Source organism: Mycolicibacterium brisbanense, assembly GCF_001570425.1.
Lineage (GTDB): Bacteria > Actinomycetota > Actinomycetes > Mycobacteriales > Mycobacteriaceae > Mycobacterium > Mycobacterium brisbanense.
Genome location: NZ_BCSX01000011.1, coordinates 56,919 through 172,261, shown reverse-complemented (window position 1 = coordinate 172,261; position 115,343 = coordinate 56,919). Strand labels below are relative to the sequence as shown.

Below are 115,343 nucleotides of genomic sequence, written 5' to 3'. Positions count from 1 at the left end.
CACGTTTTGCCAGGACGTCGACGGAGTTGACCCGGCCGAGCACACGGTCCAGGCGAGGCACCGCCCACCGTGGATCCTTGGCCAATTCACTTGCGAAGGCGTTCTGCTCGGCAAGTTGGATGCGTGCCGAAGTCAACGCGGTGGCCGACCCATTGCGGACGCGATAGGACATGAGCGTCCGGTCGATGCCGTAGAAGTCGCCGAAGTGCAAGAGCCGTACCCACAGGTCCAAGTCCATCGTGAACACCACGTGGCCGCGCATCCCGCCGCATCTATCGAAGTCGGTCCGCCGGAACATCACCGACACGGGAGCGCCGATCGGGTTCTTGCCGCTGCGCACGATTCGCCGGACCACAGATTGCCCCGACTGCTGGCCGGTGATGCCGCGCAGTCCCCGGCTCTCGATGAGCAGCTCGCCGCGGTCGTCGATGAAATGGGCACGGGCCGCCACCAGACTGACATCCGGCCGGTTCTCCAACACTGCGACCTGCTTGGTCACGCAGTCGGGCTCGAGGGTGTCATCGGCACTGATCAGTTTGACGAACTCGCCGGTGCTCGAGCGGACCGCGAGATTATGGTTGTCCACGCTCGGCACTGTGACGGCATTTCGGATCACTCGGACCCGGTCATCGGCGATCTTCCTGAGGATCGACTGCGTCTCATCGGAACTGTTGTTGTCGACGATGACGACTTCGAGATTCGGATAGTCCTGTGCCAGGACACTGTCGACCGTATCCTGCAAATACGGGCCGGCCTGGAAAGCGGGGATGCACAACGACACTTTGGGTCGACTCGAGCGGGCACTTCCCGGTGCCGGGCCGAGCAACGTCTCCTGGTCCAAGCCCAAATCCCTCTGCTCGATTGTGGCCCAACGTCATCGGTCGGCCCATGCTACCGGCAAACTATCTGCGGTTCGCCATCTCGCACCTTAGCCGACATTTCACCGTCTCAGATGCCTGAGTTTGCGATAAACAGTTTGCTGCATCCACAATAAGCCATGGCCTCACGGCCATCTCGAGCTACCGTCCACGTGGCCGGCGCGGCCCGACGAATCAGGAGCGCATACGTGAGCCAATCCCCGGTGGCCGTCATCGGGACCGGATTCGCCGGTTTCGGCGCCGGCCATCGCCTCGAAGCTGCGGACACTCCGTACGTCGTATACGACAGGAACGCCTACATCGGAGGTCACACCGCCAGCCACGAACTTGCCGGCGGTTTCATCTTCGACCAGGGACCGCATGTCTCCTTCGCCAAAGACGAGCGGATCCAGCGAATTCTCTCCGACGCCGTCCACGGACGCTACGAGGCCGTCAGAATCGGGCTGGACAGCTATTGGCAGGGCCGCACGGTCACCCACCCAGTCCAGGTGAACCTGCACGGCCTGCCGGTCGACCTCACCGTGCGCATTCTGATGGATCTGGCCGCCGTGTCGTCGGCGCCCGCGGATGAACCGCCGCCCGGCGACTACGAGACGTGGCTGCGCAAGTCCTACGGCGACACCTTCGCCGAGACATTTCCCATCCCCTACGGGCTCAAGTACCACACCACGCCGATGGCGAACCTGACGACCGACTGGCTCGGCCCACGGATGTACCGGCCATCCCTGGAGGAGGCGCTGCGGGGCGCACTGTCCGCAGAGCCTCAACGAAATCTCCACTACGTCACACATTTTCGCTATCCGACTGAAGGCGGATACGCCGCCTACCTTTCGTCGTGGGTGGCACGCACCGATGTGCGGCTGAACCACCGCGTCATCGGTATCGACCCCGCACAGCGGATCCTGCGCTTCGCCGACCGACGCGAAACCGCCTTCGGGCAACTCATCTCCTCGATTCCGCTGCCCGATCTGGTGCCACTCATCGACAACGCACCGGACGAGGTTATTGCGGCGGCCGAACGGTTGGCCTTCTCGTCGGTCGTCCTGGTCAACCTGGGCGTCGACCGTCCCGGGCTGGGCGGCGACACCCACATCCGGTACGTCTACGACGCCGATATACCCTTCTCGCGCATCAGCTTTCCCCACCGTCTCTCACCGCGGGTAGTCCCGACAGGGGCGAGCGCAGTCCAGGTCGAGTGGTACTTCTCGGAGAAGTACAAGCCGCTGACCACACGCCCTGACGAACTCGTGGAACCGACTGTTCATCATTTGCGCGCGATGGGCATCATCGCGCCCGACGATCGAATCCTGGTGTCGGAGGCACAGTTCTGCCGCTACGCCAACGTGATCTACGACCACGACCGTGCAGATGCCGTTGCCGTCATCCGCGCATTCCTCGATCAAGTCGGTATCCACACCTGTGGACGCTACGGCGAATGGAACCACTCATGGACCGATGAGTCCTTTCTCAGCGGTGAGCGCGCCGCCGAAGCTGCACTGGCCGCCGCGCACGATCACCGCCCCGCCAGCCGCGCGACAATCGGCGCGACCATGTCGACGTCGGCGCCCAAGTTGAAGTAACTGAACCCGAACCGCTCCCGCACCTCCAACAACCGCTCGACACAGCCTTCGACGCTGCCGGTCAGCACGGCGGGCGACTCCGCCATCACCGCCTCGTCGGCGGCAAGGCTCGCAGCGAAGCTGGACACCGACCGCCGGGCGGCATGTGACGAATTGGTGACATCCACCAAATAGGCGGTGAATTGGAGCTCCGGACCACCCTCGCCACGGCCCGCCGTTTGCCATGCCGACCGTATCCACTCGACCTTTTCTGCGAGCCGTTCGGCGCGCAGATCCGCAGCAGCCTCGGCGCCCGGACGGCTCCCCCGCAGCCGAGCATGTACACCGACGATGTCGGCGACCCTCGCCGCCAGCTCCAACGCCATACGGCCGCCACCACCGATCATCACGGGTGGCCGGGGCCGCTGAACCGGTTTCGGCAGCCCATCGAGACTCTTGATCGTGTAGTGCCGCCCACCGAAGGAAAACGGTCCGGGACCGAACAATCCGTCGATGACGGCGACTGACTCTTCGAGTCTGGCGAGACGAACTGGTGCTGGATCGAATCGCATGCCGGCAGCATCGTATTCCGACTCCATCCAACCGGCGCCCAAACCGATTTCCACGCGTCCGCCGCTGAGGACATCGAGGGTCGCCAGTGTTTTGTGCAGCAGCACCGGATGGCGGTAATCGTTGGACAGCACGAGGGTGAGCAAGCGGATACTGGTCGTCTGCTCGGCCGCCGCGGTCAGGACTGTGAGCGGATCCATGACCCAACCCGCGGTGAAATGATCCGATACCGAGAGTGCGGAGAAACCTAGATCCTCGATGCGTCGGATCGAATCGCGCCAAATCTTCACCGAGCCTTCGAGCTTCGGCATCGGGGCGATGAATCGAAAGGGTCTTGAGTTCACCGCAGCACCTCCAGGCGCGGCAGGGCGACGAAACACCTTGCGCCCCAGGATTGGGTGTACATCAGGTCACCGGCGATCCCGTTCGCGGACGGCCACGGAAGGATGATCACGTCGTCGGGCCTGGCCGTCGCAATCTCCGACGGAGCACCGACGCGGATCATCACACCCGGCAGCAGTTTGTCCTGCTTGGCCGGCGCGCGATCGACGACGAACGCCACCTGGTCGTTGCCGATGCCGGCGATGTTGAGCAGGGTGGTGCCACGCGCCGCGGCGCCGTATCCCGCGACCGTGCGCCCCGAACGACGCAGGTCTTCGAGGTGGTCCACAAGTTGGGAACACGTGTCCTGCACACGCCGTCTCAAACCGACAAATCCTGTTGCGCAGTCGATCTGCGCCGCCGTCTCCGCGGTCCGCACCGGCTGGGGCGCGAACACATCGTCATCTATGCCGAGGTCGTCTGCGCGGCGTGCCGCCAAAACCTGCATGGTGCCGCCGTATTCCGTGATCCGGCGAGCAGCGATCACCTCGAGGCCGTGACGGTCGAGCGCCCGGTCAAGGCTGATCAGCGACAGATAGGTCCGGTGGGTGTGAGCCACCACATCGAACTGACCGTCGGCAAGACCAAGCACGTGGTGAAAGTCGATGGCGACCACGCCTTTTGGTGCGAGTGAGGCCTCTACGCGACGGAGCAGACCGTCGAAATCTTCCACATGCGACAGCGCGTGTCCGACGAGGATCAACTCGCTTGGTTCCGCCCCGTCAGAGGGCATTCCGGCGAAGACACGGCCGGCGTTCGACAATCGCTCCGCCGGCAACCCACCGGACCCGTCCACGTCGATGACAACACGCGGTCCTGACGGCAGGAAGCGTTCGATCGTTCCGATCCACGGGTCGCCCTTCGACATCGCCATCGCATGCCCGTGCGCTGGACGCGGTCCGTCGGGCCGGGGCCCGGGCAGTTGAACGAGCCCGCATGCCGGGCAAATCGTCAACACGACGGGGGCCTGTGGAGCCGGCCGTGGATCGCCCAGTTCGATAAGCGAATCGGGGTCGGGCTGTAACCCCAAGTCGAGCAGTGTCTCCAGCGAACGTGCGCCGCACGAGCAGCAAACCATAACGGTGCATCCTCCTCGCTACGATGAAGCCGTGACAACACAGGACAGTTGGCCGGCCGAACTCCATCATGCGTTGTCGGGTCGGTCCGTCCTGCTGACGGGCCACACAGGCTTCAAGGGCTCGTGGCTGGCGATCTGGCTCAACCGCCTGGGTGCACGCGTGACGGGCTTCGCGCTGGCCCCTCCGACGCAACCTAGCAACTTCGTCGCGTCCTCGGTCCATGAACTGCTCACCGCGGACCACCGCGCCGACATCCGCGACCGCGACGCCGTCGCACGCGTCCTCCGCGAATCCCGCCCCGACGTCGTGCTGCACCTGGCCGCGCAAACCGTGGTTCTGGAGGGGTACCGGGAACCTGTCGAGACCTTCGACGTCAATGTTGTCGGCACGGCCGTACTCCTGGATGCGCTGCGGACCGTCGACCATGCGTGCGCCGTCGTCATCGTGACAAGCGACAAATGCTATGCCAACGACGAGAGCGGCAGGCGGTTCGCAGAAGGCGACCCGCTGGGCGGCGACGATCCCTACAGTGCGAGCAAGGCCGGAACCGAGCTGGTGACTGCGTCATACCGGCGCTCGTTCTTCCCTCCCGAGACTCTGAACCAGCATGGAATCGCGGTGGCTTCCGCACGAGCCGGCAATGTCATCGGCGGCGGAGACTGGACGCCGCACGGCATCATCTCCGATATCATGCGTGCGGCGAGCATCGGCGAACCGGTACTGCTGCGCCGCCCCAACGCAATTCGGCCGTGGCAACACGTGCTGGAGCCATTGTCCGGGTACCTCACCCTGGCCGCCCGGCTCAGTGGACCCGATGCGGCCCGGTACTGCGATGCCTGGAACTTCGGGCCGGTGCCGGACGACGACGCCACCGTGGCCTCCCTCGCCGAGCTCACTCTCGCCGCATGGGGCTCTGGCTCCTGGCTCGACGGCAGTCGGCCCGACGACCTCCCCGAAGCCTGCACCCTCCGCCTGTCCATCGAGAAGACGGCTGCGCTGATGGGCTGGATGCCGCGCTGGCGTCTCGGCGAAGCCGTCGAACGAACTGTGCAGTGGTACAAACGGTTCGAATCAGATCTCGGCTCAGCCCGGGCCGCGTGCCTCGATGACGTCGAGGCGTACATGAACACATCGAGCAGGCTTATCACCGACGGCTGAAAGGCCGCCGCTCAGCGGCCGCCGAACTCGATGGTGATTTTCTCGGCAATGAACGCCTCCGCGTGCGTACTGCGGCACTGCAGGCCGCGTAGCCGGGACAGCGCCAAGAATGAGTCCGCGTCGAACCAGTCACGGGTGGCCTGGGACGGGTAGTGCTCGCACAACAGTTGAGCTTTGCGCCGAGCGACTTCAGTTGTCAGCGGGTGGAACACCACCGGCTGCGGGGTGTCCGTCTCCCATTTCGGAATCTCGTACCCGAGGATCAGATGGTCCCTGAATTCGGTGGGCAGCAGTTCGGCGAGGAGCCGATGGTCTTGGTGCGCATCCCCGCGATGAGGACCGAAAACGACACTGGGATTCCAAGATCGGCTTGATGCGCTCACAACGTCCTTGATGCGCGACCAGTGAGCGGGCGCGCGACCGTCGGGGATGTCGCAGACCGTCAATTCGACTTCCGCTCCGGGACAGAAGGCCGTCATGGCGGCGAATTCCTCGGCTTCGCGTTCGGTACCGCGGCCGGACAGCACCAGTGCTCGAACCCGCAGTCCCGGCTCAGCTGCGGCCATCGCGAGCAGGGTACCGCCCATGCCGATGGCGATGTCGTCGCAGTGTGCGCCGACGACCGCGACCTCGGCGAGGGCACCGGTCACTAGGCGGATCATCTTCTTTCCCAGAGCATCCAGGGACGTTCACCGTTGTAGTAGGCGGCGTCGAGTTCGGATCTCTCCTTGTAGGTATCCGCCGGTTTCCAATAGCCGCTGTGCTTGTAACCGAACAAACGCCTCTCGGTTGCCAGCGTCCCGCAGACATCGGCGACCAGATCTCCGAAAGGTGGCAGAACGTCGAAAACATCCTGCGACAGTACGAAGAAACCTCCGTTGACCCAGATGGACAGTCCCGACACCGGGAGGATGCCGGTGACCTGGCCACTCTCGCCTGCTTCGACGTAGTGGAACGACTGCTGCGGTGGAACGAGCATCATCGACGCCGCGGCTCCCGACGCATGAAACTTGTCGACCATGACGTCCAGTGGCGCATCAGAAAGCACGTCGGCATAGTTCGCCAGGAAGAACTCATCGTCCACCAGGTGATTCCTGACTCTGCGGAGCCGCTCACCGATCGGTGAATCGAGGCCGGTGTCGACGAATGTGATGTTCCAGTCGCTGATATCCGAATCCAGAAGTTCGATTCTGTTGTTGCGCAACGTGAAGTCATTGGACAGTGCTTCCTGGTAGGTCAGGAAGTACTCCCTGATGCGAACTCCGCCGTATCCCAGACACAGGATGAAGTCCTTGTGCCCGAAGTGGGCGTAATACCGCATGACATGCCAGAGCAGAGGTCGTGGGCCCACCGCCTGCATCGGTTTGGGGAGATCGTCGTGGACGCCGTTTCTCATCCGCATGCCATAACCCCCGCAGAACAGAACGACTTTCATTTCTTCTGGCTCCCCACCGGTCGAGTCTGCGGCAGTGCCGCAGTGTGTAGCGACGGAAGCGGAAACACCAATTCCCCGCCCCATTCCGCGATGTAGTCGAGCTGTTGGGTCAGCTCCGTCTCGAGATTCCAGGGCAATGCGAGGACGACGTCGGGCCGATCCTCGGCGATGCGTTCGGGGTTATGGATCGGGATTCGTGTCCCCGGCGTGAACCGTCCGTGCTTGTACGGGTTGCGGTCGACCGTGTATTCGAGCAGATCGGTACGAATCCCACAGTAGTTCAGCAGGGTGTTGCCCTTGCCGGGCGCGCCGTAGCCGACGACGCGCTTCTCCTGTGCCCGACAATCCAGGAGAAAGCGCAGCAGATCTTGGCGTACTGCCTCGGTTTTCCGACGCAGTTGCCGGTAGCCAGCCACGGTGTGGAGCCCTACCGACTCTTCGAGCTGCAGCACCTCGGCCACCCTCGGGCTTGGTGCCACGCCCAATTCCCGAGGGCGAGCCCAGATTCGGATCGAGCCACCATGGGTCGCCAACAGTTCGACGTCAACAGTTTCCAGCCCTGCAGTGGCCAACGCCCGGCTTGCCGAGAGCAGCGTGTAGTACTGGAAGTGCTCGTGGTAGATCGTGTCGAACTGACCGAGAGTGACCAGGTTGAGCGCGTGATGGACCTCGATGCTCAGCCATCCGGCGTCGCCCATCAACCCACGTAACGATCGGCTGAACCCGACCAAGTCTGGGATATGCGCGTAAACGTTGTTGGCGACCACCAGATCCGCGGCGCCATGCTCGCTCACGACTGTGCGTGCGACATCCTCGTCCAGGAACGCCGTCATGGTCGGCACTGAACGATCACGCGCCGCCGCACCGACGTTGACCGACGGCTCGATGCCCACGCACGGGATGCCCGCGGATACAACGTGCTGCAACAGATACCCGTCGTTACTCGCGACCTCGACCACAAAGGATCCCGCATCTAGCGCCAGGCGGTCGATACTCGCCGTGACGAACTCCTGCGCATGCCGTACCCAGCTATCCGAAAATGAAGAGTAGTACGCATATTCGGTGAAGGTGTCTTCCGGAGTGATCAGCGCCGGAATCTGCAGAAGCAGGCAGTCTTCACACAACCGGAGGTGCAGTGGGAAAGTCGGCTCCGGCACGTCGAGCTGGGCGACGGTGAGGAACCGCTCGCACGGCGGGGTGGCGCCGAGATCCAAGACGCTGACCAACCGACTGGACTGGCACAAACGACATAACACCCTTGGCGTCACCTTTCTGGCCCAGTGCCGACCGCGCCCGCTTGACGCGGACACGCAAGTAGGCGCGATGGCGCCACAGCAACCGCGACAGCGCATCTGTCCACGATTGAAATTCGACGATACTCAGTCAACTTACCCGCATGGTCGGTCTTGACGCGAGATTAGCTACGAACATGCGATGGCTGCACGCAGTGGACGAGTCCGTGCCGCACCAGGGGCTGCACTAACGTGACTAGAGAACAGTGGTTGTTCGGGCGGGCGTGCCACGAACGGACGTGCGGACGGGGAAGAACAAATAGCGATGGCACCGCCGAGAGCTGGATCGACACACTTCGCCAGCGGTCTGGACATACAACTCGCGGGCGCGCGCTACGTGGGTTGCCTGGAGAATGTCGCGGTGCCGTCGGCCGCGCTCATAGAAGGTGCCCTGAAGTCCGCAGCACAGGCCGGGCAGTACACCCGGGTCGGGTTGGTTCCGAGTTCCGGCACCAGGCGCTGGACCTTCGAAAGTCAGTTGTCTCCGACGATCCGCGCGGTACCGCAGGACGTCGCCGACACTGGCAGCGCGGCGGTCCTGCATTACATCCGGCGACATTCCGCGCTCTGCCAACCCTTCCAGGTATACGTGTCAGACCGTCATATCGCGGTCGACGTCGACCACGGCCTAGGCGACGCGCGGTTGTTCGTCGACTTCGTCGACGCGCTGTTCAGCATGCGTGCCGGCCGGCATCCACGGTGGATCGCAGAGCGGGATACGCGATTCGCCCTCAGCCGAGCACTCGTACGCACGTTCGCCGCCCATCCGTCGCGGGTGGCCTCGGCGTCCAGACGCGTACTGGAGTCACGAACCGACGCAGCACCGGCTGAGACGGAAACAAAGGCGACGTCGTGGAGTCCGTCGGTCGCGGTGGAAGACCTCCACCTCGGCGCCGAGCATGGGCGCGCTGTCGACCGGTGGCGGGAAACCAACGCTCCCAAGGCCGGCGGGGCGGCGACGTGGCTCATGATTGTGCGACGAGCGCTCGCCGCCGCCGGCATCGACCTCGCGGACTCGGTCAGGCTCGTTACCGATTGTCGACGGTATCTGCCGCGAGGACACCGCGTAAACGCCAACTTCATATTCGGGCTGAAGGTTCTCGCTCCCGTCGGCAGGGCCGTGGCCGATGTCGCCCACGAAATCAAAGAGCAGGTCGACTCCGGTTTCCCGGTGCTGGCGATGGGTCTGGTTTCCGCTCGCTCACTCTTATGGCCGGGACCGCGGAGCCTTGGCGCGCCCGACGTGTGGCGTCCCGGGGCGCCCGTAGACATGGTCTATTCCGACGTGGGCCCGCTGACGCCGTTCGACGACGCGCCCTGGCAGCTCGGTGAACCGAAAGTGGTGACCGCGCTGTTGGACCCCGCATCGCCGTCGCACGTGTCGGTGTTCACCGGAGTGATCGGCGGTGAGCGGACCATCTCGTTCACGTTCCACGACAATGTGTACGACCAGAGCTCGATACGCCGCGCCACCGACGCGATCCGATCTGATCCCATCCGCCTTCTGGAACTTCGCTGAACCGAATTCCAGCGGTGTCACCCATGTCCTGCTCGACCGTCGGCTTGTAGAGTTCCGGTCACTCGTGCAGCAAAGCCATGCGATCGCGCACCATGTCTGCCGAGTAGAGGAGGCGGACATGGCACATTCGCTTGTCGACGCGGACCGGTCGGTTCCCGCGTTGATCGTCAAGATTGATCGCTACCCACTCCACCACGGCGGCCTCGGTGCGATCCGTAGCCTGGGCCGTCTCGGCGTCCCCGTCTATGCGATCACGGAACACCGGTGGACACCGGCTGCCCTATCTCGTTATCTCAGCGGCCGTTTCGTCTGGCCGACCACAGGACTTGAAGACCCTGCATGGCTGGTACAGGGACTCATCGACATCCAGCGGCGTATCGGTCGCCCCACGGTGCTGGTGCCCACCGACGACGAGGCCGCTGTGCTCATCGCCGAACACGCCGCTGAACTACGCGACGGGTTCCTGTTCCCACCCGTCGAGGCCACCTTGCCGCGCCGCCTCGCCAGCAAGCGTGGGTTACGGGAACTCTGCATCGAGCACGGCATCGCGACGCCGCGGGCATACTTTCCCACCGATTCGACGGAGCTGGCGCAAGTCGCGGTCGAAGCCCAATTCCCCTTGGTGGCGAAGAACTTGGAGGCATTCGAACGGCACAGGGCACCGGCGGTCGGCGGCACCACTCGGGTCGACGACGCAGCCTCGCTACACGAACTCGCCCGGTCCTGGGGCGACAGATTCAGCGTCATCCTGCAGGATTACCTCCCGACCGACGAGGCCGAGGACTGGATCGTCCATGTGTACTGCGACGGCTCCGCCGATTGCCTGGTGCAGTTCACCGGTGTGAAGGTCCGCTCCTGGCCACCTCACGCCGGCGTGACCACCTGTGCCTACTCGATCGACAATGCAGAGTTGGCCGACCAGACCAGCCGATTGATGAAAAGCATTGGATTCCAGGGCATTGCCGATCTCGACTGGCGCTATGACCGGCGCGACGGCCGTTACTACCTACTGGACTTCAACCCACGAGTCGGGGCGCAGTTCCGCTTGTTCGAGAACGAAGCGGGCGTCGATGTCGTCAGAGCTCTGCACCTGGGCCTGACCGGACGCGCCGTACCCGTCGCGCCGCCCGTCGGCGGCCGTCGGTTCATCGTCGAGAACCTCGATCTACCTGCGCTGCAAGCGTATCGACACAGTACATACTCCACGCCGTCGGTACCGGGCAGGGCGAGCCGAACGGAGTTCGGCTGGTTGGCAAAAGACGATCTGCAGCCGTTCATGGCCATGCTCGGTTGGTCATCGGTGCCCGCCGCCAGAATTCTCGGCCGGTTGGTCCACTCACACAACGGGTCGACGACCAGGTGACGAGGCGGAACTGTCAGCGATACGTGGCCTCGGCCGTTGTCGCGCCGGCGAACACGCCGCGGGTCGACCTGGCACCCCGGATGCGCCGGTAGGCACGCCACCCCTTGGTTCGCAACCGCTCCGGGTACGGCGCTACCCGCGCATCGCGACCATCGAGCCAGGCGGCGACCTGCTCGGATGTGGTGGATGAGCGGACGGTCAAGCGCGCCAACGCGAACGCGCGATCGGCTTCCGAGCTCAGCGCATCCATGACGGCACACGCCGATCGATAACCGGCACCTTCGACGGCCCGCACTATTCGCGCGGAATGGAACCCGTGCGGATAGGCGAAGCTTCGAACCTCGTGTCCGAGTTCGTCTTCGAGCAGGTGTTTGCAACGCCGGATTTCGTCCGAGGCGACAGATGTACGCAGCGTGTCCAACTGCGGATGAGTATGGGTATGTCCACCGATCTCCACATTTCGGTCCGCGAGGTCGGAAAGCTGCGACCAATCCAACATCGGTGCGGGCGGCAGTGCCATCCCCGCCGGGCGGGCGGCACGTCCCGCCAGAGCCCCGGTCGTGATGTAGAGCGTGCTCGGCAGGTCATGAGCGGCCAGCACATCGGAAACCTGTGTGAAATCCGCGAATCCGTCGTCGAAGGTGATCACTACCGGCCTTTCCGGCAGTAGGGATCGTCCTTCCAGCGCATCGTGAAGGTCCGACACTGTCATCGCCGTTCGGCCACTCGCCAGGATGAGGTCGACGTGTTCGGCGAAGTCACGGGGAGTCACCGTGTACGGTGCGATCCAATCGTCTGGGGCGGATGTGACCGAGTGGTACAGCAGGATCGGAATCACCGGCATGGTGTCGGTTCCCCTTCCACGAGCGCCATGGTTCCCGGCGACTGTGCGGGACGCACCGTCAGCCAAAGATCCCTTCGGACAAGAAGTGCTCCAGAGATCAGGAGCTGAGTGACCAGCCACGCGATGGCGACCCCGATGAGACCGACTTCCGGTAGCAACAGCCAGGTGAGGGGCAGCACCAACAGACACTGGGCGATCTGCGTCCAGACGACCAACCCCATGCGGCGTTGAGCGCGGGAGGAATTGATAGCCGTGACCACCACGAGGTTCGGCAGCGCGGCGAGAGCGAGAAGGCGGAGCGTGTTGTCGGCCGCCTGATACGAGTGGCCGAATATGCCGAGCAGATAGGGCGCGAAGACAACGAGCACAACGACGACCAGCGCCATCAGTTTTCCTGTGTGTACCAGGACATCACGGACCTGACGTCCAAGACGGGACTGGTCGGCCGCGGATTCCATGACCAACGAGAAGCCCATGTTGAAACTGACCAGGTATAGCGCCGACGCGATGAGCCACGCGACAGCGAAGAACCCGTTCTGCTCTGCACCCAGAATCGCGACCACGATGAGCGGGATGACAGAGGTCGAACCGATCGACGAGATCGACCCGAGGTAGTCCCACGCCACGAAGCGCACGATCTGGCGTGACGGCGGCAACTCGTCGACGCCCTCCGCTTCGCGGCGGTGCCGTGGGATTGCGCGGGCAAAAACGAATACCCCGACCGCCAGGACAATGCATCCCAAGGCCAACACCCACGATGCGAAGATCCCGTGTCTCGGAACGACTGCGGCCAGTGCGACGACCAACCCCACCCGCAGAACTGCTGTGACAAAATTCTCCAACGGCACCAACGCCGGCCGGCGCAAGGCGAACAGGACGCTGTCCTGTATCACGAAGATCGTGTAGATCACGGTGGCCGCCACGAACATCGCTTGCGGTAGCCCTCCGTCAAAGAACGCCAAGTCCGGTGTGAGCACCTTGAGTATCGCGACCGCGCAGACGCCGACCACCAGTGCCACACAACCACTCACGCAATACATCACGACAATGAGTGACGTGGTGCGGCGACCGCTGACCGGGACGAAACGAACAACTGCGCTCGACAGGTTGAGCTGCGCGATCGCCGCGACGAAAACCATCAGTGAGATCGCAGCGGAGTTCCGCCCGACGGTGGCCGGGTCGTATTTCCACGCGGCCACCGTCCAGAAGAAAAAGCCGATCACCGACGTGAGCGTGGAGCTCAATGTAAGCAGATGACCGTTGCGGAGCAATGGATCCCGGAGATCTCGTACGATCGCGCCGAGGACCGACCAGCCGGGAACTCGGGACCTATCCTTGACGAGCATCAACAGCCTTGTCGCTGGCCGGCCATCGTCTGCTACGCCACCGACTGACCGCGTACGCGCCAGGGCCCAACAGCAATCCACGCCGCTCCAGCCGGGCAAGTTCGGGCGGCCATCCGTCGTAGCGGCCTTCGTTGCGAGTCGAGGAGTCGCTGAACGCGTAGGTGAAGCCGCTGGGCAGCCGCCGTAGCACCTGGGCCAACATCCGGGGGTTTCTCCACAGGGAGCTCGCCAGGAACGCGCCCAAGCCCATTCCATACCCGTAGGACTGGTTCTGCAGCGCTGACATCTCGCGGTGGTGTCGATGCCACGCCACCGCGCCGGGTTGGTAGACGAGCTGATGCCCGGCCACCACGACCTGGAAGAAACCGGCCAGATCGTCGCCACCACGGGCAAACGTCCCGATCCCGAGTGCTGCATCGAATCCGCCGAGACGGCGAAGCTTCGCGGTATGGAACGCCATGTTGGCGCCCGACCCCAACCGCCCTGCCGTGAAAGGAAACAGCTTGTCCTGAGGCCGGTTTCGGCCAGTGTCGAAGACGCGCTGTTCGAACCCCTTGTCAAAGCCCCCATGCTTCTCCAGCAGCAACTGAGCCGGAGTCACCAGCTCGGCAGGGAGGATCAGACCGGTTACACAGCCGACGTCGTCGCCTGCGGCGAATCCTTCGGCAATACCGGTCAACCAATGTGTGTCGACGACCACGTCGTCATCGACGAAGGCGATGATCTCGCCCCGCGCTGCCTCCAGTGCGCAGTTGTGGGCGGAGGCGACGCCACGCCGGTTCTCGCGAATGTAGCGAACCCGCGGTCCGAAGATCTCCTTGACCATGTTCGCTGTCTCATCGGTCGTCGGGTCATTGTCGACGACGACGATCTCGTAGGACGGGTACGACAGCTGCTGGAGCGCCTCCAGGCAGCCGCGCAGACTGTCGGGTCGGTTTCGAGTGGCCACCGCGACGGTGGCGAATGGCGCTGTAGCTAGCACACTTTCACGCCTGTGCAGACACCCCGGCAATGTCGGTGCGTCCGTCGTCACCGCCAGCTCAGCCAGGCTTTCGACGGCGGGATACCCGTCTGCCGCGAGGTGACGGTTGACCTCTCCACCCAGAGCTGCCCACACGGCCGGAGCGTGCGCCTCCCACGAAAGTCCGAGGTCGCCGTCAAGCAGCGTGACTCCCACGGGATACGAGTGCAATCGGACCAGCGCCATGATCTTCGTAGCTGCGCGAAGGTCATCCGCGAGCACGAGGTCGGTGGCGGGAGCGCTCAACTCGATCTCGGCACGCCCAATGGGAAGATCCTCGAGCCCAGCCATCCGCGATGCGTATTGGACCATCTCGGAGTCCGGCGCGGGCGCCACGGTCTGCGGGGCGTTCATCGGGATGAGATCGCCTGGCGTTCAAAACCACCGGACGGCCGTGCGGTACCGCGCCGGCCATGCTCGCTGAATTCCCGCTGGATGGTGGCAAGTACCCGTAATCCGTCACTGACCGCATTGAGATTGCTCACGCCGTGAATGCGGCTGGACTCGTAGCTGGCGACCTCGACAATCTTGGCGCCGTGGGCAGCCAGCCGCACGTTGATCAGGGTCTCGACCTCGAACCCGTCGCCCCACTGCGGCCCATCGGCTGTCACGTCGGGCATGCGGATGACGTCCAGGCAACGTCGCCAGAACGCGTTGTACCCGTAGCAGAGATCGGTGTAGTCCATGTCGAAGAGGACGTTCACCAGATGATTCAGGAAACGATTGCCCAGCCGTCTGATCCTGGTGATGTCCGCGCTGCCACCACCCTCGGTGAAACGCGATCCCTTGGCGAAATCCGCACCGGCGACCAATGTCTCGACGAACAGCGGAATCTCGGCCGGATCCGTGCTGCCGTCGGCATCGATCATCACGATGATGTCGCCCGTGGCCACCTCGAATCCGCATGCCAGGGCGTTGCCCTTACCCCGTCGGGTCTGCCGAACGTGCACCCCGTCCGGCCAGAGACGACGCGCGACCCTCGCCGTGTCGTCCCGGGAATCGCCGTTGACGACCACGATTTCGTCGACACCCGCAGGCATACGTTCGGCGACATACGGCAGGTTTCGTTCCTCATTCAGCGCGGGAATGATGACCGAAACAGTCGGCCGCGCCACGGCGTCTCTCATGCTCACGACATTTTGCATCTGTTGCGTTCTTTCGTCGTCACGGATGAATGTGAATGCGGGGTGAAAAGACGGCTTTAGACAGCGGCGCGCGGACCTCGACCGAGACGCGTCGCCGCGTGGCGCCTCAGCATGGGACGCGACATTTCGCCGAGCGTGCGGCCGGTGCCGAGACGGGTCGGTATGCCACGACGGCGTGGCGCCCGACCCCGCGGGTAGAAGTCAGCATGGCAAGAGTTCCTGCGGGCGTTGACAAATCGGTGAGCCCGTCACGGCGGCCCCGTAGATGACCGGAACGCGCCAGGACCGCAGACGCGGCGTCGCAGTCAGCCACAGTTCCTCCTCGATAGGGCGCGCCTCCGCGCGCGTCATGGCTACGCACTGATAGTTAGCTAACGCTGTGCTCGGAGCGTGGTTGGCTCGGTCGCGTAGCCTGTATATTTCCTTAGAATTGTAGATTTGGCAAATGATAGAGCCACTCACATCCGATGTTCCGTCCAGCGGCACATACCGTCCTATCTATGCAGTCAGAACCCTATGTAAGCGTCGTACGATCGGGCGACACTTCGTCGTACTTCGTACGGGACGTGCATTTTTAGTTAATTCTGTATGCAAGTTAATTTTGAGATGAAGCTCCGGTGCGCTCGTCTGTGACCGGCATCCGGCGTTGCTGCGGAGTCGCTGATGATAGGTAGGCAAACGATGAACAGCGGGCTTGCTGACACCGTCAGCCGCAGCGGGCTTGCTGACACCGTCAGCCGCGCCCGGCCTGACGAAGCCCTTTCATTCGCGCCGCCGGCGACTGCGACGCGGTCCGCGCTCGGCGGAATTCGCGCCGAACCGTGCAAAGGGCCCGAAGACCATCCGAAATCGCGTCGATGCTGCCGTACTCCGGGATACGCACGGACTCGGAACTCGCGACCTCGACGACCTTCGCCCCGCACGCGGCCAGGCGGACGTTGATCAACGTTTCGATCTCGAACCCGTCGCCCCATTGCGCCGTGCTCACCGCAACATCCGGCATGTCGATGGCGTCGAGACAGTGCCTCCAGAAAGCCCCGAAGCCGTAACCCACGTCGGTGTAGTCCGCACGGAAGAGGACGTTCACCAGACTGTTCAGCAGTCTGTTCCCCACCGCGCGCAACCATGTGATGTCGGCACGGCGATTGCCGCGGGCGAATCTGGATCCCTTGGCGAAATCCGCGCCCGCGACAAGAGCCTCGACGAGGCGGGGAATCTGGGCAGGATCGGCACTTCCGTCGGCATCGAGCGTGACGATGACATCACCGGAGGCCGCAGCGAACCCGCATGCCAGCGCATTGCCCTTACCGCGTCGACTCTGCCGCACATGGGTGCCGTGCGGCCACAACCGGCACCCCTCCGCAGTCGTGTTGTCCTGTGAATCCCCTGTGACAACGATGATTTCGTCGATCTGGGGAGGCATACTCCCGGCGAGGAACGGCAGGTTGCGTTCCTCGTTCAGGGCGGGAATGACCACCGAGACCGACGGCCGCGTCACCGCGTTCATGCCGGAACAGCCTTCACGCGGCGAATGCCCGAATTGCGGACGGCGCAAAAAATCGTGAGGCGTGCGCGGTTCGGCGGCGAAACATCACAGGCACCAACTGTTGGCTCATGAGCGCCAGTGGGGTGGCATCCCAAAGTCAAACTCCGTCTATCCAGGCGATAGCACCCCGCCCCAGATCAGATCATCTGAGCTATCGAATCGGCCGAGACATACCTTCCCCCCGGTGATCGAGCTTGCGCGGATGATCGTTGGCTACTTCGAGCTGTTCCACCACTTGGCTCGCATACTCGCGCCGAAGCAATCGTGCGGCGCGCTGGTGCAAACCTCGCTTCACTCTCAACAACCGACAGCAATCGAAACCCGTGAGCACCCGACGTCGGCTACCCGCAGACCGTCAAAGTTAGCAACTTTCTCGAGATTTGCAACCGATACCCATGGGTACAGGTATCCGCCTAGAGACCGCGTTAGGTTGGTAGACGTAGATCACACTCCATGTGGCGTTTTACATTCGTTCGATGTTTGCCAACCAGAGCCCGAGAGTCGTCTCGTCCGCCAAATTGACATGCTGATGCGGATTTGGCAAATACACAAGCCTTGCTAAGCGATCTCCACAACGGTGAGCTTCTCGCCACTGAGCAAACTCGACCAGATCCAAGGTCCGGCATCTTCACCGAGCCTGCACTCCCATGAACAGTGCCAATGGCTCACCGGCACGACGAGCCGTTGATTCTGCTGTGCACATCGCCTTCGCCCGCCGTCAAGTTCAACCCGGGCTACTGAAATCAGCTGTGGCGCAAAGGGTTTAGCTGAACGGCTTCGGCAAAACCGTTGAGCGAACGGTCATCCCGGCCGGAGTCGGACGAAGTTGCACGCCAACACCCACCCTGCACAAACGTCAGACCCAAGTGATTTCGCGGGCGCGCCGAGCCGACGAAGTCCATCGTTGAAGCAACGGCCGCCCAAGCAAACATGAGAACCTACTGTCGACCGAGCTGAACGATGCCGGGCAGTTCTCGAGGTGAACTCACATGCGGCGCGACAAGTCTCCACCGTCGTACCGCTGCGGCGGCTGATGCGGAGCCACCGGCGCGGCAGCCGGCGGGGCGGCCGGAGCGTGGTGCGGAGCCACCGGAGCCGGACCCGCGCTCGGCCGGTTCTCACTCGGGCCGGCGCCCGTGTTGTGCGGGGCCGCGGGGGCCTGGTGCGCACGCTCGTTCAGCTGTGCCTCGCGGGCATCCTGACCGGCCTGACGCTGGTCCTGCTGGGCATCGCGTTCGTTCTGCCGAGTCTCGCGCTCATCCTGTTTGGCGTCCCGCTCATTGAGCTTGGCCTCACGGTCGTTCAAGGGCTGGGGGCCACCGGGCGCACCTGGCGCGCCACCGCCCGGGGCGCCGTCACCAGGAGCACCGGACCCCGAACCACCGCCACCCTTGGCGCCTTCCATGGCCTTCATCACGGGCTCCATCAGCGAGCCGAACTGGCCGCCCATCCCGCCGGCGGCTTGCGCAGGCTGGCTGGCCATCTGGCCCATCTGACCGAGCTGACCCATCATCTGGCCCAGCTGTCCGACACCTTGCTGGCCGGACTGGTCGGCGTTCTCGTACGCGCCCTGAGCGTCGGACAGTTTGCCGTTGAACATGTTCTCTTTGGCCGACAGCGCGGTGACGTTGGCGGTCAGTGAAGCGGCCAGCGTCGGCAACAGGCCGGCGATGGTCATACTCATCGCATCGGCACCCGCCTGAATCGTCGGCATGTCAGGCAGCTCGATCGGAGCCGCGGTCCAGCCCAGAAACCCAGGGCTTGTAAATGGAGTGCTGCTCACCGGGCACCTCTTTCAGAATCGATCAGACCTACACGCATGGCAGTCGGCTCACCAGTCATCGTCCACGTCACCGTCGTCGAGTTCGTGATCGAGAGGAGCCGGCACGGAGAGGCCCTGCGTGGTGCCACCGCCACCGGAGCCGCGATGCCCCATCGCACCCATCGGTCCCATGCCGCCTCCCATCCCGGCGGCAGACACCGGCGCTACTCCACCGAATGCGTTGCTGCCGGCCATGGCGGGTTGGGTGGCCACCGACACCGGCGAGGTGCCGCCCACGAGCTTGCCCATCAACGGGGTCTGCGCGCCGCCTCCGCCGGAGCCCGGCAACGACGCCGCCTTCATCAGTCCCGCACCCGAACTCGGGCCGGACCCGCCGGCGGCGGGGTGAGTGGAAAACGCGGAGAACGGCATTGGACCGCTGCCGGTACCGCCCTTCCCCACCGAGCCGAACATCTGCGTCAGTTGCTGCAACGGTTGCGTCAGTTGCTGCAGCGGCTGGGTCAGCTGCTGCGGAACCTGGCCGAGCATCTGCGGGATCTGGCCGAGCATCTGTGGCAACTGCCCCAGCATCTGCATCATCTGCTCGCCGCCCTTCTGCGCGGCTTGCTGAGCCTCGGCCGTGGGCGGGGTGGTGACGGCGGGCATGTTGGCCGTGGTTCCGAGGCTGCTGGCCAGCTCTGAAGTCGCGGCGGTCACCGTGGCGATGTTCTGCGACAGCCCCATCTTGATGACGCCTTCGATCAACGCTTGCTTGTTGTCGATCGGCAGCGCCTGCAGCATCTCCACTTCCTGCTGTACCTGCTGCGCCGTGGCGTTGACGGCTGTCTTGGTCTGCACGACGGCTGCGGCCATGGTGGTGAGCTGGGTGGCGATGGCCTCTGCCTGCGCGCCGTTGGCCTCGTGGTGGCCGATCATCGTGGTGGCTTCGCCGGATGCGGCCGTGGCGCCGGTGCCCTGCCAGACCTCGTTGAGCTTCATCAGCTGGTTGGTCTGCTGGGGCACGATGTTGCCGGTGATGTTGGCCGCCAACTTCTGGTAGGACGCGGACGCTGCGGTCAGCTGTTCCTCGTCGATGTTGGGCCACGCCGGACCCGTCACCGTCTGAGACCCGTACGGGCTGCTATCCGGCGGCATCCCCATGCCACGGCCCCCTTCCACGCATCCTGCACATGTGGAGCAAACATTACCGTGCCGGGCAGGGGTGGCAACGCACCTTTTAGCCCAAGATCAACCCGGAGGTCGGAACGCCGGTGCCGGCGGTGACCAGCACATGCTCCACATTGTCGACCTGATTGACCGACGTACCGCGCAACTGCCGCACACCTTCGGCAATGCCGTTCATGCCGTGGATGTAGGCCTCCCCCAATTGGCCGCCATGGGTGTTGATCGGCAATCGACCGCCGAGTTCGATCGCACCGCCGGCGATGAAGTCCTTCGCCTCGCCCTTACCGCAGAAGCCGAGCTCCTCCAGCTGGATCAGCGTGTACGGCGTGAAGTGGTCGTACAGCACGGCCGTCTGGATGTCGGCGGGCGACAGGCCGCTCTGTTCCCAGAGCTGACGGCCCACCAGGCCCATCTCGGGCAGGCCGAGTTCGTCGCGGTAGTAGGAGTACATGGTGAACTGGTCCGCGCCTGCGCCCTGGGCCGCGGCCTCGATGGTCACCGGCCGGTGTTTGAGATCCCTGGCCCGCTCGGGGGTGGTGACGACGATGGCCACGCCACCGTCGGTCTCCTGACAGCAGTCCAGCAACCGCAGCGGCTCGGCGATCCACCGGGAATTCTGGTGATCCTCGATGGTGATCGGCTTGCCGTAGAAGTGCGCCTTGGGGTTGTTCGCGGCGTGCTTGCGGTCGGCCACCGACACGACACCGAAATCGGCACTCGTCGCGCCGTATTCGTGCATGTAACGCTGAGCGATCATCGCCACCGACGCGGCCGGTGTGCTCAGCCCGTGCGGGTAGGACCAGCTGTACTCGACGCCGCGCGAGTCGGCGTTGACGGTCAGTCCGGTCATCACCTGGCCGAAGCGGAATTCCGAGCGCTCATTGAAAGCTCGGTAGGCCACAACGACTTCCGCCACGCCGGTCGCCACCGCGAGGGCGGCCTGCTGCACGGTCGCGGCAGCGGCACCACCGCCGTAGCCGATCTGGCTGAAGAACTTCAGGTCACCGATACCCGTCGATCGCGCCACGGCGGTCTCCAGGTTGGAGTCCATCGTGAAGGTCACCAGGCCGTCGACGTCCGAAGGCTTCAGCCCGGCATCGTCGAGTGCGTCGAGCACCGCCTCAGCGGCCAGCCGCAACTCGCTGCGGCCGGAGTTCTTGGAGAAGTCGGTGGCGCCGATACCGGCGATCGCGGCCTTGCCGGAGAGCGTCACTTGTCCCCCAGTGTCAGTGTTGCGGTGGCGATGATGTGGTCACCGAGACTGTTGCTGCCAACGACTTTCACGGTCACCCGATCGCCGTCCACCGCGGTGATCTCCCCCCGGAACGTGACGGTGTCGTAGGCGTACCACGGGACGCCGAGGCGCAGTCCGATGGACTTGATCCGCGCCGACGGTCCGGCCCAGTCGGTGAGATAGCGCTGCACGAGCCCGGTATCGGTGAGGATGTTGACGAAGATGTCCTTGGAACCCTTGGCCTGCGCCTTGTCCCGGTCGTGATGGACGTCCTGGTAGTCACGCGTGGCGATGGCCGTCGACACGATGAAGGTCGGGTCTCCATAGATCTGCAGTTCCGGCAGTTTCGTGCCGACGTCTACCACCGGCGCGCTCATCGGGCCGGCTCCCATGCGTAGAGGGTCCACGCCGGGCTGACCTCGCTGTCGGGGAAGTCGATAAAGGTTGCGCGCACGGGCATTCCAATCTTGACCTGGGTGGGCTCGACACCGCGCAACTCGCCGAGCATCCGCACGCCTTCCTCGAGTTCGACGAGTGCGATGACGAACGGCAGGCTGCGTCCCGGCACCTTGGGTGCGTGGTGCACGACGTAGCTGAACACCGTGCCGTTGCCGGAGGCCACGACGTAATCCGTTGGCACGTCTTTGCCTTGCCACACCGCGGGCACCGGCGGGTGCTGCAACGATCCGTCCGGACGCTTCTGGATGCGCAACTCGTGGGCGTTGACGCCGTCCCAGAAGAACTTGGTGTCCTTCGACGACGCAGGCCGCATGAGCTTGTCGGGGTCGAGATCATCGGGCACCCCGGAGCTCTGCTCCTTCTCGGCCGGCCGGAATTTCATGATGCGCCACAGCATTTCGGCGACATCCTCGTCACCGACCTGCCAGGTGATCTTCTGGTTGATGAAGTAGCCCTCGCCCAGGGCGGTCTGCTTGGGGCCGACCACGTCGGTCAGCTCGGCGGCGATCGTGACTTCTTCACCGGGCTGCAAGTAGCGGTGATAGGTCTGCTCGCAGTTGGTCGCGACCACGCCGACATAGCCTGCGTCGTCGAACAACTTCATCATCTGACTCAGCGGATCGTCGTCCGGCCGCCCCTGCCCCAGCCCCGCCATGGTCCACACCTGGATCATGGCCGGCGGCGCGACAATGCCGGGATGCCCGGCGGCCTTGGCTGCCGCATCGTCGACGTAAATCGGGTTCTTGTCCCCGATGGCATCCACCCAGTGGTGAATCATGGCCTGGTTCACCGGATCCCGGCCGGCCCGCGGCTTGGACCGGCCGGCGGCCTTGATCTCCTCGACTGCTGCCTGCAGGTCAGACATCTCTCTCCTCGAAAGTGAAGTTGTTTGCGAGATTTCGGCGATTCTTCGCCAACAACTTCACGTTCGGCGCCGCGGGTTTCACCTGGGGACCCTCGGCACCTTCAGTCCGGACGCGGCGATCATCTCGCGCATCACCTCGTTGACCCCGCCGCCGAAGGTGATCACCAGGTTGCGCTTGGTCATCTTGTCCAGCCACTCCAGCAGCTCGGCGGTCTCGGGATCGGCCGGGTTGCCGTAGCGGCCCACGAGTTCTTCGGCGAGCCGGCCCACCTCTTGGATGCGCTCGGTGGAGAACACCTTGGTCGCGGCGGCGTCGGCGACCGCGATGGTCTCGCCCGACGCCGCGACCTGCCAGTTGAGCAGCTCGTTGATCCGCCAGATGGCCTTGATCTGGCCGAGCAGATGCCGAGCGTCGTCATGCTCGATGGGCGTGACACCGTCTGAGCCGGGCTTGGATGCCCAGGCGCGGACGTGGTCGTAGATGCCCGCGACACGGCCGGCGGGCCCGAGGCTGACCCGCTCGTGGTTGAGCTGGGTGGTGATGAGCTTCCACCCGCCGTTCTCCTCCCCGACCAGCATGTCGGCGGGCACGTGCACGTCGTTGTAGTACGTCGCGTTGGTGTGGTGCGCACCGTCGGACAGGATGATCGGGGTCCACGAGTATCCCGGATCCTTGGTGTCGACGATGAGGATCGAGATGCCCTTGTGCTTGGCGGCGGTGGGATCGGTGCGGCAGGCCAGCCAGATGTAGTCGGCATCGTGCGCGCCCGTGGTCCACATCTTCTGGCCGTTGACGATGTACTCGTCGCCATGCTTGACGGCCGTCGTCCGCAGCGACGCCAGGTCTGTGCCTGCGTCCGGCTCGGAGTAGCCGATCGCGAAATGGATGTCACCGGAAAGGATTCCGGGCAGGAACTTCTTCTTCTGTTCCTCGGTGCCGTACACCTGCAGGGTCGGGCCCACGGTCTGCAGGGTGACCAGCGGCAGCGGGACGTCGGCGCGGTTGGCCTCGTTGACGAAGATCTGCTGCTCGATGGGACCGAAGCCCAGCCCGCCGTATTCCTTGGGCCAGCCGACGCCCAGCTTGCCGTCGGAGCCCATGCGCTTGATCACCGCGCGGTAGGCCTCGTTGTGCCGATCGGATTCCATCGCCGCGGCCTCGTCCGGCGTGATGAGGGTCGAGAAGTATTGCCGCATTTCGGCTTGCAGTGCCCGCTGTTCGGGCGTCAGCTCAATGAACATGTTTACGCTCCCACCAGGTCCAGCCGGCGCAGCGGACCGCCCAGCGACCGGGCCAGGTCCTTGATCGACGAGTAGTAGCGGTCCATCGGATAGGTGATGTCCATGCCCATGCCACCGTGCAGATGGTGACAGGTGCGCATCGCCGGAGGCGCCTGTGAGGTCAGCCAGTAGCCGAGGATGGCGAGGTCGTCGTCGGCGTCGAGCCCTTCCGACAACAGCCAGGTCGCCGAGGTGGACACCAGATCGATGGTCCGCGAGGCGATGTAGACCTCCGAGAGCTGGGCGGCGACGGTCTGGAAGGTAGACAACGGGCGACCGAACTGCTCGCGGGTGGCGACGTAATCGGCGGTGAGCCGCAGCGCACCTGCCACCAGCCCCGCCGCGAACGCGCCCGTCGTCGCCAACGCGAGCTGGTTCACCCGGTGAGCGGACGCGCCCTGCAGGACATCCTCGGCGCCAATCGCCACGTCGGCGAACGTCACGACGTATTCGTCGGAACCGTTGGCGGTCGGCGTCTTTGTCAGGGTGACACCGGCGGCGTTCGGGGCCACCACGACCACGCCGCTATCGGCGGTGACCACCAGCCACTGGGCCGATTCAGCGTAGGGCACAGCGACTTTCGTACCGGAGAGCTTCCCGTCCGCATACGTGACGGCAGGCCGTTCGGGCAGCTGGGTACCGGGCTCGTTGAGCGCCGCCGACAGGACGGCTCCCCCGGCGACGCCGGCCAGGTAGCGGTCCTGCTGCGGCTCGGAAGCCAGGTCCAGCAGCGGGACCAGACCCAATCCGAGGGTGGCCAGCGCGGGGCTGATGGTGCCGTGCCTGCCGATCTCGGTCAGGGCGGTGGCGACCTCCAGTAGACCGAGGCCGTCACCGCCGAGCCGCTCAGGCACCGCAAGCGCAGTCACGCCGCCGGAAACCAGTGCGTCCCAACTGTTGTCCCGCTCCAGCACGGACGTCACCACGTCGGCGACGGCCTGCTGCTCCGGGTTCGGTGTGAAATCCACCCGTTCTCCTCGAGTCTGCGTTAGTGAGCCACCGGGCATTTACCCGTGTAGTCGACCTGCCAGTGCTTGATGCCGTTGAGCCAGCCGGACTTCAGCCGCTCGGGCTGGCCGAGCGGCTTGAGGTCGGGCATGTGGTCGGCGACAGCGTTGAAGATCAGATTGATGGTCATCCGGGCCAGGTTTGCGCCGATGCAGTAGTGCGCCCCGGTACCACCGAAACCGACGTGCGGGTTGGGGTTACGCAGGATGTCGAAGGTGTGGGGATTCTCGAACACCTCGTCGTCGAAGTTGGCCGAGCGGTAGGACATCACGACGCGCTGCCCCTTCTTGATCTGCACCCCACCCAGCTCGACATCCTCCAGCGCGGTGCGCTGGAACGCCGAAACCGGTGTGGCCCAACGGACGATCTCGTCGGCGGCAGTGTCCGGGCGATCCTTCTTGTACAGCTCCCACTGTTCGGGGTGCTGCGAGAAGGCGATCATGCCGTGCGTGATCGAGTTGCGGGTGGTCTCGTTGCCCGCGACCGCGAGCATCACCACGAAGAAGCCGAACTCGTCGTCGGAGAGCTTCTCACCGTCGATATCGGCCTGAATCAGCTGCGTGACGATGTCGTCGGTGGGGTTGTTGGCGCGCTCCTCGGCCATCTTCATGGCGTAGGTGATGAGCTCGAATGAGGACATCGCCGGATCGACGTCGGCGTATTCGGGATCCTCGCCCGCGGTCATCTCGTTGGACCAGCGGAAGAGCTTGTCCCGGTCGTCCTGCGGAACCCCGAGCAGACCGGCGATGGCCTGCAGCGGCAGCTCGCACGACACCTGCTCGACGAAGTCGCCGGCCTCCGCGGATGCCGCGGCCTCGGCGATCTTCTGGGCCCGCTCGCGCAGTTCGGCCTCCAGCCGGCCGATGGCCCGCGGGGTGAAACCACGGGAGATGATCTTGCGCAGGCGGGTGTGCTGCGGAGCATCCATGTTGAGCAGCACGGCACGTTGCAGGTCCACCGCTTCGCGCGTCATCTCCTGCGGCCAGACCGGGATGGCCCCGTCGGGTGAGCTACCGAACACGTCGTTGCGCTTCGACACCTCTTTGACATCGGCGTGCCGGGTGACCAGCCAGTAGCCCTTGTCGCCGAACCCGCCCGTACCGCCCGGGACGTCCACCCAGTGGACCGGCGCGGACTTACGGAGCTCGGCGAGCTCGGCGACGGGCAGACCTTTGAGATTCAACTCCGCATCCAGGGGGTCGAAGCCGTGGGGAAGGTTCGGGCAGGGCATGCTCATCTCCTTGAAACTCCAGTACATGGCGGGCAGCGAGACAAATCCGTCTAGTACGTCTTGCAGACCATTGAAACATGCCTTCACCGCAGATAAAAGGCACCACGGCATCGCCGCTTGTCAGACTAATGAAACGTGTTCTAGCCTGACGATATGGGTAATCCTGTCATCGTTGAAGCCACCCGCAGCCCGATCGGCAAGCGCAATGGTTGGTTGTCGGGCCTGCACGCCACCGAGCTTTTGGGGGCCGTGCAGAAGGCAGTGGTCGAGAAGGCGGGCATCGACGCCGGAGACGTCGAGCAGCTCATCGGTGGCTGCGTCACGCAGTACGGCGAGCAGTCCAACAACATCACTCGAGTGGGCTGGCTGACCGCGGGTTTGCCAGAGCACGTCGGCGCGACCACCATCGACTGCCAGTGCGGTAGTGCGCAGCAGGCCAACCACCTCATCGCAGGCCTGATCGCCACCGGCGCCATCGACATCGGTATCGCCTGTGGCATCGAGGCCATGAGCCGCGTCGGCCTTGGCGCCAATGCCGGGCCGGACCGCAGCCTGATCCGGGCGTCGTCGTGGGACATCGACATGCCCAACCAGTTCGAGGCCGCCGAGCGGATCGCCAAGCGGCGGGGCATCACGCGCGCCGACGTCGACGCCCTCGGTCTGGCCTCGCAGGCCAAGGCCAAGCAGGCCTGGGCCGAGGGCCGGTTCGACCGCGAGATCTCGCCGATCTCCGCGCCGGTGCTCGACGAGAACAAGCAGCCCACCGCCGAGTGGGCGCCGGTGACCCGCGACCAGGGTCTGCGCGATACCACCGCCGAGGGTCTGGCCGCGCTGAACCCGGTGATGGAAGGCGGAATCCACACCGCCGGCACGTCGTCGCAGATTTCCGACGGCGCGGCTGCCGTGCTGTGGATGGACGAAGACAAGGCGCGGGCGCTCGGCCTGAAGCCGCGCGCGCGGATCGTCGCGCAGGCCAACGTCGGTGCCGAGACGTACTACCACCTCGACGGCCCCGTGCAGTCCACGGCACGGGTGCTGGAGAAGGCCGGGATGAAGCTCGGCGACATCGATCTCGTCGAGATCAACGAAGCGTTCGCCTCGGTGGTGCTGTCCTGGGCGAGGGTGCACGATGCCGACATGGACAAGGTCAACGTCAACGGCGGCGCCATCGCGCTCGGGCACCCCGTCGGGTCTACTGGCGCCCGGCTCATCACCACCGCGCTGCACGAGCTCGAGCGCACCGGAAAATCCACCGCACTGATCACCATGTGCGCCGGCGGGGCGCTGTCGACCGGCACGATCATCGAGCGGATCTGAGGGATTCGGTGACACCGGAGGGCAGGAGCGAAGCGACCGGGGAATCGACACGGTCGGAAGCCGAACGCATCGCCGCGGCCCAGGCCTACATCGACGCGCTGTCCAGTCACCAGGCCGACAATGTGCCGTTCGCGCCTGGATGCATCCGCATCGAAGCCGGCCTCAAGTCCGGCTTTTCGGGAAATCACTTGCGCCGCAGTCTCAACCGCGGCCCTCAATACCGGGTGATCGAAGGAACCACACCGCCGGAGTTCACCGTCGACGGCGACCATGTCCGGGCCAAGTTCGACGTGCTCACCAAGCCGCGCCTGTTCGGCCGGCGGGTGTGCTCGCACGTCGACGAAACGTTCCTCATCCCAGCGTCCGACGGTCAGATCCACCACATCCGAGCCAAGCTCACCCCGTTCATCAGCCGATAGGTAGCCCACATGGCCAAGCCACCTCGCCCGCTGAGCCCCAAGCAGGTCGAAACGCTGAATTCGAAAGGCGTTGGCACTGCGATCAAATGGATGTCCCGCGCACAGACCTGGCTGTTCAAGGCAACCAACGGCCGCCTCGGCGACAAGTTCCTGCGCGGGGCCGAGGTGGGAATCCTGACCACGACCGGACGCAAGTCCGGCGAGCCGCGGGATAGCCCGCTGCTGTTCCTGCAGGAGGGCAGGCGCATCGTCCTGGTCGCGTCACAGGGTGGCCGGGCCACCAATCCGATGTGGTACTTGAACCTCAAGGCCAACCCGCACGTCGCATTTCAGACCAAGCACGAGAAGCTGCAGCTGACGGCACGCGACGCGACAGACGCCGAGCGCGACGAGTACTGGCCCAAGCTCGACGCCATGTATCCCGACTTCGCCAACTACCGGTCCTATACCGACCGCGAGATCCCGATCGTCATCTGCGACCCGTAGGCCCGCAAACGCGCGATGCCCCTGAACCCCGAGTTCAGGGGCATTTTTGCATGGCTGACGGTCCCGTTAGTAGACACATCTGAAATGTTGTACAGTGAGCGCGCACACAGTGAACTCCCAGTGTGTGCCAACCCACATTCCGGCGAACGGATGGAGAACTACATGCGAACACTCTCGGGACGCCGGACCGCCGGGGCCGCTGCAACGACCCTGACAGCCTGCGCGCTCTTGGCGGCGACCGCGCTGCCCGCGTCCGCCATGACGGTGACGTTCATCCGGCACGGAGAGTCCTATGGCAATGCCACCAACAAGATCGACACCTCGGTACCGGGCCCAGATCTGACACCCAAGGGCGTGGACCAGGCCAACGCCGTCGCCGCCTACCTCACTTCGCCTGCCTACACCGACAAATACGGGTCTGTCGACGCGATCTATGCGTCGACCATGGTCCGCACCCAGCAGACCGCCAAGCCACTCTCGACCGACGTGAACCTGCCCGTCACCGTCATCGGCTATCCGAAGAACACCGACGCCGGCGAGCGCATCGGCGTGCAGGAAATCAATGCGGGCATCTTCGAGGGCCTGCCCGAGCAGACCGGTATCGGCCGCATCGGTTACATCGTCGCTCCGCTGGCCTGGACGTTGGGCCTGCAGTTCGTCCCGGTCCCCGGCGGCGAGACCGGCCTGGAGTTCAACGAGCGAATGACCAACTCCATGAAGCAGATCGAGGCGGACACCCCGGCGGGCGAAGACGGCAATCAGAACGCCGCGGTGTTCTCCCACGGCGCCACCATCATGTTCTGGACCATGATGAACGTCGACAATCCGAACCTGCTGTTGATCGTGCAGCACCCGCTGACCAACGGTGACGTCGTGGTGGTGGATGAGAATGCCGACGGTGGCTGGACTTTGAAGAGCTGGGCCGGCCAAGAGGTCGGCCCGGCCGACTACCCGACCCAGATGTTCGTCAATGTCCGCGATCTGATTGTCGCGCCGCAGCAAGCGGTCTACAACATGCGGGTACCCGTTCTCAAGCCCGACGCCGCTGCCATCGTCAGCACCGGCGCTCAGGGTGTGCAGGACGTCGCCAAGGCGGGGGTGAAGTTCGTGAAAGACTCGGTGACCGACACCGTCAACGCAATCGCCAACATCCCGAACACACTGAACGACGTTGCGCCGGCGACACATACGGCGAACACCGACAGCACCGCCGCCACCAAATTGACCTCGTCCACCGAGAGCGACGCCGTCAAGGTCACCCGAAAAATCAATGGCGCTACGAATCTCACCACCGGCAACAAGGCAGCTTCCGGCAAGGGCGCTTCTGTTGCGCGCCAAAGGGTTCGAGACACCGTCAAGAAGCTGACCAACGCCGACAAGTCCGCCGACAGCGGATCGCACAGCACGTCGAAAGACGCCGCGTGAGGTAAACCTCCCGGCAAATAACCATCCCTGGTTCGCCCAAGGGACCGAATTGTCGCGCGCGAATTCAGCCGCGGGGATGGACAATTCGCCAAACTGACATCCCGGACACCGGGACAAGCTGCCAAATTCCTTGCGATTTCCCGAACAATTCCTGGGACCGTCCCCACTACTGCTTACGGAGGCACATCAGCATGACGCGAAAACAATCGATCCTGGGAGGTGTCGCCATGGCATTTCTCGCCTTCTGCCTGGCGATCCCCGTCGCCAACGCCGCCGAGGTCATGCGCGTGACGTTCATCCGGCACGGCGAGTCATACGGCAACACTTCGGGTTTGATCGACACGTCGACACCCGGTCCGGTACTCACCCCCAAAGGACAACAGCAGGCCCAGGACGTCGCCAAGAAACTCGGCGACAACAATTATGACGCCATTTACGCCTCGACCATGGTGCGCACGCAATTGACCGCGGCACCGATGTCGCAATACCTCGGCCTACCCATTCAGGTCCTGCCCGGCCTGCAGGAAATCGAAGCGGGTGATTACGAGGGCACTCCCGAGAAAGAAGCCATGAACGGGTATCTCAAAGCGCCGATAGCGTGGGCGTTCGCGGGCCAGCGCGGTGCCCGGATCCCTGGCTCGATCGACGGCAACGAATTCGACGCCAGGGTGGATGGCGCTCTGCAGACCATGTACGACAACGGCGACCGCAACGTCGCAGTGTTCTCCCACGGCGGCACCATCATGTTCTGGACCATGATGAACGCCCAGAACCTGAGCACTGCCGACAAGATCAGGCTGCTCACCACCCATCCGCTCACCAACACCAGCTACGTGGTGATCGAAGGCAATCCCCAAGACGGTTGGACATTGGTGGACTGGGACGGTGAAAAGTTCGGCACCCAACCGGCATTCGAAACCAACGTACAACTGCAGGTCCGCACTTTGACCCGGCAGCTACAGCAGGCCGCCGACAGTGTGAAGGCAGCCTTCACCACGCCAGACCCGGCCACCATCGCCACCGCGATCAACCACGCCATCGCCACGGCGAGCTTCTCCGTCGTCAAGTTCGGCCGCGCGATCAACGCCGAGGTCATCAACCGGAGCAAGGACGCCGTGCCGACCGATGCCGCTTCCACACAGCAGGCGCTGTCCTCGGCGGTCAGCACCGTCAAGACGTCTGTCGAGGCGAACGTCAAGAACGCCGAGGAGACCATCGATTCGGCCGCCGGACCTCAAAGCCTCACGGGCGCACCGAAGTTGTCCGACACCACCGTCAAGTCGAAGCCCCGTGGCGCGACAGATCTGTCCGACGGAAATAAGGCCCTGCCCGGCGTGACGAAGTCGGTCAACCGCAGCGGAGATCGGGTTCGCGAGGCCGTGCAGAGCACCTCCGATCAGGTGGCCTCGTCGGTCCAGAAGCTCAGCGACGCGGTCAAGAAGATCACCGGTCGGGCCGGCACGTCCCGGGCCACCGGCGAGTCACCCAAAGCCGACGGTGAGAAGGACGCGGCCTGACCGGCGCAGACGCGAATTGCCCATCTCCGCACGGAGATGGGCAATTTCGTCGGTCAGTTGGTGAGAATTGTCGCGCCCCGCTCCGGTCTCGTCGAGGACCATTCGGCGGTCACATTCCTTTGTTTGCAGGGTATTTCGATTAGTCAAGTTACTCGCCGGGCCCGTACAGACCGAAGCGCAGATCGGGATCGCCAGGCACCCAGGTGTTGGAGAACTGTGAGCGGGCGCCCATCGCCGAGACCCGGTCGACCAGCCGGTTGCCGAGTTCGAGTTGCCCCGGCTCCCAGAGCTTCAGCGCTTCGGCGATACCGCCGTCGTGAGCTCCGAGATGCTCGTACAGCGCCCAGGCATCCGCTGCGGCCTTGGCCGAACCCGCCGCCGCGTGGGGTCGAGCGGCAAATGCGGCGTCGCCGATGATCGCGATGCGCCCATCGGCCATTGCCGGAATGCGCGTATCGAAAACCACCTGGAGGTAAGGCTGCTCGGTGCCGACGACGACTTCGGCCACGGCCGGCGCCAGATCTCGGACAGCGGCGGCCTTCATCTCGTCGATGTAGCGCTGCTGCACCGCACCCGGATGCAGCGATACCGGAGCCTCGAATCCTCTTACCTCGGTGGTCAATTCGTGCAGTTCCGGGCCGTCGGCCACGTTGCGGTACCACACGTAGTTCAGGAGCCGCTGTCCCACTTCGAGCTCACCGTCCATACCGGGGATCGTGTACATGACGGCCTGAGTGTTCGGGCCCAGGCTGTATGTCAGGGCATCGGCGAGGATGGCGCGCGTCTCGTCGCTCACCAGTTCCTCGCGCACCGTCCCACGCCACCCGACGTAGCCGGAGTAATGGCGCGCCAGGTCGGGAAACAGCCGCCGGCGAGCCGTCGAGCTGATGCCGTCGGCGAACACGACCAGGTCGGCGGATTCCCTACGCCCCGAAGAGAACCGCAGTTCGACATGGTCGGCATCCTGGCTGAACCCGGCGAAGAATTCGCCCAGGTGATAGTGCTCGGCACCGAAGTCGCTCAGCAGCGCGCGATAGACCGTGTCCCATGAGGTGTATCGCCAGTGTGCCGGCTCGTCGTGCAGGACTTCGTTGTCGCGGCCGAGGTAGCGCAGGCGTGAGCTCTCGGTGCTGAGTTCTTCGATCTGCCGGGTGCTGTGCCCGTCGAACCACCGCATCATGGCGGGTTGCAGGACGATCCCGCCGCCGCGGTGCTCGAGGTTGGTGGGCGTTCGCTCGAACACGTCCACCACGAAGCCCAACTTGCGCAGCAAGAGCGCAGTGGTGAGCCCTCCGATCGAACCGCCGACGACGATGGCCCGTGAACCGACGTAGGACTGCATGGTCGAACCTCCTTGGCGTGATGCTGATGCGGTCAACTCTGCGACACGCAGATCAGCTGCGGACTGTGTGCTTCCACAGCAGTTCAGAAAATCGCTGTGTAGAACCCCAGTCACCCCTGTCGGGCGTCGCACTAGCGTCGGAAAGCACGATGCCGGCGGCACGCCGGCGCCCGTCTCAGGAGGTAAACATGCCCATCGGTGTCGCGAAGATACGAGACATTGCCGACGGCGTTCAGGCCGGACAGTTCGAGGTAGGTGAGCGCGACGAGCTCCACCGCCTCGACGATCTCGACCCGATCTACAAACAACTGCTCGACGGTCCGGTGACGGCCGTGATCTCGGTGATCGGGGGAACCGGACGGCCGAACCTCTCCCCCCGTCTGGGTCGACTACGAAGGCGACCGGGTGCTGCTCAACCTGGCGTCCCATCGCAAGAAGGTGCAGTGGTTGAGGAACAACCCGCAGGTGACGTTCATGCTGATGAACCCGGCCAACCCATTCCACTGGATGAGCATCAAAGCCACTGTCGCCCGCGAGATCTCGGAAAACGATGCCGTCGAGGGCGGCAAAGTGACCGCGCACATCGACCGGATGGCCCAGAAATACCTCGGCACCGGCGACGGCTATACCTTCCGCGACCCGAGCCGCAACGAACGCCGGGTGCTGTTCGAGTTCGCCGTCGACTCGGTCGCCACATTCGGCAAACCGTGAGCGGCCACCGGAGTCTCAGGCCTGGGTTGTCTCTGCCCCGCCGAGTACATCGGCGGCCATCAGAGCGAGCTTCAGCTGCAACCACGACTCCGGTTGCTGCAAGGACAACCCCGCGACCTCCTCGACCTTCTTGAGCCGCAGCCCGATCGTGTTCTGATGGACGAAAAGCGCTGCCGCGGTGCGGCCGACGTTCATCCCCTGCTCGAGATACGTCCGTACGGTCGAGACGAGCTGGGCGTTCTTCCGCTCGTCATAGCGGCGTAACGCGTCGAGCGTGTGGTCGGCGAAACGAACGAGTTCGTGCGGATCGTTCAGTTGCAGCAACAGCCCGTAGACACCGAGATCGGGCAGGGTGACGACCCGATTCGTCCCGTGCAGCCGGGCCAATTCCAGTGCGGCGCGGGCGGTTCCCATCGCGGCGCGGGCGTCGGTGAGCCGTTCGCATCGGTGACCGACGACGACGGTCGCCGTATGCGCTCCCGCCAGCCGGCTCACCGCGGTCCGAATGCGTTCGGCTGCCTGTCCCGGCGATTCGGAACGTGACGCGTCGGGCCACAACACCAGCACGTCACCGCCTGTGCTCGACACCAGCGGGCGGGGTTCGCATTGCGCGGCCACCGCCCGGACGGTCGACAGCAAGGACCGCGACCGTCCAGGACCGCCGTCGCCGTCGGAGGCCGCCACGATGACCGTGTGGGCGCGTGTCAGATCGTGTCCGAGCGCCCCGGCACGCGTGGCCAGGGCCTCCACGGCAGCCCCGGCGAGGAAATCCGCCAGCAGATCTGACCGCAGGCTCCATTCGACGTCGGTCGCGGTCCGCTGACGCAGGACTTCCAACGCGCACACCACCGCCGCGTGCTCCAGCGCCCGCCGGTCCAGTTCGGAGAGATCGGCCAGGCGCGTCGGCAGCCACAGCCGCGCGACCACGTCACGCCCCAACGACACCGGCGCGGTCACCCGATTCCGGTACGCCACTTCCCCTATCCCGTCGGGTAGCTGGTCAGGAATGATCGGCTCCGGAGCGAGCTGCACCCCTTCGTACGCGGCGTTGGCGATCACCGCACCGGAGTTGTCCGTGACGAGTACGGGGCGGCGCTGCAGGCGGGCCAGTGCGTCGGCAACTCCCTGCACACCGCCGGCACGCAGGGCGACTTCGGTCAGCTCCCGGTGGATGTCCTCGGACTGCTCGAGCAGGCGCCGTTGTTCCGTCAGCGAACTGATCAGCCGTGAACTCTGCAGCGCGGTGCCCGCCTGGTTCGCGAGCGTCCACAGCAGTGCGACTTCATCCGGCCCGAAGTCGTGCACCGCCGTCCGGTAGCAGTTCAGCGTCCCCACCGGGGCCCGGTCGACCAGCAGCGGCACCGCGGCCATCGCGCGGTATCCGTAGTTGTCGGCGAGCCAGGCCCACGGGGCGAACGTGGGGTCGGCGAGGATGTCGCGCACGATCGCCGGTTCGCCGGAACGGAACGCCCAGGTCGAGGGCCCGCCTGACAACGGACCGGAATCGACTGTGATCGTCCTGCGCTCGTTGACCTCCGCGACGTACTCGACGGACAGCCCGAACGAACCGGAGATGTAGAGCCGATGCCGCTCGTCGTCGACGAGCAACACCCCGCTGGCCTCGTAACCGGTGAGGCTGCAGGCGGTTTCGGCGATCAGGTCCAACAGCTTGGGCAACGGCGTTGCGGCGTTGACGGCGGCAGCCAGGTCACCGACCCCGCCCAGCCACTGCCGCATCTCACCACTCGTGTACGTACGCATTTCGAGCCCCGTCGTTGGAACCAAAAACCTTGGGTGAATCAACACTGCGGACGCTACATGCTGTGCATTCACACAGTCCAGTGCTGGTTTGCGCTGCGTAGTGTTCGTGGTTGAGCAGCACGTATCGGCTCGCTCGTACTCAGCGGGAGGACGCGATGAACCCGGCAGAACGCATGGTGGCATCGGCACGGGCCTGGTTGGCCGCGCTCTCGGCCGACCAACTCGACCAGGCGGTCGCGCCATGGCCGTCCGAGGAGGAACGCCACCGCTGGTTCTACACCCCGACCGACCACGGCGGGCTTCCGCTGGCCCACATGCGGCCGGCACAGCAAGGCCTTGCGATGCAGTTGGTCGCGACCAGCCTTTCGAAACCCGGCTATGTCACCGCGACAACGATCATGGGCCTGGAGAACGTCCTCGACCGGGTCGAGAACTGGCAGGTGGACTGGGGCCGGGAACGCGGCCGCGATCCACAGATGTACTGGCTGAAGGTATTCGGCGAACCTGACCTGCGCGGCGAGTGGTCATGGCGTTTCGGCGGCCACCACGTCTCGGTTCAGCATGCGGTCCGCGACGGTGCGGTGGTCTCCAGCTCGCCGAGCTTCCTCGGCGCGGATCCCGCCGAGTCGCCGCTGCTCGGCGGGCATCTGCTCAGACCGCTCGGGGCGGCCGAAGACCTTGCTCGCGAACTGGTCCGGTCTCTCGACGAGGGACAGGTGGCCGAGGCGCTGATCAGTCCGGTCGCCCCCGTGGACATCGTGGGTGGCAACCGCCCGCATCTGCACGACGGCGACGAGATGATGACGCTCCCCGAGGTCTGGCGGGCGCCGTTCACCGAGCCTCGGTTGCGCAACCTGGTCCACTCCATGCACGACGCGTCCGAAGTCGCGGCCGGACTGCGGCCCGAGCATCTTCGCGCCCTGAGCCTCACGACGGCTCCGAAAGGCGTTGCGGCAAGCGCGATGACCAAAAGCCAACAGGAGCTGCTGCGGGCCGTGCTCGACGTCTTCGTCGGTAGAATCCCCGAGGAACTCGCCGAACGGGAGGCCGAGAAGTTCGCCGGGGCCAAACTCGACGCCGTACATTTCGCCTGGGCCGGCGGGGTCGAACGGGGCCAACCGCACTACTACCGACTCCAGGGTCCGCGCCTGCTCGCCGAGTACGACAACACCCAGCGCGACGTCAACCACATCCACACGGTATGGCGCGATCCCAGTGCGGATTTCGGTGATGACGTGCTGGCCCGCCACCGCGCCGAATTTCATTCCCGGCCCCCGTTGGGGTAGGTCGCGCCCCTACGGCATCACGTCACGGCATCAGTCACATGACTGATGCGGAGGCGGCCGCGATGGTCGACAGTGCAACGGTGGAGATGAGCTCGTGACAACTGAACCGGTGACCGCATTGCGTGTCGCTTCGCTCTCTGAACTACCCGAGAACACTCCGCATGCGGTGGTCGCCGCTGGTGTCGACGTGCTGCTGGTGCGTCGCGGGCAGCAGGTGTCGGCGTTGTACGGTCGCTGCGCCCACCGCGGAGCGCTGATGGCCGACGGCCGCGTCGAGGGTGATCTCGTGGTGTGCGGTGTCCATGGCTGGCGCTACGAGATCGAGTCCGGCGTATCGCCGGTCAACCCGGCGGTGGCGCTGGCCACCTTCCCGGCGTGGGTGTCCGACGACTCGGTGTATCTCGACGAATCGGCCATTGCCGACTTCGCGCGGGCGAACCCGCAGACCTACGCTGACGACGGTTATCTGGGCAAGTGGATCAAACCGAGCGACACCGCCGAGGAGCCGTTCGTCACGCAGATCCACGACTGGGCCGCGCACGGTTTGAGCAGCGGGCACGGACCTACCGCGGCGATGGGTGTGCCGCGCGGTGAACTGCCGTCGTGGGATTCGATCCAGCTGCTCACCGCACAGCTGGCGCGACTGCCGCTGCTCGACGACGAGCCGGTGAGCACGCAAACGGTGATCGGCCCGAACGCGCTGCGCCCGCTGGTGCTCGACATCCCGTTGTTCGTCAGTGATATGAGCTTCGGTGCTCTGTCCGAAGAGGCCAAGACCGCACTGGCGGCGGGTGCAGAACTCGCCGGGACCGGGATCTGCTCGGGTGAGGGCGGCATGTTGCCCGAAGAGCAGCAGGCGAATTCGAGGTACTTCTACGAACTGGCATCCGGTCGGTTCGGCTGGAGTTTCGACCACGTACGCAAGGTCCAGGCCTTCCATTTCAAGGGCGGGCAGGGCGCCAAGACCGGTACCGGCGGGCACCTTCCGGGCGCCAAGGTGGTGGGCCGGATCGCCGAGGTCCGCGACCTTGCGCCGGGCACCGCCGCGATCTCGCCGGCCCGGTTCCCGGACTGGACCTCGCTGCAGCAGTTCAAGGACTTCGCCGCCCAGGTTCGTGACGTCTCCGGCGGTATCCCGGTGGGGTACAAGATGAGTGCGCAACACATCGAGCGTGATATCGACGCCGCACTCGAGATCGGGGTGGACTACCTCATCGTCGACGGCCGCGGCGGCGGTACCGGCGCTGCCCCGACGATCTTCCGCGACAACATCTCGGTGCCCACCATTCCGGCGTTGGCCCGGGCCCGGCGGCACCTGGACAGCGCCCACGCCCACCATGTCACCCTCGCGGTCACCGGCGGCATCCGCACCCCTGCCGACATGGTGAAGGCCTTGGCGCTGGGGGCCGATGCGATCGGCCTGTCCAATGCGGCACTGCAGGCCATCGGATGTGTCGGCATGCGGGCCTGCAACACGAATACCTGCCCGGCTGGTATCGCCACCCAGGACCCGCGGCTGCGGTCGCGCCTGCCGTCTCATGCCGCCGCGCAGCGCCTGGATCGCTTCCTGCGCGCCGCCGTCGACCTGATGGTGGTACTCGCGCGCGCGTGCGGCCACCGACGCCTGGCAGACTTCGCCCTCGACGACCTCGTCACCTTTGACCGCGACTTCGCCTACCTCAGCGGAGTCCCGTATGCAGGAGCCACACCACTGTGACCGAACAGGACCTCGCCTGGCACAAGGCCGTTGACGCCGACGACCTCGACGAGGGTGAGGTGACGATGTGTCCGGTCGGGCTCAAGACCGTGGCGCTGACCCGACTCGACGGCCGCTACGGCGCCATCGACAACCGCTGTCCGCATCAGGGCGGCCCACTCGGGCAGGGCACCCTAGAGAACGACAAGATCCGTTGCCCCTGGCACGGTTTCGACTTCGATCCGTTCACCGGTGAGGCCGCGGGCGGTCCCGACTTCAACGTGCGCACCTATCCGGTGGAGGTCCGCGAAGACGGCATCTACGTCGGCACCCCGCCGCCGGCTCCACATCCGCGCACGGTCAGCGACGTGCTGGTGGAGACCATGACCAACTGGGGCGTCGACACCGTCTTCGGCATGGTCGGCCACTCGAATCTCGGTATCGCCGAAGCCATGCACCGCGCGGAAACAGCAGGCAAGCTACGGTATTTCGGCATCCGACACGAGGGCGCCGCGGCGTTTGCGGCAGCCGCCTACGGCAAGCTGACCGGCAGGCCTGCCGCCTGCTTCGGTATCGCCGGGCCCGGGTCCACCAACTTGCTGACGGGTCTGTACGACGCGAAATCCGATCGTGCCCCGGTGCTGGCCCTCTCAGGCAACGTGGATTCATCGGTGGCCGGCAAGGGCGCGTTCCAGGACATCGACCTGCTTGCGGCGTTCGCCGATGTCGCCGTGTACTCGTCGATGGTGCGGTCCGGCTCCGACCACGCCGAACTGATGACCATGGCCCTCAAACACGCCATCCTCGAACGCGGCGTCGGCCATCTCGTGCTGCCCGACGAGGTACAGATTCTCGAAGCCCCGGACGCGTTGGCGTCCGGACCCGGTGGCCGCCTACCCGACCTTCGGGTCGCACCGCCCGCGTCGGCACTGGAGCAGGCCCTCGAGGTGGTGCAAAGCGCGACCAGGCCACTGGTCGTCGTCGGTGCCGGCGCGAAGTTCGACATGCCTGCCGTCGTCGCCCTCGCCGAACGGCTGAATGCACCGGTACTGACCACCTTCAAGGCCAAAGGGCAGATCTCGGACGCTCACCCGCTCGCCTGCGGCGTACTGGGGCGCTCCGGCACACCGGTGGCCTCCTGGATGATGAACAAGGCCGACCTGCTGCTGGTGTTCGGCGCCTCGTTCTCCAACCACACCGGGATCTCGCCGTACAAGCCGATCATCCAGGTCGACACCGACCCCATGATGCTGGGCCGTTTCCGTCCGGTGGAGGTTCCGCTGCTCGGCGATGTGGGTGTCACGGCCGCCGCCCTACTCGACGGGCTTCGCTCAAACCCGGCGCTGGTGGATCAGCGCCCGGAAGTGGCTGAGCGGTGGGCTGTTTGGCGCGCCGAAAAGGGCCGCCGCGCCGTCAAGACGCCGGGCGGGCGGGTCGCGGCCGCCACCGTATTCGAGGAACTCAGCCGCCTGGTGCCGCAGAATGCGGTCCTCACCGTCGACGTGGGCAATCACGCGTATTCGTTCGGCCGGTACTTCGAGACCACCGAACAGTCGGTGCTCATGTCGGGCTATCTCGGATCCATCGGATTCGGATTTCCCGCGGCGATGGGGGCCTGGGCGGCCGCACCGGACCGTCCCATCGTGGCGATCACCGGCGACGGTGGCTTCGGTCAGTACCTCGCCGATTTCACCACCGCGGTGAAGTACGGCATGAACATCACCCACATCCTGCTCAACAACGGCGAACTCGCCAAGATCAGCGAGGAACAACGCAGCGCCGAATACGCGGTGTGGCAGACCTCCCTGCACAATCCGAACTTCGCCGCTTACGCCCGAGACTGCGGCGCCTACGGCCGACGCGTCACCGATGCACAAGATCTGAGCTCGGCGATCACCGAGGCCCTCCACCACCCCGGACCCGCCCTGATCGAGATCCTCACCGACCCGAGCAGCCACTAGATCCACACCAGCCACAGCGGATTGTCCTCGATCGCCGCGGTTTTCGCGCAGCCGGAGCCGTCACTTGACTGATGTCCTCGGCACGGCCCGTCACGGATACTGAAAGGGCCGAACGAGGGGGACGCCGTTGATCGTCAATCCTCGCAGTACGGTTCTCGAACCGGCGACGCAGGCTTTCTTGGCGAAGACGGCCGCCTTGCCGCAACTGGATTCGGTCGAGCCGGCCGTGGGTCGGCGGATCGTCGACGGCTGGCAGCACCAACCCGCTGTGGTGTCGGATGTTTGGTTCACCGTCGCGAGCGCGGCGGGACGGGTACCCCTCCGAATTGTCTTGCCACCGAACCTCGGTGGCCGACTTCCGGTGCTCATCTACGTGCACGGCGGCGGATGGGTGTTCGGCGGCGCCCGCAGCCATGACCGCCTGGTGGGCGAGCTGGCGGCCCACACCGGTGCCGCCGTGGTGTTTCCCGAATACGCTCTGGCACCCGAGGCCCGCTACCCCGTTGCACTCAATCAGATTTGCGCCGTCGCACGGTGGGTGTTCGCCCAGGGCGCCCGCCACGGGCTCGACACCACCAGAGTCGCCGTCGGCGGTGACGGCGTCGGCGCCACGATGGCCATCGCCCTGACATTGAACTGCCTGCGGCACAGGGACATGACTGTCAGACAGTTCATCGGATTCTGTCCCATCACCGACGCGTCCTGCGACACCGAATCACACCGCACATTCAGTCGGGGATACCACCTGCACAGCACCACCATGCGGTGGTGCTGGGATCAGTACGCGCCCGATGGTGTGAACCGCAGCCATCCCGCCGTCTCCCCTCTGCATACCAGCATGGACGAACTCGCCCGCTTCCCAGCGTCTTTGATCGTCACCGCGGAGGCGGACGTGGTGCGCGACGAGGGTGAGGCGTTCGCCGCGAAGCTGTTTGCCGCGGGTGCTCCGACAACGGCAGTCCGCTACGGCTCGGTCATCCACGGATTCGTGGTGCTCGACGCGCTGTGCCGGTCCAGTCCCGCCCGCGCCGCCATGGCACAGGCAACGTCGGCGTTGACCACAGCGTTCGGAAGCTGAGCCGCTCAGCCGGGTACGTCGCGAGCGACGATGTCGCGGAGCTGGTGGCGACGGCTGACGCCGAGCTTGGGATACACGTTGTACAGATGCGAGGCGATGGTCCGGGGTGACAGATTCAGTCGCTGACCGATCTCCCGGTTGGTGAGACCGGACGCAGCCATGGCGACGATCTGACGCTCCTGAGCCGTGAGGGAATCCAGCCCTTCGACCGCCATGGTGGACGACGACGCCGCGACTCCGGAGGCCCGCAGCTCGGCCTGCGCGATCTGGACGAACGGCGTAGCGCCGAGCCGGTCGAACACCTCCAGCGCCGCGGTCAGCTGAGTGCGCGCCTCGGCGGGCCGCCGGACCCGGCGCAGCCACTCCCCGTAGTGGAGCCGGGCGCGGGCACGCTCCATCGGCCACTGGTCTCCCGCCGGATCGAACACAGCCAGCCGGTAGTGCCTCTCGGCGAGATGAGTCGACGTGGTCAGTGCGAGTGCCTGGTGGCGCAGAAGTCTCAGTCTCACAGGGGGATTCGATCCCATCTGCCGTCCGATCGACACGACCAGCGGCCGTACCTCGTCCGCTTGCCCGCTGCGCGCGCCCGACCAGGCCAGATCGGCGATCCCGCGATGGGACAGCACGAAGTGCGTCGGCTCGCCGTCAGCGTCGAACAACTGCCGAAACGTGCGGTATGCGTCGTGAAAATCGCCGCGGGCCAAAGCATTCCAACCGCCGGCGCGGAGAAGCGAGACGGCTGTCGCGGCGGCGCCGTCGCCGGCTCCGACCCGGGCCGCCGCCCGCAATGCCGCTTCCGAGCCAGTGGTGTCGCCGAGGCAGGCGAGCAGATGCGCCCGCACGGCACTGCTCTCGGCATGGAGCAGGGCCAGATCGTATACCGCGCAGAGGGTCTCGGTCTCATCGAGCAATCTCCGGAGTTCCGCCCAGCGGCCGGTGTCGTGCAGTGCCCAGCCCAGGGCGGCCATCGCGTAGGTGAATCCCCGCAGACCGCCCGCCGACTTGAGCTGGTCGATCCCCTCCCGGAGCTCGGTGACAGCCAGCGAACTCTCTTCGGTGGCGTAGGCCATCGCCCCGACGATGAGCCGGCGGTACGGTTCGACCGGCGCGGACATCGGTTGCAGCCAGCGCCGATCCCACGGTGCGGGCCGGGTGTGTGCCGTCGCCGCGCTGTCGGCGTACATCGCGATGTAGGCACGCTGCAGCGGCCCCAACTCAGCGGGTAAGGGTGTGGGGAAGGCACTCTCGTCGAGAATGTCGTCAGCGGTCTCGTCGAGCCAACGCCGCAGATGCGTTCGATGCGCAAGTTCACCGGAGTAGTACGCGGCCGACGCCGCGACGTACATCAACGACAGCCGCAGCTGGGTATTGGCCGGGCGTGATCCGTCGAGGGTACTTCGGATCAGGTCGGCAGCTTCTGACGGCCGGGCGGATTGCACGAGGATCGAGGCCCGGGTCAGCGCTGCGTGCCCGACGACCTCGGGATCGCTCGAACTACGGACGGCACTCGCACTCAATGCCAGTGCCCAGGCCGGATCACCGCCGAAGTTGGCTGCCGCCGAAGCGAGCGTGAACCGGCGGGCGGCGTCGGCGGCGCCCGGACTCAGCTCACCGGCGCGCTGCATCGCCCGCGCGACCTCCAGATAACCACCACGCAGCCGCGACTGTTCGGCACCTTGCTCCAGTAGTGTGGCGACCATCTCGTCAGGCCCTGAGGCAGCGGCCGCGAGATGCCAGGCCCGACAGGACACGTCGAGATGCGGTGACGCGGCGAGCGCCACATGGGCGGCACGCCGCTCGTCGAGATCACCTTCGCTGTAGGCCACCGTGCGCAGCAGAGGGTGACTGAATCGCACCCGGCGATCGTCACCGATCATCACCAGGCCGGCCGCGATCGCCGGCTCCCAACGGGCCAGCTCCCCGCCGAAACCTGCTGCGGCGGTGATGGTGTCGATGGTTTCATAGCCGGCCCCCGCAGCAGCGAACAGCGCGAGCCTGCGGGCGTCCGCAGGCAGCTCACGCAGCTGCGCGGCGAACAGCGTGTGCGCGAACCCGCTCCCTACCATGTGGTTACCCCGGAAGCTCGCCGAACCGGACTTGCCGTAGAACCGCGCGGACTCGATGAGCGCCAACGGATTTCCCCCGGACCAGCGGATGATCTCCCCTCGCACGCTGGCGTCGGGCACCACGGACTGCGCCTCGATCACCTCGGCCGACTCCGCATCAGACAGCGGTGTGACCTCGACCACCACCACCGATCGGTCGATGCCACGCAACAGGTCCACCCGCCGGGCACTCATCAGCATGCGGACGGGCAGATGCGGTACCCGGCCGATCACATAGCTGAGCACCTGACGCGAATCCGGTTCGAACCGGTCGAAATCGTCGAGCACCAGCACCAGCGGTTGTTGAGCCGCCGCGGCTGCCAGCAGCGCCAGCACGGCCTGCTGGATCAACGCCGGTCCGTGCGTCGCCGAATCGGCCTGCACGGCCACCACGTCCGACAGAGCACTTCGGAATTCGGCTGGGAGTTCGGCGCTCCGCTCGATGATGGGACGGATCAGTTCGGCCAGTGCGGTGAACGGAGGAACCTGGTCGGGCTCCGTGCCGCCGGCGAACAGCACGCGTGCCGGTGCCGTCACCTCGGCCATGGCGTGCCTCAACAGCGTCGACTTGCCGATGCCCGGTTCGCCGACCAAAATAATCGCCCGCGGTGCGGCGCCTGCACCCGATGCGACGGCGGTCACGAGGCGGGTGAGCTTATTGCGGCCGACGACGGGTAGGGCCGGGATGGTCGTCACGGACGTATCGCCTGGCTGAGGAACCGGATACCTTGATCCAGTGCCGCACGGGCCGAAGGTGTTTGGCTCAACTGACTGAGCACCACGAAGTCATGCACGGTCCCCAAGTAGCGGGTGCAGGTCACCGGCACCCCTGCCGCGCGCAGCAGAGCTGCGAATGCCTCACCTTCGTCGCGCACGACATCGGCCTCGGCTGTGACGATCAGGGTCGGGGGCAGGCCCGCGAGATCCGCCGGTGCGGCACGTACCGGGGAGACGGTGGGATCGTCCGGATCGCCGTCACAGTAGTGCTCCCAGTACCAGGCCTGCTCGTCGCTGCCCAGCAGATAATCCTCGGCGAACATCTCGTGGGACGGATACTCGCACCGCGCGTCGGTCGGCGGGTAGTACAGCAGCTGAGCTCGAATCCGGGGTCCGCCACGGGTTTTGCACACCATACTCATGGCCGCGGCGATGTTGGCTCCCGCACAATCTCCGGCCAGTGCAATGGCTTTCGGATCGATAGAGATCGACTCGGCGTTGTCCCGGATCCACAGCAGGGTCGCGTAGCACTCTTCCAACGCGACCGGGTGGCGGGCTTCGGGAGTGCGGCTGTATTCGGGCACGATGACCGCCGCGGCGCAACTCGTCGCGATGGCCCCGACGATACGACCGTGGGTATCGGCGTCACCGAACATGAAACGGCCGCCGTGGATGTACACGACCGCAGGCAACGGTCCTGCCACGCCGAGCGGCCGCACCACCCAGAACCCCACCAGGTCGGAAGGGCCGACAGGGGCGGTGTGGAACCGCGCCGCAGTTCCGGGCTGCTCGATGGAGCTCTGCTGCGCTTCGCGCAGGGCCAGCCTGCCGTCCTGCGGGCCCAGTTGTCCGAGGGTCGGTGGAATCGCCATCGCATCGACCAGCCGCGCGATGGTCGGATCCAGCACAACGTCCCGGCTCACGACGTCCTCCCTGACAATGCGGCGGCCTCACCCGCAGCGTTCCAACCTTACGCCGCGACGCGTACACCCGGATGTTCATCCTGAACCTCGTCAGTCATTCGACTGATGACGTGGGGCCGCACGACGCTGAGACTCACCATGGAGGGCCAGTCCAGCGACTCATGTCTTCTGCCGGCCTCGTGACCGTCGGTGACATGGGCGCTCGACGTGTCCGATCCGCGCCCGCTCTCCGAGTGAAAGGAAATAGGACCTTGCCAGCAACATACGCGGTCATCGGTGCGACCGGAGCAACGGGCGGCGCCGTCGCAGCCGCCCTCCAGCACCGCGGATCACATGTTCGGGCGGTCACCCGCAATCCTCATTCGCCCCGGGCACAACATCTTTCACAGACGGGTGTCGAGGTGGCGACAGCCGACCTTGCCGATATCGACGCCCTGGTCCGCGCATTCGCTGATGCCACCGGAGTCTTCGCGGTCACCACACCGTTCGAGGACGGCCCGGACGCCGAGCTGGAGCAAGGCCTCAACATGGTCACGGCCGCCGCCAAAGCTCAAGTGCCGCACTTGGTCTTCTCGTCGGTGGCCAATGCCGATCAGCACACCGGGATCCCGCACTTCGAGAGCAAAGCAGCGATCGAAACAGCGCTTGCCGAATCCGGTGTGCCCTACACCATCGTCGGCCCCACCTACTTCTACGACAACATGCTCGGTGGTCTCGACGAACTACGGACCGGCAGATTCTCCCTACCGATTCCGCCCACGACGCCGCTGCAGCAACTCTCCCGCCGCGACCTCGGCCGGTTCGTGGCCACGGTTCTGCATGATCCGCAGCGCTTCATCGGGTCCCGCATCGACGTGGCGTCCGACGCGCCGACACCGCGCCAGATGACCGCCGCCCTGGAGCAATCTGTGGGCCGACCAATCGAACTCATCACACTCGACCCGGCCCGCATCGGATCCCCCGACATGCGGGCAATGTTCACCTATCTGTCCGAACACGGCTACAGCGCCGACATCGTGCGACTGCGGCAGACTTATCCGGAGATCGGCTGGCAGCGTTTCGAGGATTGGTTGGACGAAACCGTCACCGGCTGAGTGTGTTTTGCGTCAGCCGTTGTGTATTTCGGCGATATAACCACCGGGCCATTGCAGCATCGCCGCGGTGGTGGCGCCGATGCGGGCGGCGGGCACCAATACCTGGGCCCCCGCTGCTGTCGCTTTGGCGACGGTAGCCGCGACGTCGGCGACCTGATACCCCGCGAGCTCATGACCGTACGGGTACGGCAACTGGCCATCGGTAACGAATACTGCTGTGTTTCCGAAGGGCGAGCTGAGGTGGATGTGACGGAAAGTCGTGCCCGGCTTGCCGATAAGCGCGCCGTCAGCAGAGGTCGTGTCGGCGTCAAGTGTTCCTTGCGTGAAACTCGGGTAGGACGGCAGGAATTTGTCGACCGAGTCGGCCGGCAGGTAAATCCGGTTGTCAGGCACTGTCGCAAGTGGTGGATAGCTGGGAGGGGTTGTGTGCCAATACAGCTGGGCGTTGACGCCGCCCGGGAACTGGACGATGGCATCCCGACCGATCGGATCGGCGAACGGAGCCACGACGACCGCAGCCCCAGCGTCGCGCGCCTGCTCAACGCCGGCGTCGAGGTTGCCCATCAGCCATCCAGTGCGTTCGGTACCGAACGGGTAGGGCACCGCAGAGATGAACTCGAAGGCGGAGACGGTGCCTACGGGTGACAGGATCAGCTGCGACCTGGTCTGGCTGGGCGTCGGGGTGACGGTGACGACCGCAGCCGGTTTGGCGGTACCCCCGAACGTCGCCAGCCAACTGCTCACGAACGCATCCAGCCGACCGGGCTGGACGTACACATGAACGCTGTCATACTGCGGGCCTACTGCTTGACTGCCGACTTCGGTGGTGGCGCTCGTTGTCGGCTGCGCGGGAGTCTGAGAACCGCCGCACGCCGCGGTCGTGGCTACTGCGAGAGTCGCTGCGGCCCAGCGCAGTCGGGTCCAGCTGTTCATCGAGTTCCTCCCAGTCTGAGATTCACCGGACAGCCAGGAGGCCGACAAGGGCCGTCGTCCCTGATCGTGCTCCTCTCGGCGCGCGGTGTTCCGCACCCTGTATATCCGAGCGCCCCGTCTTGCCCATCAGTCAGGTGACTGATGACGTCGCCTGCCTCGCCGTGGGAGAACAGACGCACGGAACCCGGGAGGCCGCATGACGATCACTGGTGGAGTACGGGAATTCGGCGCACCCCGGAAGATCGCGATCGTGGGCGGCTCCCTGGCCGGGCTCGCGGCCGCCGCTGAACTGAGCCGGTCCACCGACGCCGCCATCACCATTTTCGAACACACCGAGGGACCGCTGGAAGGCCGCGGTGCCGGGATCGTCATGCAACCCGAGATCGAATATCTGTTGTCCCGCTTGGGCGTCCAACCCACCGCGGTCAGCGTGGCGCTACAGGAACGTCAACTGCTGCACCGCCACAGCCCGACCCGAACCTTCCCCATGCCACAGACCATGACCGCCTGGGACACGCTCTACCGCACGTTCCGCGGTGGGATCCCCGGTGTCGACTACCGCCAAGGGGTCACCGTCACCGACGTCACGCCGGGGGAACAAGACGTCGACCTCACGTGCGCCGACGGCACCACCTCCACCTGGTCGTTGGTCATCGGGGCCGATGGCATCGGATCCACTGTGCGCCAATCGATCTCCGAAGCCCGTCCGCAGTACGCCGGCTATGTGGCGTGGCGGGGTTTGGAGATCGAGGACGACCTGCCCGCGGATATCAGCAGCGAGTTGACCGACCGGTTCACTCTGTACAGCGTCAACGGGATTCAGTTTCTCTGTTATCTGGTGCCAGGGCCCGCCGGTGAGACCACGCCGGGGCGCCGCCGGGTCAACTGGGTGTGGTACATCAACGCCTCCGAAGAGGCGTTCGACGGCATCATGACCGGACAGTCGGGGCGTCGCTACGAGTACTTCCTGCCCGCGACGGACGTAGCCGAGGCCAGCATGGCAACCCTGCTGATGCTGGCAGAAACCGATCTGCCGCCCTTGTTGTCGCGGCTGGTCCGGCTGTCGCGACCGTTCCTGCAACCCGTGATGGATCTGCCCAGCGCCCGAATGCGGCGCGGGCCTGCGTTCGTCATCGGCGATGCGGCCGGCACGGTGCGGCCGCACACCGCGTCGGGAACCTCGAAGTCGATCGCCGACGCCGCGCTGCTGGCCCAGGCGTTTCGGAAGTGGACGGCAGGCGAACCGTTACCGGAAGATCACCTGCGCCTCTGGGAGCAGCACCGGCTGCGATCGTTGGAAGACCTCACCGCGATCGGTATCGCGCGCGCGGTCGCATCGCGGCTCGGCACCCGCGACAGCACACCAGTCTGGGACCGGGCAGGGCAACGCTGACTCTCAGTCATCTGACGGATGGACGCTCGTCGCGACCGGTGGCATGCTCGTCGCATGCAGGTGAACCGCGCGTGATCGGCCGCCCGATCAGTCGGGTCGAGGGAACCGAAAAAGTCACCGGGTCGGCGCGGTACACCGCTGACACCGTGGTGCCCGGCCTGCAGTACGCGGTGCTGGTGCAGTCCGAGATTGTCCACGGCGAGGTCACCCGCGATTCGCTGGAAGCCGCTTCGGCTGAGGCCGCGACCGCCCCAGGCGTGTCATGTGTGCTGACTCCGCTCAATTGCCCTGCTCTGCAGTCTCTTCCAGTCGATCTCAGTTGGGATCTGCCGCTGGAGCGTCGGCCGCCGTTATCCGACCTGACCGTGCAACATCGCGGGCAGCACATGGCGCTCATCGTCGCCGACACTCCGGAGAACGCCGAGTACGCGGCGACGCTGATGCGGTTGACCTACCAGGAGTCCGACGCTGTGCTGACGGCGCGGGAGGTGCTGGACCGCCCCGTGCCCACCGGCGGTGACGGGGCCGTGCGCTCCGGTACCTATCAGCCCGATCACTTCGTGAAGCTGGAGGACGAGAAACTCCAGGACCACCGCGGGCCCGCCGAGGAACCGGGGGACGGAACCAAGGTCGCCGCGCGTTTCACCACACCGGAGAACGCCCACTACCCCATCGAACTGTCCGCCACCATCGCGGAATGGGACGGCGACCAGCTCATCGTCCACGACACCACCCGATGGATCGCCGGCGAGCGTCAAGTGCTGGCCGCGTACCTTGGCACCACCGTCGACAAGATCCGGGTGATCTCACCGCTGGTCGGTGGGGCGTTCGGCTCCAAGAGTTTCTTGTGGATGCACGTCGCGCTGTGCGCGGTCGCCGCGCGGATGGCGGGCACCCCAGTCAAACTGGTCCTCAGCCGGGCGCAGATGTTCACATCGACGGGCCATCGCCCACCCACCGAACAACACCTGCAGCTGATCGCCGACAGCACCGGACAGCTCACCAGCGTCGAGCACCACACCCTCACCGAGACCTCCACCGTCGCGCATTTCTGCGAACCGGTAGGGCTGTCCACCCGGTTCCTCTATCAATCACCGCGGATGGTGGTGTCGCACACCGTCGCTCGCGTCAACAGCCCCACGCCATGTTTCATGCGGGGACCAGGCGAGGCGCCCGGCTTGTTCGCACTCGAAGTCGCGATGGACGAACTCGCGTATGCACTGAACGTCGATCCGGTGCAGCTACGAATCAGCAACGACGCCATCATCGATCAGGCCAGCGGCCTACCGTGGTCCGAGCGACACCTCACCGAGTGCTACCGCGAAGGCGCCCGCCGATTCGGCTGGGATCACCGACCGCGCGAACCCCGCACGATGAGCCGCGATGGGGTCCAGGTCGGGTGGGGCATGGCGACCGCCACCTATCCGGGCCGGAGGATGCCTGCCGGGTGCCGCGTGACCACCGGCTCCGACGGTCATATCGAATTCGCCTCCGCGACACACGAAATCGGCAACGGCGTGCGCACGGTGATGAGCCAGATCGCCGCCGACACGACCGGCAGTGCGCTACAGAGGATCTCGTTCTGTTCGGGCGATTCGGACTTCCCACCGGCACCATACAGCGGCGCATCACAGACGACCGCCACGGTGGGCTCAGCGGTGTACGACGCCGGCCAGGAGTGGAAACGCCGACTCCTGGAGCACCTGGTCAAAGATCCGGACTCACCGTACGCGGGCGCCGACGCGGCGACCCTCGACGTCCGCGACGATGCGATCGTCAGTTCCGACCCGTCACGGCCCGCCGTCGCGCTCCCCGAGGTCATCGTTGCGGCCGGCCCCGAACTGCTTGACCGGTTGTCCTTCACCGTGACGAGCGAGGGGGCGCCGAAGACCGGTCCGATGTCGCAGTCGTTCGGCGCGCACTTCTGCGAGGTCGAGGTCGACGAGGAGATCGGCCGCGCGACGGTCACCCGCTGGGTCGGCGTCATGGACTGCGGCAAGGTGATGAACCCCAAACTGGCCCGCAGTCAAGTCATCGGAGGCATCACCTTCGGGTTGGGCATGGCACTACTCGAACAGGTGCCCTACGACCCGGGCACCGGCCATGCCCTCGGCGAGTACTACCTACCGACGCACGCCGACGTACCGGTTTTCGACATCAGCTTCATCGACAGCACCGACGACCACCTCGACAAGTTCGGCGCCAGGGGCATCGGTGAGATCGGCATCTGCGGCGTGCCCGCCGCGATCGCCAACGCCGTCTTCCACGCCACCGGCCGCCGAATCCGCGATCTGCCGATCACGATCGAAAAACTGTTGCCGCCCTTCACCGGAGCTCCTACATGCACGCCATAGAACTGACCATCAACGGCGCCCTGCACACCGTCTCAGTCGATGCCCGGACCACGCTGCTCGACCTGTTGCGCGAACAGATTCAGTTGACCGGCACCAAGAAGGGCTGCGATCACGGCCTGTGCGGTGCCTGCACGGTGGCGGTCAACGGGGAACGGGTCGTCAGTTGCCTGACGCTCGCGGTGTCGGTCGACGGGGCAACGGTCCTCACCATCGAGGGCATCGCAGACGACGACCGCCTCCATCCCCTACAGGACGCATTCGTCGAGCACGACGGATTCCAGTGCGGATACTGCACACCCGGACAGATCAGTTCGGCGCACGCGCTGCTGCACGAACACGGCCGCGGCGATCTGTCCGCCGCGTCGTTCGAAGACCCGGCCGCCGACGTGGCGACAGGACCGGAAACCTTGTGCAGCGCCGAAATTCGTGAGCGCATGGCAGGCAACATCTGCCGTTGCGGCGCCTACCCGAACATCGTCGACGCCATCGCGTCGTGTCTTCCAGGGGATCGCCGGTGAAGCCCTTCGACTTTCACCACGCGCGCGATATCGATGACGCCCTCGAGCGTGCCGAGGCCGGCGCCCGGTTCTACGCGGGCGGCACAAACCTGCTGGACTTGATGAAGCTGGGCGTCGAAACTCCGTCGTCGTTGGTCGACATCGGCAAGCTCGGACTCGCCACGATCACCCCGACCGACCGTGGCGGTGTGCTGATCGGCGCCGGTGCCACCAACAGTGCGATCGCCAATCACCGCCTGATCCGTAGCCAGTACCCGGTGATCTCGCACGCGATCCTGTCCGGCGCGACGACTCAGCTACGGAACATGGCCACCGCGGGTGGAAATCTGATGCAACGGACCCGCTGCCCGTACTTCATGGAGGCGTCGTTCGACGCATGCAACAAGCGCCGACCAGGTTCGGGATGCGGTTCGCTCACCGGGTTCAACCGTGAGCACGCGCTCTTCGGTGCCAGCGAGTCGTGCGTGGCGGTGCATCCGTCCGATATGGCTGTGGCGCTGGCGATCCTCGATGCCGTGGTGCACGTCGCATCGCGCACCGGTTCCCGGGCGATCCCGCTGACGCAGTTCTTTCGGTTGCCCGGGGACGCTCCGCAGACCGACAACACGGTGCAGCCCGGCGAATTGATCACCGGGATCGAGCTCCCGCCATCCCCATTCGCCCGCCACAGTTGGTATCTCAAAGTACGTGACCGACACAGCTATGCGTTCGCCCTGGTTTCGGTCGCCGTCGGACTGACCATCTCCGATGGGATCGTCACATCAGCCGCCATCGCACTGGGCGGTGTGGCCGCCAGACCGTGGCGCGTCGCCGAAGCCGAGTCGGCCCTCGTGGGTGAGCCGGCCACCACCGAGAGCTTCACCAGCGCGGCAGAACTCGCCATGGCCGGGGCAAAGCCGTTGAGCCAGAACGCGTTCAAGGTCGACCTCGGCAAGCACAGCGTCGTGCGGGCGCTGCGCCGAGCGAGCACACTGCAACGGTGACACACGCCTGCGCGGCTGGGCGACCCTACTGCCGACGTTGATGCGGTCTTCGTGCCGAAAATTCGTGCGATCCGGGCGTCAAGATTCGTGGGAAACTGACAGCTGACAGTGCTGTTGCACCGGGGCCCGGGGGTGCTGATGAGTGTTCTGGAGGGGTTTCTCTCAACCTGGGCTGATGCGCGTGCAACCTTCGGCCAGGGTGCGCCTCAGACGGGAGAACCTTTCAAGACCGACGGGCCACTGAGCCGGGCGCAGTCACATCTGGCTGCGGCGACGCCAGGATCGTCCTGGTCGGGCACGGCGTCCACTGCCTACGATGCGGCCAACACCGAACACCGGCTCAAAGTTGCCGAGTTCGCGGGTCTGGACCGACGGATGGGCGAACAGATCGACCGCGCGGCGCAAGTGGTCGCCGGTGGCCGAAATGATCTGGACGCGGTGAGAACCTGGGTACTCGACGCTGCCGCCAGGGTTCCACAGAGCGCGGCCGGGCAGCAGATGCTGGTGCCGGTCGTGCAGCGGGGCCTCAGTGACGTCGCCGACATCGTCAAACGGTCCAACGGCGAACTGAATTCGATCGCCACGACGATCCGCGGTATCGGCAACGAATACTCCGCGCTCGGTGACCCGAAGCGCGGCAAGGGCGATGAACCCCAGAATTTCGGTCCCGACGGCAACGGTCCAGAACCGGACAAGCCCCCGGAGAACAAGTACGAGAAGGCGCTCAGAGACGCCGGCCTGCTCAACGGCCCGGCCGATGGCTATTACAAGAAGTGGTTGGAGAATGCCGAACGGCGTGGTGTGCCACCGGAAGTCATCGTCGATATCGCCCGGCGCCACCACATCACGCCGGACAGCTTCAAGGTCCTCGACGGGATGGAAGAGGTCAAGGACCCCGACGGTAAGTCGTACTTCCTCATGCCCAAAGGCACCAGCGGCGCCGACGCCCGCAAAGCGGCGTTGATGACGTACATCCTCAATTGCGGCACGGACTACGACAAGGCCGGAAAGAAGGATTTCAAGGAGACCCCGTACTCGGCAGACGAAGTGCAGCGGATCATCGACCGGCAGAACGCGAATTCCTGGAGCTACGACCAGGACGTCGGATTCGTGGACGGCAACGGTGGACGTCTGATGACCACGCCGAACGGCATGTTGATGGGATTGGGTGGCAACCAGTTGCAGGACATGTACAGCGAGGGTGGTGGATCCACGTGGGGCGACATCTTCATGGTCAACATCGACGACCCCACCGACGCCGCTGATCAACTCCGCAAGATCGTCAAGTCGGGCGTCGCGTGGTATCCGGGCCCCGACGGGAACGGGTATCCCGGCGCCAACCAACTCGACCTGGATCGACTGCTGCACCACGAGGAACGGCACTCTCAGCAGTGGGCACGTATGGGTTACCTGGGATTCATCGACGCCTATGTGACCGGAAAAGTAGCCGAGATCTTCACCGACCATCCGATGGAGAAGGATGCCGGTCTGCACGACGGGGGTTACCGATGATTCGGCGCGTCAACATCGCGATCGCACTGATCACGTTGCTGGTGTCCGTGCTGGTTGCGTGCGACAAACACGACTGGAAACACGTCCAGGGCGCTCCGTCGCTGCGACCGGCATTCGGCGCCCGGGTGACCGATGGACAGCTCCAGATCTGGATGGGATCGCGATGCGATCACGCTCGTGAGGTCAATCTGGAATTCGGACCGGGCAAGACCTTGGTGCTCTCCGCGCCGGAGCATCAGTGGGCCTCGGTCGATCGACTCACCCTCGGCGGCCCATATCCCGGCCTACGCGTCACACAACCGTTGCCCGCCGAATTCGATTGGCGTACCGCAGAGAAATTGACCATCTGGATCAACGGCGACCCGGGCAGCCTAGGCGCGCAGACCGACCTCGCCGTTGTCCGTGAGGAATCCGTGAAACATCCCGACGACACCTACTGGTTCCAAGACGTCGGCTGGCTCAACCCCACACAGGTCGCCGCGGACGACAGCAAGACGTTTCTCGCGCTGTGCACGCCCGACCCGGCGTACAAACCATCAGTTCCGACCGTGTTCGGCGTGCGGGAAACGGATGGCCTGCTGCGCATTTGGACTGGGTCACCCTGCCCGGGTACGACGAAGGCCGTCGTTACCTTCGAGCCCAGCGGCATCGAGTTGGTTCTCACCGCACGCGACGCGGCAGGGTCAGATTTCCAGCGCTATACGGTCGGGGATCCGATTCCCGACATGGATGTGTCCAGAGCATTGCCCAAGGACTTCGACTGGACCCAACAGCGCGAGCTGCAGCTCAATGTTTCGCGCGCCGAACCCGACACCGGGCCGCAGCGAGCCGATCTCGGCGTCGTGCGCGCCGAATCTGCAAGCCATCCCGCCGACACCTACTGGTTCCAGGGCATCGGGTGGCTCAACCCCACGCAGGTCGCCGAGCAGGACGGCAAGACGTTCCTGGCGACGTGTACCCGGGAGCCGAAAAAGTAAGGGCGAACAGACACTGCGGTACCTGTACACCGGCGTGTCGGATACCGCAGCGTCTGCTCGCCAGAAGAGTCCGCCAGAATGCTTAAGCGCCGTAGACCGGAACGGCGGGACGGGCTTTGGCCAGCAGGTCGGAAACGACGGGACCCAACTCGGCGGGATCCCACTTCGCACCCTTGTCGATCTGCGGTCCGTGTGCCCAACCCTCGGCGACGCGGATCTTGCCGCCTTCGACCTCGAACATCTTGCCGGTGACGTCTTTTGACTCGACACTGCCCAGCCACACCACGAGCGGCGAGATGTTCTCCGGCGCCATTGCGTCGAATTCGGCGTCCTGCGTCGCCATCATCTCGGCGAACACCGTTTCGGTCATCCGGGTGCGGGCTGACGGCGCGATGGCATTCACGGTGACGCCGTAGCGGCCCATCTCGGCGGCGGCCACCAACGTCAGCGCCGCGATACCCGCTTTGGCCGCACTGTAATTCGCCTGACCGACGCTGCCTTGCAGGCCGGCGCCGGAGCTGGTGTTGATGATGCGGGCATCGACGGTGTTGCCGGCCTTGGACTGGGCGCGCCAATAGGCCGCCGCGTGCTTCATGGTGGCGAAGTGCCCCTTGAGATGCACGGCGGTGACGGCGTCGAATTCTTCTTCAGACGTGTTGGCGAACATGCGGTCCCGCACGATGCCCGCGTTGTTGACGAGAACGTCGAGGCCGCCGAACGCGTCGACGGCGGTCTGGATCAGGCCCTCGGCCTGCGTCCAGTCTGCGACGTTGGCGCCACTGGTGACGGCTTCACCACCGGCCGCGACGATTTCATCGACCACGTTCTGCGCCGCGCTGCCGCCACCGGCCGGCGACCCGTCGAGACCGACGCCGATATCGTTGACCACGACGCGGGCCCCTTCGGCGGCGAACGCGAGCGCATGTGCGCGTCCGATACCGCCGCCGGCGCCCGTCACGATGACCACGCGGCCGTCAAGCAAACCCATTGCTATATCTCCTTTTTGGTTCCGCTTATTTGTTGGCGCTGGAAGCTGCCAGGTACTGCGGTGGCTCGCCGCCACCATGGACTTCGAGAGTGGCGCCACTGATGTAGGACGCCACGTCGGACGTCAAGAATGCTGCGGCCCAACCGATGTCGGCCGGTTTCGCCAGCCTGCCCAGCGGTACGGTGGCGGCCACGGCGGCCACGGATTCGGCGTCGCCGTAGAACAATTCGGACTGTTCGGTCTCGACCATGCCGACCACCACCGAGTTCACCCGGACCTTGGGCGCCCACTCGACGGCCAGCGTCGCGGTCAGATTGTCCACGCCGGCCTTGGCGGCGCCGTAGGCCGCGGTTCCCGGTGTGGGCCTGCGCCCGCTCACACTGGAGATGTTGATGATCGAGCCGCCGCCGTCCTGCTTCTGCATGACCGCGTTGGCGTGTTGGGAAACCGACAGTGGGCCGAGCAGATTGAGCTCGATGATCTTGGTGCTGAACTTCGCCGACGCGTCCGCGGCCGCCACATAGGGCGAACCGCCCGCGTTGTTCACCACGACGTCCAGCCGGCCATGTGCGGCGACCACCGCGTCGATCATCGCCTTCACCGAATCGTCGTCCCGGACGTCGCAGCTGTGGAACTCGTACGGCAGCCCCTCGACGGCACGGCGCGCGCAGGTCACCACAGTGGCACCCTGACCGGCGAAAACGGCGCTGATTCCGGCGCCGACCCCTCGTACTCCACCGGTTACCAGCACCACTTTGCCAGTCAGCCCCAAATTGATGGCACCGACTTCTGGCGTATCTGTCACTGTGCTAGCGTACCAAGCAAGTGCTTGCTTAGGTAGCGACGACGGAACGATCAGGAAACCCATGACGATCACATCCACCACTGTCGAACCGGGCATCGTCTCGGTCACCGTGAACTACCCGCCCGTCAACGCCATCCCGTCGCGGGGATGGTTCGAGCTGGCCGACGCCATCACGGCGGCGGGCCGGGACCGCAGCACCCACGTGGTGATCCTGCGGGCCGAGGGCCGTGGCTTCAACGCGGGCGTCGACATCAAGGAGATGCAGAACACCGAGGGCTTCACCGCGCTCATCGACGCCAACCGTGGTTGCTACGCAGCATTCAAGGCGGTCTACGAGTGCGAGGTGCCGGTGGTCGCGGCGGTCAACGGCTTCTGCGTCGGCGGCGGCATCGGCCTGGTCGGCAACGCCGACGTCATCGTCGCCTCCGATGACGCCAAGTTCGGCCTGCCCGAGGTTGAACGCGGCGCCCTGGGAGCGGCCACGCACCTGTCACGGCTGGTGCCGCAGCACATGATGCGGCGATTGTTCTTCACCGCCGCCACCGTTGACGCCGAGACCCTGCACCACTTCGGTTCGGTGCACGAGGTGGTGCCGCGCGCAGACCTCGACGAGGCCGCGCTGCGGGTGGCCCGCGACATCGCCAGCAAGGACACCCGGGTGATCCGGGCAGCCAAGGAAGCGCTGAACTTCATCGACGTGCAGCCGGTCACCGCGAGATACCGCATGGAACAAGGCTTTACGTTCGAACTCAACCTCTCGGGCGTCTCCGACGAGCACCGTGACGCCTTCGCCGGAACCGACAAGGGGTCGAAATGACCGACAAGAGAACAACTCTCGACGAAGCCGTCACGTCGATCGAAAGCGGCATGACCATCGGCATCGGTGGTTGGGGGTCCCGGCGCAAGCCCATGGCGTTCATCCGCGCGCTGTTGCGCACCGACGTCAAGGACCTCACGGTGGTCACCTATGGCGGCCCCGACCTGGGCCTGCTGTGCTCGGCGGGCAAGGTCAAGCGCGTCTACTACGGCTTCGTGTCGCTGGATTCGCCGCCGTTCTACGACCCGTGGTTCGCCAAGGCCCGCACCTCGGGCGCCATCGAGGCACGTGAGATGGACGAGGGCATGCTGCGCTGCGGTCTGCAGGCCGCCGCACAACGGCTGCCGTTCCTGCCGATCCGCGCCGGTCTGGGCAGTGACGTGCGCGCGTTCTGGGGTGACGAGCTCAGGACCGTGCTCTCCCCTTACCCCACCGGCAACGGTTACGAGGAGCTCATCGCCATGCCCGCGCTGACGCTCGACGCGGCCTTCGTCCACATGAATCTCGGCGACGCCCAGGGAAATGCGGCCTACACCGGAATCGACCCGTACTTCGACGACCTGTTCCTGATGTCGGCGGCCAATCGCTTCCTCTCCGTGGAACGCGTCGTGTCCACCGAGGAACTCGTCAAAGCCGTTCCACCGCAGGCCCTGCTGATCAACCGGATGATGGTCGACTCTGTGGTGGAGGCGCCGAACGGCGCCCATTTCACCACCAACGAACCCGACTACCGGCGCGACGAGAAGTTTCAGCGTCACTACGCCGAGGCGGCAGCCTCGGACGAGACGTGGGCCGAGTTCGTCAAGACCTATCTGTCGGGCAGCGAGGCCGATTACCAGGCCGCAGTCCGTGCCTTCAAGGAGGAGCAGTGATGATTGCCGTTACCCGCGCCGAGGTGTGCGCCGTCGCCTGTGCCGAACTGTTCCGGGACGCCGGCGAGATCATGGTCAGCCCGATGACCACCATCGTGTCGGTCGGCGCCCGGCTGGCCCGGTTGACCTTCTCCCCCGACATCGTGCTGACCGACGGAGAGGCCCGGCTCATCGCCGACACCCCTGCCATCGGTGCGGCCGCCACGATCGAGGGCTGGATGCCGTTCGGCCGGGTCTTCGAGACGCTGGCCTGGGGCAGGCGCCATGTCGTGATGGGAGCCAACCAGATCGACCGGTACGGCAATCAGAACCTGTCGGCGTTCGGGCCGCTGCAGCATCCGACGCGACAGATGTTCGGGGTCCGCGGCGCACCGGGCAACACCATCAACCACGCCACCAGCTACTGGGTGGGCAACCACTCCAAGCGCGTGTTCTGCGAATCCGTCGACATCGTGTCCGGAATCGGTTGGGACAAGGTCGATGCCGACAATCCCGCGTACCGCTTCGTCAACGTCTACCGCGTGGTGACCAACCTCGGGGTGTTCGACTTCAACGGCCCGGACCACCAGATGCGCGCGGTGTCGCTGCATCCGGGCGTCGAAGCCCAGCAGGTCGCCGACAACACGTCATTCGAGGTGCACGGGCTGGAGTCCGCCGAGACCACCCGGTTGGCCACCGACGAGGAGCTCACCCTCCTGCGTGAAGTGATCGATCCGAAGTCGTTGCGAGACAAAGAGGTCAAGGTCTAGCCGATGGGCACGCTCAAAACCCCGCTGACCGAGCTGGTTGGCATCGAACATCCCGTGGTGCAGACCGGCATGGGCTGGGTGGCCGGGGCTCGGCTGGTTTCGGCGACCTCCAACGCCGGAGGCCTGGGCATCCTGGCGTCGGCGACCATGACGCTCGAGGAACTGCAAACCGCCGTCAGCAAGGTCAAGTCTGCCACCGACAAACCGTTCGGCATCAACATCCGTGCCGACGCCGGCGACGCCGACGCGCGCGTCGACCTCCTGATCCGCGAAGGAGTCAAAGTCGCCTCCTTCGCCCTGGCACCCAAACCCGACCTGATCGCCAAGCTCAAAGACGCGGGCGTGGTGGTCATCCCGTCCGTCGGCCTCGCCAAGCACGCCAAGAAGGTGGCGAGTTGGGGCGCCGACGCGGTGATCGTGCAAGGCGGCGAGGGAGGTGGCCACACCGGCCCGATCGCCACCACCCTGCTGCTGCCGTCGGTGCTTGACGCCGTGGCGGACACCGGGATGCCCGTCGTGGCCGCGGGCGGGTTCTTCGACGGGCGAGGGCTGGCCGCGGCCTTGAGTTACGGCGCTGCGGGTGTTGCGATGGGCACCCGGTTTCTGCTGACCTCGGATTCGACGGTGCCCGACGCCGTCAAGCAGCGCTATCTGCAGGCGGCGCTCGACGGCACCGTGGTGTCCACCCGAGTCGACGGCATGCCGCACCGCGTGCTGCGCACGGGCCTGGTGGAGAAGCTCGAAAGCGGTTCACCGGTCCGTGGTTTCGCCGCCGCCGTGGGCAATGCGCAGAAGTTCAAGAAGCTGTCCGGGATGACCTGGAAGTCGATGATCAAGGACGGCCTGGCCATGCGGCACGGTAAGGATCTGACGTGGTCGCAGGTGGTCATGGCGGCCAACACTCCGATGCTGCTGAAAGCCGGCCTGGTGGAAGGCAACACCGAGGCAGGCGTGCTGGCATCGGGTCAGGTCGCGGGAATCATCGAGGATCTGCCGTCGTGCGCCGATCTGGTGCCTGCGATCGTCGACGAGGCCGTCGCGCACCTGCGCTCCGCGAGCAGCTACATCCAGTAACTCTTCTCCCGCGGGTCAGGCGGCGGCCGCGGCGGCCGCCGCGATGGTGGCCAGCGCGGCGTCTTCGTCAGCGGTCAACGGCCGCTGCGAGTGTGCGCGTAGGACCAGCAGCAAGGCCGCGGTGACCTGCGCGGTGGGATCGTCGGTTACCGCAGCGGTGTCGGGTACGAGGGCATCGAGTTCGCCGAGCTCGATCAGCTCGGCGCGGATTTCCAGACCCTGAAGCTGCTCACGGAGTTCGGCGGTGGCAGGGCTCGGCGCGGGCGCCGGCCCGGACTTGAGCCGCCGTCGCACGCCCCGCAGCGGCCGGACCACCTCGGCATGCCACTGCGCCACCCGCGCGGTCGCGGACTGCAACACGGGCGGCGTCAACGGCCCTCTGGTACCGACGCGAGCGGCGAACAGGAGCACGTTGACATCGACGCCGAACCGGTCCTGCAACAGCACGCACGCGGGCCCGACCCCGTCGGCGCTGTGCACCCGCAGGGCAAAATCTGGTAACTGCACGGTGACCAATTGTGCTGTTCGGTGGTCCCACCTGCCTAGTCGTAGTAGACAGTTATTTGCCGTGGCTACGGGAACACCAGATTAAGGATGGCGCCAAGCGATGCCCTTCGATGACTTCCGCGCGTTCCTGAGCGCGCTGCGAGACCAAGGACAGCTCATCGAGGTCGACCGGCCGGTCGCGTTGGAACTGGAAGTCGCCAAGGCGATGCGCAAGAGCGCCGCCGTCGGCGGCCCCGCCATCGTGTTCAACAACAACGGCACCGGATTCCCGCTGGTCGGCGGTGTCTACAACTCGCGTGCCAAGGCATTGCTCGCCTACGGCTGCACCGAGGACAACGCGTTCGACGACATCGTGCAGCGGCTGAAGACCCGGATTCCGCCGAAGTACGTCGACGACGGCCCGGCGCACGAGAATGTGATCACCGGCGACGACATCGACCTGTCGACGCTGCCCGTGCCGAAGTACAGTCCCGACGACGGCGGCCGGTACATCACCCCCGGCTTCGTCGTCAGTCACGACCCGGAGACCGGCGTGCCCGATATCGGGCACTACCGCTGCGAGATCATCGACAACAAGACCATGACGCTGATGGCGATCCCCAACCATCGCTTCGCCAAGAACCAGGCCAAAGCGCGAGCCATGGGGCACAAGACGTTTCGCGCCTCACTGGTGATCGGGGTCGATCCGATGATCGCCTACTCGTGCCCCATTCAGGTGCCCGAGGACACCAGCGACTGGGAGGTTGTCGGCGGTATGCGGGGCGCTGCCGTCGAATTGGTGAAGTGCCGCACCAACGACGTGTCGGTGCCTGCGCATGCCGAGTTCGTCATCGAATTCGAAGTGGACTACACGCAGACCGTCACGGAAGGCCCGCTGGGCGAATACACCGGCTACTACACGGCCGCATCACCGAAGCCCGTGGTACGGCCGACGGCGATCACACATCGCAACGGAGCCTACTTCCAGGCCCTGCTGACCGGCCGCCCGACCACGGAAAACCATATCCTCAAGCAACTTTCGTTCGAGGCGTCGTTCTTCGACATGATGCGCCAGCAGTTCCCGACGATCGAGAAGGTGGCCATCCCGGCCTCGGGCGGGGTGTACTTCCGCGTGGTCATCGCGATGCGGCAGCGCTTCGCCGGCGAGGCTCGCAGCCTCATCCTGGCCACGATGGGGAGCAACCTGCGCCCGAAACAGGTTGTCGTGGTGGACCCCGACATCGACGTGCACGATTCCGAGCAGGTCGAGTGGGCCATGGCATTCCGCACGCAACCGGCACGCGACGTCATCATCGTCGACAACCTGCCCGGCGGCCCCCTGGACCCGACGGCCGACGAGTCCCTGCCGCAGGATCAGCGCACCGGGTCGGCGATCGGTACCGACGCCACCTATCCGTACGGCACGGTGGTCAAGAAGGTGGGCGACGTGTGCGGGCCTGCGCTGGAGGAGCACGGCGGACGGGTCGTCGAAGTGGCCGACATTCCGGGCTGGCGCGATTACGACTTTCCGGAGCTCGACGAGAACTCCCGGCCCGCAACCACTCCCGCCTAGGACACCGAGATGCCTCAGCAGAGCCTGACCGAGTTCGTCGAGGAGATGGAGAAAGCGGGCTTACTGGTCCGCGTCACCGAGGAGAAGCGGGTCGACGAACTCCCGGCGGTGATGGAAGCCAATCCACTGACCGCCGTCCTGGTCGAGAACGTCAAGGACTGTGAGTTCCAGTTTCTGGCGAACGCGTACTCGAATCAGGATCAGTACGCGTGGGGTCTGGGCTGCGACAAGAGCCAGAGCGGCTTCATGATGAGCGAGCTCGCCAAGGGCCGCATCACACCCGAAATCGTCGACACCGCACCGTGCAAGGAGGTCATTCTCACCGGCGATGACGTCGACCTCACGCGGCTGCCGCTGTTCCTGCACCATGACCGCGACGGGCACGCCTATACCAACGACAACCTTGTCGTGAGCCGTCACCCCGAGACCGGTGTGCACGACTGGGGCATCTATCGCAGCATGTTTCGGTCGCGCAACGAGAAGATGTTCGACATGACCTGCACGTCGCACCGAGCGCGCATCAACGCCATTGCGGCACAAGAGAAAGGGCAGAACCTCGAGGTCGCCATCGTGCTCGGCGGTCCCATCCTCGACAAGGTGGCGTCGCTGACGGGCGTGCCCGCCGACACCGATGATTTCGAGGTGCTGGGCAGCTTCTACGGGCACCCGGCCAAGCTGGTGCGCTGCGAAACCATCGACGTGCTGGTCCCGGCCAACGCCGAGATCGTCCTGGAGTGCGAGCTGATCGCATCCGAAGGACTGACCCACGACGAGGGTCCGTACGGAGAGTTCAGCGGTATGTACGGTGGCGGCATCAAACACAACTACCGCGCCGTCGTGAAGGCCATGACGTACCGCAGAGGCGGGATCTATCAGCACGCCACGATCGGTGGGGCGCACCCCTGGTACACCGACAACATGCTGCAGTTGCCTGCGGTGGAAGCCGACATCTACGGTGCACTGAAGTTCGCCGGTATCAACGTGAAAGAGGTCCGCTGCCCGTTGGGCGGCCTCTCGAACATCGCGTACGCCAAGATCAAACCCAACGGCGGTGGTGACGCCAAGCAGGCTCTCGGCATCATGCTGACCTGCTCCAAGCTGGCCCTGCCGAAGATCGCGATGGTGTTCGACGAGGACATCGACATCTGGGACGACAACGCCGTCCAACTGGCCATGGCGTTCCGCTACATGCCCCACCTGGACACTGTGCTGCTGCCCGGCGGCAACACCATGACGGTCGACCCGATGATCGGCTCCGACGTCGCACCCGGCACCGCATCCAAGATCGGCTTCGACTGCACCATCCCCATGGGACCGCAGTTCAGCCCGGCGAGCTTCGACCGCAGTTCGGTGTTCGTCCTACCGGACCCGCCCGCCGATGTGGTGCCACTGTCAGAGGATGACCTGACGGCCGCGATGGCCGATCTCATCCGCGAGAAGCCGCGGGCGTGGAAGGAAATCCTCGAGCACTTCAACGGGCAGCCTTACCGGACGGTCTATCGGGCGTTCAGCAATCTGCGGCCCCAGCTGGGTCGCTGCGACGACGCCCCGTGGTATCGATATACGTTCTCCGACGGGGACTTTGCCGTGGCAGAGCCGCAGACTGTGACGCACAATTACGACCCGCGGCACCGCCCCTGAGTGTGGCGGACTCGGCATTGCCGCCGAGCAGCGCGGCCACGCCCACGCCGCTGTCCCCCGCCGCAGTGAAGCGGCACACCGCCCGCGGCGACACGCCCCGCTGGGCCTGACATTCTGCACCGAGATCCGGAACGCGGCTGTCCACGGCGAACCTGGTTGTCCGGATCGGTTTTGTCCTCCGGGGACAGTCAACCCGCACTAATTCAGCCGCCGAAGACGTCGTCACACCGATCCGCGCTGCGTAACGTACGTCGCGAACGCAGCAACAAGCCCTCAACCAGCTGCGACAGCCACAAATCCCCGCAATGAGAGTGAGTTCGCCATGTCCGTGTTCGGTTTCTTCCTCCTCTTCTTCATCGGCTTGTTCCCGGTCCTGATCCCGGCCACCACCTCCACCATCCGCGCCATCTCCGGTTGGCGGGGACGCCGCGCGGCCGCGACGGCATCCGCATAGCAACCGGCCGCCGGAATCAGACAAAGAGAACGCTCGGTGGCTTACGTCCGCACCACTGCGCCCAGTCGGCTCGCATGACTGTCATCCGCGCCAAGCACCGCGGGCGCCAGGACACCTCCGACAACTGACCGAAGGCCCGTCAATGGTGACGTAGCTTGCTCACCAGCTCGTCCTTGCGCATCGACGAATAGCCGGACAGCCCAATTTGTTTGGCCCGCTTCTTGAGGTCGGCAACTGTCCAGTCCTCATATGAGCCGGACTTGCCACCTTTGCGGCCTTGCGCGGAACTGCCCTTTCGGGCGGCCGCGTTGGATATCCTCGCCGCCTTCTCCTTGGAGTCACCTTCGTTGCGAAGATCCCGATACATCTTTTCGTTCTTGATCGACGAATTCGGCACGCGAGCCACCTCCTCGGCAGACTTATGTGTCTGGTTATTCCCGCTGAGTGGCCTGGCAAACCCCATATGGGGCCAGTTTCCAACTGATCGTCGCGGGGTATTCGTCGCCGACATGCGACGATGGCAGGGGCTGGTGATGACACGGAACGCTGCGGTGCTGTTCGACGTCGACGGGACGCTGGTCGATTCCAACTACCTGCACGTATACGCCTGGGCCCGGGCGTTCGCCGCCGAGCGAATACCCGTGCAGGCCTGGCAGATTCACCGCAGCATCGGTATGGACGGCGCCACCCTGGTACAGACGCTCGCGGGCGGAGTCGCCGACGACGTCGCGCAGCGGCTGAAGACCCTGCACTCGGACTTCTATCGCGACACCACGAACCTGTTGCAGCCGCTACCCGGCGCGCGGAAACTCCTGCATGCGGTCCGCGATCTCGGCCTGCAGGTGGTGCTGGCCAGTTCGGCGCCCGAAGACGAGCTGGACATCCTGCGCAGTGTCCTCGATTGCGACGACATCGTGTCAGCGGCAACATCATCCCGCGACGTCGACACCGCGAAACCGGACCCTGCCATCGTCCAGGCCGCGCTGAACCGCGCCGGTGTCGCGGCCGAGCAGGCCGTGTTCGTTGGTGACGCCGTGTGGGACGTCGAAGCGGCCGGCCGTGCCGGCATGCCGTGCATCGGGCTGCGGTGCGGCGGGACATCGCACGACGAGCTCACGCAGGCCGGAGCTGTGGCCGTCTTTGACGATCCCGCCGATCTCCTCGACGGCATCGACGCCACGCCGATCGCCACGGTGGCGCACGCGCAACGCGAGGATCAGCGCACGACTTCCCGGTGACCGGCGTCGAGCCGACGGGTCCAGCCCCGGGAATCCAGGTGCTCGAGCAAGGGGATGGCGACGCGGCGCGTGGTGCCCAATGCCTGACGCGCCTCGCTGGTGGTGAACGGCTGGTCCAACCGGGCCAGCTCACGCATCGCCAGCGCGGGCGCGGTGGGCAACAGCACCACCCCGTCGCGCAGGCGGAGCAGCCGCCCGGCCCGCTCGGCTGCGGCCAGCTCACGCATCCCCAGGTGTAGCGCCGTCAGATCGTCGGCCTCAGGGGCGTGAAAAGGGTTGTCACGCAATCTGTTCACCAGCTCGGCGACGGCGGCCTCGGCGGCCCCGAGGTGATCGGACCGGCCGGGCAGCCGGATCAGTCCCTCGGTCTGTTCGAGACCCGCCGCGCGGCTGATCTCGTCGAGCAGATTCGGGTCGGGTAGGCCCAGCAGATCGCTCGCCGCCCCACGAGACAGGCCTGCCGACAGCGGATCCCGCTGGTGCAGCTCCTGCACCGCCACCCGCAGCCGTTGCTGCCAAGCCTCGTATGTCGGGACGTGCACCCACCATGTCTTGATCACCCGCACACCCGTCGGCACCTCGTCGGTCCGAAAACCCAACCGGTGCAGATATTCTCCCGCCACCACACCCCGGCGAGCCACCTCGACGAGCACGTCGCCGCTGGTGTCCATCGCGGCCAGCGCGCCGATCCGGCGCGCACTGTCGCCGCGACGCCGCAACGCGGGCGGGTCGGCGTCGAGCACCTGAGCACCGCCGAGCACCCGACGGCTACCCGGATGCCTCAGCACAAGCCGGTCACCGAGCACGAGGGGCAGCCGGCGATCAAGCACGAGCCGCGCGTGATCGTCGTCGAAGGGCCGCAGGCGCGCCGGCACCGCGGCGGAACCGACGTGAATGGTGAGCCGTTCGGGAGCCTCCACGAACACGCCGCCGCTGACGCGACGCACATCGAGGGTCCGGGTGGTCTCCCAGGCACCGGGCGTCAGCAGCACATCACCGCGACGGACCTGATCTGCCGACACCCCACGCAGATTCAGCGCCGCCCGCGTCACCGGGCCGAGTGCAGGGTACGGCTCGCCCCGGGATTCCAGACCACGCACGACCGCCTCGCGGGTCCGGCGGCCGACCAGTTCGAGCCGGTCACCGCCGGCGATCGTGCCCGCCGCCAGCGTGCCGGTCACCACGGTGCCTGCCCCGGTGATGGAGAACGACCGGTCGACCCACAGCCGCACCCGGGCCGTCGTCGACGCGTCGGGTACCGCGGAAAGAACCTCGTCGAGCGTGGCCCGCACCTCGGGAAGGCCGCTGCCGTCGACGGCCGACACCGCGACCGCAGGCGCGTCGTGCAGCCCGGTGTCGGCCAATTCGGCGCGGGCCTGTGCGATCACGTCCGCGACGCGGTCCGGGGCGCGGTCGACGCGGCTGATCACCAGCAGACCGTGCCGGATGCCCAGCGCCGCCACAGCGTCGCGATGGTCGTTCGACTGCGCCTGCCAGCCCTCGTCGGCGGCGACCACGAAACACACCACCGGCGCCGGTCCGAGGCCGGCCAGCATGTTGCCCAAGAAGCGTTCGTGGCCGGGCACGTCGACGAACGCGACCTCCCGGCCCGACGGCAAGGTGGTCCACGCGAAGCCCAAGTCGATGGTCAGGCCACGGCGACGCTCCTCGGCCCACCGGTCCGGTTCGATGCCCGTGAGCGCACGCACCAAGGTGCTCTTGCCATGGTCGACGTGGCCGGCTGTCGCGACAACGTGGTGTTGCACCGTCAACCGTCCAGCGCGGCCTTCACCGCGGCCAGCACCCGCTCGTCGTCGGCCTCCGGTACACAGCGCAGGTCGACCAGGCAGGCGCCGTCGTGCACGCGGGCCAGGATCGCGGGATCGCCGGCACGCAGCCGGGCCGCTGCGGCTTCGGGCAGCCGGACCGCCCATCCGGGCAGCGGGACGCCGGGTGCACCGCCTCCACCGACACGCCCGTCGTGCGGCACCACGGTCGCACCGACGGCGTCGGCGATGCGTTGGGCGCGGGCCCGCAGCGCGTCGGCGTCGGCGTGCAATGCCTGGGTGACCGGGGCAGGCCCGGCACACAGCGTCGCCTCCAGCGCGGCGAGGGTCAGCTTGTCGGCACGCACGGCGCGCGCTAGTGGATGACGGGCCATGCGGGCCACGATCTCGGCCCGGCCGAGCACGATGCCGGCCTGCGGACCGCCCAGCAGCTTGTCACCGCTGCCGGTGATCACGTCGGCTCCATGGGAAAGGGCCGTCGCGGCGTCGGGTTCGTCGGGCAGCAACGGATCGGGTGCGAGCAACCCGCTGCCCAAGTCGGCCACGAGCGGTACACCCTTGTCCCGCAAGGCATCACGCAGCTCGGCCAGCGACACCCCCGAGGTGAAACCGGTGACCCGGAAATTGCTCGGGTGGACTTTGAGAACGCATCCGGTGTCCGGGCCGAGCGCGTCGGTGTAGTCCCGCAGATGGGTGCGGTTGGTGGTACCCACCTCCCGCAGCCGGGCCCCGGTCGACGCGATCAGGTCCGGCAGGCGGAATCCCGCGCCGATCTCGATCAGCTCACCGCGGCTCACCACCACTTCCCGGCCCGCCGCCAGCGCGGTGGTGGCCAGCACCAGCGCGGCGGCCCCGTTGTTGACGACGAGCGCATCCCCGGCCGCCGGACACGCGGCGAGCAGAGCCTCCCGGGCGGCGACGCCGCGCTTCGATCGCGTACCCGTGCCGAGGTCCAACTCGACGTCGACGTACCCGCTCGCGGAGACCAGGGCGTCCACCGCGGCCTGTGACAGCGGTGCGCGGCCGAGGTTGGTGTGCACGACCACGCCGGTGGCGTTGAGCACGGGCCTCAGCGACACCGGCGCCCGCTCGGCCAAGCCGGCCACCACTGCCGCCGCCACCTCGTCGACCGGCAGAGTGCCTTGCCGGGCCTGCTGCTGAGCCTTGAGCACCACCGCGCGCACAGCACTCTCGCCCAGCCGGATCCGCGCTTCTCGCACCTGCGGCATTGCCAACAGCTGATCGGTGCGCGGTATGTGCCGACGCGGGTCGGGCTGAGTCACCTGCCCTCCTCGAGCGTCGACAACGGAAACTGGCGGAGGCGGACGGGAATCGAACCCGCCAGACCGAGATACTCGATCTCACCGGTTTTGAAGACCGGGGGGACCACCAGGAACCCAAACGCCTCCGCCGCTCAACTTAGCCAATGCCCTCGACGGCTACATTGACGCCATGGATTCCGTTCGTCTCACCGGCTACGCCCACGGCGGCGGATGCGCCTGCAAGATCCCGCCCGGCGAGTTGGAAGACGCGGTGCGCGGGCTGGTCGGCCAGTCGGGTGACCATGTCCTGGTCGGGCTCGACGACGGCGACGACGCGGCAGCCGTCCTGGTCCGCGACGATCTCGCGGTGCTCTCGACGGCCGACTTCTTCACACCCGTGGTCGACGATGCCTACGACTGGGGTCGCATCGCCGCGGCCAACGCGCTGTCCGACGTGTACGCGATGGGTGGGCGCCCCGTCGTCGCGATCAACCTGGTCGGGTGGCCCCGCGAAACCCTCCCGATGGAACTGATGACCGAGGTGTTGCGCGGCGGGCTCGCAGTGGCGTCGGAGGCCGGGTGCCCGGTGATCGGCGGACATTCGATCGACGATCCCGAACCGAAGTACGGCATGGCGGTGACGGGCGTCGCCGACCCGAACCGGTTGCTGCGCAACGACGCCGCCCAGCCAGGACTGCCGCTGACGCTGACCAAGCCGATCGGCGTCGGCCTGCTGAACAACCGGCACAAGCAGACCGGCGAGGTGTTCGCCGAGGCGCTCGCGACGATGACCGCGCTCAACCGAGATGCGTCCGAGGCTGCTCTGGCGGCGGGCGCCCGCGCGGCCACCGATGTCACGGGGTTCGGGTTGCTCGGGCACTTGCACAAGATGTGCCGGGCCTCCGGTGTGGGCGCGGTGATCGACCGTGCCGCGGTGCCCGTCGTCGAGGGCGCGCTCGACGCGCTGCGCGACGGGTACGTCTCGGGCGGCACCCGCCGCAATCTCGAATGGGTGCGGCCGCACGTGCGCGCCGCCGTCTCCGAGGACGATCTGCTGCTGCTCGCCGACGCGCAGACCTCCGGCGGGCTGCTGGTCGTGGGTGAGGTCCCCGGCTATCCCGTCGTCGGCCACACCGTGGTCGGCAGCGGCATCGAGGTGCGCTGATGGCGAGGTTGGACTGAATTCGTCTCCACGAGTGTGAACTCTCTGCGAAATCCGGCGCTCAGACTCGCAGAGGCTTCACGCTCGCGGTAGGCCGGTTACCTCGACCGCCCACCGCGCCGGGACCTACATGAAGTTCCTGGTGTGCAGCGCGGAGATGTCGGCGGCCTCGTCGGCCGGGAAACCCAGGTGGACCAGTCGCCGTTGCCGCCCCTGATCCATCTCGTCCTGCAGCGTGAGCACGGCGCGGTATCCCGCCGCAATCGCGGCCGGTTCCCAGCTGCCCGCCGCGAGCAGCACGAGGGAGTCGAACACGTCGGCGTTGAGGCCCGCGGTGTCGACGAGGGCCGAATACCGACGCTCGACGGCACCGCGAAGCTGGCTGAGCACGCGGGCGTCACGGTCGGCCTGATAGCGCAGGTGCGCCACCCCGAAGGCGACGTGGCGGGCCTCGTCGCGGCGGGCGAGCCGCGTGACGTCGCGGGTCACCGGATCCGGCGCGTGCACGTCGAGAAACTCGAGCAGGTTGAGGAAGCTGCCTTCGCCGAGCACGGACAACAGGAATGACGCCATGGAGAAGTCGGCCTCGTCGAGCAGCGTTGCCAGCGACTGCCTTCCGCCGACGGTCGAGGTGCCCATCGGCAGACCCGTCAGCAGGGCACGGCGGGTGAAGACCTCCATATGCCTGGCCTCGTCAGCGGCCTGCACGGCCAGCAGCTGCAGGACCTCGCGGAAATGCGGATGGATGCGGGCCAGCAGTTTGGCCGGGACCACCAGTGCGGCCTGCTCGTTCTCGACCAGATACGTCATCACCTGCACGACGGCCCGGTCGACGTCGGGGTGGATGTCGAACGACGCGTCCCATTGCACCGCGGTCGCCGGATCCCATTGTTCGGCGGCGGCGTGCGCGTACAGGCTCGGCGCGATGTCGGCCCACACCAGGTCCCGGTCGCGGATGTCGAAAGGTGATGGCGCGCCGCCGCGTTCGACCAGCGCGCCCCGCGCGGCCAGGCCCCAATGTGCGGGGGCGGAGGCGACGATTCCGTCCGGGGCGGGCGTGCCCGCGCGTTCGGCGCCCGCCCAGCGGTCACGTCCACCCGGTTCGATGGTCCAATAGTCGTCGTGGCGGGTCACCCGGTGCCCGTACTGCCGCCCCCAGGCCGGCAGATCGACCGCGAGAGCCGGTGCGCGACCGACGATTTCGACGACACCGCCCGGCGGCACGGAAGCCAGCGCGCGCTGCACCAGCAGGTGCGCGCCGTTGTCGAACCCGAGGTCGCCGAGGTCGACCCGCTGGTTCACGGCCGGTAATCGGCTGCGGTGACGGTTCCTGCCGTGTCGTAGAAGCCGAGCAGATCCACCGCGGTGTTCAACACGTCGTAGCCGCTGGTACGCCCGGGCAGCCACCGGGTGAGGCCTTCGAGGTCCAACAGGGGCCGCACGGTCTCGTCGGTGTACGACATCGACAGCAGCAACTCGGCCAGCTTCTCGACCTCAGCGGCGGGTGCGGTGTCGATCGCGGTGAGATTGCAGTGGTCGAAAGGCGTTGTCTGACCGATGATCCGGAGACTGGACGGAGGCACCGTGCCGTCCCGGCCGAAGCCGAGGTGGTTGGTGTCGATGATCGCGGCGGCGTCCGCACTACCGTCCAGCACAGCCCGCACGGCGTCGCGCTCGCCACCGATGTGGTCGCCGTGCAGGCCGACGCCGATGTCGAAGCGATCGACGGTGACGTCCCGCCCGGCGAGCAGGCCTGCATCGGCCAGCGTGGCCAACGGAATCAGCGTGGCCTGCGGAGAATCCACGGCACCCAGCGCCAGCCGCGCTCCTTTGAGGTCGGCAAGGGTCTGGCGTGGTGAATCCGCGCGGACCACGAAAACCGAGGTCAAATCCTGGTCGGTGTCGCGCATCACCAGCGACGACACCTTGCGGCCGCGCGCTGCCGCCGCCAGCCGCTCACAACGCAACCACGCCAGCGGCGAGTTCCAGGCCACGTCGATGCGACCGTCGACGAGATGCTCGGCCTGCCGCTCGTAGTTCGAGTACAGGACGAAGTCGAAATCGAGGCCGTTCTGGCGCAACCACTCTCGGAACCCCGACCAGATGGTGACCACCTTGGGGTCGTATGCCACAGCGCCCAGCAGAAGAGTCATCGTTGCCTCACAGTAGTGGTTGGCCGAACGCGGCGCGACCGACGAAATCGTGCAGAGCTTCGGTGGTGGGCGCCATGACCCGGGCCGCGAGGGAATCGCGGAATCGGCGTTCGATGCCCAGCTCCTTACGGAACGCCGAGCCGCCGCACAACCGCATCACGCCGTCGGCGACCTCCGAAGCTGCCTCCGCCGCAACAGCTTTCACCTGCAGAACCCGCAGCATCGCATCGGCGCGTCCCGTCGCCAAGGCAGCCAGCGTGTCGTCGACGAACAGGGCGGCCCCGTCGACGAGCGTCAGCAGCCGTGCGTAGGCACGACGCTGCTCGGGTTGTTCGGCCAAACTCTGATCGAGATGCTGCAGGCGGCTGCCCGCCAGATGCGTGCCTGCGGCTGCGATCAGCGCCCGCATCAATCCGAGCGAGAAGGCCGCGTTGAGCACCAGGAACGTCGGCAACGCCGACTCAAGCGCCAAATCAAGGCCCTGGCCGTCGCCGCCGAGCATCGCCGATGCGGGAACCGCGAGCTGGGTCGCGGTCATCGGCGCCGACGAATTGCCGCGCAAACCCAAACCGTCGAACGACCCGGCGACCGCGAGTCCTTCTGCGCTGGCGGGCACGTGCCACAGCGTCATCGGGCCTTCGGCGGCGAGCGGACGGCTCGACCACACATAGCTGTCGGCATGGCCGGCCGAGGTGACCCAACTCTTGCGGGAGTCGAGCAACACGGTGTCGCCGTCACCGCGCGCGGCGGTGCCGACCGGTGCCCAAAAGTGGCTCCGGGAGCCGACTTCGGAGAACGCCAGGGTGCTCAGATGGCGGCCCGTGGCGATGGCTGACCGGGCGTCGTCGTCGGCGAAGCGTTCGAGCACGCTGACCGCGGCATAGTGCATGGTGAGCACCATCGCCGTCGAACCGCAGACGGATGCGATGGTCCGCACCACCTCGGCCGCGTCGCCGAGGCTGCCGCCGCTGCCACCGAACTCGGGTGCGCTCAGCAGGCCGAGAAACCCCGCCTTCGCGAGCGCGTCGACCGATTCGCGGGGAAAGTCACCGCCCGTGTCGACGGCCGCGGCCGCGGGTCCGATGACGTTACCGACGACTTCATCAAGGGCAGAACACAGCGCAGAATCCACAGACAACCTCGGTACGTAGGCGGGCCAGTCACAGCGCCCGCCACCGTACCGCTTCAGCCCGCCGTGGTGATCGAGTCGTCGGTAATGCCTGCTGCGCGCCGCGCGGCTAGCCGGTGCTTCTGCGGTTCGATCGTGTACCGCGGGTCCTTGGCGGAATGGATGCCCGCCTCGAACACGCCGAACCGGGTCAACGCCGAGGCCGCCATCAACGCCAGGCCCGAGATCGCGGCGACGAGGCGGTTGCGCCCGCCGAGCACCGCACCCACCCCACCGGCGACGGCCAGCCGCTCGGCCCACCGCAGCATCTCGCCCGCCGTCCCGTGATGCAGCGGTTCGGCCGCGACCGGGTCCATGCGCCGCTCCATGAGCTTCATGGCCGTGATGTCGCCGACCACCCCGAGCGCGGCCAGCGTGCGCGCCGGGCCGGTCTCGGCCACCGGCGTGGTGACCATGGCCAGCCCCGCCGAAGCGAGGCTCGCGGAAGAGACGAACACGAACGGCAGGTCGCGGTGTGCGTCGTTCCACGTCGGATTCGCGGTGTCGGACAACAGGACTGCGGTGTAGACGGCCAGCGGCGCGGCGAACACGCCTGCCTCGAGCCCGGCCGGACCCTCGACGGCCCGCAGCACCGGGCGCAGCGGCCCGAGCGGCAGCCGCTCCCCTGTCATGCGGTCGACTTCGGCGACCGCCGCGACGCCCATCCCACCGCTGAACGCCGAGAGGATCCACGACCCCACGCTCATCGGCGAGGTGATCTTGAAGGTGCGCATCATGTTGTAGAACCGGTCGGGTCTGCCGAGATCGGCGACCAGCGCCACCGCGCCGAGGCCGACGGCGCCCAGCGCTCCCAGCCGTGCGTTGCGCCGCAGCCTGGGCCTGCCGGTCAGCTGTGCACCGAGCCCCAGCAGACCGGACCCGCCCGCGACCCCACCGAGGAACAGATACGCCGCGACCTCGTGACCCCATGGTGGCGGCTTGACCACCGGACGGCCGTAGTACGACGTGAATTCGGCCTCCGGCACCATCGGCATCTCACGAGCGCCGTCCCCGCCTGCTCCGGCACCGCGTCGACGCCGCTTGCCGCCGCCCCGTCGACGACGCGGCGGCTCGGGCGGCCGATAGCTGTCGAATTCGCTCATGACTTGCCTTTGAGGAACGAAAATGCCGCCGCGGCAACCATTCCCAGCGCGGCGATGCCGGCCCGCTTGTACATCGTCATCAGATCGGCGGTGCACACCCGCGGATCCGGCGGCAGGCCGTAGACCTCGGGTTCGTCGAGTAGCAGGAACACCGAACCCGTGCCACCGACCCCGTCGAGTTCGTTGGCGCCGTAGAGCCTCGCCTCGGTCATGCCCTGCGCGTGCAGCTGCGCCACCCGCTCACGGGCCTCGACGACGAGGTCGTCGTGGTTGCCGAACTTGATGGACGTCGTCGGGCATGTCTTCGCACACGCCGGGGTCTCGTCCTCGACGAGCCGGTCGTAGCACAGCGTGCATTTCTGCGCGATGCCGCGCTTGGGTACCTCGGGCTGTTCGCCTTTGCGGTCACCGGGCCCGGTCGTCGTGGCGAAGGTGCCGTCGCTGCGCCGCTCCACCACGCCGAAGGGGCACCCGGCAACACACGTGCCGCAGCCGTTGCACACGTCGGCCTGCACCACCACGGTGCCGAACTCGGTGCGGAACATCGCGCCCGTCGGGCACACATCCAGGCAGCCCGCGTGCGTGCAGTGCTTGCACACGTCAGAGGCCATGAGCCAGCGGAACTCCGGGGTGTCGGGCGGTGTGGTGTCGATGGGCGCCACCGGCCTGCCGATACCGGGCATCCCGAGGCCCACCAGGGCACGGCCGGACTCGCGCGCCTCCTCGATGCGGTCCCGGTTCTGCTCGACGAACGCGACGTGGCGCCACGTGCTGGCGCCGAGCGCGCCGGTGTTGTCGTAGGACGAGCCGAGCAGCTCGAGGTCGCCGTCACGCGGGTTCTGGTTCCACTCCTTGCACGCCACCTCGCAGGCCTTGCAACCGATACAGATCGACGTGTCGGTGAAGAAACCCTTGCGTTCCGCGGTGCGCTCTGCCCAGTGCGCGTCGGCGGCCGGATCGCTCGGCCCCGCGAACTGACCCATCAGCGCTCCCTCCCGGACGTCACCACCGTGACCATCCTTCCTTGTCCGGATCGTCGCGGCCGACCGGCGGGTCGACGATTTCCCGCGCGGGGTCGGTGATCCTCACATTGTCCGTCTCGGTCGTCGCGCCGGACCGGGACTGGTACTCCTCGATCAACTGCAGCAGCGCGGGCCCCTGCGGCCTGCGGCCCGGCCGGATATCGCACGACCCGGCCTTGGACTCCTGGATCTGCACGTTCGGGTCGAGCGTGAGGCCCAGCAGATCGTTGGCGGCGTCACCGCTGACCACGGCGTCGCCACCGACTCCCCAGTGATACGGCAGGCCGATCTGGTGCACCGTGTGGCCACCGATATTCAGCGGCGTCATGCGCTCGGTCACCAGCACGCGGGCCTCGATCGCCGCACGCGGCGACACGATGGTGGCCCAGCCGTAGGGCTCCAGGCCGCGTTCGGCAGCCAGCTCCGGCGAGACCTCGCAGAACATCTCCGGTTGCAGCTCGGAAAGGTAAGGCAGCCAACGGCTCATCCCGCCTGCCGTGTGGTGCTCGGTGAGCCGGTACGTCGTAAAGACATAGGGGTAGACGTCGGCTCCCTGGTCACCGGCGCTGGGCGCGCTCAGATTGTCCTTGCGCGGGAAGATGACTCGCGACGGACTCTGTTGCTGCGGGTAGAGCGCGTTGGCGACGGGCGACTCCTGCGGTTCGTAATGCGTGGGCAGCGGCCCGTCGAGCAGCCCGCGCGGCGCGAACAGCCATCCTTTGCCGTCGGGCTGCATGATGAACGCATCGTCGCCGGCCAGTGCGGCAGGCCCACCCAGCGCCGGATCGGGCTGACTGTGCGGCGCCCGGTCCACCGGGAAGTCGGGCACGTCGTCGCCCACCCAGCGGCCCTGCTGCTCGTCCCACCACACGTATTTCTTGCGTTCACTCCACGGCTTGCCGTCCGGATCGGCCGACGCGCGGTTGTAGAGCATCCGCCGGTCGGCCGGCCACGCCCAGCCCCACTCGGACTGGCTGGGTGAAGGGCCGCCGCCAGGCGCCCGGCGGGCGGCCTGATTGACACCGTCGGCGTACACCCCGGTGTAGATCCAGCAGCCCGCGGCGGTCGACCCGTCGGCGCGCAGCTCGTTGAACGTCGACAACGGCTTGCCGGCGTCCGGCCCGGTCAGGTGGCATCCGTTGATCTCGGCGAGCACCGACTCGGGCAACGGATCGCCATGCTCGTCGGTGGGATAGTCCCACGTGAGATCGAGCAGCGGGCGGTCCCGCTCGTCGGTCGACCCGGCCAGCTTGGCCCGGATCCGCTGGCCCAACTTGAAGAAGAAGTCCAGCTCGCTCTGGCACTGCCCGGGCGGGGCGACAGCCTGATGGCGCCACTGCAGGAGGCGCTGCGTCTGGGTGAATGAACCGGCCTTCTCGACGTGGGTGGCCGCGGGCAGGAAGAACACCTCGGTCTCGATGTCCTCGGTGCGCAGCTCGCCCGACGCGATCTCGGGCGAGTCCTTCCAGAAGGTCGCCGATTCGATGAGGTTGAGATCGCGCACCACAAGCCATTTCAGGTGCGCCATGCCGAGCCGCTGCATGCGGCCGTGTGCCGACCCGACCGCCGGATTCTGGCCGAGCAGGAAGTACCCCTCCACCTCGTCGTCGAGCATCGACATCACCGTCTGGTACGTACCGTGCGGGCCGCTGAGCCGCGGCAGATAGTCGTACGCCCAGTCGTTGTCCTCCCGCGCGGCGTCACCCCACCACGCCTTGAGCAGGCTCACCGCGTACGCGTCGGCGTTGGCCCAGAAGCCCTTCTGCTTCTTGGACCCGACCGCCTCCACGTACTCGGCGAAGGTGTCGTGGCTGCCCGCCTTGGGCATCGGCAGATAACCCGGCAGCAGGTTGAACAGCGTCGGGATGTCCGTCGAGCCCTGGATGCTGGCATGCCCGCGCAGCGCCATGATGCCACTGCCCGGACGCCCGACGTTGCCCAGCAACAGCTGCAAAATGGTTGCGGTGCGGATGAATTGGGCACCGAGGGTGTGTTGGGTCCAACCGACGGCGTAGGCGAAGCACGTGGTGCGTTCGCGGCCCGAGTTCTGCGTGACGGTCCGGGCCAGATAGTCGAAGTCGGCGACGCTGATGCCGCACACGTCGCGCACCATCTCCGGGGTGTAGCGGGCGTAGTGCCGCTTGACGATCTGGAACACCGTCCGGGGATGCTGCAAGGTGTCGTCGCGCTGCACCCCGGCGTGTTCGAGCGGCGGGCCGCCGCTCCCGTACTGATGACCGGACGCCCGGTGCGATGCGCTGACGCCCGACTCCTCCTGGCCCGGCGACCCGATCTTCCCGCCGTCGGCGTCGGCGTACGACCACGTGGACGGGTCGTACTGACCCGTCTCGGGATCGAAGCCCGAGAACAGACCACCGAGATCCTCGGTGTCGCGGTAGTTCTCGTTGATCAGCGTGGCCGCGTTGGTGTAGGCGACCACATACTCCTTGAACCACAGGTCGTTGGTCAGGATGTAGTTGATCAACGCGCCGAGCAACACCACGTCCGAGCCGGCCCGGATCGGGATGTGCTTGTCAGCGACCGCCGAGGTGCGGGTGAACCGCGGATCGACGTGAATCACGGTGGCCCCGCGCTTCTTCGCTTCCGTGACCCACTGGAAGCCCACGGGATGGCACTCGGCCATGTTGGAGCCCTGGATGACAATGCAGTCCGCATTGGCCATGTCTTGCAGGGGTTGCGTCGCGCCACCGCGACCGAAGGAGGCTCCCAGACCGGGAACCGTGGCGCTGTGTCAAATACGCGCCTGGTTCTCGATCTGGATGGCGCCCGCGGCCGTGAAGAGTTTCTTGATCAGATAGTTCTCTTCGTTGTCCAGCGTGGCGCCGCCGAGCGATGCGATGCCCATGGTCCGGCGCAGTGGCCTGCCCTGCTCGTCACGCTCCTGCCACGTATAGCGACGCGACTTGATGAACCGGTCGGCCACCATGTCGATGGCGGTGTCGAGGTCCAGCTTCTGCCATTGCGTGGCCCGCGGCGCGCGGTAGAGCACCTCGGTCTGCCTGCCGGGCGAGTTGACCAGCTGCTCGCTGGCCGAGCCCTTCGGGCAGAGCCGCCCCCGCGAGATCGGCGAATCGGGATCGCCCTCGATCTGCACGACCTTCTCGCCCTTGACGTACACCCGCTGGCCGCAGCCCACCGCGCAGTACGGGCACACCGACTGCACAACCCGGTCGGCAGTCGAGGTACGCGGCTCGATGGCACGCGTGCGCGCGGAGGTGACCGCGGGCCCACGACCCAGCAGGTCACCCGAGCTGAATTGGCGCAGCACAGGCCACTGGAGAAAGAACTTCGGTCCTGCCATGGAGTCGAGGCTAGTACGCGAACGCCGGCTCATCAGTCTGAATCACCTCACTCCTTCTTGGCCGTCGTCTTCTTCGGGCTCTTCTTGGTGGCCTTCTTGGCCGCCACCTGCCCGTCCTCGGAAGCCGTCGCCTCACCGTCGGTGTCGGCCGTGCCCTCCGTGCCACGGGGACTGACCGTCTCGATCACCAGACCGCTCGCGTCAGCGTCGACCCGGACCGTATCACCCGAGCGCACAGTGCCTTTCAGCAGCAGACCGGACAGCTTGTTGTCCAGCTGCCGCTGCACCGTCCGGCGCAGTGGCCTGGCCCCGAACTTGGGATCGAAGCCCTGTTCGGCCAGCCAGTCCTCGGCCGCGGTGGTCACGTCGAGCTCGATGTCCTGCGCGTGCAGCAACCTGCGCGTGCCGTCGAGGATGAGCCCGATGATCTGCCGCAGCTGCGCCTTGTCCAGCCGGTGGAAGACGATGGTCTCGTCGATGCGGTTGAGGAACTCCGGCCGGAACCGGGTGCCCAGCAACTCCAGGAGCTGCGGCGTGATCTTCTCGACGTCGCCGTCGGGGGCATCGAGGATCAGATCCGATCCGATGTTGCTCGTCAGGATCACGATGGTGTTCTTGAAATCCACTGTGCGGCCCTGCGCGTCGGTCACCCGGCCGTCGTCGAGCAGCTGCAGCAGCACGTTGAACACGTCGGGGTGCGCCTTCTCGATCTCGTCGAACAAGATCACCGAATACGGTTGGCGCCGAACCTTGTCCGTGAGCTGACCGGCATCCTCGTAACCCACGTAGCCGGGCGGGGAGCCGACCAACCGCGACACCGTGTGCTTCTCCTGGAACTCGCTCATGTCAAAGCGGATCATCCGGGCCTCGTCGCCGAACACCGCCTCGGCCAGCGCCTTGGCCAACTCGGTCTTGCCGACGCCGGTGGGGCCGAGGAACAGGAACGAGCCGATCGGCCGGTTCGGGTCCGCCAGCCCGGCACGTGAGCGTCGCACGGCCTCGGCCACCGCCGTGACGGCGTCCTCCTGCCCGACGACCCGATTGTGCAGCACATCCTCCAGTGCCATGAGCTTGTCGCGTTCCTCGGCGGTCAGCTCGGTGACCGGAATGCCCGTCTGCCGCGACACCACCTCGGCGATGTCGACGACGGTCACCTCGGGCTGGGCGCCGGCCCCGGTCTCGCCGACCTGTTCCTTGGAGTTCTCGGCCTTGGCGATCTCGTTCTTCAGTTCATTGGCCTTCTCGAAGTCCTCGGCGGCCACCGCGGCGTCCTTCTCGCGGTTGAGCCGGGCCAGCTGCTCTTCGAGACTCTTGGCATCGGCGCTGGGCGTCTTGGTGCGCAGCCGCACCCGAGCCCCGGCCTGGTCCATCAGGTCGATGGCCTTGTCGGGCAGGAACCGGTCGGTTATGTAGCGGTCCGACAGTTCCGCCGCGGCCACCAGGGACTCGTCGCTGAAGTGCACCTGGTGGTGCTCTTCGTACACATCGGCCAGCCCGCGCAGAATCTCGATGGTGTCGTCGACCGACGGCTCGGACACCATCACGGGTTGGAACCTGCGCTCCAAGGCGGCGTCCTTCTCGATGTAGCGGCGGTATTCGTCGATGGTGGTGGCGCCGATGGCGTTGAGATCACCGCGGGCCAGGGCCGGCTTGAGCAGGTTGCCCGCATCCATCGAACCTTCACCGGTCGAGCCGGCGCCGACGATGGTGTGCAGCTCGTCGATGAACACCACCAGCTCGTCGGAGTGTTCCCGCACCTCGTCGAGGATCTTGGTCAGCCGCTCCTCGAACTCGCCGCGGTACTTGCTGCCGGCGACCAGCGATCCGACGTCGAGGGCGACGACGCGGCGGTCGGCCAGCGTCTTGGGCACGTCGCCGTTGACGATGCGTTGCGCCAGGCCCTCCACGATCGCGGTCTTGCCGACGCCGGGATCGCCGATGAGCACAGGGTTGTTCTTGCGTCGCCGGGACAGGATCTCGACGGTCTGGGAGATCTCGTCGGCGCGGCCGACGACCGGGTCGAGCTTGCCTGCGCGGGCATCGGCGGTCACGTCGCGGGCGTACTGGTCGAGGGTGGGAGTGTCGCTGGCGGGCTGCTGCTTGCCGGACGACGCGGCGCGCAGACTGGGCGCGCCGGCCAGCGCCTTGGTCGCCGGCGTGTCGGGCGTCGCCGCGATCCCGAGCAGGATGTCCTCGGGGCCGACGTAGCTCTGCCCGGCCTGGGCGGCGTGCTGCTGCGCGACGCGCAGGGCCCGCTTGGCCGACGGGCTCAAGGTCGGGGTGCCGCCGCCCACGACATTGCCGGACCCGGCAGCCGCCTTCATCTGCTCGGCCACCTGATCGGGGTCCAGTTGCAGACCGGCGATGGCGTCGCGGGTCGGCTCATGGGTGGCGGCGGCGTACAGCAGGTGCTCGGCGGTGATCTCCGGGTTGCCCCATTCGACCGCGGCATCGCGGGCCGCGCCCACGAGCTGTTTGGCGCTGTCGGTCAGGAGCCTGCCGAGGTCTACCTGCTGCACCGGCGGCCGCGAGCGGGCACCCGGACCGAAAAACCGCTGAAACACGTCGTCGAAGAAATCGTCGAAATCACTCATCAGAAAAGCTCCTAACCATGGTGGATTGATGGAAGGGCGATCTGCAATCGATCATTGCATCGCCAGATCGCCGGATTCACAACATTTTTGGAATGGACTGTGGTCCTCATAGCGGGCCCGTCACGGGTACCGCCACCGGTTCGACGGCCGCCAGCCCGTCATCGGCAGCCTTGGGTGCGCGTACCGTCAGCACACCGTCGCGCAGCGTGGCAGCGGTGCGCAGGGGGTCGACGTCGCTGGGCAATGCGACTTGGTTGTCGAAGTGGCCCTCGCGCCGGGTGTGATAGCGGAGTTTCCCGGCGTTGTCGCGACGCGGGACATCCCCGCGGACGCGAATCTCATTGCCCACGACGTCGACACGCACGTCGCTCGTGGTGATTCCGGGCAGCTCGATCTCGATCACATACGCCTCTGCCGTCTCTGCCACGTCGACCGGCAACGCCTGTTGCGGCCCCGGCGCAGTGGCGCAATCGCGGATCAGCCCGGACAGTTGCATGCAGAGCGAGTCGAAGGTCCACGGATGCTCTTCCCCGCCGGGCCATGTCGAATCCGCCACTGCCGGGTCACCCGTACCGGCCGGCGGGCGGGCCGGGCAACAATCTCTTCATCGTCACTCCTTCTGTGCGGAATATCGGATGGTTCAAGCCTGTCCCCCCGACCCGGGTCGCGTCCAAGACTTGCCTCCGACCGCGTGATAGGCGCGGCCGATCGACGGCCCATACGCTGCACCGATAGGCGTCGCCGATCATCACCTCGGAACTTCCGCTTTGACGACGGCATCGCGGTGCGGCAACCTCATTTTTGTTGTCCGACAAACCCTTTGATCGATCGGAGTGAACCCATGCGCGCCGTGCAGGTGTACACCCGGGTGCGCGTCGCCATGACTCCCCCCATGGGCGATCACCGCCCGGCGCTGCGCGTGGCCATCGGGTTGGCCGTGCCTGGTGTGGCGCTGTTGTCGGCCGGACGCCCTGACTTGATGATCTACGCGGTGTTCGGGGCGATCACCGGGATGTACGGCCGGACGGAGTCGCGGCAGCGTCGGCTCGCACACCAGACCCAGGGTGCGGTGTTCCTGATACTCGGGGTGTCCATCGGGGTCGCGTTGGGCAATTCTCACATCGCGCCCGCTGTCCTGGTGCTCGCCGCGGTGGCGTTTGCGGCCGTCGGGTCGGTGACGACTGACTTTCTCGCCCTCAAACCCGAGGGGCCGTTCTACGGCCTGTTCGCCCTCGGCGCGGTGGCCACCGTCCCAGCCGGCCGGGTGTCGGGCAGTTCGGCGATATCCATATGTGCCGCAACGGCTTTACTGTGCATCCTGCTCGGGGTTCTCGACGCACCGCGTGGTTCGCGGCGGCAGCCACGCCCGCCCGCCCCAAACCGCCGCGACGTGCTGATGCACGCGGGCCGCTACGCGATCGCCATTGCCGGAGCCGGGACGGCGGGGCTGTCACTCGGCGTGGACCACGCCAACTGGGCGATGGCCGCAGCCGCCGGTCCGCTGGCTGCCGCCGACGCCACCGGGCGCGTCCGCCGCGGCATCCACCGCCTCGGCGGGACGTTCATCGGCCTCATCGTGGCCGCAATCCTGCTCATCCCGCAACCGAGCGAGTACGTGCTGGCGATTTGCGTGATGGCGCTGCTGTTCCCGACCGAGCTGTTCATGGCCCATCACCATGCGGTGGCACTGGGCTTCTTCACGCCGTTGATCATGCTGATGACCGACCTGGCCCAACCGGCCGCACCGCTCGAACTACTCGCCTACCGCGGCATCGACACCGTCATCGGTGTCGGCGCCGCGGTCATGGTCGCGCTGATCATCAGGGACCGAACCACCATAACTTGAATTCGATTCTCCCGGAATCGTTCTCAGTGCGTGGACGGCCTAGGCGTGGCACCCGAGTATTTGGCCGCCGGGTGCGCCCTAGCGGACCGGCGGCCGCGCTGATGCCCGCCAATACCGGAACAAGACCCGGGCCGTCACCGTAGCCGCTCCATACTTGCGCGAGTCGTCGGTCACCAGGGGGTTGTCCCCTTCGATCCACCATCCGCCGCGGTACGGCCGGATGGCCCGTTTGACCACGAGCAGATCGGGCCGGCTGTCGAACCGTGCGATCACCAGGTCACCGGGTCGCACCCGCTGCGCCCGGTAGACCACGAGCGCGTCACCGTCATGCAGCGTCGGCACCATCGACGGACCGGAAACGCCCACGGTGAACACCCGCGACCACACCCAGCCGACGCCCGCCGCGGCGACGAGTGCCGCCATCATCGTCGCGCGCGAGGCCCAGGTCACGACCGAACCGTACGCGAAAGGATGCGGATTACCGCAAGGAACGTTTACCACTTTGTCAGCCTGGTTATCCGGTTCAGGAGTAATGTCACAACAAGGAGTCGACGCAGTGACGGATCGATCCGCTCTGTGCGTGGACTGCCTACCCGCACAGCAGTTTTCATGTTGGTACAGGAGAGTCATATGCGACTGCCGTCCTTCCTCGCCCCTCGCGTCATCGCCCGCGCACACTGCGATCTGCCTTGCGGTGTGTACGACCCGGCTCAGGCGCGGATCGAAGCCGAATCAATCAAGGCCATCGCGGAGAAGTACCAGGCCAATGAGGACCCCGAGTTCCGCACCCGCGCGCTGATCATCAAGGAACAGCGTTCGGAACTGGTCAAGCACCACCTCTGGGTGCTGTGGACCGACTATTTCAAACCGCCCCACTTCGAGAAGTACCCCCAGCTGCATCAGCTGGTGAACGAGGCGACCAAGCTTGCCGGTGCGTCCGGCACCAAGGGCTCGGTCGACCCGGAGGTGGCGCAACAACTCCTCGACAAGATCGACGAGATCGCCAAGATCTTCTGGGAGACCAAGAAGTCCTGACCCGATTCGGTCGTCAATCGGGCTTGATTTCAACCACAGACCTCAGCGGTCGACCCGTCTGCAGCTTCGATTGCGCAATAGGCTGCAGACGGCGACAACGCGCGAGAGGGCGCACTGACGCGATCCGCGAATCATCCAGGCGTAGAACAAGTCCGGAGGGTTATCGCTGCTGGATGACCGAACCTCCACCACAAGAAGCACATTGGCCCGTCGGCGCGATCTTCACCGTCGGGCATTCGACGCTACCGATCGAGGCCTTTGTCGCCCTGCTGAAGAGCTACGGCGTCGAACGACTCGTCGACATTCGCACGATTCCACGCTCGCGGCACAATCCCCAGTTCAACGACAGTGAGCTGTCCGCCAGCTTGAGAGCTCACGACATCGAATACGTGCCTCTGCCGGCGTTGGGCGGGTTGCGGCACGCGCGGAAGGACTCACCCAATACGGGTTGGAAGAACAAGAGCTTTCGCGGTTACGCCGATTACATGCAGACCGAGGAGTTCCAGCGTGCGATCGAGAACTTGATCCTGCTCGGCCGCGAAAAACGCACGTGCATAATGTGTGCCGAGGCAGTCCCGTGGCGCTGCCACCGCTCTTTGGTCGCCGACGCACTGCATGCGCACGGTGTTCCCGCCGTGGAGATCTTGTCCGCCAATGACTACCGGATGCACACGCTCACCCGCTTCGCACAGGTCGATGGCACGTCGGTGTCCTACCCGCCTGACCAACCGACGCTTCTGTGAGTCCGGGATATGTGCATCTGACGTCAGTGGTCAGCCGCGCAGCCGATCGGCGATGGCGGTGCGGGGCAGTTCCGTCGGGCTCGGGTGAGTGATGATGATCCGTTCGAAATCCGGCCCGACGGCGTCGACGAAGATCAAGCCCGTCTCGTCATCGGTGTGGACGTAAGTCGCGGGATCGTAGGCCTGCAGGCGCCGGGTGAGCTGTTCGAGGTCGGCCGCACTGTCGGTGGACCACACCAGGTGCTGCACACCGAGCACACCGATGCCGCGCTCCAGGAAAGGCTCCTTGGCGTGCAGATAGATCTGGAAGCCTTTGGGCGTCAACAGCAATGCCATGTCCTCGGTGTGCACCGCGACCCGGCACGAGAAAATGGCGCGATAGAAGTCGACGGACCGGCTCAGGTCGGTCACCCGCACGACGCACGATGTGACGGTGACATTGATCTCGTTGCCCATGATTTCAGTCTGACCGTCCTTCAGCGCGGACGTCCAACGGGAAATTTCGACATGCCGATAAGCCTCGCCTATCAACCGTGGTCTGATTGTTCATGCTCTTTCGCCAGCTGGAATACTTCGTGGCGCTCGCTCGAGAGAAGCACTTCGCCCGCGCTGCCGCCGCGTGTTACGTGTCGCAGCCGGCGCTGTCAGAGGCCATCCGCAAGCTGGAGAACGAGCTGAAGGTTCCGCTGGTGCGGCGCGGCAAGAGTTTCGACGGGCTGACCCCGGAAGGCGAACGGCTCGTGCTGTGGGCGCGGCGCATCCTGGCCGACCACGACGCTCTCATCCACGAGGTGACCGCGCTGCAGACCGGCCTGACCGGCGAACTACGGCTCGGTGTCATCCCCGCCGCGTCCAGCACGGTGGCCTTGCTCACCAACCCGTTCTGCCTCGAACATCCGTTGGTGCGAGTGCAATTGGAGAGCAGCCTGCGCTCGGCGGGCGTGGTCGAGCGCATCCGTCGCTTCGAACTCGATGCGGGCATCATCTATCCGGATGGCCAGAACACCACCGAACTACTCGTCACGCCGCTCTACCAGGAACGTCAGGTGCTGATCGCCAGCGGCGATCTGCTGACGAGCCAACCCGACCCGACGACATGGGCGGACGTATCGGAACTGCCGCTGTGCCTGCTTAATACGGGCATGCGGGGCCGTCAACTTCTCGATTCGGCGTTGGCCGCGCACGGTCTCACCCTGACCCCGCGCTTGGAGGCGGATTCGGTGGTCTCCCTGCTGGCACACGTCAGCACCGGCCAATGGGCCAGCATCGTGCCCCAAACCTGGCTGCGGACCTTGCGCCCACCCGCCGGGGTACGGGTGGTGGAGCTGGACGATCCGTCGGTGACGGCGACGGTCGCGTTGGTCACCAATGCCGCCGAACCCGGTTCGGTGTTGGCCCGCGCGCTCGTCGAGATCGCGCAAAACGCCCGGATCACCGTCGAACCCGGCTAACCGGCCAGATCGACCGACAGCAAGGCCCGCACTGCCTGCTCCAGATCTTCCTCGAGCCATGAGGGCCACTGCGCATCGTCGGCGTGCCGACGGACCGCGGCATACGGCAGGTCGACCACGGCACGGGTCATCGCGTCCATCGTGCGCGCCTCGTCGTTGCCGAACACCCCGCGGGCCAGTTCGCGCACCCGCTCGATCAGCGGAGCATTCATGGTGGCCAGCCGGGTCTCGAAGTCCGCATCCGGCTCGCCGTCGAGCAGATCACTGGGCCGGATGGTCAGCAGTAGCCGGGCGTCGTCGGGAGTGGCCCTGGCGAACTGGACCGCCGCAACCCCCATCGCGACAGCGGCCTCCAACGGCGTCTGGCCCGTCGCGGCCATCGCGCGGGTCTGGAACCGCTCCAGCGCCCGTACCCATGCCGCTGTGACGATGCCGTTGCGGTTACCGAAGCGGTGATAAAGGGTCCCGGCCGGCGCCCCACTGGCCCGGGCGATCGCGGCGACGCTCGCCGCCCGCGGACCGTCGGCCAAGACGAGTGCGCGCGTCGCGTCGAGAATCGCGTCGGTTTCATGCTTCCGCGGAGGTGCCACGATCTAGTATGGTCCTTCTATATGGAACGTTTACCCTATATCGACGAGCATGCCACAACCATCGACTCCGACGCCGCGACAACATGGGAGGCGGTGCTGAAAGTCCTGTGCGGCGACCCGGCCGACCCGCACGCGCCGGTCGGCTTCCGGGTCGGCGAGTGCCGCGCACCCGAGCGCCTCGTCCTCGCCGGACGCCACCCGTTCGCGAGCTACGAATGGGTCTTCGAACTGGACGCACTGACGCCGAACCGCACCCGGGTGCGATCGCAGACCTGGGCGGCGTTCCCCCACTTCCGAGGGAAGATCTACCGCGCCCTGGTCATCGGATCCGGCGGACACCGGATCGTCGTGCGCTGGACGCTCAAGCGGATTGCCAATGAGGCCCGCCGCCGCGGAGTGAGCGTCCGGCAGCCCTGAATCGTCGGCCGCGCCAGGATCAGCCGAGGGTAACCAGCGTCACCGCCCCGGCGGCCATCGCCAGCCCGAACGCCTGACCCTGGTGGATTCGCTCCCGCAGTACCACCACCGCGAGCAGCACTGTGAACGCGGGGTACAGCGAGGACAACACCGACGAGATGGCGAGCAGGCCGGAGTGGGTCGCGAGCTGGAAGAGCATGGTGGCGGCCGCCGTGGCCAAGCCGACCGCCAGCGAAACCGCGGCATACCGGTCTCGCGGCAACCAGCTTTGCCGCAACACGCTGGCGATCACCGCGATGACCACCACCGACACCGCCAGGCTGAGTGCGGCCGGGAACAGCCCGGAGCCCTCGGGTACCTGACCGAGGGAGACGAACAGGAACCCGAAGCCGATGCCGGCCACGATCCCGTCGAGCACGCCGGTCGCTTTGTTGGCTACACGCCCACCCGCGACATTCTCGTCGCCCTCGCCGGTCGCGATCAGCCAGATCGCGGGCAGGGCGAAGACGATCCCGAACCAGGCCAACGCGCTGGGCCGCTCACCGATGACCACGCCCACCAGAACCGGCAGGGCGGCCGCGCCGACCGCCGACAGCGGCGCCACGACGCTCATCCGCCCATTCGCCAGGCCGCGGTACAGGAATCCGGTGCCCACGCCCGACCCGATGCCGGACAGTGCACCCCACGCGAGCGCCGCGCCGCCGGGGGCGCCACCGAAGACGACCGCCACCAGCGCCAGGACGACCGCACTGCTCAGCTGGACCGCAAACGCCACACGCCACACCGACGTTCGGCGCGACAGCACGCCGCCGAGGAAATCGGACAGCCCGTACATGCTCGCCGCGCCGAGCGCCAGAAGGATACCCACGGCGGCCGAGGCTACCGGACCGCTCCGACGCGGGTGACGTGCGCCACAGCTTGCCGATGGCAAGAGTTGTCTCCGCTTGATCTTCAGCGAGCGCTCGGGCCCAGGGGTAGATCATCCCCAAGCGCACATTGCATCTTGACGCTGACTAGATAGGCGTCCATCATGGAACTAGTCATTGACAAGTTCAACGGAGGCGTCATGTCTGTCATGCAGCAACCCACCCGCGCAGGCGACCGCGAGCGCGAGCAGACCGCCAACGACCTCGGGCAAGCCTTCGCCCAGGGCTACCTGACCATGGCCGAATACGAGGACCGGCTGGCCACCACGTTCCGGTCGAACACCCACGGTGAACTCCGCGGACTTGTGGCCGACCTCCCGCTGGCGCAGCTGCGCCGCAACGATCCCCGCCGGCGCGCCGCCCAGGTTCGCGCGGCGCGGCTCAGCGTCGTCATCCACGGCGGCGTCTACCTCGCGGTCTCACTGCTGATGATCGGCATCTGGCTGGCAGTCGGGCTCGGCGGCGGCGGGTGGTACTTCTGGCCGGTCTGGCCCATCATGGGCTGGGGCATCGGCGTTGCGTCCCATGCCATCCCGGTCTGGGCTCACGGCTCGATGAGGCCAGCCCGGATCGCATAACGGGTGAGCGCCAACGTGGTCGCGCTCGAGATGTGGTGATGGTCGAGACGGTACTGAGGGACAAGATCATGCCGTTTTTTGTCCCTGGCTACAGTCTCGATGCCAGCCGCGGCTGAGCAACGCCCGCTCGACACGGGCGAGGACGTCGGCGATGTTGTCCTCGGCGATCACGCGGATGACGATCCATCTCATGGCCTCGAGCTCGCGTAGGGTCTTCTGGTCCTGCACATAGCGTTTGCGGTCGGACTGGTGGAAGATGCCGTCGTAGTTGACTGCCACCCCAAGCTGCGGCCAGCCCATATCGAGCACCGCCACCACTCGGCCGCGTCCCACCGTCACCACGATCTGGGTTTCGTCGGGCGGCATTCCGGCGTCGGTCAATCGCAGGCGCAACCATGTTTCCCGCGGGGAATCGGCACCCGAGTCGACCAGCGGCAGTGCGACTTTCAGTGCCCGGATCCCCCGAACACTCGGGTAGCGCGCGATAAGCGGCGTGACGTCGTCGACGGTGACGCGCCGGGTCCAGGCCAACGCATCAATACGTGCAACGGCCTCGTCGCGCGGGTAGTGGCGGCCGAGGTCGAACACGGTGCGCGCGGGTGTGGTGACCGGCATGCCGACGACCCGCTTGATTTCGTCGGCAGAAAGGGTCTCGTTGCGCACAACCAAACCTGCCGGGGGCCGGGTGTTGTTCCAGATGAGTTCGATCGGGACGTCTGGGTCCACGTACGCCGCGCCGTGCAGAGCCGACGCAGCGACGCCGGCGATCACTGCCCGACGGCCCGACCACAGCCAGGCACCGACGGTCCGGTCGCGCAGCGTCGGTTCTCCTTGGACATATACGTCGGGAAACAGCCGCTGGTAACGATGCCGAAGCTCATTACGCGTGACGAGCTGCTTGGACAATGCTTCACTGCCGACGATTACCCCACCCATGCCGGAATGTTGGCACGCGGTACCGACACCGCACCCAGGCTGTACTCAGGGACAAATCTCGACCTGATTTTGTCCCTGGTGTGAATCTCGGTGAGTCATGCGCGGGTCCAGTGCGCGATCGCCGCGCGCACGTCGGAAGACCGGGGTAACCGTTCGCTGGCCCAGGCCACGTACCCGTCAGGCCGGACCAGCACCGCGTCAGGCAGTTCGGGCCGGTTGTCGATCGCCTGCACGACATCGCAGCCGGCGACGTCGACCGGCGCCGCGGTGACCAACACGAACTTGCCCGCCCGCAGCAGCTCATACAGGCGGCTGTTGCCGCATTTCACGTCGGCCATCCGGCGACCGACCAGCCAGTCCTCACCGCGGGCGTGGGGATAAGCGATGCCGATGCCGCTCAACAGCTCCGCCACGAACCGGCGCGTGCGGGGTATCCGCAACACGGTCGCGAGGACCAGAGCCCGCGCCCGCCGCGTGACCGGGGAGCCGAGCACGATCTGGTTGAACGCGTCGGTCATCTGCAGCACCCGCTCGCCGACCGGATGCCGTTCGCGTTCATAGCTGTCCAGCAGCCACGGCGGGGCCTGCCCGCGGACCGCGGCCGCGAGCTTCCACCCCAGGTTGATGGCGTCGCCGAGCCCGGTGTTCATGCCCTGCCCGCCCAGCGGTGAATGCACGTGCGCCGCGTCGCCAGCCAGAAACACCCGCCCCGACCGGTAGTGCCGGGCCTGCCGTCGTTCGCTGAGGAAACGCGAGCTCCACCGCATATCGCTCATGCCGAAGTCTTCGCCGGCGATCCGGTTGAACGCGTCGCGCATCTCGTCGAGCGTCACCGGCTCATCCAGCGGCGCCTGCTCCCGCGACCGGTCCCAGGCGATCGCCCGGAACCAGCCGTCACCGAACGGTACAAACAGCACCACGCCGTCGGCACTCGTCCGGCCGAACAAGGTTTCGGTGGGCTGCTCCGCCAACCGGACATCGGCCAGCAGGATGTGGGTGGCGTACTGCTTGCCGACGAAGTCGATCCCGAGCAGCTCGCGCACCGCGCTGTGTGCGCCGTCGCACCCGACCACGTAGTCCGCACGCAGACGGTCCCCGCCTGCCAGCTCCACCGTTACGCCGTCGTCGTCCTGTCGGAGCCCGACGACTTCGGCGCCGCGGCGCACCGTGACACCCAGCTGCGCGGCCCGCTCCTCGAGCACGTGCTCGGTTCCGCTCTGCGGGACGATCAACACCATGCCGAACTGAGTCGGCAATTCGCGCAGGTCCAACGTGCGGCCGCCGGGCGGAGCCACCTCATGGACCGGCACTCCACGGGCCATCAGCTCATCGACCAGGCCACGCCCGTCGAGCAGTTCCAGGGTGCGGGCATGTACGGCGAACGCCCTGGTGATGTTCGGCGTCGTGGTGCGCTCCTCGAGCACGGTGACCGCCGCACCCCCGAGCGCGAGCTCGCACGCCAGCATCAAACCGGTCGGCCCGGCGCCGACCACCAGAACCTCACCGGTTCCCACAGGAATCGATGCTAGCGACCCCCGCGCACGTAGAATGGCCGAAACCCGACGCCACTTGTGCTCGTTGATTCGCGTCAGCGCTCAACGGTGTCCGACACCCCGACCCCAACCAGATCGGAGTGCCATGCTCGCCGTATTGGTCGCTCACGCGGTAGCCACCGCGCTTGCGCCCCTTCTGGTCGCCAGATGGGGCCGAGCGGCGTTCTATCCCCTCGCCCTCGTGCCGCTCGGATCGCTCGTGTGGGTGGCAATGAACTGGCCCAGCCACGACCGGGTGCCCACCCTGCACATCCCGTGGGTCCCCGAATTGTCGATGGACATCACGCTGCGCTTCGACTCGCTCTCGGCGATCATGAGCGTGCTGGTGCTGGCCATCGGCGCTCTCGTCCTCTTCTATTGCGGCGAGTACTTCCACCATCACGACGGACGTATCGAGAAGCGCCTGCCCAGCTTCGCCGCCGAGCTGGTCGCGTTCTCCGGAGCCATGTTCGGGCTCGTGGTCAGCGACAACATGCTGGTGCTCTACATCTTCTGGGAAACCACCACGGTGCTGTCGTTCCTACTCGTCGGCCACTACGCCGAACGCGCCACCAGCCGCCGCGCGGCGACCCAGGCCTTACTGGTGACGACCTTCGGTGGGTTGGCCATGCTGGTCGGCATCGTGGTGCTCGGCCACCTGGCGGGCACCTACCTGTTGTCCGAGCTGATCGCGTCCCCGCCCGGCGGCACAGCGACCGCGATCGGCGTGGCGCTCATTCTCGTCGGCGCGCTGTCCAAATCCGCGATCGTCCCGCTGCACTTCTGGCTCCCCGGCGCGATGGCGGCTCCGACCCCCGTCAGCGCATATCTGCATGCCGCCGCGATGGTCAAGGCCGGTGTCTATCTCGTGGCGCGGATGACGCCGGGGTTCGCCGACACGCCGCTGTGGCGGCCGATGGTCATCGGTCTCGGTCTGCTCACCATGCTGCTGGCCGGCTGGCGGGCCGTGCGTGAATACGACCTCAAGTTGATCCTCGCGTTCGGCACGGTCAGCCAGCTGGGCTTGATCACCGTCATGGTCGGGGCAGGCGGCAGCGACATGATGCTCGCCGGTCTGGCGATGCTGTGCGCGCACGCGATGTTCAAGGCCGCGCTGTTCATGGTGGTCGGCGTGATCGACCACGCCACCGGCACCCGCGACATCCGCAGGCTCGCAGGGCTCGGACGACACAACCGCCCGCTGTTCACCATCGCGGTTGGCGCGACCGCGAGCATGGCCGCGCTGCCGCCGTTCTTCGGGTTCGTCGCCAAGGAGGCCGACCTGGAGACCGTGCTGCACAGCCCGGCACTGGGCTCGGCGGCCCCGTGGGTGCTGACCGGCATCGTGGTGGGCTCGGTGTTCACCACCATCTACAGCCTGCGATTCCTGTGGGGTGCGTTCGCCGCCAAAGGCCTGCCGCAGCCGAGCACCCGGGTCGCCGAAATGCATCATCCGTCAACCAGTTTCCTCACCGCGCCGGCCATCCTCGCGACCGCGGGTCTGGCTTTCGGGCTGTGGCCTGCCGGCATGGATGCGGTACTCGACGACTATGCCAACACCATGCCGGGCGGCTCGGGTTATCACCTGGCGCTCTGGCACGGGTTGGGCCTGCCGCTGCTGCTGTCGGCGGTGGTCCTCGCCGCCGGTACCGCCGCGTTCTTCGGCCGGAACCGGTTGCCGCGCGCGAAGTCCGGCTTCCTGCCGCTGGGCAACGCCGACCGCATGTACGACGCGGTGATCCGCGGATTGGACATCCTGGCGGTCCGGCTGACCGCCTTGACGCAACGCGGCTCGCTGCCCGCCACCCAGTCGGTGATCCTCTCGACGCTCGTGCTGGTGCCCATCATCATGCTGGCCTTGGGCGCCAGGGACCGTCCGAACTTCGAGCTGTGGGATTCGCCGATACAGGTCGTCGTCGGGGTGCTGATGCTCGCCGCCGCGCTCGGCGCCGTGGTGATGCGGAATCGACTGGCCGCAGTCTTGCTGATCGGCGTGACCGGCTACGGCTGCGGCGCGATCTTCGCGTTTCACGGCGCACCCGATTTGGCCTTGACCCAATTCCTGGTCGAGACACTGGTTTTGGTGATTTTCCTGTTGGTGCTGCGGACCCTGCCCGCCGAGGCGGACCGCACCAACATCAACCGCCACCGGTTGCCGCGCGCGCTTCTGGCGCTGGCGGTCGGCGCCGCGGTGACCACCCTGGCGGTGTACGCGATGGCGGCCCGTTCCGGCGTCGGCATCGCCGCGCTGCTGCCGGACGCCGCCTACTACCGGGGGCATGGCTCCAACACCGTCAACGTGCTGCTGGTCGACATCCGCGCCTGGGACACCATGGGCGAGATCATGGTGCTGCTGGTGGCGGCGACGGGCGTCGCGTCCCTGGTGTTCCGGCACCGTCGGTTCGGCGCGGCACCGCGGGTCAGCCAGGCCGTCGGTCAGCCCGACATCGGGCCCATCGCCGCGTACAGCCCGGCCGCAGGTGACATCACGTGGCTGCGCGGCAGCGAACTGCGTGACCCGCGGCACCGGTCGCTGGTGCTCGAGGTCGCGACGCGCGTCATCTTCCCGCTGATCATGATGTTGTCGGCCTACTTCTTCTTCGCCGGCCACAACCACCCGGGCGGTGGTTTCGCCGGTGGGCTGACCGCGGGCCTCGCGCTGGTCCTGCGGTATCTGGCCGGCGGGCGCTACGAACTCGGCGAGACACTGCCGCTGGATGCCGGGAAGATTCTGGGCACCGGACTGGCGCTGTCGGCCACCACGGCGATCACCTCGGTGGCCCTCGGCGCACCAGCGTTGTCGTCGGCCGTGGTTCAGCTCGACCTGCCGGTGTTCGGTCACGTCAAGCTGGTCACCGCGCTGTTCTTCGACCTCGGCGTTTATTTGATCGTCGTCGGCCTGGTGCTCGATGTGCTGCGCAGCCTGGGCGCGCGCGTGGACACCGAGATGGCGGAGGCGGCCGGGCTGTCCAAGGCGGTGACGCGATGACGACGTTCCTGGTTCCCCTGCTGCTCATCGGCGGCCTCACCAGCACCGGGGTCTACCTGCTGCTCGAACGCAACCTCACCCGAATGCTCTTGGGCCTGTTGCTGATCGGCAACGCCGTCAACCTGCTGATGCTCACTGTCGGCGGCCCGTCGGGCAATCCGCCGATCCGCGGCAACACCAGCGACGGTGCCACTACGACGGCGGACCCGCTCGCGCAGGGCATGATCCTGACCGCGATCGTCATCAGCATGGGCATCGCGGCGTTCGTGCTGGCGCTGGCGTACCGGTCCTACCGGATAACCACTGTCGAAGAGGTCAGCAACGACCCGGAGGACACGCGGGTGTCGCAGCAGTCCGGCACAGAAGACGAGGCGGAAGACATCCCCCAACCAACGGCCAGTCGCGATACCGATGCCCCCGACGAGCTGGACGCACTGCCCGGTTTCGAGGGGTCCAAGTGAGCGCCCAAAGTCTGATCCCGCTGCCGGTGCTGATCCCGGCGCTCGGCGCGGCCGCCACGCTGGTGGCCGGTCGCCGTCCCCGGTTGCAGCGGATCATCACGCAGGTGGCACTGGCGACGGTGGTCGCGGTGTGCGCGTCGCTGCTCTATCTGGCCGACCGCGACGGCACGCTCGTGCTGCATGTCGGCGGCTGGGCGCAGAGCGTGCCGGGAATGGGACCGCTTGGCATCACGCTGGTGGTCGACCGGCTCTCGGCGCTGATGCTGGTGGTGTCGTCGATCGTGCTGCTTGCGGTGGTGGTGTACGCCATCGGGCAGGGTATCCGCGACGGCGACGAACGCCAGCCGGTGTCCATCTTCATGCCCACCTATCTGGTGCTGTCTGCCGGTGTGTGCACCGCGTTCCTGGCCGGTGACCTGTTCAATCTGTTCGTCGGATTCGAAGTGCTGCTGGCCGCCAGCTTCGTGCTGCTGACCATCGGTGCCAGCCCCGATCGGGTCCGGGCAGGCATCTCGTACGTGATGGTGTCGATGGTGTCGTCGCTGATCTTCCTGGTCGGCATCGCGCTGGTCTACGCCGCCACCGGCACCCTCAACCTGGCCGAGCTGGCGCTGCGGCTCGACGGGATATCGACCGGCACGCGCGACGCGCTGTTCGCCGTCCTGTTGGTGGCGTTCGGGATCAAGGCCGCGGTGTTCCCGCTGTCGGCCTGGCTGCCCGACTCCTACCCCACCGCGCCGGCGCCCGTCACGGCCGTGTTCGCCGGGTTGCTGACGAAAGTCGGTGTGTACGCCATCATCCGGGCGCACTCGCTGCTGTTCCCCGGCGGCGGGCTCGATTCGGTGCTGCTGGTGGCGGGGCTGCTGACGATGGTGATCGGCATACTCGGCGCCATCGCGCAGAGCGACATCAAGCGGCTGCTGTCCTTCACGCTCGTCAGTCACATCGGCTACATGGTGTTCGGGGTCGCGCTCGGCAATCAGCTGGGAATGTCCGGGGCCATCTATTACGTCGCGCACCACATCGTCGTGCAGACGACGTTGTTCCTGGTAGTCGGTCTCATCGAGCGACAGGCCGGGGCGTCGACGCTACAGCGGCTGGGCGGTTTGGCCGCGGCCAGCCCGGTGCTGGCCTTCGTGTTCGTCGTGCCCGCCCTCAATCTCGGTGGGATCCCGCCGTTCTCGGGTTTCATCGGCAAGATCGCGCTGCTGGAGGCCGGCGCCCAGAACGGGTCGACACTGGCCTGGATCCTCGTGGCCGGCGCCGTCATCACGAGCCTTCTGACGCTCTACGTCGTGGCCCGGGTGTGGACCAAAGCGTTCTGGCGGTCCCGGGCCGACGCGCCCGAGGGGCATCTGGCAGCGGCCGCCCCCTCGGTGTTGCTGGACGACATCGAGGACATCGAGTTCGCCGACCGGGACAGCGTGGGGCGCATGCCGATCGGGATGTTGGTGCCGACGGGTGCGCTGATCGCGGTGGGGCTGACGCTGACCGTCGCTGCCGGACCGATCTTCTCCTACGCCGAGCGATCGGCCGCCGAGGTGCTCGACCGGGGTCAGTACATTTCGGCTGTACTCGGAGGTACGAACCGATGAGACACCCACTGCTACGACTTTGGATCCTGTGTTTCCTGATCCTGGTCTGGTGCCTGCTATGGGGGCACTTCTCGATCGCCAACATGGTGAGCGGGCTGGTGGTGGCGCTGGTGATCACGCTGCTGCTGCCACTGCCCGCCGTGCCGGTCGAAGGCCGGCTGCATCCCCTGTCGCTGCTGAAACTCAATGTGCTGGTGGGTTATTACCTCGTGCTGTCCTCGGTGCAGGTGGCCTGGCTGGCGATCCGGCCCGGACCGCCACCGCTGGTCGCCGTGCTGCGGGCGCATCTGGCGCTCAAGTCGGATCTGGTGCTGGCCCTGGCGGTCAACATCTTCAACCTGATCCCGGGCTCGATCGTGCTGGAGATCGACCAGTCGCGCCGGATGCTCTATCTGCACGTGATCGACGTGGGTTCGGAACGGTCGGTGCACCGGTTCTACCGTCAGGTCGAGCAGGTCGAGCGGATGCTGATCGCGGCCTTCGAACGCGATGAGGATTGGCGGCCGGCGGCGGAGCAGGGGGTGGGCCGCGCATGACGACCGTCTGGATCATTGCCGCGGTGATGCTCTCGGCCGCCGCAGCAACCACCATGTTCCGGTTGCTGGCCGGTCCGACCACGCTGGACCGCCTCCTGGCCCTCGACACCCTGGTCGCGGTGACGATGTGTGCGATCGGCACCTGGGCAGCGTTCAGCCTGGACAGCACGGTGACCTACAGCCTGACGGCGTTGGCGTTGATCACCTTTGTCGGGTCGGTGAGCGTGGCGCGGTTCCGCGTGCGCGACACGGACAAGCCCCGGAACGGGCGGGAGGTGTCGTGAACGTCCTCGACATCGTCACCGCGATCCTCATCCTGGGTGGCTCGACCCTGGCGTTGACCGCCGCGATCGGCGTGGTCCGGTTCCCGGACACGCTGTCGCGCATGCACGCCGCGAGCAAGCCGCAGGTGCTCGGGCTGCTTCTGGTGCTGGCCGGCGCCGCCATTCGACTGCGGGGCAATGCCGACGTCGGCATGCTGATCCTGACGGGGCTGTTCACCTTGATCACGGCGCCGGTGGTGGCCAACCGGGTCGGGCAACTCGCCTACCGCGAGCAGAACATCCGCGACGACCTGCTCACCCGTGACGACTTGCGTGACTCAGCGAGTTGAGCTACTTACCTAGGTCGTCGGCTTGCCACACTCGGGGCAGAAATGGTCCTCAGGACGGTGCGGCGCTCCACACGAGGGACAGAAGTTATGGCCGCCTTCGATCGGCGTTGCGCCGAGCGGCGCACTTCCGTCGCTACCCGGTTGCGCCATCCCAGGAGAACCTCCGATGCCGGCACCTTGGGGTTGGGCCATCCTGCTTGAAACGTCTGTCTGACGCCCGACCACCACGGATTGGTGCCGCCGTCGGCGCAGGATCATGAAGATGAGGGTCCCGGCCGCTGCCAATACCAGTACGGCGCCGCCCACGATGTACCACAGCACACCCGACCTGCCGTGTGCGGGAGCCGAGAGGCTGACCACCTGGACGTTGTTCTTCGCGAGAAAGGCATGCAGCTGCGCCGCATCGGTGATGAAGTTGAATGGCTGGGTCTCGCCTTCCCCGGGCGACTCATCGTTCAAGCCGACGATCTGGCCGCGTTCGTCGATGGTCGGTCCACCGGACATGCCTGCCGACATCGGGGCACTGATCTCGGTGACCTGAACGCCTTGCGCGTCCACCTGGGTGCCGCTGACAGTGCCTGTCTTGAAACTCGGCTGGGGCAGACGGTTCGGATCGGCGATCGTGTCGCTGACGCTGCCCGGGAAACCGATCGCGGTCACCGAGGCGCCAACCGGAGGAGACACCGACGCCACCGGTAGGGCCTTTAGCGGCTTGAGACCGCTGACCTTCAACAACGCGTTGTCGCCGTTGTTCATCGGCTGGAAATCAGTCACCTGCACCGTGGTCCACTGGGTGATCTGGCGATCGTTGACACCTTCGGGCTGGATCACCTGCACGTTGCGTTGTATCGGTGTGCCCATGTTCTTGCCCTCGATCGGCCACTCCTCATTGACCGCGGTGTCGACCATCTTGCTGACATCGGCATCGGACGGCTGACCGAACATGCCAGAGGTGAACAGCGTCCGGTAGACGCCCGCTTTGATGCTGGGGTTGGCGGGGTCGACGCAGTGACCGGCGGTGACGATGAAACCCGCCGGGTCCACCACCGCGCCGCTGCAGGTAAAGAACGTCTTCATTTCCTGCGACCAGGTCGATTGATTGTTGTCCATGTACTTGGCCGGGACATTGACCCAGCCGTCCCACTCGATCTGGATATAGATCAGGCTGTCTTTGACCTTGGCATCCAGGGCGCTGTCGTCGGCGTGTGCGATCGGAGCTGTGAACATCACCGCAGCAGCAGCACTGGCAAGCCAGCCGACATACGTTGCCATCGTTGTTCTGACCATCATCACTCCCGCGTTGACTGGGCGTCTTCAACCCGTACAGGGGGAAGGCCGCCGTTCTGCCGTACAACAAGCAAAGGCGTTAACCCAGGTCGCAACTAAGGGCCGAAAGTCCTCTGAGATTGGGCCGATAGCCACGGCAATTATTTGCTACGGCAGGGAAATTGCGCGCTGAGACCAAGGCCTTGCACCAAGGAACACGCGGCCTGCTCTGCTGCACTACGAGGACTTCGCGGAGAAGTTCGGGAACACTGGACACAGTGAGCAGAACTGACGACGACACCTGGGACATCAACGAGAGCGTGGGTGCGACGGCGCTGGGCGTGGCCATGGCGCGGGCCCACGAGACCGCGTCCGAAACTCCGCTGTTCCTCGACCCGTACGCGCAGATGTTCCTCGATGCCGCCGCCGAGCGGGGTTGGGTGCCGCCGCAGGGGGCGATGGCCGAGCGGATCCGGACCATCGGCGACTACGCCGCGGCGCGGACAAAGTGGTTCGACGAGTTCTTCATCGCCGCGGGGGCCAGCGGCATACAGCAGGCCGTGATCCTGGCGGCCGGCCTCGATGCCCGGGCCTGGCGACTGCCATGGGTGGGCGACAGCGTGGTCTACGAGATCGACCAACCGAAGGTGCTGCAGTTCAAAGCCGAGGTCTTGGAGTCACACCATGCCCGGCCCGCCGCGGCGCTGGTGGCCGTCCCGGTCGACCTCCGTCGGGACTGGCCGACCGCGCTGCGTCAGGCGGGGTTCGATCCGGCGCAACCCACCGCGTGGTCGGTCGAGGGTCTGCTGCCTTATCTGCCCGCCACCGCGCAGGATCTGCTGTTCGAGCGCATCACCGAGTTGTCGGCGCGCGACAGCCGTATCGCCGTCGAGGGTTTCAGCGCCGACTTCTTCACCGAGGACTACCTGGCCCGCCGCCAGGCGCGGCTGCAGCAGCTCCGTGAGCAGGCCGGCCAAACGGGCCACGACATGCCCGACCCGGCCCAGCTCTGGTACCTCGAAGAGCGGGCCGATGTGGAGACGTGGCTGCACGACCACTGCTGGCAAGTCTCGTCGGTCCCGGCCGACGAACTGATGGCCCGCTATCACCGGGCACCGCTCGACGACGCCGACGACGGGAAAGTGCCGTCGGTGTTCGTCGAGGGCGTCTTGGACGAGCGTCCCGAGGGCTGAGAGGCCCGGAGTTACTTCGGCGTGGCCTTGACCGTCGGGGCGGCGAACGAGGTTTCAGGCGCCGTGGGCGGCGTGGTCATGGTGACGGTGGCGCCGAGCTTCATGGCGACCTGATCGGTGGTTCCGCCCACGGTGGCCGGGGTGCCGTCGATCGCGGTGATCACACCCATCACGGCCATGGCGCCCAGACCGGCGACCGCCGCCAACTTCTTTACGCGGTGGCGCGGCTTGTCTGGCTGGTACATCTGTTCTCCTCTGGCAAACGAGCGTTTCGGGCTTCCCGACCGGAGCCCAAATGGTGACAGGGCTTCGATGAGAGAACGCTGATAAAACCCACCGTGAACTTTGCTCTCAGCAAACTGTCAGCCACCATGCAGATCGTGGACATGTGATAGTGACTCAACATCCGGCCAGGCCCGTCAGCGCCGCGACCCCGGCGCACACTCTGGTGGCAACTGGGCCCAAACTGTCTGGATGACGTCACGCGCCGCTACGCGCGGTCTGCAGCTGCGGCCCCGCGGCTGGGGCATCGCGACCCGGTCGGCCATCGTCGCGGCCACCGTCGTGCTGGTGGTGCACGTCGTCGCCGGAGCCGCGTTGGTCGCGCTGCTGGGCCACTTCCTGATCTCCGAGGTCGACGACGCCGCAGCGGCCCGCCTGCACGACATCGTCAGCGGGCTGCGCTCCGAGCCGCCCAACGAGTTCGACAGCGCTCTGTTGGACACCGACCAGCGGATCATCGCGATCCAGGTGATCTCGGACAACGACACCGTCGTCTACCGTTCGACCGACGCCCCCTCGACCCCGCTGGTCCCGATCGGCGGCATCGGCAAGACGCCGACTCAGATGTCGGACAACGCCACTCCGGACAACGACCTGCGCATCGTCGGGGAACGTGTACACACCTCCAGCGGCCACTACACGGTGTTGGTGGCAGGCAGCAGCGAGGTCGCCGAGACCACAGTCCAGACGGTCGCGTTCTTGCTTTGCGGCGCAGCACCTTTGGTGATCACCGTGGTCGCCATGGCCACGTATCTGTTGGTCAAGCGGTCGCTGAGGTCGGTCGACGCCATCCGCGCCCGAGTCTCCGACATCAGCACCTCGGATCTCTCCGAGCGCGTCCCGATGCCGGAGAGCCACGACGAGATCGCAGCCCTGGCCGACACCATGAACGCCATGCTGGCCCGCCTCGAGATGGGCCACAACGCGCAGCGCCAGTTCGTCGGCGACGCGTCGCACGAACTGCGTAGCCCACTGACCACGATCATCTCGGCGCTCGATGTCGCGCAGTCGCACCCTGAATTGCTCGATCAGGACATGATCGAGCAGACGCTGATCCCCGAAGCCCAGCGCATGCAGCTGCTCATCGACGATCTTCTGCTCTTGGCCCGCGCCGACGAGCGGGGGCTGAAGCTACGCAGGGAGGACGTCGATCTGGAGGCCATCGCCATCGCCGAGGCCGACCGGCTGTGTCGCGAAACCACTCTCGCTATCCACCGTGACATCACGCCGGCACACCTGCGCGGTGATTCCCGGGCACTGCTGCGGTTGTTGCGCAATCTCACCGACAATGCGGCCCGCCATGCTGAATCACGCATCGACATCACCCTCAGTGAGCACGACGGCTGCATCCTGCTCGCGGTCGCCGACGACGGGCCGGGAATTCCTGCGAAAGACCGGCTCCGGGTGTTCGACCGGTTCGTAAGGTTGGACTCCGACCGGTCCCGCAGCGGCGGCGGCACCGGCCTCGGACTCTCGATCGTCGCCGAAATCGTTGCGGCACATGACGGCAGCATCAACATGACCGATCGACCCGGCGGCGGGACCGCCGTGCGCGTTCAGTTTCCGTCGGGTACTTCGCCGGATTCCAACCGGTAACCCACGCCGCGCACGGTGCCGATCGTGTTGGTGCCGAAGGGCGCATCGATCTTCCGGCGGACATACCGCACATATACCTCGACGACGTTGTGCGGCCCGGAATAGTGGGCGTCCCATACGTTGCGGAGGATGTCAGACTTGGTGACGACGGTGTCCTTGTTGCGCATCAAGTACTCGAGCAGGCCGAATTCCCTGCGCGTCAACTCGATTGGGACGCCGTCGCGGGATACGGTCTTGCGGGCGGGGTCCAGCGACAACGTCCCCGCCGTCATGACCACCGGGCGCTCCGGGGCACAGCGACGCTGCAGGGCACGCAGCCGCGCGGCCAGCACGTTGAACTTGAACGGTTTGGTGAGATAGTCGTCGGCGCCGAGGTCCAGGGCGTCGGTCTCGTCGAATTCACCGTCCTTGGCGGTCAGCATCAACACCGGGGTCCACACCTGCTCGGCCCTGATGCGGCGCAGCACCTCGTACCCGCTCATCCCGGGCAACATGATGTCGAGCACGATGACGTCGAAATCGTCTTCGACCGCGTGATGCACAGCGTCGACACCATTGTCGACGGCAACCACCACCCAGCCTTCTGCCCGCAGCCCCAAGCTCAGTGTCTTGGTGAGCCGTGGCTCGTCGTCGACGATCAAAACCCGCATCTCGGCGTCAATCCTGCTACTCGGATAGTTGAAACTCCACCATGGCCGTCACCGTGTCGACGGCTTCGCTCAGCGCGTCCAGTCGCGCCGCGGCGCTCGGTGCGCACAGCACCGAATACCGGTCGGCCTGCCCCATCGGCACCCGGGCGGCCAGCGCGTAGAGCGGATCGATCGGGTCGGCGGCGGCGGCGGTGACGATGTCGCGGCTGTGGAACGCGACGCCCCGCGCCTCGCCGATCAGATCGAACAGTGCCACCATGCGGTCCTGCACATCGGTGAGCAACGACGCGTCGGCGGTGCCCGGTTCATCGTCCCAGACTTCGATCTCAGCCCGTGGGTACGGATCGTCGTCCAGCCAGCGCAGCACCCGAATACGTTCGGCCATAACGCATCTGAGCCGGTAGCGGTCCACGCCGAAGTTCTGGCAGTCGACGATCCGGGCAAGCGCACCGACGTCGCATCGCTGGTCACCCCCGCCGACCTCGCGCCCGGCCGAGATCAGTACGACGCCGAAGGCAGGCTCGGTCATGGCCATGCAATCGCTCACCAGCGCGACGTAGCGGGGCTCGAAGATGCGCAGCGGCAATTCTTCACCCGGCAGCATCGCCATCTCGAGGGGAAACATCGGTGTCGCGGTCACGGGTCAGCCGGGAACTTTCTTGTTGATCGCCTGCACCACCGTGGCGCCGGGATCGGCGAGCACGCACATCGCCCCGATGAAACTCACCCACAGGAACGGATTCTTCTTCAGCCCCGGGTAGCCGTTGTCGCCGAGCAGTTGGACCATGCCCATCTTCGTCGGGTCGTCGAATGCCGAGTACTCGTCGCACGTGGTGGACATGCCGTTCGGAGGCGGCGTGCTGGCAGCGCTGGTGCCGGGGGTCACCTCGGGCGGCAACGGGTTGGCGGTCGGCGTCGGGCGCGGCCGTGACGTCGTGGTCGTGGCCGTGGTCGTCGTGATCCCGGTCTGGTCCGGGTCTGCCATCGGTGCGCCTGCAGTGACCTCGGTGCAGCCGGCGAGACAGATGGCCGCAGTGGCAATCACAGCCGTCATCGAACGCTGCATCAGCTCACCCTATAGCTCAAGCTCGCCGATCAGGGCATCCACGACCTCACGCAGGTCGCCGTCGTTCTCCTCAGCGACCCGGCGCTGTCGTTGATACGACGCCCCCGAGTGGTAGATGTCGGCGACCGCGGCCAATTCGTCACTGCACTTCAGGGTTTTGGCCACCGGCTCCAGCCGGTTGAGTAGCTCGTCGAGATCATCGGTGACCAGCCGCTCATTGCTGTCGGCATCGAGAATGATGACCGCGTCGAGGCCGTAGCGCGCTGCGCGCCACTTGTTTTCCTGCACATGCCACGGCGGCATGGTCGGCAATAACTCGCCCGCGTCGAGGCGACGGTCCAGGTCGACGATCAGGCAATGCGTCAGCGCCACCAGCGCGCTGAGCTCGCGGATGTTGGAGACGCCGTCGAATATCCGTACCTCCACGGTGCCCAGCTGAGGCGACGGCCTGATGTCCCAACGGATTTCGTTGAGGTGGTCGATGATGCCGGTCTTCTTCTGGTCGTGCACGAAGCCCTCGAATTCGGGCCACGACTGGAATTGGAACGGCAGGCCTGCGGTCGGCAACTGCTGGAACATCATCGCCCGGTTGCTGGCGTATCCGGTGTCCTCCCCTTCCCAGAACGGGGAGGACGCCGACAGCGCCAGCAGGTGCGGATACTGGTTGAGCAGTGACGAGATGATCGGCATCACCTTGTGCGCCGACGAGATACCGACGTGCACATGGACGCCCCAGATCAGCATCTGGCGGCCCCACCATTGCGTCCGCTTGATCAGCTCTGCGTAGCGCGGAGCGTCGGTGAGCTGCTGCGTCGACCACTTCGCGAACGGATGTGTACCCGCGCAGAACAACTCCATGCCGCGCGACTCGACGATCCGTCGCACGGACCCGAGGGTGCCGCGCAGATCGTCCATCGCCTCCGCGGTGGTCTCGCATACCCCGGTGACGATCTCGACGGTGTTGCGCAGCAACTCCTTGTGGACGTGCGGGTTGTCGCCGAGGTCGGCGATCACCGCAGCGGCCTCGTTGCTCAGTTCCCGGCTGCCGGCGTCGACGAGAGCAAACTCCCATTCCACCCCGAGTGTGGGACGGGGCGAGCCGGCAAAATCGATGCGGCTGTTAGCCGGTACCGATGACACCGCAGGCCACGCGCTTACCAGCGTCGCCGGTGGCCATGGTGGCCTCATCGGGGCCTGGTGCACCACCGTTGATCTGCTGGTAGCGCTCCGGCGGGATGTTGGCGAAGTTGTCGGACTTCTCGTGGATGATGATGGCCGTCTTGCCGCCGCCCTGCAGGTCGGCAGCGGTGAAGGCGTCGGTGGTGGTCACGAGCTTGCCCGAACCGTCGGCACGTACCTGCAGCGAGCTCAGGTCGCCACTGGCGGGGTGCGCGGTGTGCCCGGCCACCTGGAAATGTCCACCTGCGGAGTTGAAGTCGCCAGGGGCGCCACCGGTGGGGGCCACGGAGTTGGCCTCACACTTGCCCACCGAGTGGATGTGCAGGCCGTGGAATCCGGGGGCCAGCTTCCCGGGTGCGGTGGTCTCGACGGTGACGGTGGCGAAGCCGTCGGCGAACTGGAATTCCGCGGTGGCCACGGACGTACCGTCGGCGGTCTTCAGGTCTGCTGTCAGGGTCTCGCCCGCGCTCTGCGTGCCGGTGGCGCCGGTGTTCCCGTGCCCGCTGCCGTGCTCACCGGGTGCGGCCGACGGAGACGGCGATCCGGTCCAGATGGACGGAGTGGTACCCGGCGTGTCGGACGGCACCTGACCAGGCGGGCTGCAGGCGCTCAGCGCGACAACGGGGGCGGCGAACAGGACAGCGACACTGACGGGCTTCAGCATGGGCCAAAGCCTAGCCGGTGACCACCACGATCACGCCCGGTGGTTGCTCGTTGAGTTCAGCGCGTCGAGGTTCGACCGGGGCGGCGAGCAATTTGCCCACCTCATCAGCGGCTTCCTTCTCTCCGGGGGTATCACCGAAGAACACTGTCGTGCCGGTGACACCGTCCAGCGTGAGGTTGCCGGTCTCGGTGACATGCCAGTGCGCCTCGCGCAACCGGTTGGCCGTGCCTTCTGCCGCACCGGGGACATCGGAGACGTTGTACACCCGAACATCGGTCTTGGCAGGATCCGGCGCGGCTTTGGCGGCGGTGGACGTGGCGGTGGTCGTCGTGGTCGTCGCCGAGGACACGGTGGAGCTGTCGCCCGAGGAGTCGTCGCCGGAACCGATCGCCTGGAATCCGACCAACAGGAAAACCACCCCGAGGAACAGCAGCACCATCACCATGGCACGCAGGGGTAGCCCGGAGGATTCTCGCTGATTCATCGGGTCCACTGTATCGAGCGAATCGCCCGACCCGTCACCGGCGCAGGCCTACGTGACGTCGAAGCCGAGCCGCCGCGCGGCCCGGGCCTTCTGCCGACTGGCCCTCAACCGGCGCAGCCGCTTGACCAGCATGGGGTCGGCGGCCAATGCCTCCGGGCGGTCCACCAGTGCGTTGAGCACCTGGTAGTACCGCGTTGCCGACATGGAGAACAGCTCTTTGATCGCGTCTTCCTTGCTGCCCGCGTACTTCCACCATTGGCGTTCGAAGGCCAAAATATCGTGTTCGCGTCGGGTGAGCCCGTCGGTCAGATCAGAGTCATCTCCGGATCGCTCAGTCCGCGCCATGGCGCCGTCCATATTGCTCCCTTGGACCCTTCCGACACTCGAGAAATGACATCGCTGTGGTTCGGCGATTATTCAACCACGGCTTGCTGGCTTGGCGTGACACATAAGCCCGCGAGTCGGGTGGCAAGCATTTCCGCCTAAGCTTCCCCCGTGGCTGTCGTACCGATTCGCATTGTCGGAGATCCCGTGTTGCATACGCCGACCGAGCCGGTACCTGTAGGGCCGGACGGTTCACTGCCGGCTGATCTCGCCGAGTTGATCCAGACGATGTACGACACGATGGACGCCGCCAACGGGGTTGGCTTGGCCGCCAACCAGATCGGCGTCTCCAAGCGGTTGTTCGTCTACGACTGCGCCGACACACGCACGCGCACCAACCGCCGCCGGGGCGTGATCATCAACCCGGTGCTCGAGACATCCGAGATTCCCGAGACCATGCCCGACCCGGACAACGACGACGAGGGTTGTCTGTCTGTGCCGGGTGAGCAATTCCCCACCGGCCGCGCCGAGTGGGCCCGCGTCACAGGACTGGATGCAGAGGGCAACTCCATCACATTGGAGGGCACCGATTTGTTTGCCCGCATGCTGCAGCACGAGACCGGCCACCTCGACGGATTCCTCTACATCGACAAGCTCGTGGGCCGTCACGCGCGCGCCGCCAAACGTGCGGTGAAGCGCAACCATTGGGGCGTGCCGGGCCTGTCCTGGATGCCCGGCGAGGATGCCGACCCGTTCGGGCACTGATGCCAGCGGTGCTGCCGACGCCGGGCACGCGGGTCAGCCTGCGCTACCGCCTGCCTGAGGGTTCGGCCAAACCGCTGACCGACGTCGTCGGGCATGTGGAGCAGATCGAGCCGACCGTGCTGGTGCGCACCAAATCCGGCGAGCTCGTCGACATCGACCCCGGCGACATCGTGAGCGTGCGGGAGCTGTCGTACGCCCCGGTCCGCGGGTCACAGATCCGGGCCGTGGAGCACGCGGCGGCGCTGGCGTGGCCGGGCACGGAGCAACACTGGCACCGCGGGTGGTTCCTGCGGGCCGGCGGCGGCGTCACCAGCCGCGCCAATTCAGCTGTCCCACTGGATATGTCGGCTCAGATCGCCGACCTCCCCGCGATCGTGGCCTGGTATCGCGAGCGGGACCTGCCGCCCTGGCTGGCGCTACCGGAGCGGCTGCTGCCGATCCGGACTCCCGGCGTCAAGGCCACTCGGGTCATGGTGCGCGCCATCGACACGCCGGCCCCGGCGCCACCGGCCGTCGCGCTGGCCCCGCGGCCCGATGCCGCGTGGCTGGCGGGCTATCGGCGTGAGGTACCCGTCGACGTCCTGACGGCCGTCGTCGACGGCGAGTTGACTTTCGCGTCCGTGGCGGGCCGGGCGGTCGGCCGCGGGGCGGTCACCCCTGCCCCGGACGGCACCCGATGGCTCGGCATCTCGTCGATCCGGACGGCCGACGGCAGCCGCAGGCAGGGTCACGCCCGGGCCCTGTGCCAAGCGCTGATCGCGTGGGGCGGCACTGCGGGGGCGCAACACGCCTACGTGCAGGTCGAGGTCGACAACGACCCAGCCATCGCGCTGTACACCTCGATGGGCTTCCGGCTGCACCACCACGGCCACTATGTCGACGCCCGTACGCTCTAACCTCATGCGCCTGGCCACTTGGAACGTCAACTCCATCCGCACCCGTGTCGACCGCGTCACCGACTGGTTGTCCCGTGCGGACGTCGACGTGCTGGCGATGCAGGAGACCAAGTGCACCGACGAGCAGTTCCCCACCATGCCGTTCGCCGCGCTCGGATACGAGGTTGCCCACGTCGGCCTCAACCAGTGGAACGGGGTGGCCATCGCGTCGCGAGTCGGCCTCGATGACGTGCAGGTCGGCTTCGACGGACAGCCAACCTGGAGCAGCAAGCCCGAAGAGGAGGCGACCGCCGAGGCCCGCGCACTGGGTGCGACGTGCGGCGGTGTGCGGGTGTGGAGTCTGTATGTGCCCAACGGCCGTACCCTGGCCGACCCGCATTACACCTACAAGCTGGATTGGCTTGCCGCCCTCCGCGATACCGCGGCGGGTTGGTTGCGTGACGACCCGCAGATGCCGATCGCACTGGTCGGCGACTGGAACATCGCTCCCACCGACGAGGATGTCTGGGACATGACCAGATTCGACGGCAGCACGCATGTCTCCGCGCCCGAGCGGGCCGCCTTCCAGGCCATCAACGACGCCCAATTCACCGACGTGGTGCGGCCTTTCACGCCGGGCCCGGGAATCTACACGTACTGGGATTACACCCAGCTGGCTTTCCAGAAGCGCCGCGGCATGCGCATCGATTTCATCCTCGGCTCCCCCGCCCTGGCCGCGCGCGTCACCCATGCCGAGATCGTGAAGGACGAGCGGCGTCCCAAGAAGGGCACCACCGCGCCGAGCGACCACGCCCCGGTCGTCGTCGACCTGGAGTGAGCGGTCCCCGTTGACTCCGCGCCCAAGGCGTAGAAGTGCGAGTGAGCGGCACCGCTGACGCAGAATCACCGCGACGCCGGCAGGCTGCGGACGGTTAGCATTGGCGCGACGGGAGGGGCAGATGACCAACAGGTGGAGCGCGGTGTCCACATCGCCGACCTTGCCCGTGCACCACGCGCCTGCCGACGGCCTCACCGCCTCGGATCTGTTCACCCCGCAGGCCGCCGCGACGGTCACGCTCGACGAAAAGCTCCGCCGGGCCTACTTCTGGCTGATCAACAAGGCCGTCATCTCCCCGTTCTACGACGTCGAATTCGGCTCGGACACCACGGTCAACTATCCGCTCGGCGATGCCGGCGCCGCGCTGAGCCTGCCCAAACAGCCGGCCTATTCATCCAATGTCCTTGTGCCCCTTCTGACTTTCGCCGTCGGCGGCAGGTGCCTGCTGATCGGCGGCCCCGGCCGCGGCAAGACCACCCTTGCCGTGTTGATGGGTGTCCTGGCCGGCTCGGCGCCCGCCGACGTGCGCCGCCACGTCCAGCAGGGCCAACCCCAGATGACGGTCGGTGACCTGGTCGGGATTCCACTGCCGCGTGATCTGGTGCAGGCCGCGAGCCTTGCCGAGATCACCATCGCCTGGAAGAGCTGGCTCACCGCTCCGGTCAAGATCATCGACGAGTACAACCGGATTCCGACCAAGACGCAGTCCGCACTGCTGACCATGGTCGCCGAGGGCTATGTCGAAAGTCACGACCAGATGCACGTCACCGCACCCGAAAACGGGGTGCAGAGCTGGTTTTTCACCGCCAACGACGACGGTGGTGGTGGCACCTTCCCGGTGATCCAGGCGCTGCGTGACCGGATCGATGTGACGGTGCAGGCCTTCGGATTCAACAGCCGGTTCCTCGACGAGCTGGTAACCCGCGTCGAGGCCGGCGACCGCCCGGAGGACAACGTGCCTGCCGAATTGGTGTTCACCGCCGCCGAGCAGGCCGCCATGGTCGACGCGATCCGCGCGATCCCGGTGCCCACCGAGGTGCGCCGCCGTCTGGAGTTCTTCGTCAGCCACTTCGAGTTCGTCCAGCACGGCGGCCGCCGTTTCGAATACCGCACCAAGGACGTGGTGGCCACCGCCGGTCTTGAGGTCGAGCAGATCATCGACGCCAACTCGGGTGCCGATCTGCAGGTCGATCTCGGCGCACAGACCGTCAACGGGGTGTCGGTGCGCTCGCTGCAGAACCTGGTGCTCTACGCCAAGGCATTGGCCTGGTTCCGGGGCAACGACACCGTCACACTTGAGGACGTGCGGGCGATGGTGCCGTTCGCCTTGCGCGGCAAGCTGTTACCGAACCCTGCGCATCCGAGGTTCGACACCGGCTCGGACCGCGAGCTGGCATCGGACCCGGCGAGCTGGCTGATCGATCTGTTCGACGCCTCGTGCCGGCAATACCTCGCGCTGGCCCGCGATGACGAAGACCCGGTCGCCGAACTGCTCGCCCAGTTCGGCCGTGGCCTCGACGGCGTGGACGCGCTCGAGGTGTCTCGGCGACTCACATCCCTCGAGGCCAGGATCTCGGCGATCTCGGGTATCGGCAAAATATATGGCCGGGATTTCGATGATCTGGTCGCACTCAAGTATCTCTACCAACGGTATTCGAACTACCTGCACTGGCTGGAGAGCGGCCGGTGATAGCCCGCGCCTACCACCAGGTGAACCTCGACGTACCCGCGGCGGCGGAGCTTCCGACGGTGCCGGGGCTCGACCTCGCACTGTCGGCCGTCAACGTCGCCCGCTTCGGCGGCGACCCGCACCGCTACCGATCTGCGCTGCAAGGCATCTCGTTGCCGTCCGACGCGATGGTGAACGTCGCGGCAGTCGCCGCCTGGCGCTGCGGGGTGCTCGGTATCCGCGCCGATGCCCTGGCCCGATTACCGCTACTGCCAATCGATGTCGCGGCCTCGGTGCTGGGTCTGCCGGTCGATGCGGTCGTACCCTTCACCAATGGGCAGGCGGTCGACCGGTTCTACTGGCCGTTGCGCCCGCAGGGCCAGTTGATCGCCCGGATCGGCGGTTTCACCGGCTTGGGCGGCATGTGGGACCATCCGCCCACCGATCCGGCACCGTACGGCCAAGGCCGGTGGGTGGTCAGCGTCGGCGGTCACCGCAAGCAGATCGACGCCGATGTGTTCGGCCACGTGGTGTCCTCCGAACTCACGGGCACCCCGGTGGACGACGGACCCCGGACGGCACAGCTGGTGGTGCGTCCCAACTCGTACCTGGCCGAGATCTGGCCGGCATGACCGGCCGGGCACCGACCGACACCGAATTGGTGGCCTGGCGGGCCGCACTGGAGCTGTGGGGTGTGCAGCTGCATCTACCGAACATGGTGCGCGACAGTGCAACCGGAACCTTCGCGTGGTTCTCCTTCCCGCCGTCGATCTCGATCGACGTCGATGAACTGGCCCGCCACGGCGCCGCACGCCATCTGGTCAGCGTCTTCGCCCATGAGATCGGCCATCACGTGCTGTCCCCCAGCACCCGCATCGTGTCGTTCAAGCTGCTGCAGCAGATGGCCCGGGCCATCGTGGCGAGCGATCCACGCCGGGCCATCCCCGTCAACAAGACAGCGCAGAAGCTGTCCAACCTGTGGTCGGACATGCTCATCAACGATCGGGTGGTGCGGATGCAGCGCAGACGCCACCCTGGTGCCGAGCCGGACATGATCGCGTTGTGGCGCACCCTCGCAGCCAGGGACCCGGTGTCGAACGCATTCTGGTGGGTGCTCATGCGAACCTATGAGCTGCTGTGGTCGCTGCCGTCGAACACGTTGTGCCCCAATGATCCTCCCGTAGTACCGGAAGCAGCGCGGGAAGAGGCGCGAGCCCGCCAGCAGATCGACCCAGCAACGCTCGATGTCTCGATGGTCCGCGAGGATCTCCGGGAGAAGGAACGTGCCCACCGGGCCGCAGCGCTGCGGGTGCGGGCGCTGCAGGACGAACTGCTACTCAGCCAGCCCGTGCAACCGGTTGCCGATGCCGAATACCTCGCCAAGGCGATCCGCACGTTCGGGGCCGACCCGGTGGGCGGTGCGCTGACCTTCGGCATGGTGCTGGTGCCCTACCTGGTACTGGAATCCGTGACCTCGGGTGAGGCCGACCCGTCCGGCGGTGGCTGCGCGGAAGTGGACGGATCGCCCGCAACCGCAGCCGAACTCGCCGAGGTGCTGGCCGATCCGCGGCTCACCGAAACCCCGGTACACCCCGCGGCCGACGCCGTCGGCGTCCCGATGCAGGATCCTGCGCCGGGCCAACAATACGGTGTCGCAGAGACTTTGGCCCTGTTCGCGGGCTCCGACCCCAACGCGGTGATGCTCGCCTGGTACGAGGCGCAGGCCCGGCCGTGGGTTTCTCCGCTGCTGCAACAAGGCCATGGCGCCACCGCTGTCAGCATCCCGGGCCCGCTGGAAACGTGGGAGCTCGACGACGAAGTCGCCGACATCGACTGGCCGGCAACGCTTGCCGTGAACCCGGTGGTGGTGCCCGGGGTGACGACGCGGCGGCGCACGCATCTGCCCGACGACCCGTCTCCCACCACCGAAGCCGTCACGCTGGACCTGTACATCGACTCGTCGGGCTCGATGCCGAAGCCCGGACGCGGCTCGCCCGCGGTGCTCGCCGGCATGATCCTGGTGCTTTCCGTGCTCAAAGGCGGTGGGCGGGTGCGGGTCACGTCGTGGTCGGGCCGGGGCCAGGTGGCAGGCGACAGCGTGTTCACCCGCGACCGGATGGAGATCATGCGCCGGCTGACCACGTTCTTCAGCGGCGGCACCTCGTTTCCCCTCGACCTGCTCGCCGAGCGGTACCCGCCCGGCGACAGGCCCTCTGACGAGTTGCGGCACCTGGTGGTGTTGTCCGATGACGGCCTGGCATCGCTGTTCGGCGAAGGACAAGAGCAGTACGCCGGGGTGGCGGCAGCTGTGCGGCGCCAACTCGACACCGCCACACTGCTGGTGCAGGACCGGTCCCGCACGATCGCCGGGCCGGCCGCCGAGGCCGGTTATGCCGTCGATTACCTGGACACCATGTCCGACGCCCCCGCGGTCTGCTCCCGGCTGGCCGCTCACATCGCCGCGTATCGCCGGACGGTGTTGCATGGCTGAGCAATTGGCGAACTGGTTCGCCGAAGGGTTGGACGAGCAGGCGGTATGGTCGCGGCTGCGGCCCGGCCCGCCGGTCGACGAGGTCGCCGCGCGGCTGGCCAGCACGCCGCAGCCGTTTCTCGCCGACACCGTCGATGTGGTGGCCCTCGCGTGCGACGTGTTCAACAACACCGGATGTGCGGCGGCGGCTCAGCGCATCGCCGAGCGGGGCACACCGGCCGCCCGGCGGGGTGCCGCGATCGGTTTGTGGCTGTTCGCGAGTGCGGACCTGATCGGCCCGTTCAGCGTGCCGCTGGACGAGCGCATGGCCGGACGGGCCCTGTTGGCCTTGGCTTTTCGGGTGGCGCCGCTGGTGGACCCGGGCCGCTGGCTCAGCGATGCGGAGCGCCGCGACGAGGTGGTGCGCACGTTCCTGTTGTGGGATGGTCTGCTGCCGCACGGAGAGGACGTCGCGCAGGCGCGGTCCCTGTTCGAGATGCGTGATTCGGTGCGGCGCGAAGGCGCGCTGGCGCAAGCCCTGGCTGACCACGAACACCGCATGGCCGTGCAACGCCGCCTGGCCGACGCGCAGGCCAAAGAAGCTGCGGCACGGTACAACAGTGAGTGACGATCCGCTGCGGCTCGACGACTACGTCCCGTTCGGACAGGTGGCCCTGACCGATGAAGAGCGCTGGCCCGGGCTGTCCGCGACCGGGCGGCAGCGGTTGGCGGAGCTGGAACACCATCGTCTGGCACCGGCGTGGTGTCACCGCACGGGACACCGGTTGCGCCCCGACCAGCAGCAGGCGGCTGTTCACCAACTGCCCCTTGATGATTGGCTGCCGCAGCATCTCGCGTTGGCCCGCACGCTGCCGGCCTACCGCCACCACAGCGGGCCGCTGGACGACCTGACCGATTTCCCGCTGATCGGCCGCGAGGATCTGGCCGGGGACATCGCGGCGTTCGTCCCTCCCGGTGCCGACCTGAGCCGCATGCTGCACGGTACGAGTTCGGGCAGCACGGGTGCGGCATTGGTGATGCCCGACGACCCCGACGAGCTGGCTCGCGGGTTTCATTGGCTGCGCAGTCTGGTCGGCGCGCACTGGGAACCTGACCGGCATCGGCTCGGGTTGGTGCAGACCGTTTTTCAGCGTCAGGCATTCACGTACAAATCGGTGCTCCCAGGGTTCGGTGAGGCGATGATGGCCCGGCTCAACCTGCATCCCGGCACATGGGCGGGCGGGCGCACGCAGCGCGACGGATTTCTGCGGCATACCGATCCGCAGGTGATCAGTGGGACACCCACGGCACTGGAGGTGCTGCTCGAACCACAGCTCGCACAGACACTGCGACCGCTGGCATTGATCTCAGGGGCGATGACGTTGACCGCGCCGTTGCGGCGTGCGCTTGAGGCTGCCTACGACTGTCCGGTGCTGGACATCTACGGCTTGCACGAGACCCGGCCCATCGCAGTCAGCGACGACGGCGGCCCGTTCACCGTCGCCGAGCGCCGCGTGCACGTCGAGGTGCTGGCGGGCGAGATCGTCGTGACATGCGGCGAGAACCAGTTCCTGCCCCTGGTGCGGTATCGCACGGGAGACTACGCACGGCTGGTCACGCACCGCGGCCGCCCGGCGCTGGCCGACCTGGAAGGCAGGGAGGCAACGGTTTTCGTCTCCGCGACCGGCGACGCGGTGCCCTGCGTCGACCTCACCCAGCAGTTGCAGGCCGCCGGCGCCCGCGGGTGGAGCGTCGAACAGGATGCGGCAGGCCACATCTCGGCGGTGATCGCATCCGGTGACCGCCAGCGGGTCGCCGACGCACTGGCCCTGTTGCTGGGACGCCCGGTCGAGGTGACCCGGGTGGCGACCCTGGCCGAGCTGGGGCCGGGCAAGCCGCGGCGCTACGCCTCGGCTACTTCGCCGACGGCATCGCGCGTCGACTCCGGCCGATGAGGAGTCATACCCCCGCGTAATACGCCGAGGGCGCCGAACGCCCCGGTGACACCGTCGGGTCTAGAGCCCCAGAGGCAGGAGGTCGGATTCGGGAGCACGTGTGTGAAACTGTATTCCCCTGGGCGACAACACTTGTTCTATTGCGTTCACCATGCCGCCCACCAGTCCTGATTCGCTGCCGAGCCGACCGTGCGCAATCGACAGATTCCGGGTGGCCAGCGGTTGACTTTGCTGATAGACCACGCTGCGAACCTGCGACAGCACATCCTCGGTGCATTGGGTGATACGGCCCTCGAGGACGATCAGAGCGGGATTGCAGAAGTTCACCAGATCGGCGACGACCTGCCCGATCAGGTTTGCGACTTCGCGCACGATATGCACGGTGGTCGGCTCTCCGTCTTTGAGCCACTCGATCATTTCCTCGGCGTCCACACTGACGCCTGCGGCATCCGAGACCTTCATAGCGATCGCATCGATCGAGGCGACCGCCTCGAGACAGCCGCGATTACCGCATCTGCACAACACATCACTTGTCGACCTGGTCCGCATGTGACCGATATCCGCGGCGGCTCCGTCGGCTCCGTGGAGTAGCAGGCCACTCTCACTGACGAAGCCTGCACCAACCCCCTTGTCGATGCTCACGAGCAACAGGGGCAGCTTGTCACCGCCATGCAGGCGTGCTTCGCCGAGTGCCATGGTGTTGACGTCGTTGTCGACGACGACATCGCAGTAGAACTCCTTGGCCATCGCGTTGCAGACCGCAAATCCGTCCCAGCCGGGCATGAGGGGCGGCCGCACTGCGTGGCCCAAGTGAGAGTCGACAGGTCCGGGCAGGCCGACGGAAATGGCCAGTGCGTCACCCCGTGAGCGCCCATTTCGT

Annotated in this window: 105 protein-coding genes, 1 tRNA gene and 2 pseudogenes (2 of these 108 cut by a window edge); 52 read left to right on the top strand and 56 right to left on the bottom strand. The window is 66.3% G+C overall.

The genetic code is table 11. From position 1 onward, the window contains the following. Positions 1-841 carry the 5' end (the start) of a glycosyltransferase family 2 protein gene (locus RMCB_RS36435; protein WP_234791999.1) on the bottom strand. 1,070 nt of this gene lie to the left of the window's left edge, so 841 of the gene's 1,911 nt are visible here — the first part of the coding sequence; its start codon is at positions 839-841; the stop codon falls past the left edge of the window. 225 nt (positions 842-1,066) lie between these two features. Between RMCB_RS36435 and RMCB_RS05025 the strand changes: the two genes are divergently transcribed. After that, a complete protein-coding gene (locus tag RMCB_RS05025) occupies positions 1,067-2,458 on the top strand; it encodes a protoporphyrinogen/coproporphyrinogen oxidase (protein ID WP_234791997.1) in 1,392 nt (463 codons plus the stop codon). Here the strand turns inward: RMCB_RS05025 and RMCB_RS05020 are convergent. The 3 genes and pseudogenes from RMCB_RS05020 to RMCB_RS36950 form a co-directional block, all read right to left on the bottom strand. Next, positions 2,392-3,351 (bottom strand): TIGR03621 family F420-dependent LLM class oxidoreductase, encoded by a 960-nt coding sequence (locus RMCB_RS05020; RefSeq protein ID WP_131805488.1) that lies wholly within the window; start codon positions 3,349-3,351, stop codon positions 2,392-2,394. The two genes, RMCB_RS05025 and RMCB_RS05020, sit on opposite strands and share 67 nt — an antisense overlap. Next, entirely contained in the window at positions 3,348-4,262 is a 915-nt protein-coding gene (locus RMCB_RS05015; RefSeq protein WP_062827899.1) for a class I SAM-dependent methyltransferase, read from the bottom strand. The genes RMCB_RS05020 and RMCB_RS05015 overlap by 4 nt, the downstream gene beginning before the upstream one ends. A gap of 54 nt (positions 4,263-4,316) precedes the next feature. Next, positions 4,317-4,466 (bottom strand): annotated as a pseudogene (locus tag RMCB_RS36950) (transferase); the annotation flags it as partial. A gap of 31 nt (positions 4,467-4,497) precedes the next feature. On the opposite strand from RMCB_RS36950, the gene rfbG reads away from it, so the two are divergent. Beyond that, positions 4,498-5,625: a CDP-glucose 4,6-dehydratase gene (gene rfbG / locus RMCB_RS05010; protein WP_084388365.1), complete on the top strand. Its 1,128-nt coding sequence runs from the start codon at positions 4,498-4,500 to the stop codon at positions 5,623-5,625. An 11-nt stretch (positions 5,626-5,636) separates the two neighbouring features. On the opposite strand, the gene RMCB_RS05005 is transcribed toward rfbG, so the two are convergent. Genes RMCB_RS05005 through RMCB_RS04995 form a run of 3 tightly spaced genes read right to left on the bottom strand, consistent with a single transcriptional unit; the run spans position 5,637 to position 8,316 of the window. Further along, a complete protein-coding gene (locus tag RMCB_RS05005) occupies positions 5,637-6,287 on the bottom strand; it encodes a PIG-L deacetylase family protein (RefSeq protein ID WP_062827898.1) in 651 nt (216 codons plus the stop codon). Further along, positions 6,284-7,060, bottom strand: a complete 777-nt coding sequence (locus tag RMCB_RS05000) for a glycosyltransferase family protein (protein ID WP_062827897.1) — start codon at positions 7,058-7,060, stop codon at positions 6,284-6,286. The genes RMCB_RS05005 and RMCB_RS05000 overlap by 4 nt, the downstream gene beginning before the upstream one ends. Further along, a complete protein-coding gene (locus RMCB_RS04995) occupies positions 7,057-8,316 on the bottom strand; it encodes a class I SAM-dependent methyltransferase (protein ID WP_062827896.1) in 1,260 nt (419 codons plus the stop codon). Before RMCB_RS04995 ends, RMCB_RS05000 begins: the two co-directional genes overlap by 4 nt. Positions 8,317-8,617: 301 nt before the next feature. On the opposite strand from RMCB_RS04995, the gene RMCB_RS04990 reads away from it, so the two are divergent. Continuing rightward, positions 8,618-9,871, top strand: coding sequence for a hypothetical protein (locus tag RMCB_RS04990; protein WP_131805487.1), 1,254 nt, complete (start codon positions 8,618-8,620; stop codon positions 9,869-9,871). Between the two features lie 118 nt (positions 9,872-9,989). Then, on the top strand, positions 9,990-11,234 hold the full coding sequence (locus tag RMCB_RS04985) for a carboxylate--amine ligase (RefSeq protein ID WP_062827894.1): 1,245 nt from the start codon (positions 9,990-9,992) through the stop codon (positions 11,232-11,234). 13 nt (positions 11,235-11,247) lie between these two features. On the opposite strand, the gene RMCB_RS04980 is transcribed toward RMCB_RS04985, so the two are convergent. The 13 genes from RMCB_RS04980 to RMCB_RS04920 form a co-directional block, all read right to left on the bottom strand. Continuing rightward, positions 11,248-12,078, bottom strand: coding sequence for a polysaccharide deacetylase family protein (locus RMCB_RS04980; protein ID WP_201028233.1), 831 nt, complete (start codon positions 12,076-12,078; stop codon positions 11,248-11,250). Further along, positions 12,069-13,322: a lipopolysaccharide biosynthesis protein gene (locus RMCB_RS04975; RefSeq protein ID WP_131805486.1), complete on the bottom strand. Its 1,254-nt coding sequence runs from the start codon at positions 13,320-13,322 to the stop codon at positions 12,069-12,071. Before RMCB_RS04975 ends, RMCB_RS04980 begins: the two co-directional genes overlap by 10 nt. Positions 13,323-13,407: 85 nt before the next feature. Continuing rightward, positions 13,408-14,799 (bottom strand): glycosyltransferase family 2 protein, encoded by a 1,392-nt coding sequence (locus RMCB_RS04970; protein ID WP_062827892.1) that lies wholly within the window; start codon positions 14,797-14,799, stop codon positions 13,408-13,410. After that, positions 14,796-15,572, bottom strand: a complete 777-nt coding sequence (locus tag RMCB_RS04965) for a glycosyltransferase family 2 protein (RefSeq protein ID WP_407662106.1) — start codon at positions 15,570-15,572, stop codon at positions 14,796-14,798. The genes RMCB_RS04970 and RMCB_RS04965 overlap by 4 nt, the downstream gene beginning before the upstream one ends. A gap of 751 nt (positions 15,573-16,323) precedes the next feature. Beyond that, positions 16,324-17,097 (bottom strand): glycosyltransferase family 2 protein, encoded by a 774-nt coding sequence (locus RMCB_RS04960; RefSeq protein WP_062827890.1) that lies wholly within the window; start codon positions 17,095-17,097, stop codon positions 16,324-16,326. 1,024 nt (positions 17,098-18,121) lie between these two features. Then, complete coding sequence (locus RMCB_RS04955; RefSeq protein WP_276064481.1) at positions 18,122-18,850, bottom strand: hypothetical protein; 729 nt, start codon at positions 18,848-18,850, stop codon at positions 18,122-18,124. A gap of 117 nt (positions 18,851-18,967) precedes the next feature. Next, on the bottom strand, positions 18,968-20,059 hold the full coding sequence (locus RMCB_RS04950; RefSeq protein WP_062827888.1) for a hypothetical protein: 1,092 nt from the start codon (positions 20,057-20,059) through the stop codon (positions 18,968-18,970). A gap of 76 nt (positions 20,060-20,135) precedes the next feature. Further along, positions 20,136-21,296 carry a 17-hydroxy-3-oxo-4-pregnene-20-carboxyl-CoA lyase gene (locus RMCB_RS04945; RefSeq protein ID WP_062827887.1) on the bottom strand — a complete coding sequence of 387 codons (1,161 nt, stop codon included), beginning with the start codon at positions 21,294-21,296 and terminating at the stop codon, positions 20,136-20,138. Then, positions 21,293-21,694, bottom strand: a complete 402-nt coding sequence (locus RMCB_RS04940) for a MaoC family dehydratase (protein WP_029372185.1) — start codon at positions 21,692-21,694, stop codon at positions 21,293-21,295. Before RMCB_RS04940 ends, RMCB_RS04945 begins: the two co-directional genes overlap by 4 nt. Next, on the bottom strand, positions 21,691-22,641 hold the full coding sequence (locus RMCB_RS04935) for a bifunctional MaoC family dehydratase N-terminal/OB-fold nucleic acid binding domain-containing protein (RefSeq protein WP_062827886.1): 951 nt from the start codon (positions 22,639-22,641) through the stop codon (positions 21,691-21,693). The genes RMCB_RS04940 and RMCB_RS04935 overlap by 4 nt, the downstream gene beginning before the upstream one ends. A gap of 78 nt (positions 22,642-22,719) precedes the next feature. Continuing rightward, a complete protein-coding gene (fadE29, locus tag RMCB_RS04930; RefSeq protein WP_062827885.1) occupies positions 22,720-23,883 on the bottom strand; it encodes an acyl-CoA dehydrogenase FadE29 in 1,164 nt (387 codons plus the stop codon). A gap of 2 nt (positions 23,884-23,885) precedes the next feature. Then, the gene (locus tag RMCB_RS04925) at positions 23,886-24,890 is read right to left on the bottom strand and encodes an acyl-CoA dehydrogenase family protein (RefSeq protein ID WP_062827884.1); all 1,005 of its coding nucleotides are present in this window, start codon (positions 24,888-24,890) and stop codon (positions 23,886-23,888) included. A 20-nt stretch (positions 24,891-24,910) separates the two neighbouring features. Beyond that, the gene (locus RMCB_RS04920; RefSeq protein WP_062827933.1) at positions 24,911-26,161 is read right to left on the bottom strand and encodes a cytochrome P450; all 1,251 of its coding nucleotides are present in this window, start codon (positions 26,159-26,161) and stop codon (positions 24,911-24,913) included. Positions 26,162-26,314: 153 nt separating this feature from the next. Here RMCB_RS04920 and RMCB_RS04915 point away from each other — a divergent pair, with 153 nt between their 5' ends. The 5 genes from RMCB_RS04915 to RMCB_RS04895 all read left to right on the top strand — a co-directional run bounded on the left by RMCB_RS04915 (position 26,315) and on the right by RMCB_RS04895 (position 31,325). Further along, complete coding sequence (locus RMCB_RS04915) at positions 26,315-27,478, top strand: steroid 3-ketoacyl-CoA thiolase (protein WP_062827883.1); 1,164 nt, start codon at positions 26,315-26,317, stop codon at positions 27,476-27,478. An 8-nt stretch (positions 27,479-27,486) separates the two neighbouring features. Then, entirely contained in the window at positions 27,487-27,897 is a 411-nt protein-coding gene (locus RMCB_RS04910; RefSeq protein ID WP_062827882.1) for a DUF8021 domain-containing protein, read from the top strand. A 9-nt stretch (positions 27,898-27,906) separates the two neighbouring features. Next, complete coding sequence (locus RMCB_RS04905; RefSeq protein ID WP_029369978.1) at positions 27,907-28,383, top strand: nitroreductase family deazaflavin-dependent oxidoreductase; 477 nt, start codon at positions 27,907-27,909, stop codon at positions 28,381-28,383. Positions 28,384-28,545: 162 nt separating this feature from the next. Further along, positions 28,546-29,808, top strand: a complete 1,263-nt coding sequence (locus RMCB_RS04900) for a histidine phosphatase family protein (RefSeq protein ID WP_165606252.1) — start codon at positions 28,546-28,548, stop codon at positions 29,806-29,808. 227 nt (positions 29,809-30,035) lie between these two features. Continuing rightward, positions 30,036-31,325 carry a histidine phosphatase family protein gene (locus RMCB_RS04895; RefSeq protein ID WP_109784173.1) on the top strand — a complete coding sequence of 430 codons (1,290 nt, stop codon included), beginning with the start codon at positions 30,036-30,038 and terminating at the stop codon, positions 31,323-31,325. A 148-nt stretch (positions 31,326-31,473) separates the two neighbouring features. On the opposite strand, the gene RMCB_RS04890 is transcribed toward RMCB_RS04895, so the two are convergent. Next, positions 31,474-32,667 carry an FAD binding domain-containing protein gene (locus RMCB_RS04890; protein ID WP_062827879.1) on the bottom strand — a complete coding sequence of 398 codons (1,194 nt, stop codon included), beginning with the start codon at positions 32,665-32,667 and terminating at the stop codon, positions 31,474-31,476. A 360-nt stretch (positions 32,668-33,027) separates the two neighbouring features. Between RMCB_RS04890 and RMCB_RS04885 the strand changes: the two are divergent. Next, positions 33,028-33,378 (top strand): annotated as a pseudogene (locus RMCB_RS04885) (pyridoxamine 5'-phosphate oxidase family protein); the annotation flags it as partial. A gap of 15 nt (positions 33,379-33,393) precedes the next feature. Here the strand turns inward: RMCB_RS04885 and RMCB_RS04880 are convergent. After that, positions 33,394-35,139, bottom strand: a complete 1,746-nt coding sequence (locus RMCB_RS04880) for a helix-turn-helix domain-containing protein (RefSeq protein WP_063979580.1) — start codon at positions 35,137-35,139, stop codon at positions 33,394-33,396. A gap of 110 nt (positions 35,140-35,249) precedes the next feature. Between RMCB_RS04880 and RMCB_RS04875 the strand changes: the two genes are divergently transcribed. The 4 genes from RMCB_RS04875 to RMCB_RS04860 all read left to right on the top strand — a co-directional run bounded on the left by RMCB_RS04875 (position 35,250) and on the right by RMCB_RS04860 (position 41,160). After that, positions 35,250-36,425 (top strand): DUF3500 domain-containing protein, encoded by a 1,176-nt coding sequence (locus RMCB_RS04875; protein WP_201028232.1) that lies wholly within the window; start codon positions 35,250-35,252, stop codon positions 36,423-36,425. A gap of 94 nt (positions 36,426-36,519) precedes the next feature. Then, positions 36,520-38,142 carry a glutamate synthase-related protein gene (locus RMCB_RS04870; RefSeq protein ID WP_062827875.1) on the top strand — a complete coding sequence of 541 codons (1,623 nt, stop codon included), beginning with the start codon at positions 36,520-36,522 and terminating at the stop codon, positions 38,140-38,142. Further along, entirely contained in the window at positions 38,139-40,082 is a 1,944-nt protein-coding gene (locus RMCB_RS04865) for a thiamine pyrophosphate-dependent enzyme (RefSeq protein ID WP_062827874.1), read from the top strand. Before RMCB_RS04870 ends, RMCB_RS04865 begins: the two co-directional genes overlap by 4 nt. A gap of 178 nt (positions 40,083-40,260) precedes the next feature. Continuing rightward, positions 40,261-41,160, top strand: coding sequence for an alpha/beta hydrolase (locus RMCB_RS04860; RefSeq protein ID WP_234791996.1), 900 nt, complete (start codon positions 40,261-40,263; stop codon positions 41,158-41,160). Positions 41,161-41,165: 5 nt separating this feature from the next. On the opposite strand, the gene RMCB_RS04855 is transcribed toward RMCB_RS04860, so the two are convergent. Next, the gene (locus RMCB_RS04855; RefSeq protein ID WP_062827872.1) at positions 41,166-43,961 is read right to left on the bottom strand and encodes a helix-turn-helix transcriptional regulator; all 2,796 of its coding nucleotides are present in this window, start codon (positions 43,959-43,961) and stop codon (positions 41,166-41,168) included. Continuing rightward, positions 43,958-44,905, bottom strand: coding sequence for an alpha/beta hydrolase (locus tag RMCB_RS04850; RefSeq protein WP_062827871.1), 948 nt, complete (start codon positions 44,903-44,905; stop codon positions 43,958-43,960). The genes RMCB_RS04855 and RMCB_RS04850 overlap by 4 nt, the downstream gene beginning before the upstream one ends. A gap of 251 nt (positions 44,906-45,156) precedes the next feature. Here RMCB_RS04850 and RMCB_RS04845 point away from each other — a divergent pair, with 251 nt between their 5' ends. Beyond that, positions 45,157-45,999 (top strand): NmrA/HSCARG family protein, encoded by an 843-nt coding sequence (locus RMCB_RS04845; RefSeq protein ID WP_062827870.1) that lies wholly within the window; start codon positions 45,157-45,159, stop codon positions 45,997-45,999. A gap of 12 nt (positions 46,000-46,011) precedes the next feature. On the opposite strand, the gene RMCB_RS04840 is transcribed toward RMCB_RS04845, so the two are convergent. Next, positions 46,012-46,932 carry a hypothetical protein gene (locus RMCB_RS04840; RefSeq protein WP_062827869.1) on the bottom strand — a complete coding sequence of 307 codons (921 nt, stop codon included), beginning with the start codon at positions 46,930-46,932 and terminating at the stop codon, positions 46,012-46,014. 196 nt (positions 46,933-47,128) lie between these two features. Here RMCB_RS04840 and RMCB_RS04835 point away from each other — a divergent pair, with 196 nt between their 5' ends. From RMCB_RS04835 to RMCB_RS04810, 6 genes are all read left to right on the top strand, one after another. Beyond that, the gene (locus RMCB_RS04835; protein ID WP_062827868.1) at positions 47,129-48,325 is read left to right on the top strand and encodes an FAD binding domain-containing protein; all 1,197 of its coding nucleotides are present in this window, start codon (positions 47,129-47,131) and stop codon (positions 48,323-48,325) included. Between the two features lie 71 nt (positions 48,326-48,396). Further along, complete coding sequence (locus RMCB_RS04830; protein ID WP_062827867.1) at positions 48,397-50,679, top strand: xanthine dehydrogenase family protein molybdopterin-binding subunit; 2,283 nt, start codon at positions 48,397-48,399, stop codon at positions 50,677-50,679. Further along, complete coding sequence (locus RMCB_RS04825; RefSeq protein ID WP_062827866.1) at positions 50,667-51,197, top strand: (2Fe-2S)-binding protein; 531 nt, start codon at positions 50,667-50,669, stop codon at positions 51,195-51,197. Before RMCB_RS04830 ends, RMCB_RS04825 begins: the two co-directional genes overlap by 13 nt. Further along, complete coding sequence (locus tag RMCB_RS04820) at positions 51,194-52,180, top strand: FAD binding domain-containing protein (RefSeq protein ID WP_062827865.1); 987 nt, start codon at positions 51,194-51,196, stop codon at positions 52,178-52,180. Before RMCB_RS04825 ends, RMCB_RS04820 begins: the two co-directional genes overlap by 4 nt. Before the next feature lie 138 nt (positions 52,181-52,318). Continuing rightward, positions 52,319-53,692, top strand: coding sequence for an EspA/EspE family type VII secretion system effector (locus RMCB_RS36430; RefSeq protein WP_234791995.1), 1,374 nt, complete (start codon positions 52,319-52,321; stop codon positions 53,690-53,692). Next, the gene (locus RMCB_RS04810; RefSeq protein WP_062827864.1) at positions 53,689-54,669 is read left to right on the top strand and encodes a hypothetical protein; all 981 of its coding nucleotides are present in this window, start codon (positions 53,689-53,691) and stop codon (positions 54,667-54,669) included. The genes RMCB_RS36430 and RMCB_RS04810 overlap by 4 nt, the downstream gene beginning before the upstream one ends. 82 nt (positions 54,670-54,751) lie before the next feature. Here RMCB_RS04810 and RMCB_RS04805 read toward each other — a convergent pair whose 3' ends face one another. Together RMCB_RS04805 and RMCB_RS04800 are read right to left on the bottom strand one after the other, a co-directional pair. Continuing rightward, entirely contained in the window at positions 54,752-55,657 is a 906-nt protein-coding gene (locus RMCB_RS04805) for an SDR family oxidoreductase (RefSeq protein WP_062827863.1), read from the bottom strand. Between the two features lie 25 nt (positions 55,658-55,682). Next, a complete protein-coding gene (locus RMCB_RS04800; RefSeq protein WP_029369997.1) occupies positions 55,683-56,462 on the bottom strand; it encodes an SDR family oxidoreductase in 780 nt (259 codons plus the stop codon). Positions 56,463-56,523: 61 nt separating this feature from the next. Between RMCB_RS04800 and echA20 the strand changes: the two genes are divergently transcribed. Genes echA20 through ipdC form a run of 4 tightly spaced genes read left to right on the top strand, consistent with a single transcriptional unit; the run spans position 56,524 to position 59,974 of the window. Further along, a complete protein-coding gene (echA20, locus tag RMCB_RS04795) occupies positions 56,524-57,279 on the top strand; it encodes a (7aS)-7a-methyl-1,5-dioxo-2,3,5,6,7,7a-hexahydro-1H-indene-carboxyl-CoA hydrolase (protein ID WP_029369998.1) in 756 nt (251 codons plus the stop codon). After that, on the top strand, positions 57,276-58,151 hold the full coding sequence (gene ipdA / locus RMCB_RS04790) for a cholesterol ring-cleaving hydrolase subunit IpdA (protein ID WP_062827862.1): 876 nt from the start codon (positions 57,276-57,278) through the stop codon (positions 58,149-58,151). The genes echA20 and ipdA overlap by 4 nt, the downstream gene beginning before the upstream one ends. After that, complete coding sequence (gene ipdB / locus RMCB_RS04785) at positions 58,151-58,900, top strand: cholesterol ring-cleaving hydrolase subunit IpdB (protein WP_062827861.1); 750 nt, start codon at positions 58,151-58,153, stop codon at positions 58,898-58,900. Before ipdA ends, ipdB begins: the two co-directional genes overlap by 1 nt. Before the next feature lie 3 nt (positions 58,901-58,903). After that, the gene (gene ipdC / locus RMCB_RS04780) at positions 58,904-59,974 is read left to right on the top strand and encodes a (3aS,4S,5R,7aS)-5-hydroxy-7a-methyl-1-oxo-octahydro-1H-indene-4-carboxyl-CoA dehydrogenase (RefSeq protein ID WP_062827860.1); all 1,071 of its coding nucleotides are present in this window, start codon (positions 58,904-58,906) and stop codon (positions 59,972-59,974) included. Between the two features lie 15 nt (positions 59,975-59,989). Here the strand turns inward: ipdC and RMCB_RS04775 are convergent, their stop codons facing one another. Beyond that, on the bottom strand, positions 59,990-60,481 hold the full coding sequence (locus RMCB_RS04775; RefSeq protein WP_165606251.1) for a TIGR02444 family protein: 492 nt from the start codon (positions 60,479-60,481) through the stop codon (positions 59,990-59,992). A gap of 100 nt (positions 60,482-60,581) precedes the next feature. Between RMCB_RS04775 and RMCB_RS04770 the strand changes: the two genes are divergently transcribed. The 3 genes from RMCB_RS04770 (at position 60,582) to RMCB_RS36805 (ending at position 64,128) form a co-directional block, all read left to right on the top strand. Continuing rightward, positions 60,582-62,033: a UbiD family decarboxylase gene (locus RMCB_RS04770; protein WP_062827858.1), complete on the top strand. Its 1,452-nt coding sequence runs from the start codon at positions 60,582-60,584 to the stop codon at positions 62,031-62,033. A gap of 9 nt (positions 62,034-62,042) precedes the next feature. Then, positions 62,043-63,674, top strand: coding sequence for a UbiD family decarboxylase (locus tag RMCB_RS04765; RefSeq protein ID WP_062827857.1), 1,632 nt, complete (start codon positions 62,043-62,045; stop codon positions 63,672-63,674). Positions 63,675-63,996: 322 nt separating this feature from the next. Next, the gene (locus RMCB_RS36805; RefSeq protein WP_264028869.1) at positions 63,997-64,128 is read left to right on the top strand and encodes a hypothetical protein; all 132 of its coding nucleotides are present in this window, start codon (positions 63,997-63,999) and stop codon (positions 64,126-64,128) included. 139 nt (positions 64,129-64,267) lie between these two features. On the opposite strand, the gene RMCB_RS04760 is transcribed toward RMCB_RS36805, so the two are convergent. Further along, a complete protein-coding gene (locus tag RMCB_RS04760; protein WP_062827856.1) occupies positions 64,268-64,525 on the bottom strand; it encodes a DUF7218 family protein in 258 nt (85 codons plus the stop codon). A 136-nt stretch (positions 64,526-64,661) separates the two neighbouring features. Between RMCB_RS04760 and RMCB_RS04755 the strand changes: the two genes are divergently transcribed. Next, a complete protein-coding gene (locus RMCB_RS04755; protein WP_109784178.1) occupies positions 64,662-65,366 on the top strand; it encodes an HAD family hydrolase in 705 nt (234 codons plus the stop codon). Here RMCB_RS04755 and selB read toward each other — a convergent pair. The 3 genes from selB to RMCB_RS04740 form a co-directional block, all read right to left on the bottom strand. After that, entirely contained in the window at positions 65,345-67,132 is a 1,788-nt protein-coding gene (gene selB, locus RMCB_RS04750; RefSeq protein WP_062827855.1) for a selenocysteine-specific translation elongation factor, read from the bottom strand. The two genes, RMCB_RS04755 and selB, sit on opposite strands and share 22 nt — an antisense overlap. Positions 67,133-67,134: 2 nt before the next feature. Continuing rightward, positions 67,135-68,436 (bottom strand): L-seryl-tRNA(Sec) selenium transferase, encoded by a 1,302-nt coding sequence (gene selA, locus RMCB_RS04745; RefSeq protein ID WP_062827854.1) that lies wholly within the window; start codon positions 68,434-68,436, stop codon positions 67,135-67,137. Positions 68,437-68,466: 30 nt separating this feature from the next. Further along, positions 68,467-68,562, bottom strand: a tRNA-Sec gene (locus RMCB_RS04740). Positions 68,563-68,605: 43 nt separating this feature from the next. Between RMCB_RS04740 and selD the strand changes: the two genes are divergently transcribed. Further along, positions 68,606-69,580, top strand: coding sequence for a selenide, water dikinase SelD (selD, locus tag RMCB_RS04735; protein ID WP_062827853.1), 975 nt, complete (start codon positions 68,606-68,608; stop codon positions 69,578-69,580). A 123-nt stretch (positions 69,581-69,703) separates the two neighbouring features. Here the strand turns inward: selD and RMCB_RS04730 are convergent, their stop codons facing one another. From RMCB_RS04730 to RMCB_RS04690, 8 genes are all read right to left on the bottom strand, one after another. Beyond that, entirely contained in the window at positions 69,704-70,879 is a 1,176-nt protein-coding gene (locus RMCB_RS04730; RefSeq protein WP_062827852.1) for a hypothetical protein, read from the bottom strand. Next, the gene (locus tag RMCB_RS04725; RefSeq protein WP_062827851.1) at positions 70,876-71,730 is read right to left on the bottom strand and encodes a phosphate/phosphite/phosphonate ABC transporter substrate-binding protein; all 855 of its coding nucleotides are present in this window, start codon (positions 71,728-71,730) and stop codon (positions 70,876-70,878) included. The genes RMCB_RS04730 and RMCB_RS04725 overlap by 4 nt, the downstream gene beginning before the upstream one ends. A gap of 7 nt (positions 71,731-71,737) precedes the next feature. Next, on the bottom strand, positions 71,738-72,862 hold the full coding sequence (locus RMCB_RS04720; RefSeq protein WP_234791994.1) for an acyl-CoA dehydrogenase family protein: 1,125 nt from the start codon (positions 72,860-72,862) through the stop codon (positions 71,738-71,740). 53 nt (positions 72,863-72,915) lie between these two features. After that, entirely contained in the window at positions 72,916-74,001 is a 1,086-nt protein-coding gene (gene nrfD / locus RMCB_RS04715) for an NrfD/PsrC family molybdoenzyme membrane anchor subunit (protein ID WP_062827849.1), read from the bottom strand. Then, positions 73,998-74,984, bottom strand: coding sequence for a 4Fe-4S dicluster domain-containing protein (locus tag RMCB_RS04710; RefSeq protein WP_062827848.1), 987 nt, complete (start codon positions 74,982-74,984; stop codon positions 73,998-74,000). Before RMCB_RS04710 ends, nrfD begins: the two co-directional genes overlap by 4 nt. 19 nt (positions 74,985-75,003) lie before the next feature. After that, a complete protein-coding gene (gene fdh / locus RMCB_RS04705) occupies positions 75,004-78,345 on the bottom strand; it encodes a formate dehydrogenase (protein ID WP_234791993.1) in 3,342 nt (1,113 codons plus the stop codon). A gap of 47 nt (positions 78,346-78,392) precedes the next feature. Then, positions 78,393-80,939, bottom strand: coding sequence for an ATP-dependent Clp protease ATP-binding subunit (locus RMCB_RS04695; protein WP_062827845.1), 2,547 nt, complete (start codon positions 80,937-80,939; stop codon positions 78,393-78,395). Between the two features lie 106 nt (positions 80,940-81,045). Then, positions 81,046-81,495: an Hsp20/alpha crystallin family protein gene (locus tag RMCB_RS04690; protein ID WP_131805485.1), complete on the bottom strand. Its 450-nt coding sequence runs from the start codon at positions 81,493-81,495 to the stop codon at positions 81,046-81,048. Between the two features lie 285 nt (positions 81,496-81,780). Between RMCB_RS04690 and RMCB_RS04685 the strand changes: the two genes are divergently transcribed. After that, positions 81,781-82,785, top strand: a complete 1,005-nt coding sequence (locus tag RMCB_RS04685) for an FUSC family protein (protein WP_062827844.1) — start codon at positions 81,781-81,783, stop codon at positions 82,783-82,785. Between the two features lie 78 nt (positions 82,786-82,863). Here the strand turns inward: RMCB_RS04685 and RMCB_RS04680 are convergent, their stop codons facing one another. After that, positions 82,864-83,235, bottom strand: coding sequence for a S24 family peptidase (locus tag RMCB_RS04680; RefSeq protein WP_234791991.1), 372 nt, complete (start codon positions 83,233-83,235; stop codon positions 82,864-82,866). A gap of 180 nt (positions 83,236-83,415) precedes the next feature. Between RMCB_RS04680 and sodN the strand changes: the two genes are divergently transcribed. Both sodN and RMCB_RS04670 read left to right on the top strand, forming a co-directional pair. Further along, positions 83,416-83,820 (top strand): superoxide dismutase, Ni, encoded by a 405-nt coding sequence (gene sodN / locus RMCB_RS04675; RefSeq protein WP_029370024.1) that lies wholly within the window; start codon positions 83,416-83,418, stop codon positions 83,818-83,820. Positions 83,821-83,993: 173 nt separating this feature from the next. Further along, positions 83,994-84,563 (top strand): DUF488 domain-containing protein, encoded by a 570-nt coding sequence (locus RMCB_RS04670; protein ID WP_062827843.1) that lies wholly within the window; start codon positions 83,994-83,996, stop codon positions 84,561-84,563. Between the two features lie 30 nt (positions 84,564-84,593). Here RMCB_RS04670 and RMCB_RS04665 read toward each other — a convergent pair whose 3' ends face one another. Continuing rightward, positions 84,594-85,019 (bottom strand): VOC family protein, encoded by a 426-nt coding sequence (locus RMCB_RS04665; protein ID WP_029370026.1) that lies wholly within the window; start codon positions 85,017-85,019, stop codon positions 84,594-84,596. A gap of 92 nt (positions 85,020-85,111) precedes the next feature. Here RMCB_RS04665 and RMCB_RS04660 point away from each other — a divergent pair, with 92 nt between their 5' ends. After that, positions 85,112-86,014, top strand: coding sequence for a LysR family transcriptional regulator (locus RMCB_RS04660; protein ID WP_062827842.1), 903 nt, complete (start codon positions 85,112-85,114; stop codon positions 86,012-86,014). Here RMCB_RS04660 and RMCB_RS04655 read toward each other — a convergent pair. Further along, complete coding sequence (locus RMCB_RS04655) at positions 86,011-86,604, bottom strand: TetR family transcriptional regulator (RefSeq protein WP_062827841.1); 594 nt, start codon at positions 86,602-86,604, stop codon at positions 86,011-86,013. The two genes, RMCB_RS04660 and RMCB_RS04655, sit on opposite strands and share 4 nt — an antisense overlap. 21 nt (positions 86,605-86,625) lie before the next feature. Between RMCB_RS04655 and RMCB_RS04650 the strand changes: the two genes are divergently transcribed. Next, positions 86,626-87,021 (top strand): hypothetical protein, encoded by a 396-nt coding sequence (locus tag RMCB_RS04650; protein WP_062827840.1) that lies wholly within the window; start codon positions 86,626-86,628, stop codon positions 87,019-87,021. 19 nt (positions 87,022-87,040) lie between these two features. Here the strand turns inward: RMCB_RS04650 and RMCB_RS04645 are convergent, their stop codons facing one another. Continuing rightward, on the bottom strand, positions 87,041-87,889 hold the full coding sequence (locus RMCB_RS04645; RefSeq protein WP_062827839.1) for a DMT family transporter: 849 nt from the start codon (positions 87,887-87,889) through the stop codon (positions 87,041-87,043). Positions 87,890-88,087: 198 nt separating this feature from the next. On the opposite strand from RMCB_RS04645, the gene RMCB_RS04640 reads away from it, so the two are divergent. Continuing rightward, entirely contained in the window at positions 88,088-88,525 is a 438-nt protein-coding gene (locus RMCB_RS04640; RefSeq protein WP_062827929.1) for a DUF1707 domain-containing protein, read from the top strand. Positions 88,526-88,591: 66 nt separating this feature from the next. On the opposite strand, the gene RMCB_RS04635 is transcribed toward RMCB_RS04640, so the two are convergent. Together RMCB_RS04635 and RMCB_RS04630 are read right to left on the bottom strand one after the other, a co-directional pair. Then, positions 88,592-89,461: a type IV toxin-antitoxin system AbiEi family antitoxin gene (locus RMCB_RS04635; protein WP_062827838.1), complete on the bottom strand. Its 870-nt coding sequence runs from the start codon at positions 89,459-89,461 to the stop codon at positions 88,592-88,594. 95 nt (positions 89,462-89,556) lie between these two features. Next, entirely contained in the window at positions 89,557-90,975 is a 1,419-nt protein-coding gene (locus tag RMCB_RS04630) for an FAD-dependent oxidoreductase (protein WP_072278409.1), read from the bottom strand. A gap of 124 nt (positions 90,976-91,099) precedes the next feature. Here RMCB_RS04630 and RMCB_RS04625 point away from each other — a divergent pair, with 124 nt between their 5' ends. Genes RMCB_RS04625 through mnhG form a run of 6 tightly spaced genes read left to right on the top strand, consistent with a single transcriptional unit; the run spans position 91,100 to position 97,187 of the window. Next, on the top strand, positions 91,100-93,982 hold the full coding sequence (locus RMCB_RS04625; RefSeq protein ID WP_062827837.1) for a Na+/H+ antiporter subunit A: 2,883 nt from the start codon (positions 91,100-91,102) through the stop codon (positions 93,980-93,982). Then, entirely contained in the window at positions 93,979-94,443 is a 465-nt protein-coding gene (locus tag RMCB_RS04620) for a Na(+)/H(+) antiporter subunit C (protein WP_029370035.1), read from the top strand. The genes RMCB_RS04625 and RMCB_RS04620 overlap by 4 nt, the downstream gene beginning before the upstream one ends. Continuing rightward, entirely contained in the window at positions 94,440-96,038 is a 1,599-nt protein-coding gene (locus RMCB_RS04615) for a Na+/H+ antiporter subunit D (protein WP_062827836.1), read from the top strand. The genes RMCB_RS04620 and RMCB_RS04615 overlap by 4 nt, the downstream gene beginning before the upstream one ends. Further along, positions 96,035-96,574 (top strand): Na+/H+ antiporter subunit E, encoded by a 540-nt coding sequence (locus RMCB_RS04610; protein WP_062827835.1) that lies wholly within the window; start codon positions 96,035-96,037, stop codon positions 96,572-96,574. The genes RMCB_RS04615 and RMCB_RS04610 overlap by 4 nt, the downstream gene beginning before the upstream one ends. Beyond that, complete coding sequence (locus RMCB_RS04605; RefSeq protein ID WP_062827834.1) at positions 96,571-96,858, top strand: monovalent cation/H+ antiporter complex subunit F; 288 nt, start codon at positions 96,571-96,573, stop codon at positions 96,856-96,858. Before RMCB_RS04610 ends, RMCB_RS04605 begins: the two co-directional genes overlap by 4 nt. Next, positions 96,855-97,187 carry a monovalent cation/H(+) antiporter subunit G gene (mnhG, locus tag RMCB_RS04600; RefSeq protein ID WP_062827833.1) on the top strand — a complete coding sequence of 111 codons (333 nt, stop codon included), beginning with the start codon at positions 96,855-96,857 and terminating at the stop codon, positions 97,185-97,187. The genes RMCB_RS04605 and mnhG overlap by 4 nt, the downstream gene beginning before the upstream one ends. 9 nt (positions 97,188-97,196) lie before the next feature. On the opposite strand, the gene RMCB_RS04595 is transcribed toward mnhG, so the two are convergent. Next, positions 97,197-98,459: a trypsin-like peptidase domain-containing protein gene (locus RMCB_RS04595; protein ID WP_165606250.1), complete on the bottom strand. Its 1,263-nt coding sequence runs from the start codon at positions 98,457-98,459 to the stop codon at positions 97,197-97,199. A gap of 272 nt (positions 98,460-98,731) precedes the next feature. Here RMCB_RS04595 and RMCB_RS04590 point away from each other — a divergent pair, with 272 nt between their 5' ends. Further along, positions 98,732-99,646, top strand: a complete 915-nt coding sequence (locus tag RMCB_RS04590; RefSeq protein WP_062827831.1) for an SAM-dependent methyltransferase — start codon at positions 98,732-98,734, stop codon at positions 99,644-99,646. An 11-nt stretch (positions 99,647-99,657) separates the two neighbouring features. Here the strand turns inward: RMCB_RS04590 and RMCB_RS04585 are convergent, their stop codons facing one another. Continuing rightward, positions 99,658-99,891 carry a hypothetical protein gene (locus RMCB_RS04585; RefSeq protein WP_062827830.1) on the bottom strand — a complete coding sequence of 78 codons (234 nt, stop codon included), beginning with the start codon at positions 99,889-99,891 and terminating at the stop codon, positions 99,658-99,660. A 229-nt stretch (positions 99,892-100,120) separates the two neighbouring features. Between RMCB_RS04585 and RMCB_RS04580 the strand changes: the two genes are divergently transcribed. Further along, positions 100,121-101,524 carry an ATP-binding protein gene (locus tag RMCB_RS04580; RefSeq protein ID WP_062827829.1) on the top strand — a complete coding sequence of 468 codons (1,404 nt, stop codon included), beginning with the start codon at positions 100,121-100,123 and terminating at the stop codon, positions 101,522-101,524. On the opposite strand, the gene RMCB_RS04575 is transcribed toward RMCB_RS04580, so the two are convergent. Genes RMCB_RS04575 through RMCB_RS04545 form a run of 7 tightly spaced genes read right to left on the bottom strand, consistent with a single transcriptional unit; the run spans position 101,485 to position 105,924 of the window. Beyond that, a complete protein-coding gene (locus RMCB_RS04575) occupies positions 101,485-102,174 on the bottom strand; it encodes a response regulator transcription factor (protein ID WP_062827828.1) in 690 nt (229 codons plus the stop codon). The two genes, RMCB_RS04580 and RMCB_RS04575, sit on opposite strands and share 40 nt — an antisense overlap. Before the next feature lie 16 nt (positions 102,175-102,190). Further along, positions 102,191-102,799 (bottom strand): LON peptidase substrate-binding domain-containing protein, encoded by a 609-nt coding sequence (locus RMCB_RS04570; RefSeq protein ID WP_062827927.1) that lies wholly within the window; start codon positions 102,797-102,799, stop codon positions 102,191-102,193. Positions 102,800-102,817: 18 nt separating this feature from the next. Then, complete coding sequence (locus RMCB_RS04565) at positions 102,818-103,228, bottom strand: hypothetical protein (RefSeq protein ID WP_234791989.1); 411 nt, start codon at positions 103,226-103,228, stop codon at positions 102,818-102,820. A 21-nt stretch (positions 103,229-103,249) separates the two neighbouring features. Then, entirely contained in the window at positions 103,250-104,380 is a 1,131-nt protein-coding gene (locus RMCB_RS04560; RefSeq protein ID WP_029370045.1) for a glutamate--cysteine ligase, read from the bottom strand. Next, positions 104,361-105,083 carry a superoxide dismutase[Cu-Zn] gene (sodC, locus tag RMCB_RS04555; RefSeq protein ID WP_029370046.1) on the bottom strand — a complete coding sequence of 241 codons (723 nt, stop codon included), beginning with the start codon at positions 105,081-105,083 and terminating at the stop codon, positions 104,361-104,363. The genes RMCB_RS04560 and sodC overlap by 20 nt, the downstream gene beginning before the upstream one ends. Positions 105,084-105,093: 10 nt before the next feature. Beyond that, positions 105,094-105,567 carry a LytR C-terminal domain-containing protein gene (locus RMCB_RS04550; protein WP_029370047.1) on the bottom strand — a complete coding sequence of 158 codons (474 nt, stop codon included), beginning with the start codon at positions 105,565-105,567 and terminating at the stop codon, positions 105,094-105,096. A 48-nt stretch (positions 105,568-105,615) separates the two neighbouring features. Then, positions 105,616-105,924, bottom strand: coding sequence for a nucleoid-associated protein NapA (locus tag RMCB_RS04545; protein WP_029370048.1), 309 nt, complete (start codon positions 105,922-105,924; stop codon positions 105,616-105,618). Positions 105,925-106,062: 138 nt separating this feature from the next. Between RMCB_RS04545 and RMCB_RS04540 the strand changes: the two genes are divergently transcribed. From RMCB_RS04540 to RMCB_RS04505, 8 genes are all read left to right on the top strand, one after another. Then, positions 106,063-106,656 carry a peptide deformylase gene (locus RMCB_RS04540; RefSeq protein WP_029370049.1) on the top strand — a complete coding sequence of 198 codons (594 nt, stop codon included), beginning with the start codon at positions 106,063-106,065 and terminating at the stop codon, positions 106,654-106,656. Continuing rightward, positions 106,656-107,552 (top strand): N-acetylglutamate synthase, CG3035 family, encoded by an 897-nt coding sequence (locus RMCB_RS04535; RefSeq protein WP_062827826.1) that lies wholly within the window; start codon positions 106,656-106,658, stop codon positions 107,550-107,552. The genes RMCB_RS04540 and RMCB_RS04535 overlap by 1 nt, the downstream gene beginning before the upstream one ends. Before the next feature lie 4 nt (positions 107,553-107,556). Beyond that, entirely contained in the window at positions 107,557-108,369 is an 813-nt protein-coding gene (locus tag RMCB_RS04530; protein WP_062827825.1) for an exodeoxyribonuclease III, read from the top strand. A gap of 121 nt (positions 108,370-108,490) precedes the next feature. Continuing rightward, a complete protein-coding gene (locus RMCB_RS04525; RefSeq protein WP_062827824.1) occupies positions 108,491-110,059 on the top strand; it encodes an AAA family ATPase in 1,569 nt (522 codons plus the stop codon). Next, the gene (locus RMCB_RS04520; protein WP_062827823.1) at positions 110,056-110,670 is read left to right on the top strand and encodes a hypothetical protein; all 615 of its coding nucleotides are present in this window, start codon (positions 110,056-110,058) and stop codon (positions 110,668-110,670) included. Before RMCB_RS04525 ends, RMCB_RS04520 begins: the two co-directional genes overlap by 4 nt. Beyond that, positions 110,667-112,529 carry a hypothetical protein gene (locus RMCB_RS04515; RefSeq protein ID WP_062827822.1) on the top strand — a complete coding sequence of 621 codons (1,863 nt, stop codon included), beginning with the start codon at positions 110,667-110,669 and terminating at the stop codon, positions 112,527-112,529. The genes RMCB_RS04520 and RMCB_RS04515 overlap by 4 nt, the downstream gene beginning before the upstream one ends. Continuing rightward, positions 112,522-113,136 carry a hypothetical protein gene (locus RMCB_RS04510; protein ID WP_062827821.1) on the top strand — a complete coding sequence of 205 codons (615 nt, stop codon included), beginning with the start codon at positions 112,522-112,524 and terminating at the stop codon, positions 113,134-113,136. The genes RMCB_RS04515 and RMCB_RS04510 overlap by 8 nt, the downstream gene beginning before the upstream one ends. Then, on the top strand, positions 113,129-114,463 hold the full coding sequence (locus tag RMCB_RS04505; protein ID WP_062827820.1) for a phenylacetate--CoA ligase family protein: 1,335 nt from the start codon (positions 113,129-113,131) through the stop codon (positions 114,461-114,463). Before RMCB_RS04510 ends, RMCB_RS04505 begins: the two co-directional genes overlap by 8 nt. 60 nt (positions 114,464-114,523) lie before the next feature. Here RMCB_RS04505 and RMCB_RS04500 read toward each other — a convergent pair whose 3' ends face one another. Next, on the bottom strand, positions 114,524-115,343 hold the 3' portion of the coding sequence (locus tag RMCB_RS04500; protein ID WP_407662107.1) for an ROK family protein. It continues 308 nt past the right edge of the window; the window shows 820 of its 1,128 coding nt (coding positions 309-1,128); its start codon lies off the right edge, out of view — the gene reads right to left on this strand; it ends in the stop codon at positions 114,524-114,526.

What these genes read in the sequence shown, in the direction of transcription:
- RMCB_RS05015 (WP_062827899.1), bottom strand. Translation starts at nt 4,262, where the DNA reads ATGGCGATGTCGAAGGGCGACCCGTGGATCGGAACGATCGAACGCTTC.
- RMCB_RS05005 (WP_062827898.1), bottom strand. Translation starts at nt 6,287, where the DNA reads ATGATCCGCCTAGTGACCGGTGCCCTCGCCGAGGTCGCGGTCGTCGGC.
- RMCB_RS05000 (WP_062827897.1), bottom strand. Translation starts at nt 7,060, where the DNA reads ATGAAAGTCGTTCTGTTCTGCGGGGGTTATGGCATGCGGATGAGAAAC.
- RMCB_RS04990 (WP_131805487.1), top strand. Translation starts at nt 8,618, where the DNA reads ATGGCACCGCCGAGAGCTGGATCGACACACTTCGCCAGCGGTCTGGAC.
- RMCB_RS04985 (WP_062827894.1), top strand. Translation starts at nt 9,990, where the DNA reads ATGGCACATTCGCTTGTCGACGCGGACCGGTCGGTTCCCGCGTTGATC.
- RMCB_RS04980 (WP_201028233.1), bottom strand. Translation starts at nt 12,078, where the DNA reads ATGCCGGTGATTCCGATCCTGCTGTACCACTCGGTCACATCCGCCCCA.
- RMCB_RS04970 (WP_062827892.1), bottom strand. Translation starts at nt 14,799, where the DNA reads ATGAACGCCCCGCAGACCGTGGCGCCCGCGCCGGACTCCGAGATGGTC.
- RMCB_RS04965 (WP_407662106.1), bottom strand. Translation starts at nt 15,572, where the DNA reads ATGAGAGACGCCGTGGCGCGGCCGACTGTTTCGGTCATCATTCCCGCG.
- RMCB_RS04960 (WP_062827890.1), bottom strand. Translation starts at nt 17,097, where the DNA reads ATGAACGCGGTGACGCGGCCGTCGGTCTCGGTGGTCATTCCCGCCCTG.
- RMCB_RS04955 (WP_276064481.1), bottom strand. Translation starts at nt 18,850, where the DNA reads ATGCCGACGATTCAGGCGGGTGCCGATGCGATGAGTATGACCATCGCC.
- RMCB_RS04950 (WP_062827888.1), bottom strand. Translation starts at nt 20,059, where the DNA reads ATGGGGATGCCGCCGGATAGCAGCCCGTACGGGTCTCAGACGGTGACG.
- RMCB_RS04940 (WP_029372185.1), bottom strand. Translation starts at nt 21,694, where the DNA reads ATGAGCGCGCCGGTGGTAGACGTCGGCACGAAACTGCCGGAACTGCAG.
- RMCB_RS04935 (WP_062827886.1), bottom strand. Translation starts at nt 22,641, where the DNA reads ATGTCTGACCTGCAGGCAGCAGTCGAGGAGATCAAGGCCGCCGGCCGG.
- fadE29 (WP_062827885.1), bottom strand. Translation starts at nt 23,883, where the DNA reads ATGTTCATTGAGCTGACGCCCGAACAGCGGGCACTGCAAGCCGAAATG.
- RMCB_RS04920 (WP_062827933.1), bottom strand. Translation starts at nt 26,161, where the DNA reads ATGCCCTGCCCGAACCTTCCCCACGGCTTCGACCCCCTGGATGCGGAG.
- RMCB_RS04915 (WP_062827883.1), top strand. Translation starts at nt 26,315, where the DNA reads ATGGGTAATCCTGTCATCGTTGAAGCCACCCGCAGCCCGATCGGCAAG.
- RMCB_RS04905 (WP_029369978.1), top strand. Translation starts at nt 27,907, where the DNA reads ATGGCCAAGCCACCTCGCCCGCTGAGCCCCAAGCAGGTCGAAACGCTG.
- RMCB_RS04900 (WP_165606252.1), top strand. Translation starts at nt 28,546, where the DNA reads ATGCGAACACTCTCGGGACGCCGGACCGCCGGGGCCGCTGCAACGACC.
- RMCB_RS04895 (WP_109784173.1), top strand. Translation starts at nt 30,036, where the DNA reads ATGGCATTTCTCGCCTTCTGCCTGGCGATCCCCGTCGCCAACGCCGCC.
- RMCB_RS04890 (WP_062827879.1), bottom strand. Translation starts at nt 32,667, where the DNA reads ATGCAGTCCTACGTCGGTTCACGGGCCATCGTCGTCGGCGGTTCGATC.
- RMCB_RS04880 (WP_063979580.1), bottom strand. Translation starts at nt 35,139, where the DNA reads ATGCGTACGTACACGAGTGGTGAGATGCGGCAGTGGCTGGGCGGGGTC.
- RMCB_RS04840 (WP_062827869.1), bottom strand. Translation starts at nt 46,932, where the DNA reads ATGAACAGCTGGACCCGACTGCGCTGGGCCGCAGCGACTCTCGCAGTA.
- RMCB_RS04835 (WP_062827868.1), top strand. Translation starts at nt 47,129, where the DNA reads ATGACGATCACTGGTGGAGTACGGGAATTCGGCGCACCCCGGAAGATC.
- RMCB_RS04825 (WP_062827866.1), top strand. Translation starts at nt 50,667, where the DNA reads ATGCACGCCATAGAACTGACCATCAACGGCGCCCTGCACACCGTCTCA.
- RMCB_RS36430 (WP_234791995.1), top strand. Translation starts at nt 52,319, where the DNA reads ATGAGTGTTCTGGAGGGGTTTCTCTCAACCTGGGCTGATGCGCGTGCA.
- RMCB_RS04810 (WP_062827864.1), top strand. Translation starts at nt 53,689, where the DNA reads ATGATTCGGCGCGTCAACATCGCGATCGCACTGATCACGTTGCTGGTG.
- RMCB_RS04805 (WP_062827863.1), bottom strand. Translation starts at nt 55,657, where the DNA reads ATGGGTTTGCTTGACGGCCGCGTGGTCATCGTGACGGGCGCCGGCGGC.
- echA20 (WP_029369998.1), top strand. Translation starts at nt 56,524, where the DNA reads ATGACGATCACATCCACCACTGTCGAACCGGGCATCGTCTCGGTCACC.
- ipdA (WP_062827862.1), top strand. Translation starts at nt 57,276, where the DNA reads ATGACCGACAAGAGAACAACTCTCGACGAAGCCGTCACGTCGATCGAA.
- ipdB (WP_062827861.1), top strand. Translation starts at nt 58,151, where the DNA reads ATGATTGCCGTTACCCGCGCCGAGGTGTGCGCCGTCGCCTGTGCCGAA.
- ipdC (WP_062827860.1), top strand. Translation starts at nt 58,904, where the DNA reads ATGGGCACGCTCAAAACCCCGCTGACCGAGCTGGTTGGCATCGAACAT.
- RMCB_RS04770 (WP_062827858.1), top strand. Translation starts at nt 60,582, where the DNA reads ATGCCCTTCGATGACTTCCGCGCGTTCCTGAGCGCGCTGCGAGACCAA.
- RMCB_RS04765 (WP_062827857.1), top strand. Translation starts at nt 62,043, where the DNA reads ATGCCTCAGCAGAGCCTGACCGAGTTCGTCGAGGAGATGGAGAAAGCG.
- RMCB_RS36805 (WP_264028869.1), top strand. Translation starts at nt 63,997, where the DNA reads ATGTCCGTGTTCGGTTTCTTCCTCCTCTTCTTCATCGGCTTGTTCCCG.
- RMCB_RS04755 (WP_109784178.1), top strand. Translation starts at nt 64,662, where the DNA reads ATGACACGGAACGCTGCGGTGCTGTTCGACGTCGACGGGACGCTGGTC.
- selD (WP_062827853.1), top strand. Translation starts at nt 68,606, where the DNA reads ATGGATTCCGTTCGTCTCACCGGCTACGCCCACGGCGGCGGATGCGCC.
- RMCB_RS04725 (WP_062827851.1), bottom strand. Translation starts at nt 71,730, where the DNA reads ATGACTCTTCTGCTGGGCGCTGTGGCATACGACCCCAAGGTGGTCACC.
- nrfD (WP_062827849.1), bottom strand. Translation starts at nt 74,001, where the DNA reads ATGAGCGAATTCGACAGCTATCGGCCGCCCGAGCCGCCGCGTCGTCGA.
- RMCB_RS04710 (WP_062827848.1), bottom strand. Translation starts at nt 74,984, where the DNA reads ATGGGTCAGTTCGCGGGGCCGAGCGATCCGGCCGCCGACGCGCACTGG.
- RMCB_RS04695 (WP_062827845.1), bottom strand. Translation starts at nt 80,939, where the DNA reads ATGAGTGATTTCGACGATTTCTTCGACGACGTGTTTCAGCGGTTTTTC.
- RMCB_RS04685 (WP_062827844.1), top strand. Translation starts at nt 81,781, where the DNA reads ATGCGCGCCGTGCAGGTGTACACCCGGGTGCGCGTCGCCATGACTCCC.
- sodN (WP_029370024.1), top strand. Translation starts at nt 83,416, where the DNA reads ATGCGACTGCCGTCCTTCCTCGCCCCTCGCGTCATCGCCCGCGCACAC.
- RMCB_RS04670 (WP_062827843.1), top strand. Translation starts at nt 83,994, where the DNA reads ATGACCGAACCTCCACCACAAGAAGCACATTGGCCCGTCGGCGCGATC.
- RMCB_RS04665 (WP_029370026.1), bottom strand. Translation starts at nt 85,019, where the DNA reads ATGGGCAACGAGATCAATGTCACCGTCACATCGTGCGTCGTGCGGGTG.
- RMCB_RS04660 (WP_062827842.1), top strand. Translation starts at nt 85,112, where the DNA reads ATGCTCTTTCGCCAGCTGGAATACTTCGTGGCGCTCGCTCGAGAGAAG.
- RMCB_RS04650 (WP_062827840.1), top strand. Translation starts at nt 86,626, where the DNA reads ATGGAACGTTTACCCTATATCGACGAGCATGCCACAACCATCGACTCC.
- RMCB_RS04640 (WP_062827929.1), top strand. Translation starts at nt 88,088, where the DNA reads ATGTCTGTCATGCAGCAACCCACCCGCGCAGGCGACCGCGAGCGCGAG.
- RMCB_RS04635 (WP_062827838.1), bottom strand. Translation starts at nt 89,461, where the DNA reads ATGGGTGGGGTAATCGTCGGCAGTGAAGCATTGTCCAAGCAGCTCGTC.
- RMCB_RS04625 (WP_062827837.1), top strand. Translation starts at nt 91,100, where the DNA reads ATGCTCGCCGTATTGGTCGCTCACGCGGTAGCCACCGCGCTTGCGCCC.
- RMCB_RS04620 (WP_029370035.1), top strand. Translation starts at nt 93,979, where the DNA reads ATGACGACGTTCCTGGTTCCCCTGCTGCTCATCGGCGGCCTCACCAGC.
- RMCB_RS04610 (WP_062827835.1), top strand. Translation starts at nt 96,035, where the DNA reads ATGAGACACCCACTGCTACGACTTTGGATCCTGTGTTTCCTGATCCTG.
- RMCB_RS04605 (WP_062827834.1), top strand. Translation starts at nt 96,571, where the DNA reads ATGACGACCGTCTGGATCATTGCCGCGGTGATGCTCTCGGCCGCCGCA.
- RMCB_RS04595 (WP_165606250.1), bottom strand. Translation starts at nt 98,459, where the DNA reads ATGGCAACGTATGTCGGCTGGCTTGCCAGTGCTGCTGCTGCGGTGATG.
- RMCB_RS04585 (WP_062827830.1), bottom strand. Translation starts at nt 99,891, where the DNA reads ATGTACCAGCCAGACAAGCCGCGCCACCGCGTAAAGAAGTTGGCGGCG.
- RMCB_RS04580 (WP_062827829.1), top strand. Translation starts at nt 100,121, where the DNA reads ATGACGTCACGCGCCGCTACGCGCGGTCTGCAGCTGCGGCCCCGCGGC.
- RMCB_RS04575 (WP_062827828.1), bottom strand. Translation starts at nt 102,174, where the DNA reads ATGCGGGTTTTGATCGTCGACGACGAGCCACGGCTCACCAAGACACTG.
- RMCB_RS04570 (WP_062827927.1), bottom strand. Translation starts at nt 102,799, where the DNA reads ATGTTTCCCCTCGAGATGGCGATGCTGCCGGGTGAAGAATTGCCGCTG.
- RMCB_RS04565 (WP_234791989.1), bottom strand. Translation starts at nt 103,228, where the DNA reads ATGACGGCTGTGATTGCCACTGCGGCCATCTGTCTCGCCGGCTGCACC.
- sodC (WP_029370046.1), bottom strand. Translation starts at nt 105,083, where the DNA reads ATGCTGAAGCCCGTCAGTGTCGCTGTCCTGTTCGCCGCCCCCGTTGTC.
- RMCB_RS04550 (WP_029370047.1), bottom strand. Translation starts at nt 105,567, where the DNA reads ATGAATCAGCGAGAATCCTCCGGGCTACCCCTGCGTGCCATGGTGATG.
- RMCB_RS04545 (WP_029370048.1), bottom strand. Translation starts at nt 105,924, where the DNA reads ATGGACGGCGCCATGGCGCGGACTGAGCGATCCGGAGATGACTCTGAT.
- RMCB_RS04535 (WP_062827826.1), top strand. Translation starts at nt 106,656, where the DNA reads ATGCCAGCGGTGCTGCCGACGCCGGGCACGCGGGTCAGCCTGCGCTAC.
- RMCB_RS04530 (WP_062827825.1), top strand. Translation starts at nt 107,557, where the DNA reads ATGCGCCTGGCCACTTGGAACGTCAACTCCATCCGCACCCGTGTCGAC.
- RMCB_RS04525 (WP_062827824.1), top strand. Translation starts at nt 108,491, where the DNA reads ATGACCAACAGGTGGAGCGCGGTGTCCACATCGCCGACCTTGCCCGTG.
- RMCB_RS04515 (WP_062827822.1), top strand. Translation starts at nt 110,667, where the DNA reads ATGACCGGCCGGGCACCGACCGACACCGAATTGGTGGCCTGGCGGGCC.
- RMCB_RS04510 (WP_062827821.1), top strand. Translation starts at nt 112,522, where the DNA reads ATGGCTGAGCAATTGGCGAACTGGTTCGCCGAAGGGTTGGACGAGCAG.